The organism is Pontibacter aquaedesilientis (assembly GCF_014773225.1).
GTDB classification, from domain to species: domain Bacteria; phylum Bacteroidota; class Bacteroidia; order Cytophagales; family Hymenobacteraceae; genus Pontibacter; species Pontibacter aquaedesilientis.
In genome coordinates, this window is record NZ_JACXAJ010000002.1 from 576,715 (window position 1) to 692,057 (window position 115,343).

Sequence of the window (115,343 nt, forward strand, 5' to 3'; positions counted from 1 at the left end):
CCTTCTTGCAAGGTTCCATGGAGCGACGGATCAGGTCATCTGTCAACTGCTCGAACTTGGAGCGTGTCAGTTTGCGTACCAAGTGCTTCGGCACACCGTCAACCGGCATGATGTAGGGCAGGTTGATTTCAGTTTCGTTAGAAGAAGATAGCTCGATCTTCGCTTTTTCAGCTGCTTCTTTCAAACGCTGCAAAGCCATTGGGTCTTTGCGCAGGTCGAGGCCTTCATCGTTTTTAAACTCATCCGCCAACCAGTTAATGATTTTCGCATCAAAGTCGTCACCACCCAGGTGTGTATCACCATTGGTAGAAAGTACTTCAAACACGCCGTCGCCCAACTCCAGGATAGAGATATCGAAGGTACCGCCACCTAAGTCGAATACCGCGATCTTCTGATCTTTGTGTTTCTTGTCGAGACCGTAAGCCAGCGCTGCCGCTGTCGGCTCGTTGATAATACGCTTTACTTCAAGACCTGCAATCTGACCAGCCTCTTTGGTAGCCTGACGCTGCGCATCGTTGAAGTACGCTGGTACCGTAATAACGGCCTCCGTTACAGTTGTGCCCAGGTAATCTTCTGCAGTGGCCTTCATTTTCTGAAGTACCATGGCCGAGATCTCCTGCGGTGTGTACTGGCGGTCGCCAATCTCCACACGCACGGTGTTGTTACCACCCTGCACTACTTTGTAAGATACCTGCTTTGCTTCTTCGCTCACCTCATTGTAGCTGTGGCCCATGAAGCGCTTGATCGAAGCGATTGTGTTCTGCGGGTTTGTGATTGCCTGACGCTTGGCAGGGTCACCTACCTTGCGCTCGCCTTTGCCGCCGTCCAGGAAAGCGACAATAGACGGAGTAGTTCTGCGGCCTTCGCTGTTAGGAATAACCACTGGCTCGTTACCTTCCATTACGGCAACGCAGGAGTTGGTTGTACCTAAGTCAATACCAATTATCTTTCCCATTCTATAGTTTTATTATGATTCAATTACAATTTCTTTTCTACTGTTGGTAGCATCCTATCAAGGGATGTGCCAAGGCATCATAGGGGCGTTTTTTATGTCAATATGTCACATTGTTGATTCTGAGTTCAACTTTTGGCGTTTTCATTAATCATGGTAATTTCTAATTGCGACATAATTACCTATAAGTGTTCCGATTCCCAATTCTAGGTGTGTCCATCCGGATAATTAGATACCTGTTGGGAACGGTTACAACAGAACTCATTAGGTAGCCTATAATAAGTGAGCCCAAAAAAAGCGCCTCACCTGTAACAGGTGAGGCGCCCAGTTATAGCAGCCTTTAAGCAAGAGGCTTATTTATAAGCTTCATTCTGCACCAGGTTCGGATTGGCGTCTATATCAAAAGTCGGAATAGGGAATACCTGTCTGTTGCGGTCTTGTAGCGTTACAGGCGGGCCGTTTGTGCGCGACACAGCCACCAGGCTTTTTAATGCCTGCCCTGTTCTTACCAGATCAAAAAAGCTATGCCCTTCAAAGGCAAGTTCCAGGTTTCTTTCATTCCAAATGGCCTCTAACACGGCCTGTGACCCGCTCAGGTTCGTGATAGGCGTTGCGCCCGCACGACTTCTAACCATGTTGAGGTCACTGAGTGCACCAGGTATATCGCCAGTTTTCGCTCTGGCCTCTGCTCGGTTTAAGTAGACCTCTGCTATTCTGATAATGTGAATGTTGTCGATGTTGCCAGCCTTTTGGTATTTGGTAGGGTAATACACTTTTGGTCCCGGATTATAACCAAACATGGTGCCCCTGATGTCTTTAGGGTCGGCAGTTGCTTTCTCATAAAAACCTGTATGGGCGGCAATATCCCCGCGTCCGCCAAGTGTGGATGGGAAATACCATGTTCTGATCCCGCTCGGGTCCGCGTTGTTGAAATTAAGCTCAAACACAGATTCAGAGGTAAACTTACTGGCATAAATATTTGGGAAGTTGCTAACTAGCATATACCTCGGATTCGCAATAACCTGGTTTGCAAACTCAATTACACGTTCCGGCTTATTTACATACAGGTAAAACCTGGAAAGGAGTGCCCTTGAAGTGCTCTTAACTGCCTGCGATCGGGTGAGTACATCAGAGGCGTGTGCTTCCGGTAGAAGCTCCAGTGACTTTAGCAGGTCGCTTTCGACATGGTCATAAGAAGCCTGTAGAGTTGCCCGGGACGGAAAAATGGATGCATCTACTTTTCTGGATGGCGTGGTGACAATAGGAACGCCCAAGGTACCCACCACACCCGGCACTCCCCCATACATCCTGGTAAGGTCAAAGTAAGCAAGGGCCCGGACAAAGTAGGCCTGGCCTAGAATCGAGTTCTTCTGATCTTCCGTTACTTCGGTGAGCTTTGGCACCTGATCCAGAATGTTATTGGCGATGTTAACGGCACGGTAAGCTCTTGTCCATAGGTTACCGTTTTCGATATTGCCTTTGTCCAAAAGGTACGTATCCATCTCGCGATAGAAGTCCCAGGAGCCTATGCTTTGAGCCTGGTCTGACGACACATCGGACATGATCTGGAAGTTTCTGCCGTAATATTCGCCACTTTGTAGCTGGTCGTACATACCGGCAAGCGCTGCCTGTGCCCCTTTAAGGTTAGAGATAGCCATATCTTCGGAAACCTCTGCCTGCGGCTCGTGCTCCAGCACGTCACACGCGCTGCCTGAAATAAGCAGGCCCGCAAGACCAAGGTAAACCATGTATTTACTTAAGTGGTTAGTTCTGCTAGTGAAGGTGCGCTTTGAGCCGGACAACGATTTGCCAGCTAGGGCGCGGTTGATATATGTTTGCATGATCAAGTCTTGTTTAAATTAGAAACTGATGTTGAAACCGCCCATAAATACCTTAGGCTGCGGCAAACTGTAGAACTCTATACCTTGCGTTAGCCTGTTGGAAGCGGTGCCAGTCAACTCGGGGTCAGCCCCTGTGTAATTTGTGAAGGTCAGCACATTTTGGCCTGATACATAAATTCTGGCCGATGACAATCCTATTTTACTGATTGCCTCGGAGGGCAAGGTATAGCCTAACGAAATATTCTTCAGTCGGAGGTATGAGCCATCTTCAAGGAAACGGGATGGTCTCAGGTTACCGGCATAGTTGGCGGCCGTCATGCGGGGAACCATGGTGTCGTCGCCAGGATTCTGCCACCTGTCGAGCTGGCTGTTCATGAAGTTAAAGTCTCTTGTGCCACCGTGCTCACCGAAAAAGCGATTCCAGTTCAATTGATCATTTCCATAAGAATACTGGAAGAAGAACATCAGGTCGAATGCCTTGTACTTGGCCGTGTTGGTAAAGCCACCAAAGAAATCAGGGTTGGCGTCTCCCACAATTTTTCTGTCTACGTTGGGGTCGAATACGCCATCCCCGTTTACGTCGGCAAACATGATATTTCCTGTTTCTTTATTTACGCCAATCTGCTCATGGAAATAGAAAGAGTATAGTGGAAAACCTTCCTGATACCTGAATATATCGCGATTGTAGACGTTGAATGGTGCTGCCAGCTTTGTTATCTTGTTTACATTTCTGGCGATATTGAAGTTAGTGTTCCAGCTGAAGTCTCCCTTATTCAGCACCTGGGCATCAATGGCAAGCTCAAACCCTTTGTTCTCCAAAGCGCCGTAGTTTTGCACAATCGTATTGAAGCCCGTGGTGCGTGGCAAAGGCACTGCCAGTAGCAGGTCGCTTGTCTTCTTGATGTAATAATCCGCAGTAACATTCAGCTTGCCTTGCAGGAAGCCCATGTCAATCCCCAGGTTGGTTTGTGCAGTGGTTTCCCATTTCAAGTTAGGGTTAGCCAGCTGAACCGGGCTTATACCTGGTAGGTCAGCATAGGCAGCACCCTGCCATAAACCGAGCGACTGGAAGTTTGTAATGCCGCTTTGATTTCCTGTGATACCATAGCTACCTCTGATTTTGAAGTTGCTCACAAATGGGGCAGCATCTTTAAAGAACGCTTCTTCGGTTAGCACCCAGCCCAAGGCTACAGAAGGGAACGTGCCCCAGCGGTTGTCCCTGCCAAACCTGGAAGAGGCATCACGGCGAACGTTCACGGTAGCGATGTATTTGTTTTTGTAATCGTAATTGACACGAGAGAACAAGGAGGCTATTCCCCAACTGGTTGACTCGGAACTGGCTCTTTGCACCGCTGCCGAAATTATTTTTCTGAATTCATTGCTAGGAAACTGCTCACCAGTCGCGATGGTTCGGTCAAAAATCGACTCTTGCAGGGTTGTTCCGACGAGCACATTGAAAGCGTGGTCTTGCTGGCCAAACTGGTAGCTCAACACATTTTCCTGTATCCAGTTATCATCCTTCGTTACAACGGATTGTCCAAAGCCATTGCGACCGGCCCCGTTGTTCAGTAGGGTGTTGTCATACAAATCTTCCTGCACGCCACTGTAGTCCAGACTGAAGCTCGACCTGAGGCGTAAGCCTTGCAAGATTTCGTACTCGCCATAGATGCTGCCGAGAAAACGGCTGGTTTCCATGCTGATATCTGTTTCATTTACAGCTGCAAGCGGATTTTCGAAAATGCTGAATTTGGTGTAGCTGCCATCTGGCTGGTAGAAAGGGAGATTGGTCGGTATCGCAAAGGCGCCCGGAACCACACCTGAGATGTTGTCATCGTTGCGGAGGCGCTGGCGGGTATTGCGCGAAAATAAAACGCTGGTACCAACCTTTAGCTTATCTACCGGATAGAAATCGAGGTTAACGCGGCCGTTGTTTCTTAGAAAGTTCGAGGTCTTCAATATACCTTCCTGGTCAAAATGGTTGGCGGAAACCATATAATGCACCTTTTCATTGCCACCGCTCACAGAAAGATCATAATTCTGGACAATGCCGGTTCTAAAAATAGGGTCAGACCAATTTGTATTCAAGGCGCCATCAGGGTTGGCGAACTTCGGCTGCTGCCCGTTGTTGGCACGGGCTTCATTCATCAGCCTTTCATAGGTAGGGCCGTCCACCACAAGGTCGTTTGGTGTAATGGGAGCATTCTGTAAACCTACATAAGAACCGAAGCTGATCTTTGCCTTTCTGTTGCCACCACGTTTGGTTGTAATCAGCACCACCCCATTGGCAGCTCTGGCTCCATATATTGCTGTGGCAGAGGCATCTTTCAATATCTCCATGGACTCAATATCGGCAGGATTAATATCGGCAATCGGGCTTGTGGTGCCGCCGCCAACTCCTATACCTGAAATGTCATTGGATTGGATCGGGATGCCATCCACCACATAGAGAGGGTCGCTGGAACCGTTGATAGAAGACGTACCCCTAACGCGCACAAAGATGCCGCCCCCAGGTGTGCCCGAGTTGGCATTCACCTGCACACCGGCTGCCCTGCCCTGCAATAGCTGCTCACTGCTGGCCGTGGGTATATTCTCTATATCTTTTGAGCTGACAGAAGTTTGAGCACTGGTTAAGGTTTTGCGGTCCTGCTCCCCATAGCCGGTAATCACGATTTCCTTTAGTTGCTTTTGATCGGGGGCTAGGGTCGCCTCGATAACAGTTTTGTTTCCGATCTCGAGCTCCAATGTTTGAAATCCAATGTACCTAAACACCAAGGTGCCGCCTTGTGGAGGGGCATTCAATTGAAATGCGCCATTTGGCCCACTTGAAACGCCTGTGGTCGTTCCCTTGAGAATAACACTGACTCCAATAAGGCCTGATCCATCTTCCTGGGATATGACTTTGCCTGTTATGGTTCTGTTTTGCGCAGCAGCATGTAGTGCCAGCGCACAACAGAAAAGCATAGAAAGTAAAATGTGCTTCATTCCTTTTCTTGTTTAAATTGAGACTGATTTAGTTCGCTAATGGCTAGTTCTGGGCAAAACGCTTCCAGGCAGTGTTGTGTAACACTGCAAGCAAGGGGTAATCGATAACACTTAGTATACTATATTTTGTACTGTACTATGTAATATCTGCGGATACTGCGTGCTGTTGAGTTAAAGGGCCACTCAATAGCTAGGTAAATCTGTTCTCACAAAGAAAAAGTGCTTAAATCCAGTTCGCATATTCTGCGCTGAATGCGTTTAGGTTTAAGACTTGCTGCAGGGCGCCATCGTAATGTGTGATTTCACACCAAGTAGCACACCTTATTCATGATTGTATCTAACGAAGAAATAAGGGCTTGATATGTTATAGCCAAAGCATGAAACATTGATTTGGTAATTATACAGCTTAATCTATATACAATCAAGTTATTTTTGTTAAAATTACTTTCTGTATAGTCTTGATAATTATCATTTTGTAAAATGAGGGCAAGGTGGCTTTAAAAATTCAGATGTTAGGGGGAGTCTGCTGATCTGAATTGGTGAGGGTGTCGCTTTTTGAATTTTTTTGCTGTCTATTTCTTGTGATTAGGGCTGGGTAGTCTCCTAAAGGCAAATTATGGCATGCCAATTTTCATTTTACATCCTTACGGTTATACCATGATTGACTTCGCCTGAAGCTATGATTTTTTATATTTCATTGATTTCTATTGACATAGTTTGATAAAATATTTAAAAGCTATATATTGTTATGACATTGAAGGAGATAGCATTAACCTGATAGTAGAGAATGTTGGGGAAACGAGTTATGGGTTACCTATGCTGGCTTTTCAATCTTTAAAATCTTAGCGGATCAATTCATCGCCTAGCCTTCGGTGGAATGCAATCCACCCCTGTGATAGATTTCAGCCTTAAACGCAATAATATTCCAGTTTCATTCACCTAAACCCACATTGTATATGAAAAAAGCATTACGCACTGCTTTGCGCAAATCAGGTAGCGCGGGCTGCATGCTTTTGGTTTTGGCGCTTGCCTCGCCCGAGGGAGCTCTCGCCCAAAAGCAAAAAGCCAGCAGAACCCAAAAGAAGGAGGCAGTAGCCCAGTTTGACTCGAAATTATACAACGGCCTTACATGGCGCTCTATTGGCCCATTCAGGGGAGGGCGTTCGGCTACTGTAACTGGCGTGCCCGGCAAGCCAAACCTCTATTATATGGGGGCCGCCGGTGGGGGCATCTGGCGGACAACCGATGGAGGCTCTACCTGGGAGAATATCTCAGACGGATTCTTTGGCGGTTCTATCGGTGCTGTGGCCGTAAGTGAGGCAGATCCCAATGTAATCTATGTGGGGGAGGGTGAGAAGACCGTCCGCGGTAACGTTTCGTCTGGGCATGGTGTCTGGAAATCGGTAGATGCCGGTAAAACCTGGCAACACACGGGCTTGAAAAACTCCAAGCACATTGGCAGGATCCGGATCCACCCTGATAATCCGGATGTCGTGTATGTGGCTGCCATGGGTGACCTTTATAAGTCCAACGAAGAGCGCGGCGTGTACAAAAGCACAGATGGCGGCAAAACCTGGAAGCGGGTGCTGTTTGCTAATGCCGATGCGGGTGCCGTAGACCTGACCTTTGATCCGTCTAATCCGCGCAACCTCTACGCCACCACCTGGAATGTGCGTCGCACACCTTATAGTCTGTCCTCGGGAGGGCCGGGTTCCGGCATCTGGAAAAGTACCGATGGGGGAGACAACTGGAAAGAGATTTCCAGAAATGAAGGATTGCCCAAGGGTACGCTCGGTATCATCGGTGTAGCTGTGTCGCCTGTTAATTCAGAGCGTGTATACGCCATGGTAGAGGCCGAAGATGGGGGTTTGTTCCGATCTGACGACAGTGGCCTGACCTGGAAAAAGATGAACGATGACCGTAGCCTGCGCCAGCGGGCCTGGTACTATACCCGTGTATTTGCCGACCCGAAAGATGAGGATGTGGTGTATGTGCTCAATGTGTCTTATCACAGAAGCAAGGACGGCGGTAAGACATTCACCTCTGCCAATGCGCCACACGGAGACCACCACGACCTGTGGATCGCTCCTGAGAACCCGCAGCGTATGGCAATAGCTGATGACGGTGGGGCTCAGATAAGCGCTGACGGTGGCATGAACTGGAGCACGTACATGAACCAGCCAACAGCACAGTTCTACCGCGTGACAACAGACAACCACTTCCCTTACCGCATTTACGGGGCGCAGCAGGATAACTCCACGGTGCGTATCAGCCATCGATCATCGGGTTACAACATCACCGAAAAAGACTGGGAAGAGACAGCCGGATCGGAGAGTGCGCACCTGGCCGTTAACCCAAAAAACCCTGATGTGGTGTATGGCGGCAACTACGGTGGCTTCCTGTCAAGGGTAGACCACGACAACGGGCAGGAGCGTGTGATTAATGTATGGCCGGATAACCCGATGGGGCATGGCGCTGAAGGTATGAAGTACCGCTTTCAGTGGAACTTCCCGATCATGTTCTCGCCAAACGATCCGAACAAGCTGTATACCACCTCCAACCATGTGCATGTCACCTATAACGAAGGACAGTCATGGGAAACGATATCTCCGGACCTGACACGCAACGATCCTTCCAAGCTTGGCCCTTCTGGCGGACCTATCACAAAAGACAACACCAGTGTGGAGTATTACGGTACCATCTTCGCGATCAACGAGTCTCCGGTAGAGCCCGGCGTAATCTGGGTTGGTTCTGATGATGGTTTGCTGCACGTAACACGTGATGCTGGCAAGAACTGGACAAAGGTACAGCCAAAAGGAATGCCGGAGTGGATTATGATCAACAGCATAGAGGCGCACCCAACGCAGAAGGGCGCAGCTTATGTGGCTGCTACCATGTATAAGTCGGGTGACTTCAGTCCATACCTTTACAAAACCACTGATTATGGAAAAAGCTGGACTAAGATCACCTCTGGTATACCTGGTCACCATTTTACCCGTGTAGTCCGTGCCGATCCTAAAAGAGACGGCCTACTGTATGCCGGCACTGAGTATGGCATGTATGTGTCCTTTAACGATGGTGCCGACTGGCAGCCATTCCAGTTAAACCTGCCAATCGTGCCCATCACTGATCTTGCCGTTAAGAATGACAACCTGATTGCCGCCACACAGGGCAGAAGTTTCTGGGTTATCGACGACCTTACGCCACTGCACCAGTTAAATGCCAGCGTAGCAGGAAGCAAGTTTCACCTGTATAAGCCTATGGATACCTATAAAATGGACGGAGGCAACAGGGGACTTTCTAAAACGGCAGGAGAGAACCATCCGGGTGGGGTGATGGTGCATTACTTTATGCAGCAAAAGCCTGATACCACCACGACCGTGAAGCTGGATATTATGGACCGGAACGGGAAACTGATTCGTAGTTATGCCAGCAATGCAAAGGACAAGAAAGACAAGCTGGAAGTGAAGGAAGGCCTGAACCGCTTTGTCTGGGATATGAGTTACCCGGAATCCAGCCGTTTCGATGGCATGATTCTGTGGGGGGGAGGCACCCAGGGCCCTAAGGCAATAGCAGGTACTTATAAAGCGAAGCTGACCGTGAATGGAGAGAGCCAGGAAACCGACTTTGCGATTCTACAGGATCCTCGCACCAAGGCATCACCTGAAGACCTGCAGGCGCAGTTTGACTTCCTGCTGGAGGTGCGCGACAAGCTGACAGAAACGCATGACGCCATTAAAGACATCAGAACGATGCGCTCCCAGCTTAAGACCTTGACGAATAACCTGAAAGGACAGGAGAACTATAAGGGCATTATAGAATCTGCCAACGCAATAGACAAGAAAATCACGGCGATTGAGGAGGAACTCTATCAAACAAAGAACCGCAGTGGGCAGGACCCGCTAAACTTCCCAATCCGACTCAACAATAAGCTTGCAAACCTGGTACGTCAGGTCAGCACTGGTGATTTCCGTCCGACTGATCAGGCCTATGCCTATAAAAAAGAGATCACGTCGCAAATTGATGAGCAGCTAAATCTGTACAAACAGGTGCAGGCGCAGGATGTGCCGGCGCTCAACAGGCTGGTGAAAGAGAAAGGTGTTGACGCGATTGCTGTAAAGAAAACAGCGCCTCCTGTAACTGGCTCTATCAAGTAAAACACAATAACTGTATTATGAAAATATGCCCTTCCTAGCTTCTTAGCCGGGAAGGGCATATTTTTTATAGTCCCACAGTGAGCCAACTATTAAGCTCCCTAACAATATTGAATAAGAACAAAAAAGCAGCCCGTTACAGGCTGCCTTTTTTGTTTAGCGATCCGTTACTGCATGAATCCAATTAGTGTAACCTCCTGGCTTCTGAGCTTATCGTTATACCTTTTGACATCGTTTTTCATGAAGGTGTCAATGTCCTGCTTCAGTGCTTGCCACTGTTGCTGCAAGTCGTTATACCTTTGTCGCTGTCCGTTTGTGACTGGCGGGATGGCACTGTTGACAATCCCGCTCAGGTGAATGAAGTGGTTGTCCAGTTTGTTCTCAAAGTTGATGACATCCTGAAACGTTTTTTGCTGTGGCTGCACGAGCAGGTTCTCCAGCTCCTCCGATCGCTTCGAAATGAGGTCTGATTGCTTGCGTAAGTCTTCATGCTCCTGCGAGTCCTTAAGCATTTCTTTCATAAGGCTTATCTGACGTCTTACGAGCCTAAGCTTGTTTACCGATTGGTAAATCTCATCGAGACTCGCGTTTACACCCTCCTGGATTTTTCTCTGCTCCTCGAAAGCTGCCATGGGTACATTATACCTTGGGTCGCTCTTTACGGCAAAGGCTTCCTCGAGCACAGTGCCGCCATAGGTGAGCTTTACTTTGTAACTGCCCGGCACGGCGCGATAGGCACCTTCTCCAAAACCTGCCAATAAGCCATCCGGTCGCTTAGGTGCGTGATGGTTCAAATCCCAGTGTACCCGGTTCAGGCCCTTACTAACCGTAATTTTATCTGCTTCTTTTTCAGCTTTTGAGGAAAGCGTTCTGACCAGTTTATCAGCTTCATTATAAATTTCGATTTTCAGCTCAGTATCATCAAAGGCCTTGTTCATTGCAAAATGGATTAAAGCGCCATGCGGAGGGTTTTGCCCCATGAACTGCTTTGCTGCATTTTTGTTCTGAATGTAATCGGAGCTGATCGCATCTGCTGGCTTTAGAAGGGATATACCTGCAGAGCCAGGTTGACTCATTTGCTGATGCAGGGGCGACAAGTCGTCCAGTATCCAGAAAGCACGGCCTCCGGTAGCAGCAATCAGATCATTATGGTGTACTTTAAGATCCATGATCGGGGTGATGGGTAGGTTGGATTGGAATGACATCCACTGTTCGCCTCCATTAAACGATACATACAGGCCTGATTCTGTACCTAAGTATAGCAGGTCTTTTCGTTTCGGATCTTCTCTCACTACCCGGGTGAAATGCTCTTTCTGAATACCGTTTACCATTCTTTTCCAGCTCTTGCCCCCGTCGGTGGTTTTAAAGACATGTGGTGTAAAGTCGTTCACTTTATAATCGTTCACGGCCAGGTATACAGTGTTGGCATCGTGCGGAGAGACTTCTATGGCATTGATAAGGGTAGTGGAAGTAAGGCCTTTTGGAGTAACCTGCTGCCAGTTTTTACCGCCATCCCTGGTCACATGCACCAGTCCGTCATCGGAGCCTGCCCAGAGTACCTGCGGGTCGTGCGGGGACTCCACAAGGTAGAAGATGGTTTGGTACACCTCACCGCCTGCTCCTTCTTTTGTGATAGGACCGCCGCCATAATCCAGGAATTCAGGCTTGTTTCTGGTGAGGTCCGGGCTTACTTCTTCCCACGACAGGCCCCTGTCTTTTGAGCGGAGCACCACATTGCCTGCATGGTAAATGACCGAAGGGTCAAACTTGGACATCACAATCGGTGCGTTCCAGTTGAAGCGGTATTTTTGGTCAATTGGCTTGGAGCCCAAACCCAGGTATGGGTAGGCCATTACGTCCTGTGTGTTCTTGGTTGTGGCATTCCATTCGCTGATTATACCTTGGTAACAGCCAGCATATATGTAATCGGGTGCATCAGGGTTGAAGGCCACAAAAGCCGATTCGCAGCCCCCTACAGGGTAGAAAGCAGACCAGGGAATGCCCTGTCCCTGATGCGCGTTAGGTATAGCGATGGTAGAGTTGTCCTGCTGCCCTCCGTAGACTGTGTAAGGAAACATGTTGTCAGCGTTTACCCGGTAAATCTGGGCTGTTGGCTGATTCTCCTGTGTCGACCAGTTGGCTCCTTTGTTATGGGAAATATTGCCGCCGCCATCGTTTGCGTTCGCCCAAATGTGCGGTTGGAGTGGGTTTATCCAAAGGTCGTGGTTGTCGCCGTGCGGAGTTGGCAGTGGAGTGAAGCTTTTGCCACCGTCGATGGATTGCATAAACGGAGCGTTCAGTACGTATACCTTGTTCTCATCCACTGGGTCGGCGAAGATGTGCATGTAGTACCAGGCCCTGGCTCTCAGCACGCGTTCTTTGTTGATGTTAGTCCAGGTGCTGCCACCGTCTTCTGATCGGAACAGACCGCCGTCTTCTGCTTCTACAATGGCCCATACCCGTTCAGGGTTAACAGGAGATACGGCCACCCCGATTTTGCCCATCACCTTTGGCAGGCCTTTCTCCAATTTCTTCCAGGTGTCGCCACCGTCCGTGGATTTGTAGATGGCACTGCCTGCTCCGCCGCTCTCCACTTTCCAAGGGTATCTGCGGTGCTCCCAGAAAGCAGCATACAAAACGTTTGCATTTGTTGCATCCATGCTCAGGTCGCTGGCACCCGTGTTTTCGTTCACGTGCAATACCAGCTCCCAGTTTTTGCCTCCGTCTTTCGAACGGTAAATTCCGCGCTCTTTGTTCGCGCCATAGGGGCTGCCCTGTGCGGCCACATAGAGTATGTCCGGGTTTTTGGGATCGACCCGCACCCTGGATATTTGGCGTGTGTTTTCCAGGCCAAGGTGCTTCCAGGTTTTGCCTGCATCCGTCGATTTGTAAACCCCATCGCCATGTATCGTCATGACACCCCGCACAGCCGCCTCGCCGGTGCCTACATACACCACGTTAGGGTCGCTGTCTGACACGGCTATGGCGCCAATGGAGCTCGATTTGAAATAACCGTCCGATATGTTTTGGAAGGAGTTTCCGGAGTCGCTTGTTTTCCAAAGTCCGCCACCTGTATACCCCACGTAGAAAGTATTGGGCTTTGTTGGCACACCGGCAATGGCAACAGAACGGCCTCCTCTGTAGGGACCAATATTGCGCCACTCCAATGCCTTGTAAAAATCAGGGTCGGTATTACTTGCCTGTGGACTGGCTGTACCTTTTTTCTTTTTTTGTGCCTCTGCAGGCAGCGGTTGCCAAATCAGGCCAGCGAGAAAAATGAGCGTAATTATTCTTTTCATAAGCAACGGTCATTAAAATGGTTCTATATGGTAATTATGAGAATAATCTGGGCGATTGCTGCGCTAATATGTTGGCGTATAAATAATTGTGTATGTCAATATAGGAATTTTATAGTCAGAAAGCACCGATTGGGCGCATTATATTCAAAAGGTCTTTCCCATAGCATGCCTGGCAAGTATGGTTGCTTAGCAGCTTTGATTCGGATAGTTGAGGCGAGTCTTCCGCACAACTGGCAGAAGAACGAGGCACTGAACGCATGCTGGTGGCTGTTTTTTCCAGGCTTCTTAACAAGATAATCGTTAGCAAAGCAGGTGCACGCACCAGTATGACAGGTAGGCTATTTTCTTTGATGAAGTCTCTTGATTGACTCCGTGAAGGGCTATTTTTGTGTATGCAAACAGTAATAGAGAAAGCTGATCATAGTTTGAGCCAGATGAACTGCTTTGAGAGGGCTTGACCAGCAGTATAGCGTGCATCCTTCACTGAAATGAGCTACCGCCATTAATTCCGATGGTTGCACATTGTTTATCTGCGTCTTTTATAGGATATTGTGCTGCTATACCTATTTCTCCTTTACTTTGAGTTCCAGCACCTCCACCCGCACCAAACAAAAAGTACGAAGCTTAGCTGACCGGCTGCGAAATTTTAGGGTATACCATCGTTACCTTGGTTTGTCTTTAGGCGTTTTCATTCTGATAAGCAGCGTTACCGGCATTTTATTGGGTTGGAAAAAGGATGTGGATTTGCTGCAGCCCCCCACGCAGAAGGGGGCCAGTACCGACCTGCAGCAGTGGTTGCCGCTCTCAGAACTGGCTGCCCGCTCCCTGGCTGGCCTGGATTCTGCAGAGGCTATTTACGAGAACCCCATCGAGCGCATCGAGGCCCGCCCGGACAAAGGCATCGTTAAGACCATTTTCAGGGATGGGAGTTGGGAGGTGCAGCTCGATGCCAGCAACGGCAAGGTGCTCTCCGTTGCTCGTCGCCACTCCGACTGGATTGAAAAGGTACACGATGGCTCTATCATCAGTGATCTGTTCAAACTGGTCTCGATGAATGTGCTTGGCTTTGGACTGGTGTTTATTTCTTGTACAGGCTTCTTCTTATGGTTCTACCCAAAGAAGATCAGGAAGATCAAAAGCAGATAAAATTTATGCCGAAAATTTTGCAATTGCTATGCTTGCTGTGGATGCTGAGTACGGCATCGTTTGGACAGGTACTGACCGTGAGAGATCAGGTGACGCAGCGACCGTTGGAGATGGTGCAACTGTTCACGGCTGATCTGCCGCAGGCGCTTCTGACTGATGCCAAAGGGCAGATTGATATAGCTGGCCTGCAGGGTAAAGACAGTATATATGTGCGCCTGGTAGGATATCAGCCAGAAATGCTGAGTTATGAGCAGCTCCGCAAGGGGCAGTTTCGGCTATACCTGAAAGAGAGCACCGTCGCCCTGCAGGCTGTCGTGGTGTCGGCCACGCGCTGGCAGCAAGATGTCAAAGAGGTACCGCAAAAAGTAAGCACCATCCGCCCCAAAGATGTGCAGTTGCAAAACCCACAAACCGCCGCCGACATGCTGGGGCAGTCCGGGGAAGTGTTTATCCAGAAAAGTCAGGGCGGCGGCGGCAGCCCCATGATCCGAGGCTTTGCCACCAACCGGGTGCTGATCGCAGTGGATGGGGTGCGCATGAACACGGCCATCTTCCGGAGCGGTAACATTCAGAACGTGATTTCCCTTGATCCCTTCGCCACCGAGAAAACAGAAATACTGTTTGGCCCTGGCTCCGTGATGTATGGCAGCGATGCCATTGGCGGCGTGATGAGCTTGTACACCTCATCTCCAAAATTTGCTAGCGAGGATGGCCCGCACGTGAGCGGCAGTGCAACCGGACGCTGGTCTTCTGCCAACCAGGAGAAAACCGGGCATGTGGACGTAGGGATCGGCCTAAAAAAATGGGCGTTCCTGACCAGTGCCACCTTCAGCGACTACGACGATCTAAGGATGGGCTCGCGCGGACCAGACGACTACCTGCGGCGCGAGTATGTACAGACTATTGCAGGGCAGGATGAGGTCGTGTTGAATTCTAATCCGGAGCGGCAGGTATACACGGGCTACGATCAGCTTAACCTGATGCAAAAGGTTAGGTATAGACCCAGCGATAAATGGGAACTGCAGTATGGCTTTCACTATTCAACCACCTCCGACGTGCCCCGTTACGACCGCCTGATTAACTACCGCAACGGCAAGCTGCGTTCTGCAGAGTGGTATTATGGTCCGCAGGTATGGCTAATGAACAACCTGCAGCTATCCTACCAGGCTCAAAGCAAAGCCTTCGACCGATCGAACTTCAGCCTGGCACAGCAGCTCTTCGAAGAGAGCCGCCATAACCGGGACTTGGCTAAATCGATCAGGTATAACCGCTATGAGAAAGTGCATGCCTATTCCGCCAATCTCGACTTTGAGAAGGCACTGGATCAGCGGCATCACCTGTTTTATGGCCTGGAAGCAGTCTACAACAAAGTGCTCTCTTCTGGCATCGATGAAAACATCAGTGCCGGTACTGCTAAGGCTGGCCCATCGCGCTATCCGGACGGAGCGGATTGGAGTTCTTATGCCGCATTCCTGACTTACCGATTTAAAGCGAGTGAGAAATTCACCGTACTGACTGGGGCAAGGTATAACTATACCTTGCTGAACGCCAGTTTCGACAACAGCTTCTTCAATTTCCCTTTTCGTAAAGCTGAGCTTGATGCCGGTGCGTTGACCGGTAGTGCGGGCGTGGTGTACAGCCCACAAACCGACTGGCAGCTGAGTTCTAACTTGTCAACAGGTTTCCGATCACCGAATGTGGATGATATCGGGAAGATCTTCGATTCGGCGCCTGGTCTTGTGGTTGTGCCCAACCCTGACCTTAAGCCGGAGTATGCCTATAATGCAGACATAGGATTTGCCAAGACTTTTCGGGATGTGCTCAAGCTGGATGCAACCGCTTTCTATACCTATCTGCAAGACGCACTGGTACGCCGCGACTATACCCTGAACGGGCAAAGCAGTATTGAATATGAAGGAAAGATGAGCCAGGTACAGGCCTTACAGAATGCAGCCTACGCCACGGTATGGGGCGTGCAGGCAGGTATAGAAGTGAAGCTCCCGGCGGGGTTCGGACTCTCCTCCAGGTATAACCTGCAGCGAGGGCGGGAGGAACTGGAGGACGGCACGGAGGCGATGCTTCGCCATGCCGCCCCTTCCTTTGGCGTCACCCGGCTGACCTATACCCGGAACCGATTGAAAACTGAGTTGTACGCCATGTACAATGGGGAAATAACACATGCCAACCTCGCCCCGGAAGAACAGGCCAAAGCGTATTTATACGCCGCAGACAGCAACGGGAATCCGTACAGTCCGGCCTGGGCCACGCTCAATTTGAAAGTCCGCTACCAACTAAGCCAGCATGTAGCCGCAAGCGCCGGTATAGAGAACATCACCGACCAGCGTTACAGACCCTACTCCTCTGGTATAGCGGCGGCTGGCAGGAACTTCGTTTTAGCGTTGAAGGCTACTATTTAATAAAGCACTTTCGGAGCTGCCATTAGAGCAACTCCGAAAGCTGAAAAAATCATTTAAAAATTAAAGCGAAGACGGGCATAATAGAAGGCACCGCCGATTCCCATTTGCACTGGATCCCATAAGCCGCCTGACTCGGTTTCGGTGTCTTGCTTAGTAGGGTACACGTCGAAAAGATTGACAGCACCCAGCGTGATGCCAAAGTTCTCGGAGAGCTTTTTGGCGATGGCTAAATCGGTCGTCACTTTTGGCTTGTACACATCTTCTTCACCAAGCCAGTCAATCAGTACGATTTCGCCAAAGCGGTTGAACTTGAGGTTCAGGTTCCAGTCGCGCAGTCTGTAGTCGAAGATCAGGTTCATGCGGCTAGGCGGTGCGCTTGCCAACAGGAACCGCTGCTCTCTCAACCCGAAGTAAGTATCCTCTTTGCCGGCCAGCCTCGGAGTAGTGGCAATGTTTTGGATCTCCAAGTCATTGAAATTGCCGGCAAAGCTTACATTCAATATATTGTCAGCGCCAAAAGTAGTAGCATAGTTCAAAATCACATCCACACCAAGCGTGCGGGTATCTACGGCGTTAGTGAAAAACTGGCCTGCGCCAACGCCCAATGCCTGCAGGTCTTCCCCAATATCAGGGTCAGTGTCCTCAAAGGCGCCTGTCAGCACGATTCGGTCTCTGATCCGAACATAATAGCCATCGACAGTAGCCGTAAAGCTTCGGAAACTACCCGTAAAGCCCAAGCTGCCGTTTACTGATCTTTCATGCTTCAAGGCAGGTATACCGAGCCTGCGGGTAAGGGGGCTGTTGTTCCGGGAAATGACCTTATCTACCGGCTGGCCCGACACGAAGTCGGTGAAGGTGGTGTTGAAATAGATCTGGGCCAAAGAGGGAGCCCGGAAACCAGTGCTGACCGACCCCCGGATAGCGAAGTTATCTGTAAGCTCCAGTCTGGAGGCGAGTTTGCCGTTGAGCGTGCCGCCAAAGTCGCTGTAGTTCTCGAAACGGGCAGCGGCGGCGACCATAAATGCGCTGGTAATATCAAACTCTGCGTCTGCATAAGCACCGATGTTGGTTCTGTATTCCGATAGCTCATTCTCGGGCCTGAAACCAGGGAATCCCTGTGAACCGGCGGCTCTCCCCAATACGTCCACCTGCCGCACCCGGCCATTGATCACCGTGTCGATAATGCCATAATTGCGATAGGAGCCTTCTTCACCGGCGAATATCTCATAGTTTTCGATCCTGTACTCAGTACCGAAGGCAAAGTTCGAACCGGCCAGTATGTCCTTAAAGTACCTTGTGAGGTGCAAGCCGGTAGTATTCTGTATCAACTCGAATCCTCCTGCGTCAAAACGAGTGGGCGACTGCTCAAGGAGTGACGCATTCAGCGTGCCGTCCACGAAGTAGTGAAAGCGGTTAGCGCCGAATGTATTGTTCAGGTCCAGATCCCACTCCCGTAATTTGCTTTTGAAGCCAGTGGAGAAGGAACGGTCCAGAATGCGGGACTGTATGTGCGGATCGAAACCATTGGGGTAAATGGCAGGAATGTTCCGTTCAGAGTCGGCATCACGCGTCCAGGCAAAAGCGTCTGTGTCGCGGAAGTTGAAAGTGCCGAATGTATAGAAGCTAGCCTGTTCGTTTACGGGTATCTCCGCATTGTAAATACCTGTGAAGTTATCGGATGAAGCATCACCAAACTGTCGGCGGTAAATATCATAAACAGCCGGGTCGGCCGGTCGGTTTGTCTTCTCTCGTTTCAGATAGTCGAGTGTCAGGTTAGCAAAGCCTTTTTCGGCTATCCGGAAGCCATAGTTTCCATTGACCTGGTACTGTTCGCCATCGCCCTCTTTAGTGATACCCGTATTGACACTGCTCGTAAATTCTTCCACACTCGATTTGAGCACGATGTTGATAACACCCGCAATAGCATCTGAGCCGTACTGCGCAGCGGCACCGTCTCGTAATATTTCGATCCGTTCGATGGCAGCGGCAGGTATAGTGTTAAGGTCTGTCCCGGTGTTTCCACGACCGCGTGTACCAAAAATATTGATAAGAGCCGATTGGTGGCGTCTTTTGCCATTCACTAGCACCAGCGTCTGGTCTGGCCCCAGTCCTCTGATAGTGGCCGGATCTACGTGGTCGCTGCCGTCAGAGCCCGATTGCCTGTTGGCGTTGAATGAAGGGGCTACCAATTGCAGCAACTGGTTGACATCAAGCTGACCAGATGTGAGGGCTATTTCCCTGATGGGAATGATATCAATTGCCACCGGCGTTTCTGTTACAGAGCGGTTATGGCTTCTGGATCCTACCACTACAACATCCTGCAGGCTTCTGGCTGCCTCGCGCATGACTACATTCAGTTGGCTACGTCCATCCAGACGGATTTCCTGTGCAGAGTAGCCAATGTAACTGAACACGAGCACAGCGTCAGCAGGCAAATTCGACAACTGGTAATTGCCATTGCTGTCGGAGGTGGTACCTGTGGTAGTGCCTCTCACCGAAATGGATACTCCCGTTAGCGCCTCTCCCGCTTCGTTAGATACTCTGCCTCTGACGGAGCTAGTCTGAGCGAGACAGGTGATAGATAACAGTAAAAAGAAAAAGGGCAGCATTTGCTTGAGCCATCGTTCTGTCCGAGTAGAAATTTTCATAGGCTATGTTTTAATAAAGTGAGATACAAAGTATTCCTCAAACGATATATCACTAAAAAAAGATGTAATATAGACTATTCGGGGATGTTGATGGTCAGTAACTTATTACTTGATAGAAACTATACTGCTGTGTAGAAACAAAAAAGGCAGCCCCATTCGGGACTGCCTTCATATCAGGTATAGCAATGGCTGCTACTAGCTTCTTACTTTACGCTCCGGTGCTTTTAGCGTAAACTCCGAGGTGGCTTTGCCGCCATCGGCTGTCTCTACTTCCACGGTATACTTGCCTGGCTTCAGGTAGATCACCTTATTGTCGGCGGCTTCTACTTCCACTGCCTCCTCGGCGTCTTTCTTGCTGCTGTTCAGGGAAGTTTCGTACGCTTTTGCATTGGCTTCGTCTACCGAGAAGTTATAGCGCACATAGTTCAGGCCGCGCTCGTTCTCGTCCTTCAACTCTTTCAGCAACTGCCCTTTGTCGGTTTTGATGCGGATGGTGGTGGTGCCGGCTTGCGCGGTATAGAACGGGATCTCCAGTGAAGACTCCATTGGCTCGCCCCATGCTCCCCACGACTGCCCCCAACGCGGGTTGTAATTTACCGGCTTGAATGCGAACAAGTGCAATTTTTGATTCTGAATTTCGGGCGTAAGTTGTTGCAAATGCTCCACATTGGCAATATAGATGGAGCGGCCGTGCGTGCCGACGATCAAATCGTTGTCGCGCGGGTGCACCACCACATCATGCACCGACACAGCCGGCATGCCGTTGCGCATCTGCATAAAGGTCTTGCCCCTGTCAATTGAGGTGTAGAGGCCGTGGTCGGTTCCGACATACAAGAGATTCGCATTTTTAGGATCTTCTTTGATGACGTTGATGGCCTCGGCAGGCAGGTTAGCGCCCAGGCGTTCCCACTTCTTGCCATTGTCTTCCGACACGTACAGGTATGGCGTGAAGTCATCCCAACGGTAGCCGTTGAGCGAGGTATACACGCGGTTCTCGCTGTGGTTGGAAGCTACTACAGTAGATACCCACATGTTCTGCGGGAGCTTCTTTGAGATGTTTTCCCAGTTATACCCACCGTCTTTGGAGACATGGATGGCGCCATCGTCAGAGCCTGTGTAGAGCAGGCCAAACCTCAGCGGGGATTCATCAATCGAGGTCAAGGTGCCGTAGCCTACATCACCTTTCAGACCGCCGTTGGTCAGGTCGCCCGAGAGGGTTTGCATGTCCTCGCCCTGTTTCATGGAGCGGTGGAATTTGTTGGAGCCGAAGTATAGGATGTCTTGGTTGTGGCGGCTCAGGTGAATCGGGCTTTCCCAGTTGAAACGCAATGGTGTTTCACCCAGCTCATGCGTAGGCTTCACGGATACACGCTCACCAGTGCGTTTATTCACACGGGCATAGTTGCCGTATTGCGAACCAAGGTATACCGTGTTGTTGTCACGGAAATCAACCTGCACCATCATGCCGTCTCCTCCGCCTATACGCTGGTATGGGTAGCGGCCGCTTTGGGTCCAGGAGGTGCTGGCCTTGTAGTTGCTCGGTCCGTACCAGGTACCGTTGTCCTGCAAACCGCCATAAATGTTGTAAGGTTTTTCCATATCCACGGCCACGGCATAGAACTGGCCCACCGAAGGAGTATTGGCTATGGCCCACGTTTTCCCGTCATCCATCGTGATGTTCAGGCCACCGTCGTTGCCATTGATGAGATAGCCGGGTTTGTCAGGGCTCACCCACAGGGCCTGGTGGTCGGAGTGCACGTTGTCGCCCTCGATGTTACGGAAGGTCTTGCCGCCGTCATCCGACGTCAGGATAGGCACACCCAGCATGTAAATCTTATCCGGATTGTAAGGAGCCACACGCAGCACACCAAAGTAGTAGCCATAGCTCGAGTACATGTCGTCGATCGGCTTGTCGTGTGTTTTCTTCCAGGTCTTGCCCGCGTCGTCAGAGCGGTATACCTCTGCGCCTTTCACCGGTGCCTCAGTGGTCACGGCCAGCGGGTCTTCCAGGTATACAGCCAAAGCAGCCGGTTTTATCTTGCCGCTCTGCACATCCGCCTTCACCGACTTGGCGGTATACTTGGCCGGGAAGCGGTTGTTGTCCAGAAATTCATTCAGGCTCTTGTCATTCAGGGCCATGAAAGCCTCGGCGGTCATGCCTTTAAACTGGTCTTTCTGCAGCTCACCCGCCTTTGGTTCCTTCTGCTCTTTTTGGCGCAGCTCCTGGTTGTCCAGGAAAGCATAGAGGATGTTGGGGTTATCCGGGAAGATATCGAGACCGATGCGGCCTACGCCAGCAGAGGCCGGAAAGCCGCTTCCTTCTGTCGTTACGCGGGTCCAGGTGTTGCCGCCATCAGTAGATTTATGGATGCCGGATGTCTTGCCGCCTTCCACAAAGTCCCAGGCGCGGCGCTCGCGGTGCCACATGGCTGCATACACGTTGTTTGGGTTCTTGGGGTCGATCACCAGGTCGATGGCGCCTGTGTTTGCGTCCAGGTAGAGTGTCTGTTTCCAGGTCTTGCCGCCATCAGTTGTTTTGTAGATGCCACGGTCTTTGTTGGGCGAGTACAGGTGACCGACTGCTGCTACCCATACCGTATTCGGGTCGGTAGGGTGAAGCACGATGCGGCCGATGTGGTGCGTGTCATCCAGGCCCATGTGCTGCCAGGTTTTGCCACCGTCGGTGCTCTTGTATACCCCCACACCCGCGTAAGAGGAGCGGCTGGAGTTGCTCTCGCCAGTTCCGATCCAGATAGTTTCGTTGTTTTTCCAGTCCACGGCAATGTCGCCGATGGTCATCACGGCCTCGTTGTCGAAGATGGGCTCAAAGGAAATGCCGTTGTTGCGAGTCCTCCACAGGCCGCCCGAGGCATAGGCTGCGTAAAAGTTGCTCGGGTCTTTCGGGTTCACATCGAGGTCGGTAATGCGGCCGCTTTGTACAGTGGGGCCCACATTCCGCAGGGGTACATTGCCTACAAGGGAGTTCTGTTCCAGTTGCTGTCGTTTTTCGAAGCCCTGCAGCCTTTCTTTGGCCGGGGTGTTGGCGGGTTGTTTGGGTGCTTTCTTCTGGGCCTGCACAGTCGCCCCGCTCAGGGCTACCAGCAGCGCTGCCGAAAGTATATGTTTTTGCATGAGGTAGAATTTGGTAAGGGTGGTTTAGAATGCGTGTCTAAAGCTAAGGAATTGCACCGGAAATCGGAAATACTTCCAGCCAAGCGGCGATGGCGGCAATCTAAAGGGACATGACAAGAGTATATAGAGCAAAACAAACCATATGCTACGAAATACAATCATCTTTACACTCCTGTTTATGTTGCTGACCGGGGCTGCCTGCAAAAAAGAGGAGACTGCCAACCCAATGGATACCTCAAAAAACTACAAATATACCTATCTGGCGCTGGGCGACTCCTATACTATTGGACAGGGAGTGGCTGAGCAAGACCAGTGGGGCGTGCAACTGGCCGATCTGCTTCGCCAGAATGGCATCGCTGTAGCGCCACCCGTTACGATTGCCCTCACGGGCTGGACCACAAGCGATCTGATCAAGGCAGTGGCAGATGCCAAGCCGAAGCCTGAATTTGACCTGGTGTCGCTGCTGATTGGGGTGAATAACCAGTACCGGGGCCAAAGCATTCAGACCTACAGAACCGAGTTCAGGCAGTTGCTCCAAACTTCGGTTACCTTGGGCCGGAATAATCCGAAACACGTCATCGTCTTATCGATACCCGATTGGGGAGCCACGCCGGCGGCACAAGGGCAAGACCGCGAACAGATTGCACGGGACATAGACGCTTTTAATGCGGTGGCGAAAGAGGAGTCTGAAATGGCCGGTATTCAGTTTATCAACATTACCCCACTCACACGTACATTGGTTTCTGACCAGAGCTACCTGGCCTCCGATCGGCTCCATTACTCCGGCAAGATGCACCGTGAGTGGGCACTGCTTGCCCTGCCAGAGGTTCAGAAATTTCTGAAGTGATGGCTATTTAGGTTAATTTGCGCTAACGGATAAACAGGAGCCCCGGCGATGACTTAAACAGCGTGGTTTTGAAGAATTCTCCTGAATAACTGCAGACGAACAGAAGAGGCCGATCATTGTTGCACATTCAAAAAGCATAAATTGAAAGAGACCATTGATGTACTGGTAGTGGGCGGCGGCCCCATCGGGTTAGCCTGCGGACTGGAAGCCCAGAATGCTGGCCTAACTTACCTGATCGTGGAGAAAGGCACCATCACGAACTCGCTTTTCAATTACCCGCTTAACATGACGTTCTTCTCCACGGCCGACCGGCTGGAGATCGGAGGTTATCCCTTTCCGTCCATTCGTGCCAAACCCAATCGGAGTGAGGCCCTGGAATATTACCGCCGGGTAGCGGATGCCGGTGGATTGAACATCCGGCTTTTTGAGGAAGTGTCAGGTATAGAATCCGGAGAGGAAGGATACCTCGTTCAGACAAGCAAGGGAATGTATCGGGCAAAGCATGTTATCATTGCGACCGGTTTTTATGACATCCCGAACATGCTGAACATACCCGGTGAGGACCTGCCCAAGGTACGGCATTACTACTATGACCCACACTATTATTACAAGCAGAAAGTTTTGGTAGTCGGAGCCAACAACTCTTCAGCGGATGTAGCCCTCGAAACCTGGCGAAAAGGGGCGGACGTGACAATGGTGGTGCGGGAAGCCGAGTTGGGCCGTATCAAGTACTGGACCAAGCCGGATCTGGAGAACAGAATTGCCGAGGGCTGTATCAAAGCCTATTTCAACTCCCGCCTGATCGAGGTCCGGGAAAATGAAGTGGATATTCAAACGCCGCAAGGTATAGTCACCATCGCCAACGACTATGTGATGGCCATGACGGGTTACCAACCCAATTTTGCTTTCCTGGAAAGAATTGGCGTTAAGTTATCGGATGACTTGTACCGCCATCCGTTTCACAATCCGGAAACCATGGAGACCAATTTGCCCAGGCTATACCTAGCTGGCGTGGTGTGCGGAGGTATGGAGACGCATGTCTGGTTTATCGAAAACTCACGTGAACATGCCGTCAAGATTATCCGGCACATCAAGCAAACGCTGGCAAACTAAGGCTGTTTAGAATCGCTTCTTCCGACTGGAGTTGTTCCGACTGTCGTAGTGCCGTCCTCCGTTGGTTTTTGCAGTGCCGCCAGTCTTTTTCGGCCTGCTGGCAGTTCCAAAGCTGCTTCCGGCGGTCAGGCTCTTGAGTTTGGCGACTTCCTCGGTGGTCAGTTCGCGATACTCGCCTGGCTGCAGCTCACCTAAACTAAGCGGGCCGATGGCCGGACGTATCAGCCGGAGCGTTGGAAAACCGACAGCGGCTGTCATGCGGCGCACCTGCCGGTTCATGCCCTGCGATATTTTAATCTCTACCCACGAGGTCGGTATTTCTTTGCGAAAACGAACAGGCTTGGATCGTTCCCATACCTGCGGGGTTTCCTCCAACCGATTAGCTTTGGCAGGAGCCGTTTTCACATTCTTGATCATTACGCCGCGTTGCAGTTCTTCCAGTGCCTCTTCGGTGGGTATACCGTCTACCTGCACCCAGTAGGTTTTCTCGATTTTAAACTTGGGATCGGACAGGCGGTGCTGCAGTACCTTGTCATCTGTCAGTAGCACTAAGCCCTCGCTGTCGTAGTCCAGGCGACCGACAGGGTAGATGTCAGGTATAGGAACGAAATCTTTGAGCGTAGCACGGCCCGTTTCGTCGGTGAACTGCGTCAGGACTTCGTAAGGCTTGTTGAGGATAATGTATTTCAAGTTTGGAAGTTAGAAAGTTAAAAAGTTAGAAAGGTATGGCTATACCTTCGCTTCCTGGATGTTATACCTAAGGTTCCAGAAAGTTTTCAGGCGGTCGTAGTCGGGGCGAATGATGGAGTAGAGTACCGAGTCTTCGTTCACGCCATCCACCACATAGTGTTCCCGCACGACCCCCTCCATTTGAAGACCGAAACGCTGCAATAGTCTGATGGAAGTCGTGTTGTAGTCGGCGGCCAGCGCTTCGATGCGGCGTAGTCCCATCTCCTCGAAACCGTAGGCCAGAATGGGGCCGAGCGCCTCAGTCATGTAGCCTTTCTTCTTGTAGGAATCGTCAAGCAGGTGATAACCAATTTCGGCACGGCGGTGACTCACGATCCAGGTATGGAAACCGCAGCGACCTATCACCGTACCGGTGCCTTTTTCCAGTATCCGGAAGTTCTTGAACGAGTGAAAATAAGTAGTCAGGCCTTCGCTAAACTTGTCTTTTTCCTCAGTCAACTTCTCCGCCTGCTTCAGACCCAAGTATGCCATGATCTCCTCGTCGCTGCACGCGGTGAAAAGGTGGTCATAAATCGCAGGCGTCAGCTCGCTCAGGTATAGGCGCTCTGTTTCCAGGACGACAGGTAGGGGCGCTGTTGGCTTTTTCATGATCAATAACTCCCATTGTATTTGCGTACAAACCACTCCGCGCATACCAGGGCGAGGAGCACGAAAAACAGCCACTTCATATCAATCAGGTCGTTGAGCGACTCGGATGAGTAAATCAGGTCTCTGTTTTCTGCATTCAGGAGGTCTTTCTCTAACTGCTGCAACTGCGCAGGGTAGTACAGGCGGGAACCCGTGTTGCTGCCCAACTGGTAAAGCAGATTATGGTCGGCCACGGCATGCAGCGCTTCCAATTGGAGTTCTTCCACCACAAATTCGCCTTTGTCCTGTTGCAGCGAACCGTTGATGCGGGCCGAGGCAGTGTAGGTATAGCGGCCGCCCGGCAACGAGCCAATGTTAACGCCGGATTGGTTCTCGCCATTGGCAAAGTTAAAGGACTTGGATTCCCCTTTGTCACCCGTTATTTTGAGCGTGATGTTCTGGCCATAGATCTGTTCCAGGGCTTCGTTGTAGGCTTCGGCCTCAAACCGTATCTCATCGGAGTTGGCGTACTCATTCTGCACCGGGTATACGTTCAGCCGCTTCTTGTTGCGCGGCGCCGTGAGTAGTTGCACCAGGTTCGTAATCAGCTTATCGTACACGGCGGCATTTTCGTGGTTGGCTGTCTCGGTGAGGCGCCACTGCCAGGTGCCGGAAGCCAGCAGGGCGGCATTGCGTTTGTCGCCAACCGTCTGCACGGTGAGCAAAGGTTTGTTAGTCCGCACCCTGCCTACCTGTTGGTATAGCACGGTTTCGGTGTTTGGTGTAAGCTGGTAATCGCCATAAGGCACTGTGGCCGGAGGGTATTGCCGCAGGCGCTCAGTAGCTTCTTCGGCTACTTTGAACGTGCTGAAACCCGGGTTGATGACGCTGGTCACCTCATCAAGCTGTCCCGGTGTGTTGATGCGTATACCTACGTTGAGGCGATTGAAACCACTGATGTCGCTTTGCGGCCCAATGATGTATAGGGCCGGCAGGTTTTTCTGCCGCACCAGGTTCAGGGCAGCCTCGCCACCCGGCGTACGGCCCGGCAATTGGTGCAGCACGGCCACATCATAATCCTGTTGCCTGAGTGTGGTGAGGCCAGGTATAAACAGCTCGGTCTCGTAGTTTTCGTTCGACTCGATGGCGGCGCGCAAGGCTTTGATGTCGGGATGCGGGGCGGCGGCGGCCACGAGTATCTTTATCTTTCCCTTTACCACATCGATGTAAGCGTTTTTGGTGTTGTTGAGCGTGGTGAACTCGCCTTGCTCTGGCAAAACCTCAACCTGATAGTGGCGTTTGCCCAGTCCGCTGGCCAGCACCCGAAACGGCACCTGCTGCATGGTCTCGTTTGGTTTCAGGCTGACAGTTTTGCGATCGAGCACCTTGCCGTTTTCTTTCAGCTGTACCGTCACGGTGGTGCCCCCAAAGCCTTGGTGCAGCAATTCTGCCTCCAGCGGAAAACGGTTGCCACTGTAGTTTACCTTGTTGTAGCGCAACGACGAGAGAATAATGTCCTTCTTGGGAATCGTGTCGCCAACAGCTATCGGGTAGATGGTGTAGGGATAGTTGGCATAGGTAGGAGAGGTGCCCTGGTTCACGATGCCATCCGATAAAAGCACAACGCCCGTGAGGTTCTGCTGCTCGAAGTCGCTGTGGATATTTTGGAGCAATTGGCTCAGGTTGGTCGATTCGGTTTTGAATTGAAGTTGGGCCAGATCCTGCGAGGGCTTCAAGTTACCCAATGTCCTTACCTTGGTTTGGATTCTCTTGTCCTCTAACCGGTTTCGGAGCTCCTGCAAACCTTGCTGCGCCTGTTTTAACTGCACCGAGTCAGAGAACAGGGCCACCGATTGTGAGTTGTCCACGGCGAAAACGATGGTTGGCTTTTGCGTGCTGGTGCTGACATAGCGAACCAGCGGCCCGAGCAACAGGAAACAAAGAAAGCTCACCACCACAAACCGCACCGCCGCCAGGGCATAGTTTATACCTTTCGACCAGGGCGTGCGCTTGCTGTAGAGCAGCCAGGCATAGAGTGCACCGACAGCGAGGCAAGCCAGGATCAGCCAGGGAGAATAGGTTGTTATAAGGCGGAAGGAATCCAAGTTAGTTAGAAAGTTTGGAAGTTAGAAAGTTAAGAAGTTTACATAAAGATAAAAGAAAAAGACCAATGCCACTAACGTAAACGTTACGGCATTGGTCTAAAATATGTAGCAGTCTTGGAGTTTAAGACATTTTGACTTTCTAACTTCCAAACTTTCTAACTCCTAAACTTATGTCAGCATCCCGCCATCTACCTGCAGCACCTGGCCGGAGATGTACGAAGACTGGTCAGAGGCAAGGAAAGCCACACAGTTGGCCACGTCCTCCGGCGTACCACCGCGCTTCAACGGGATAGCCTTTCTCCACTCGTCCACTACCTTTTGGTCCAGTTCGCCGGTCATCTCTGTCTCGATGAAGCCTGGGGCCACCGCATTGCAACGGATATTGCGTGAGCCAAGCTCCAACGCCACTGACTTGGTGAAACCGATGATGCCTGCCTTGGAAGCAGAGTAGTTGGCCTGTCCGGCGTTGCCTTTTATACCTACCACCGACGTGATGTTAATGATAGAACCGCTCTTGGCGCGCATCATGTGCTTGGTGGCACCTTTGGTCAGGTTGAAAACAGATTTCAGGTTGGTGTTGATTACTGCGTCCCACTGGTCCTCGGTCATGCGCATCAGCAGGCCGTCGCGCGTAATGCCGGCGTTGTTCACCAGGATGTCGATCTTGCCGAATTCAGCCACCACATCCTCGATCAGTTTCTCTGCCTGGGCCGTGTCAGAGGCGTCGGAACGGAAACCTTTGGCTTTGCCGCCATTGGCAGTCAGTTCCTGCTCCAGCGCTTGTCCTTTTTCTACACTTGACAGGTAGGTGAATGCTACCTCAGCGCCCATTTCCACCAGCTTCTCGGCGATGGCGCGGCCTATACCTTTTGATGCACCTGTTACCAGGGCTACTTTTCCTTCTAATGCTTTCATAGGCGCCAAAGTTATAAAAGATTTTTTTATTCAGAATAGTAACAGCAGGCTACAGAATTAATTGTCGCCATTTTTCTGAAAATAAGCGGGTTATCCCTCTTTCAGCTAAAATATAGTGCAAATGTGATCAGGAGTTTTCAGGGGGCTTGTTGCTATATCATGTTTCAAAAATTGAATGGCAACATGTTTATAATCTGAATATTGTAATTGAGGTGATTTTTATTTCTATGGGATAAACCATATTTTTGTACCATTCTTCCAATCAAAAGTACCCTGTAATGTTCAAACGAAGTGTCGGACTAGCCATCCTGATCGCAGTTTCGCTTTTTGTGTTTCTTACCGCAGCGCAAACCATCAGCTTTAAAACTGAAAGCATCAACAACTTAGAAAAAGAGCCGGATTCAGCTCCTGAAGCAGTAAAAGAACAGCCAGCCCCTGTCATTTTCGGCATCCCGACCGACACGCTCGAAATAGTAGGAGGTACAGTAGAAAGGGGCGAGAACCTCTCGCAGATCTTAGCTGATTTCAACATCTCACCAACCACCATCGACTTACTGGCCCGCAAATCAAAAGACATCTACAATGTAAGGCGCATCAATGCCAAACGAAATTACTTTATTCTGCATGCCCGGGACTCTGCCCAAACTGCCCGTTATTTTATCTATGAACCCAACGAAGTGGAGTATGTGATCTATGACCTGAACGGAGAACTGGACGTGCGCCTGGAGAAGCGGGAAATAGAAGTAGTGGAGCGTGCCATTGCCGGTTTCATACAGAGTTCTTTATTTGAGTCGATTCTCGCGGCAGGGGGCTCCCCGCAATTGGTGAATCACTTCGCCGATATTTACGCCTGGCGCCTTAACCTGAGCCGCCTGCAGCCCGGCGACAGCTTTAAGCTGATCTATGACGAAAAGATGGTGAATGGCAATACCATTGGGTTCGGCAAGATAAAAGCTGCCTACTTTGAGCACGAGGGCAAGCCGCTTTATGCCATTGCTTTTGATCAGGGGGGTAAGAAAAATGCCTACTACGACCAGGACGGAAAAAGCCTGAAGAAAGCGTTCCTGCGTGAGCCGCTGGAGTACAGCCGCATCAGCTCACGTTTTACCATGAACCGTTTCCACCCGGTGCAAAAACGCTACAAGCCGCACCTGGGTACCGACTTTGCCGCACCGCGAGGGACTCCTATCCGGACAGTGGGCGAGGGCGTAGTGGTCGAAGCAGCCTACACCAGAGGCAACGGCTATTATGTAAAGATCAAGCATAATAAGACTTATACCACCCAGTACCTGCACATGTCCAAATTTGCCAAAGGCATTAGAAAGGGCCGGCATGTGGTGCAGGGCCAGACCATTGGCTATGTGGGCAGCACAGGCCTGGCAACAGGACCGCACCTATGCTACCGCTTCTGGAAGAACGGCAGGCAGGTAGATGCCCTCAAAGTAAAACTGCCATCTGCACATCCGATCGATAAAAAGCACATGGCTGCCTTTGAGCAACTGAAAGCCGAGATAGAAGGCAAGATGCTGGCCATTGAGCTAAAAAATATTCAGCCTAAAGAGCTACTGGCGGCAGACAAGCCTGGAAAAGCGTCAGGTGAAGAAGGGGCATAACATTTGTTTTTACTATAATGAAAAAAGGGCGCTGCAAAGCGCCCTTTTTTGTGAAAGCAAGGAAAATTATTTGCAGTAATTTTTCAGATACCTCTCTGCCTCCTTCACCCCAAGTTGGCTGGCTTTGGTCCAGTCGGCGCAGGCACCGGGTTTGTCTTCCAGAAAATACTTCGTGGCTCCTCTGTTATAGATGGCCTCGGCATAGTCGGGTTGGAGTGTGACTGCCCGGTTATAGTCGATGAGGGAGCTGCGGTAATCTTTGAGGGCATAGCGCACCATGCCGCGGCTGTGGTAGGTCTTGGCCTGCTTCTGGTCTAGCTTCACGGCATTGTTGTAGTCGATTAAGGCCCCTTGGAAATCCTGAAGGTTATACCTGGAAAGGCCGCGGCTTGTCCAGGCCTCCAGATGCGTCGGATCCAGCGCAAGGGCCGCCGTAAAGTCCTCAATGGCACCCCGGTAGTCGAGCAGGCGGTCTTTGGCAATGCCCCGGTTTGTGAGCGTAACCACATGGTCCGGGTCCAGTTTCAATACCTCGTTGTAATCTTTGATGGCATCGGCATACTTGCCTGCCTTAAACTTCTTGTTGCCTGACAGGAAAAGCTCCAGCGGAGACTTCTGCGCCAAAGCTGAAAATGAGAGCAGTACAGATATAAACAGCAGTAAAAATTTTTTCATGTGATAAGCCGAAACGAAGGTATAGGGCGTGCAAATTACAACAGTTGAGAGGAATAGAGTGCCCGGCAGGCCGATTGTGTGGCAATTTCTTTATATAATAAAGAGTATTTCTTTACAAAGTTATATTTGTTGTGAGGCAGGAATGCTTTAGAAGTGGTTTTGTGAAGTTGGGATTATCGTTTAATTTTGCTCATCATTTAAAAATAAGAAACTATGGCATCAAAATACGATTTGTTAGTGCTTGGTAGTGGACCGGGTGGTTATGTGGCGGCTATCCGCGCTTCACAGCTGGGTATGAAAGTAGGTGTGATTGAGCGTGAGTCGCTGGGCGGCATCTGTTTGAACTGGGGCTGTATCCCGACCAAAGCCTTGCTTAAAAGCGCAAACGTGTTCGAATACATCAACCATGCAGCTGACTACGGCATTACGATCGGAGAGGCCTCTGTAGACTTCAATGCGGTGATCAAGCGTAGCCGCGGCGTGGCCGATGGCATGAGCAAGGGCATTCAGTTCCTGTTCCGCAAAAACAAGATCGACGCGATTATGGGTACTGGTAAACTGGTAGCCAAAGGAAAGATCGAAGTAACGGACGCGGAAGGCAAAAAAGACACCGTAGAAGCAGATCACATTATCCTGGCGACGGGAGCACGCTCACGCGAGTTGCCTAACCTGCCGATCGACGGCAAAAAGATCATCGGTTACCGTCAGGCCATGGCCCTGGATAAAATGCCGGAGAGCATGGTCGTGGTAGGCTCTGGCGCTATCGGCGTAGAGTTCGCCTATTTCTACAATGCCATGGGCACAAAAGTGACGGTTGTGGAATACATGCCGAACATTGTGCCGGTAGAGGACGAGGAAGTTTCGCGTCAGTTGGCCAAGTCTTTCAAAAAGGCAGGCATCAACATCATGACTGAATCTTCGGTAGAGTCTGTCGATACTAGCGGTGATATCTGCAAAGTAAAAGTGAAGACTGCGAAAGGCGAAGAAACCCTGGAAGCAGAGGTGGTGCTTTCGGCGGTAGGTATACAGACCAACCTCGAGAACATTGGCCTTGAGGAGCTGGGCATTAACGTAGACCGCGGTCGTGTGGTGGTGGACGAGTACTACAAGACCAACGTGGACGGCATCTATGCCATCGGTGACATCGTGCCGGGCCCTGCGCTGGCACACGTAGCTTCAGCTGAGGGTATCATCTGCGTGGAGGCTATCACGGGTCACGATCCGGAGCCTTTGAACTATGGCAACATACCGGGCTGTACCTATTGCTCTCCTGAGATCGCTTCTGTTGGCCTGACCGAGAAAGCCGCACGTGAGCAAGGTCTTGAGATTAAAGTGGGTAAATTCCCATTCTCGGCTTCCGGCAAGGCCAGCGCCGCCGGAGCCAAAGACGGCTTCGTGAAAGTGATCTTCGACGCTAAGTATGGTGAGTTCCTGGGCGCGCACATGATCGGTGCGAACGTGACAGAGATGATTGCCGAGGTGGTGGTAGCCCGCAAACTGGAGACGACGGGCCACGAGATCATCAAGTCTGTGCACCCGCACCCAACCATGAGCGAAGCCATCATGGAAGCTGCCGCAGCCGCTTACGACGAAGTGATTCACTTGTAAGCCCTCATAAGGCAAAACGAAAAATGAGGCCTGACCGGATTTCCAGTCAGGCCTCTTTGTTTGAGCGGGTTTGAGGTTTTGATCTTCAAAAGCAAAGCAGTAGTCCTGTTTTAAATGTCACTACGATCTGACATATAGCAAAAATGCACTCATTGAGTCTAGTGGATGAGCACCAAGGGTGTAAACTTAAGTATTAAATGCTATCTTGCATACTTAGCTGATTTTGAATAGAACCTTTCTGCTATTTATTGATCAGATTTAAAGTATTGGTAGGTCAGTAGGTATAAATACGTATTTGCGTTGTGGCTATCTGAACTTATAGTTTGCCGATTACCTTTATTACAATAGCTGCAATTCACTCTTTGAGCCTTTCTGCCCCTACGTGTGAGTTATAATTCTATCACGTATCGCCCTTTATATGAAGCTCAAAAGCAAAGTAAAATTTGTTAATAAAGACAAAAACCTGTTTTTTCCGACACTTCGCAAACGAGTAGATCACTACTTCCAGGAGAATAACATATCCAGAACTGCTAACACGACGATGATCATCAAGAGTATCGTGCTGCTGCTTTGCTATATATTGCCCTTTGTGATGGTTTTGGCTTTTCAGCCTGCGTGGCCGCTTAGCCTGCTGCTTTGGTTTGTGATGGGACTGGGCGTGGCAGGTATAGGCATGAGTGTGATGCACGACGCCAACCACGGTGCCTTCTCCAAAAGCAAGCGAATCAACGACCTGATGGGGCATACCTTAAACCTGGTGGGCGGCTCGGCATTTAACTGGAAGCTGCAGCACAACATCCTGCACCATACCTATACCAATGTCGTGGAAATGGACGAGGATATACAGGACAGACTGGTGCTGCGTTTCAACCCCCATAGCAAGGTTAAGTTCTTCCACCAGCTGCAGTGGGTATACGCCTTCGTTTTTTACGGCCTCCTAACGCTCTATTGGGTGGTAGCCAAAGATTTCGTGCAATATGGCCTTTTCATCAAAAACGGTGTGAACACCAATACCGCCGCTGAGAACAGAAACTGGCTTCTGAAGCTGGTGGCGATGAAGGCGCTGTACTTTTTCATTGTGTTGGGCGTGCCTACCTTGTTTTTTGGAATTCCGTTTGTGCAGGTGCTGATTGGCTTTCTGCTGATGCATTTTGTGGCCGGTATTGTGCTCACGGTGGTGTTCCAGCTGGCGCATACGGTGGAGGGGACCAGTCACCCACGCCCCGATGAGCATGGCCGCATCGAAAACGACTGGGCCATACACCAAATGAACACAACTGTGAACTTTTCGCGCCACAGCAAGTTATTGTCGTGGTATGTGGGGGGACTTAATTTCCAGATCGAGCATCACCTGTTCCCGCGTGTTTGCCACGTGCACTATCCGGCCATCGCCGAAATAGTGAAAGAGACGGCAGCCGAATTCGACATCCCTTACCTCGAAAACGAGACGTTTGGGCAGGCCGTCCGGTCGCATATCGCCACGCTACACCGTTTCGGCAGGTTGCCGGACATGAATGAGGCTATTGGCTAAAAATCAAATATGACACCGGACGCTTATCAGATCGCATTTCCCTTTTATATTTGCGTCCGCTTTGCGCATCCATCCGCTTGTACTGGCATTCGAAGGAGTCTTTTTTCTCAGACTTTAAGGTGCCGACAGCAGGATTAACCAGAATTAGGTAAGGTATAAACGATTAACATACCGTTCGTCACCTTCGTAAAACCTAGTGCTGATTGTGCGGCCCGTATTACATACTATCAAGATTATTAAATGAAGCTTAAAGGCAAAGTAAAATTCGTAAACAAAGACAAAAGCCTCTTTTTTCCGACGCTCCGCAAACGTGTGGACGCCTACTTTACAGAAAATAACCTGCCTAAATCAGGCAATTCCCATATCCTCATCAAGAGCATCGTGCTGTTACTGCTCTATGTGGTGCCCTTCGTACTATTGCTTGCCCTTACACCGGGTCTGGTCTTTAGCCTGGTCCTATGGTTTGTGATGGGCATTGGTGTGGCCGGAGTGGCCATGAGCGTGATGCACGACGCCAACCACGGGGCTTTCTCTAAGAGCAAAACACTGAACTACCTGATGGCGCACTCTGTGAACCTGTTGGGTGCCTCCGCTTTTAACTGGAAGCTGCAGCACAACATCCTGCACCATACCTATACCAATGTAGTGGAGATGGACGAGGACATCGATGATATGGTTTTCATGCGCTTCTCGCCGCATACCAACGTGCGTTTTTTCCATAAGGTACAGTGGGTTTATGCCTTCTTCTTTTATGGTTTGCTGACGCTGTACTGGGTGATTCTGAAGGATTTTCTGCAGTTCTTCCGGTTTATCAGAAGCGGTGTAAACGCCAACTCCAAAGCGCAGAACACGAGTGCCTTCCTGAAAATCGTAGCATTTAAGGTGCTGTATTTCTTCTCGATCCTGGTGGCTCCAACGCTAATCTTCGGTATACCCTTCCTGGAAGTGCTGCTTGGCTTCGTGCTGATGCATTTTGTGGCCGGCATCATCCTTTCTACTGTGTTCCAGTTGGCGCATACAGTGGAGGGTACCAGCCATCCGCTACCATCAGAAACCGGCGTGATCGAGAACGATTGGGCCATTCACCAACTCAACACGACGGCAAATTTCTCGCGCAAGAGCAAGCTGCTTTCCTGGTATGTGGGCGGCCTGAACTTCCAGATCGAGCATCATTTGTTCCCGCGTATCAGCCATGTGCACTATCCGGCCATCGCCGAAATCGTGAAAGAGACGGCAGCCGAGTTTAACCTCACTTACCTGGAAAGCAAGACCTTTGTAGAGGCGGTGCGTTCGCACCTGAGCACCCTGCACCGTTTTGGAAGATTGCGCCTGCCCAACCTGAATGAGGTGATGGCCTAATCGCATAAGATTTGAACGAGAAACGGCGGGAAAAATATTCCCGCCGTTTTTTGTTGTGCCCAGGTATAGCGCCATGTGTCGCATCCCCATACCTTTGTAAACCAAATTGCCGGCCTGCTTGGCCTGCCTTTATACCGCACGCCCCCATGAATTTTAAAGCATTACACTTGATTTCCCCGATTCTACAGGCCCTGGAAGAAGAAGGCTATTCCCAGCCCACACCTATCCAGGTCCAGGCCATACCAGAGGTGCTGCAGGGGCGCGACCTGCTGGCTTCTGCCCAAACGGGCACGGGCAAGACAGCGGCCTTCGCGCTCCCAATTCTCCAGTTGCTGCATCAGCAAACCACGACTGCCCCGCCTACAATCCGGGCGCTGATTCTCACGCCGACCCGAGAGCTGGCGAGTCAGGTGGCGGAAAGTTTCGCGGCTTATGGCAGGTATACCGGGCTGAAGCATTTGGCGGTGTATGGTGGTGTGCCCTACAAAGTACAGACCGAGGCGCTGCAGGCAGGTATAGATATCCTGGTGGCCACCCCAGGCCGTCTGCTGGATTTACTGGATCAGGGCTTTGTGGACTTGAAGCAGGTGCAATTGCTGGTGCTCGATGAGGCGGATCGTATGCTGGACATGGGCTTTGTGCAGGACATACAACGGGTGCTGCAGGTTATACCTGAGAAGCGCCAGACCCTGTTCTTTACGGCGACCATGGCGCCTGAAGTCGCAAAGCTGGCAAAAAAGATACTCACAGCACCTGTAAACGTGGAAGTGAGTCCGGCGTCTTCACCGGCGGGCACTATCCGGCAGGAGCTGTATTATGTGAAGAAGGCCAACAAAACACCCTTGCTCCTGTATTTGTTGCAGCAGGCAAGTAGAGCGCGAACGCTGGTTTTTATGCGCACCAAAGAGGGAGCCGACAAACTGGCCAAAGAACTGAACGCGGCAGGTATAGCAGCCGAAGCCATACACGCCGACAGAGCGCAACGCGACCGGGAGCGGGTACTGGAGAGCTTCAAGCAGAACGAAACCCAGGTGCTGGTCGCGACCGACGTGGCAGCCAGAGGCATAGATGTAGAGGAGTTGCCCTATGTCATCAATTACGAACTGCCCTTTGAGCCCGAAACCTATGTGCACCGCATCGGCCGCACCGGCAGGGCAGGGGCTGCAGGTATAGCCATCTCATTTTGCGGGGCCAGCGAAACGCCGCTGCTCATCGCCATCCAAAACCTCACGGGCAAGGCTATACCTGTGGTCGATCAGCATCCATACCCACTCACAGCCCAGGACTTTATGGAAGCGGCTTCGTCTTCATCCGCTAAAAGCGAGAAGCGCAAGGGGGCAGGAAGAGGCGGAAAAGGGAAACGGGGGAGGAGATAAAACCCAAAAAGCTGCCTTGTCTTCTAGACCTTTGAGTGTCTTATTAGCTGCGAAGCAAATGTAATGAATCAAATAATCGGCAGTAAATTTGATTTACTGCCGATTATTTGATTCATTTGAGTACATAAAAATATGATTGATAATCGATAAAAAACTCCACATATCTGAACTTAAAAAGGAATTTAAAGAAGCAGAAGCCTTTTCTACTTCTGATATCTCCTCCTTTTATGAAAGCATTGGTGATAATGCACCAATGAGCACAATTTATTGGAGAGTACATCATTTAGTGGATAAAGGGGTAATTCAGCGCATTGGTCACGGTTTATATAAAATTGGCAAGGAAATAAGCTTTGAGCCTGAAATAGGTAGGCGAGAAGTTACTATTTATAATCATCTTAAAAGGGACTTACCTTTTCTCGATTGCTGCATTTGGAACTTGGATGCTATTAAAGAATTTGTGCAGCATATTCCTAATGTCAAGTTTACTATTGTAGAAGTAGAGCGGCACTCTGTAGAGTCTGTTTATTATCTGCTGGAAGAAAAGTATAAATATGTCTTCTATAAGTCTTCCAAGGACTTGCGAAATGCATATGTACATGGGGTGCAAAATGCCATACTTGTCCGGCCGTTGGTAACAGAAGCCCCTGTGCAGGAAACTGGCAAGGTAACAACAGTTACACTTGAGAAACTCCTGGTTGATGTAATGTTTGACGATGAATTCGAATTCCTGAGAGGTTTTGAGATGACGCACATCTTTAGGAATGCTTTTGAAAAGTACACCATTAACCAGAGTAAAATGCTGCGATACGCCGCTAGGAAGCAGAAAAAAGAAGAGTTGACCACTTTTTTAAAAAACTATAATTTGGCAGTAATTTAAGTTTACTGCCGAAAATTTGAAATATGATTTCTCAAAAGTCTTTAGATATAGACTGGCTTTCTGAAGTGTCTAAAAAGAACAGGAAAGCTGATAAAATTCTAGTTGAAAAGGTAATAAGGGCTTTGCTTTTGCTGGAAGGATTAGTGGAAGCAAAGCTGCCTTTTGTGTTTAAGGGCGGAACGGCTTTGATGCTGATGTTGGGGAGCACGAAAAGACTATCCATCGATATCGATGTCATTATGCCGGAGAAGACGGAAGAGATGGAGGCCGCATTTGAAGATATACTTTCAGCCAAGGGCTTTAACCGTTTCGAACTGCATGAGAGAAACCAGAACTCTGACATTGAAAAGGCACATTACAAATTCTACTATACACCTGCGCACAAAACCAACCAGGTAGAAGAGTATATATTATTGGATATACTTTTCGAGAAGCCGGCTTATCAGAATATTATTTCTATACCTGTGGACTCTGCTTTTGTGCAGCAGGAAGGCGAGCCGCTCATGGTACAGGTGCCTTCGTTTGAGGATATTCTAGGGGATAAGCTGACAGCCTTTGCCCCTAACACAACAGGTATACCTTACGAGAAGAATGGGCATAGTCGGGCCATGGAAATCATCAAGCAGATGTACGACATCGGCTGCATTTGTGCACACGCTGAAGATGGCGAAGTAGTATGTGCAACTTTCAATGCATTTGCAACAACTGAACTTGGTTACAGGAATCTAGAACTGCTGCCAGCCGATGTGCTGGATGATATCTATGATACAGCGCTCACAATTTGCACCAAAGGCCAAAGTGGTAAAGGTAATTATGCGGCACTAAGTAGAGGTATAACGCAGATAAAGAACTTTATATTTTCAGAGAACTACCACCCAGATAGAGCCATTGTGTGTGCCTCAAAGGCAGCTTATCTGGCAATTATTGTAAAAGCAGGCGGCAAGACAATAGAGAAGTACACAGACACTAAGCAGATGGCTGACTGGGTAATTGAGCAACCTTTCGACACCAAACTGAACAAGCTGAAGAAGTCGAATCCGGAGGCATTCTTTTACTGGTACAAAATTTACGAACTCCAAAAAGCATTGGCAGAGAAATAACTTGCCACAGCCATATACTAACCCCATGATAAACCGAGACACCGATATAAGCAAAGAAGTTGGCCTGATCTGGAACACCGCCAACGACGTGCTGCGCGATATTTTTAAGCGCAACGAATACCCCGATATTATTTACCCGATGGTGCTCATCCGTAGGATTGAGAACGTGTGGGAACAGAAAAAGCAGGAAATTATCGAAGAACTTAGGGACAGCCTGAAGGCGCTTCCGCAAGAGGTACAGCAAAAGATTGTAAGCGACAAACTGTTGCAGGAGCTCAAGTTCGATAATACCAGCGGTGAAACCCTGAAGAGCCTGGAAGGCAAGAGCGAGACCAGCCTGAAAAACGAATTTATTTCTTACCTGAACGGCTATACCGACAACATCCGAGAGATTATCGAAAAATCTGGGATAAAGGCGCACCTGACCAAGCTGCACTCCGAGAAGATACTTTACAGCCTGATCAAGAATTTTTCGGAGATAGACCTGAACCCAGCAGATGTATCCAACATAAAAATGGGGTACATTTTTGAGGAGCTGGTGCGCAAGTTCTCGGAGCAGAACAACGAGGAAGCCGGGGAGCACTATACACCACGCGAGGTGATTGACTTGATGATACAGCTGCTGGGTATGGACGAGGACGGTATAAAAGATGGCGAACTGAAGACCATCTACGACCCGGCCTGCGGTACAGGCGGTATGCTTACGGCAGCCAAAGAGTACATCGAAAAGCATATCAACCCGAAAGCCAACGTACGCATTTACGGACAGGAGGTAAACGACAAAACCTGGGCCATTGCCGAAGCCGACCTTATACTGAAAGGCGAGATAGCCGAAATAAAGAAAGGTGATACCCTAACCGACGACGGCTTTGTTGGCGAGCAGTTTGATTACATGCTCTCGAACCCGCCTTATGGCAAAAGCTGGAAAAACATCAAAAGCAAAGTGATAGCCAACAGCAATGGCCGCTTCCACGATACCATGCTGCCGCGCTCTTCGGACGGGCAGTTGCTGTTTACGCTGCACATGATCTCTAAAATGAAACCTGCCGAAATGGGTGGCTCCAAAATTGCCATCGTGCACAACGGCTCGCCACTTTTCTCGGGCGATGCAGGCTCTGGCGAGAGTGAGATACGCAAGTTCATCATCGAGAACGACTGGCTGGAGACCATTGTGGCGCTGCCAACCGACCTGTTTTACAATACCGGCATTGCCACCTACATTTGGATACTGCGAAACAACAAGCAGGGCACGGAGCGCGATGGCAAGTTTCAGCTGATAAACGGTACCAGCTTCTGGAAAAAACGCCAGCGCAGCCTGGGCAACAAACGCAAAGATATTACAGAGCGCCAGATAGAAGACATCGTGCAGCTGCACAAAGACTTTACCGAGGGCGAATTCTCCAAAATATACGACCAACACGATTTTGCTTACCGCAAAGTATACCTGGACCTGGAAGAGCTGGACGAAGACGGACTGCCTGCCTACGAAACTTTAGTGGCCAGTATACCGCAGGGCAAACTGAAACTATACTTCGAGGCCGATGCCAAAACCCTGAAGGAAATGCTGAGCAAAGAGCAGGAGGAAGAGGTGAAGAACTATACACTAAAGCTAAAGCCCGATACCGAATTTACCGACAAGTATAACACCCCAGACCGGCAGCTGACTATAAACAAGCGCGTAAACGGCAACCGCCTGAGTTTTATGGCAACGGTGCGCGTGCCTAAAATAGTGAAAGACACCGAGATTATACCCTGGAAAGAGGATGTGGAGGCATTTCTGAACCGCGAGGTAGAAAAGTGCTGGACAATAACCAAACAAGAGAAAGGCTACGAAGTACCGTTCAACAAAGAGTTTTACGTGTACCAGCCGCTGCGCGAGCTGCAGGAGGTACTGGGCGAGTTTGTGGCGCTGGAACAGGAGAACAAAGCATTGTTGAACGACTTAGGACTTACCCTGTAATGGAGGAATACGATTTCTATAAAGATAGCGGTGTTGAGTGGATCGGGGAAATTCCGGAACATTGGGAGGTCAGAAAATTGGGTAGCCAATTTTCTGACATTGGTAGTGGAACAACACCAGAAGCTGGCAGCCCGAGATACTACGAAAATGGCACAACTCCTTGGTTAAATACAGGAGACTTGAATGATGACATTTTAAACTCATGTCAGAAAAGCGTAACTGAACTTGCTATGCAAGATCATTCTGTGCTCAAGGTGTACCCAAAAGGAACTTTAGTGATGGCAATGTACGGAGCAACTATAGGTAAACTTTGTATACTTAACTTTTATGCCTGTACTAACCAAGCGTGTTGCGCTATCAACAACAGCCATACTTTAAGTATAAAGTACACTTTCTACTGGTTGCTTGGTTTTAGAGATGAAATTATTAGGAGAGCCTACGGTGGGGGCCAACCTAACATAAGTCAGGATGTAATACGGAGACTTAAAATTGCTATACCTAATCACTCCGAACAAAAAGCCATTGTTCTATACTTAGACGACCACACGCAGAAGCTCGACAAGCTGATTAAAAATAAGAAGAAGCAGATAGCGCGACTGAAAGAGCTGCGTCAGATCGAAATAAACAAAGCCGTTACCAAAGGCCTTAACCCCGATGTGCTCCTAAAAGATAGCGGCGTAGAATGGCTCGGCAAGATTCCGGAACATTGGGAGGTGAAGCGTGGTAAGAACATTCTTGGGCTCGTAAGCGAAAGAGCTACAGGTGACAGAAACAAAATCGCTTTAGAAAATATAATAAGTGGGTTAGGTAAACTTGTCGAATCTGATTCAGTATTTGAAGGCGAAGGTATAGCTTTTGAAAAAGACGATATACTTTACGGCAAATTAAGACCATACTTAGCAAAGGTACATAAAGCAGAAGAATCAGGGGCAGCTGTCGGAGACTTCTATGTCTTTAGGTGCAAGTACAAAATATACCCAGGCTATGCTTTCTATACTTTGCTGAATCAGGCTTTCACGGATATAGCTTCTAACTCAACGTATGGCGCAAAAATGCCAAGGGTAAGCTGGGATTTTATTGCTAACCTGTCATTTTCTGTACCAAACTCTGAAGAGCAAAAAGCCGTTGCTTTATACTTGGACAAGTATACTTCAGCTATTGACCAGACCATTACCAACCTAGAAGCCCAGATCAGCCAGCTACAGGAAGTGCGGAAGATAGAGATATTTAGTGCCGTAACGGGAAAGGTAAAAGTGCCGGCCCGTTATTTCGAGCAGCAGGAGGCAGGAGTAGTTGTCTGAATCATCGAGGGCCCCAACCCCCAGGATTTACAGGATTTTAGGATTGGCAGAATTCAGGGATTTAGAAGAATTGCTCTTTTGCGAAATCCTGTAAATCCCTGAATCCTGAAAATTCTGATTCTGATAATTTGCCAGTGCATAATTCGAACATGTCGCGACCTGTCCCTACAAAGGTTAATCGTTGCCATAAAACCTGTTTAATAGGAATTACACTATTTATTTCGATATTTATACTCTAAAAACAAGCCAACCATTTCACAGCGCATGCCAAAGCCAAATGAAACCGCCTTTGAGAACCATTTTTGCCATCAGCTGGAGGTAGCTGGTTTTGACAAGCGTCACCACAAAGATATCGCCCAAAACCTTTGCCTGCACACTGATGAACTGGTAGAGTTTCTGAAGGCAACGCAGCCGGAGAAATTACAGCAGCTTAAAACAGAATATGGCCAGACGTGGCGCAGCGAAATAGCCGACAAGCTAAACAAGGCGCTCCAAAGCAAGCGCCTGTTCCAGATCCTAAAAGACGGTCTTGAAATAAACTCTCAGATACACCTGAACCTGGTCTACTTTGCACCTGCAAAAGCTAGCGATACAAGGCAAAAGGCACTACACTTAAAAAACCGCTTCAGCTATATTAGGCAGTACCATTTCGAGAGCGGTAACCAGCACGGCACCACCGATCATAAAAAATCTGTAGACATTGTGTTGTTCCTGAATGGTTTCGCCATCGTGTCTATCGAGCTCAAAAACATTGGCACTAGCGGTAGCTATAGCGAGGCCATCAAGCAATACCTGCAACGCGACTTAAGCCTGCCTGTGTTCACGCTACCGTTTCTGCATATCGTCTGCGATAACGAAACAGCCATGATGGCAGCCTCTTTTGGCCGTCCGCCATCTGCCGAAGATTTCAGGCCGTTTAACAAAGTGATACTGCGCACCCCTGAAAATGCCTGGCAAGATAAAAAGGAGTATCCGGTGCATTACCTGTACCACGAAGTGCTGTTGCCGGAGTCGCTGCTTAACTACATCGAAACCTACCTTTACTCGGGCAAGCACAGCAACTGGATATTTCCGCGTTATCACCAACAGCGCAGCGTACGCCGCATCTGTTCCGATATTGCCGGGCAAGTAGAGCGTACCGGCACACTTAACTTACGCTACCTGGTGCAGCACTCTACTGGTTCTGGTAAGAGTAATACCATTGTGTGGCTCGTACAAAACCTGCGCAACCTGCATGTAAACAATACCCGCCTTTTTGATAGCGTGGTGGTACTAACCGACCGCGTAAACTTAGATGGCCAGATATCCGACAACTTTAAAGGCGCCATCGACAGCACCGGTGTTGTGGCTTACACCGATAAAACATCGGGAAGCAACATCACGCTAAAAGATGCCCTGCAGAAAAACTATAAAGTAGTAGTATCTACTATTCACAAGTTCTCGCACCTGAAGGATCTTGAAAACCAGACTGGCAAAAAGATATGCGTGATCATTGACGAAGGACACCGCAGTCAGGAAGGCAACCTGCACGAAAAAATGACCGATACCTTTGATGCAGGCACCGGAGACGAACTGGAAAAACTGGCTGGCGATATAACAAAAAAAGTATATCCCAACCTCTGCTTTATCGGCCTTACCGCCACCCCAAGCGATTTAACACTGGAGCGTTTTGGCCGCAAAAACGAAAAGGGGGAATGGGAGCCATTTGATGTTTACTCTATGGATGAAGCCATAGCAGAAGGCTACATTCTAGATGTGGTAAAGAATGTAATTGCATACGAAACGCTCTACGAACTCAACTACAAATACGATAGCGAAAAGGAATACCCGCCCCTGCAGATCTACAGCGCTTTAAAGAAAAAGGCTTTTGAAGATGACGAGGTGATCAAAGAGAAGTGCGGTATAATTGCCACCACATTTAAGAAGCAGACGGCGAATAAAATTAATGGCCTTGCCAAAGCCATGGTAGTCACCAGCAGCCGATTGGCTGCCGTAAAGTATAAACTTTTTATGGATGAGGTGCTGCAGAAGAGAGGGCTGAAGTATAAAACGCTGGTTGCCTTTAGCGGTACTATACATCACAACGGGCAAAACTTCACCGAAGCTGGCATGAACGCAGCCGTGCTGCAGGAGCGTAAGCTGGAAGAAGCCTTTGAGAAAGATGGTACCATCCGTTTCCTAATAGTTGCCAATAAATATCAGACAGGCTTTGATGAACCGCTGCTGCACACCATGTTCCTGGATAAATCTATGTCGGACCCGAAAAACATTGTGCAGACCCTAAGCCGCCTGAACCGCACCGCACCAGGCAAAGATGACACACTCACGGTAGATTTTACCAACTCTTACGACAACATTATTGCCGCTTTCAAAAAATACCAGAAGCAGGTAACCAGCCATAAAGATGCCAGACCAGAAGACCTGTACGAACTGAAGAACGAGCTGTTAAAGAAAGGTGTGTTTACGGCTGTAGATGTGGAAGAGTGCTTGGCTTTGTACCATAGCGAAAAGGGCGAAGATGCGGCAGCACTTTACGCATACTTAGTCTTCATCAAAAAAGCTGTAGAAGCTAAACTTGATGTTGAAGAGAGAAGAGTATTTCGCACTCTGTTGAGCCGGTATGTGAACTTTTTCAGTTACATCCGCACTTTGTTCCATATTCCGCAAGGCGAACTGCACGAGTTGTACCTGTTCTCCAGCCTGCTTTATAAGTACCTGGATACGACCATGACAGCTGCTGAACTAGAGGCAGAAATGCGCCATGTGAAGTTAAAAAACTATGACATTTCCAAAGTTGATGTTACCACAGCGGAGGAAGATGAAGACGATGGTGAAGGAGGAGAAGGAAGTGGTAATAATGGCGGTAATGTAACGTCGGTTTCTAAAATGGCTACTGTAGCGGAAGTGGTAGAGATCATCAATCTGCGCTTTCAGGAGAAGGTTTCACCGGAAGGTGCAGAGGTTATAGAAGGTTATGCCAATAGTATGGCCTTGAACGAAGAACTGGCCGCTGACATCCGCAACAACGCCGATAAGAACCCGGAAGAGCTTTACCAGAAAATTATTAAAGACAAGCTGGTGAAATATTACACAGATTATATAATAAAGAACAACCCGCTAAAGTATAGCGAGCTGACCGATGAACGTGTGCTGAGCCTTGTGAGTAAGGCTACTTACCAGATGCTGCGCGGCAGGCTGGGTGTGTAAAAACAAAAAAAGCTGCCAGAATCCCGGGCAGCTTTTTTTAGTTTATGTTGACAGGTATAGCCTATAGTTCATTTTGGTTTTCGCGGTTTTCCCGTTCGCGTTGACGTTCCTTTTTCTTCTTGTCCTTTTTGCGGCCTATGGCACCGCCACCAACCGCACCGGCTGTGCCTCCAATTACGGCACCTTTCGTGCCCCCCACGGCAGCGCCCGTTGCGGCACCTGCTGCACCTCCTATTACGGCGCCCTTCTTCTTACTGCTCCATCCGTCTGTGCCAGCGCAACTACCTAGTAGAAACACCGACAAAATTGTAAAACATACTATCCTTAAGTTTTTCATATTTTGTTGATTTTCTGTGAGTTAAATACGATTTTAAGCAGTCGTGAGTTGTGTTGTAAACGTATTGGCAGATAGGGTTCTGCGCTGTATGGTTCCAGAATATCAGAATGAGGGATACCCCAAGTCACCGGTTTTTTCTATTATTTGGATAAGAAGTGGCGACTGGGCGTCACAAAATAGTAAGCTTCGCAGTATAAAGGCTGTTTTCGGTATAAACCAACCCGGATTGACCTACCCCTTATGACAGATATTGCCATACTGCCCTGCAGCACAAATGACCTGGCCTTGCTCCAGCGAATTGCCCTTGCCGCCTACGACGATCACTACACCTATCTGTGGCAGGATGGTGGAGCGTGGTACAAAGCACATTATTTTACAGAAGAAGCCTTAAGCGCTGAGTTGACCGACCCCAATACAGCCTTTTTCCTGATCTATCAGCAGGATGAGCCGGTCGGTTTCCTGAAGCTAAACAAGGACAAGGCGCTGGAGGGCTACACCGACGCGGAGTGCCTGGAGTTGGAGCGGCTATACCTGCTGGAGCGTGCTTCAGGTATAGGTATAGGCAAGTGGGCCATTGATTTTACCATGCAATATGCCCTCGAGCAAGGCAAAAGCATCGTGTGGCTCAAGGCGATGGACAGCAGCCGGTCAGTAGAGTTTTACGAACACAACGGCTTTACGAAATGCGGTACCCACGAACTCGACTTTGAGCAAATGAAGGAGATGTACCGGGGTATGATCGTCATGAAAAGGGAAGTCTGATGATGCACCGAAGCGTTTCTATGTATACCTTTGGAAGGAAGCAAAACCTCCTTTTATGAAATACGCTTTTCCGCTGCTGACACTCTGTGCCCTCATATTTGGCTGCAACAGGAGCGAGCCCGAGCACACTTCCAGCAGACTTGAACAGCCCGCCTATGACATGAGCACCTGGGTAAAAGCCGACCTGGAGTGTGAGGAACTGCGCAACGCCGACGAGGACGACCCACAGGCAGTGGTGTACCTCAACCAGCTGGAAACAAGCTACCTGATCGACACAGTCTATACCTGCTCCGTCATTGCTCCGGAGATGTACCGCACCTACGACATTCCGCGGAATGCCCTTTCGGCTTGTGGGGGCTGGTGGGCCGGCAGCGGTCATTTTTACTATACCCTGCAGGAGGGCGACAGCATTGCGGTTATGCATGCTTACCGCATACAGCACGACAGCCTTGGCTTTGAGTATAAACTGAAGCAGCGCTTGCCGGCCATGTATTCCGCCGAATAAAATCCTGTTAGCAGCTCAAACCCTACTATGTTGCCTGCCCTAGGCTGTTTTCTGGAGCACATTCTGTTTGGAGTGGCTCACCATGTATACTCCTGCGAAGATCAGCAACGCATACAGGGCTTTCTGCAGTGTAAACACATCTTTACCCAATGCAATGGCGATGATAATGGCCAGCACCGGCTGCAAATAAATGTAGGCGCCCACCAGCGAGGGATTGGCATAGCGTAGCGACCAGGTGTTCAGCAGATAGGTCAGGATAGTCACCGCCACCACCATGAACACGAGGGCCAGCCAGATAGAAGTCGGCAGCGCACTGTAGTCCGGTTCCAGCACCTGCTGAAAGCCAAACGGGATCACGATAACGGCACCCACCGTAAACACACGGGCCACCACCGTAATCGCTTTATACTTCTGCATAAGCGGTTTTACCAGCACCAGGTACATGCCAAATGAGACGGCGTTGAGTATAATGAGCAGGTCACCGTACATGTTGCCGGTCGTGCCCTCGCCGCGTGAGTGACTGATGAGCAGCAAGGCACCAAAGCAGGCCGCCACTATACCTGTCACTTTGCGCCAGCCCACACGCTCCTTCAGCAGCAGCGCCGAAAACAGCAACACTACCACCGGGATGATCACCATGAGCAGCGCCGCGTTGATGGGGGCCGTCAGGTTGAGGCCCGCAAAAAAGCAGAGTTGGTTCACGGCTATACCTGTCACGCCGCAGGCAATGGCCCGCAGGTTATCGGCGCGCCCCACGATCTTCTCCTTCACCAACAGCCGCGACAGTATGCCGAAAAAGATCGCTGCCGAAACCACCCGAATCAGAATCAGGCCAAAAGGACCGACATACTCAGGCATCACCTCCTTGGCAATGCTGTAATTGCTCCCGTAGATAAGCGCCACCAGAAAAAGCGCCACATGCACCTGCACCTGTTTACTCATGCCACAAAGGTACGTTGTTATTTGGTCAGTACCGTATAAGGAAAACCGATAGAAATTTTACGCTAAAATCAACTGCTACATGAAGGAAATGCCCATTACCGTTAGAAGGGCCATCGAAATTACAGGACTGTTTTTTCTGGGTTGGATTATCGTGCTAGGTAGGGGACTGCTGGCCCCCCTGCTGATGGCCTTTTTTATCAGTATCATGCTGCTGCCCGTTTACCGGTTTTTCAGGAACCGGAAGTTTCCGGAGGCCGTCGCCATCGGCGTCAGCCTGCTGGCTCTGATCGTGGCGCTGGGCCTGATCATCTGGTTTTTCTCGTCCCAGATCAGCATCCTGATCCGGGATTTCCCGGCGATCCAGAAGAACGTGATGCAGCACCTGAACTCCCTGAGCAGCTGGATCGGCAGCCATACCCCTTTTTCGTCGCAGGAGCAGATTAACTTTATAAGCGAGCAGAGCAACAACATGCTCACCTATGCCGGGGGGCTGCTGGGCGGTGTGGCGGGCGGCGTAACGGGTACGGTCATCTTCATTGGTCTCCTGCCGATTTACATATTTCTGCTGCTCTTCTACAAGAACCTGCTGCTGCGCTTTGTCTTCCTATGGTTCCCCCGCGAGAGCCACGAGAAGGTAGAAGAGACATTGGGTGAAATGCAGGTCATCATCAAAAGCTATTTGTTCGGCTTGCTCATCCAGATCACTTACATGACCATTTTGCTGGGTGGTATCCTGATGCTCATTGGCATTAAGCATGCCCTGCTCATCGGGATCATTTTCGCCTTCCTCAACCTGATTCCGTATGTGGGGGCCTTGCTTGGCAATATCATCGGGGTGCTGCTTACACTGGCTTCGTCATCGGAGCTTTGGCCGATCGTTGCGGTGCTGGGAACCATTGCGGCAGTGCAGTTTGTGGACAATAACATCCTGATGCCCCGTATCGTGGGTTCCAAAGTCAAGATCAATGCCCTGGCTACCATCGTGGGTGTGATCGTGGGGGGCGAGATAGCAGGTATAGCCGGCATGTTCCTTTCCCTGCCTGTTATTGCCATGCTCAAAGTGGTGTTCGACAGGAGTGAGCAGTTCAAGCAGTGGGGCGTGCTGTTCGGCGATGAGCGCCCTACCCTCAGTCCTATGGGAGTCCCGGTGCTCCGCTGGGACACCAAGGCTGTCCGGCAAAAGTTGGAGCAGGAAAATGAAATAGAGCCGCCCTTCGAAGGGAAGAAAGGCGACAGACCTGAGAAGGAGCAAGGTTAAAATGGTTTACCCGTCTGGCAAGTGCCTTTTCAGGTATAGCTTATCAAGCTAATGAAACAATAAGATGGGTTTGACTTATGACCCGCTGGTTTCTTCGACCAATGGGTAGAAGATTCAATCCTTGTCCGTAACAATTAGTTCGTAGCAAGGCTGGCGGGACGGTAGTTGGCGCAAGCGTTCATTCCCTGCCGCTTTGCCCTCAAATTCGTAACTTTGTTTTTGATCGATTCCGGAGAAAAAAAGAGCAGATGATTCACCCGAACATACCGCTTGCCGAGCGCATGCGACCCCATAACCTGGACCAGTATTATGGCCAGAAACACCTGGTAGGCCCTACCGGCATACTCCGCCGTTACATCGAGGGCGGCGTGATTCCCAGCATGATCCTGTGGGGGCCTCCCGGGGTAGGCAAAACCACACTGGCCAACATCATCGCCAATCAGATGAAAGTGCCCTTCGTGGCTCTGAGTGCCATTAACTCCGGCGTAAAGGACATCCGGGAAGTAATTGAGCAGGCCAAGAAGCGACAAGGCACTGTGCTGTTCATCGACGAGATTCACCGCTTCAACAAGTCGCAGCAGGATGCGCTTTTGGGTGCGGTGGAAAAAGGCACGGTAACGCTGGTGGGCGCTACTACCGAAAATCCCTCTTTTGAGGTGATATCGGCTTTGTTGTCGCGTTGCCAGGTATACATCCTCCAGCATCTCACCAAAGACGAACTGATCGAACTGGTGGACAAAGCACTGGCACACGACGAATGGATGCGCCACCGCAAGGTGCGGGTAGAGGAGTACGAGGCGCTGCTGACCATCTCGGGAGGGGATGCCCGCAAGCTGCTCAACCTGCTCGAGATCGTGGCCGAAGGCGTGAAAGCAGACGAGGTGGTGGTGACCAACGAACTGGTGAAGCAGGTAGCGCAGCAGAACATCGTGATGTATGACAAATCCGGCGAGATGCACTACGACCTGGTATCGGCTTTCATCAAATCCATCCGCGGCTCCGACCCTAATGCGGCCGTATATTGGCTGGCGCGCATGATCGAGGGGGGCGAGGACCCGAAGTTCATTGCCCGCCGTCTGCTCATCGCTTCTTCTGAAGACATTGGCTTGGCTAATGCGAACGCCTTGCTTATGGCCACCAACTGTTTTCAGGCGGTGCAGATGATCGGCTACCCGGAGGCGGAAATCATTCTCTCGCAATGCACCGTATACCTGGCCACCTCGCCTAAAAGCAATGCCTCCTACAAGGCCATTAAGCAGGCACGACAGTTGGTGCAGCAGACCGGCAACCTGCCCGTGCCGCTGCACATCCGCAACGCCCCCACCAAACTGATGAAGGAGATCGGCTATGGCAACAACTACAAATACGCCCACGACTACGACGGCAATTTTGTGGAGCAGGAGTTTATGCCGCAGGAACTCAGCAATACCGCCCTGTACCAACCCGGCAACAACGGCCGCGAAGTCGAAATGCGCAAACAGCTACAAGCGCAATGGGGAAAAAAGTACAGATATTAGGAGTTGGGGAGTTTGAGAGTTGGGAAGTTAGAAAGTTTGGAAGTTAAAAAGGTGCAGTTTTCTTCATTCGGAAAGGGCACGGTTTTTCCGAATCGTGCGCAGGCATCATTTAACCTTGCAGCCCCATTCCCAAACTCCTCAACTCCTAAACTTTCTAACTTCCAAACTTTCTAACTTCTAAACTTCCAATTTCCTTCGTCTATGAAATAGTCTGATTGGTCGAGATTGCTGTTCATAGGGCCAATGGATTGAACTTTAAGACCTATTTTTGTTTATTGTATGCAGGGACCTATAATCCTGATCAATTTAAAAAGAACCTTTAACCCTAAATAGAACCTATGTTGAATTTCCTGAGATATGTGCTGGCTACCATTGTGGGCCTGTTCGTATTTTTCTTCCTGGGCCTGCTGATCATGGTTGGCATTGTTGCCGCCACCGCTTCTAAAGGCGATATCACCGTAGCCGAAAACTCCGTGTTGGAGCTCAAGCTTGACAAATCAATCTCAGAGCGTGAAAAGGAGAGTCCCTTCGGCGACTTGTCTTTCGGTTTCTACTCCTTCGACAGCGGCGACGGACTAGATAAGATCAAGGCATCCATCCGCAGAGCTAAAACCGACGACAATGTAAAAGGTATTTTCCTGAACATGCGTTTTGTGGACGCTGGAATGGGCAAACTCGAAGAGATACGTAACGAGCTGATCGACTTCAAAAAGTCTGGCAAGTTCATCGTTTCTTATGGCGATATGACCAACGAGAAGGCCTATTACCTGTCTTCTGTGGCGGACAAGATCTATCTGAACCCGATGGGTGCGCTGGAGTTCAACGGCATCAGTTCAGAAATTCTTTTCTTTAAAGGTACCCTTGAAAAACTGGACATCGAGCCAGCCATCTTCAAAGTAGGTGAATTCAAGAGTGCAGTGGAACCTTTCTTCCTGGATAAAATGAGCGAGGCCAACCGCGAGCAGATGAACTCTTTCCTGAACTCGATGAACGATTACCAGCTGCGTAAAATAGCGGAAGCCCGTGGCAAGACTTACGACGAGCTGAAAAATGTGTCGGACGAATTGCTGGTGCGGGATGCCGAAGACGCAAAGAAATATGGTCTGGTGACGGACGTGGGTTACTACGACGAGGCCATCGACTACATGAAAAAGAAGGTGGGTGTAGAAAAAGACAAAAAACTGCAGCTAGTGTCGCTGGGCAAGTACAAAAAGGCAAAGGACAACGATCAGGAAGGTTCTTCTAAAAACCGAATTGCCGTGATTTACGCTGAAGGAGATATAGTGGATGGCGAAGGCGACGACGACGAGATCGGCAGCATGCGCTACGCCGAGGCGATCCGCAATGCCCGTCAGGACAAGAACGTGAAGGCCGTGGTGTTGCGCATCAACTCACCGGGTGGCAGTGCGCTGGCATCGGACGTGATGTGGCGCGAGATCCAGGAAACCCGCAAGGTGAAGCCAGTTATAGCCTCTATGTCTGATGTGGCGGCGTCCGGTGGCTACTACATGGCCATGGGCTGCGATACCATCGTGGCGCACCCAAATACCATCACCGGTAGCATTGGCGTGTTCGGCATTGTTCCGAATTTCGAAGGCTTCATGAAAAACAAGCTGGGCATCACCGTGGACCGTGTAGGTACAGGAAAGCACTCCGATATGCCTACCGTTACCCGGGCCATGACGCCGTTTGAAAAAGAGATCGTACAGCGCGAGATCAACAAGATTTATGAAGTATTTACCCAAAAAGCAGCCGATGGCAGAGGCATGACGCAGGATGAGCTCAAGAAGCACGCTTCGGGCCGTGTGTGGTCAGGTATAGAGGCCAAAGAACGCAACCTGGTAGATGTGCACGGTGGTCTTGAGAAAGCCATTGAAATTGCCGCTGCCCGCGTAGGTATAACCGGTGATTACCGCCTGAAAGAACTGCCACGCCGCAAGACCTTCTTCGAGGAGATGTTCGGTGAAGCCGGTTCGCAGGTGAAGGAAAGTGCCGTAAAAGCCGAGCTGGGTCAATTGTATCCGTTCTACCAGATGTACAAAAAGGTAGAGAACATGCAAGGTATACAGGCCCGCCTGCCATACGAACTCACGATTCAGTAAACAAAGTGGCAGGTATAGCCACCCGTCTAAGAGCATAACATTTGAAAGCCCGCTGGTATAACACCGGCGGGCTTTTTGTTTCAGGTCCGCTCCATTTTTTGCAAATTGCGTCCGTTTCAAGGTATAGGTAGTCATGCGCGGGCTCGAACAGTGTTCCTGTGCCAAGGTATAGGGTAAGTCTGCAACCCGGCAGGCAGTCATTTGTCTGATAAAAAAAGCTATACCTAAATTATTGCTCTGTCGAAAGAAGCATGCTATTTCGCGAGCCTGAAACAATACATGAAAGACTCAAAACTAAATTACAGTGTAACGATATGATGCAGCAACTACGAGAATCCGCTTCGTACATACAGGCCCAGACGGGCAACTTCGAGCCCGAGTTCGGGATCATTTTGGGCACGGGCCTGGGCGCCTTGGTCAAAGAGATCGAGATAGAGCACAGCCTTAACTACGCCGATATCCCTCATTTTCCGGTATCCACGGTGGAGAGCCACTCCGGGCGCCTGATCCTGGGGCAATTGTCCGGCAGACGAGTGGTTGTGATGCAGGGGCGTTTCCACTTCTACGAGGGCTATGACATGAACCAGGTGGTGCACCCGGTGCGCGTCATGAAGCTGCTGGGCGTGCCTAAACTCTTTATCTCCAACGCCTGCGGCGGTCTTAACCCAGCCTTCAACACCTCTGACCTGATGGTGATCACCGACCACATCAACCTGCAGCCGTCCAACCCGCTCATCGGTCCGAACCTGGATGAGTTAGGGCCGCGCTTCCCGGACATGAGCGACGTGTACGATGAGAAAATGGTGCGCCAGGCAATGGTGATTGCCGAGGATGCCGGGTTCGATTTGCGGGAAGGCGTGTATGCCAGCGTGCCTGGCCCTATGCTGGAAACCAAAGCCGAGTACAACTACCTTGCCCGCATTGGTGCTGATGCCGTGGGCATGTCCACCGTGCCGGAAGCCATCGCCGCGCGCCATATGGGGATGAAGGTATTCGGCATCTCCGTGATCACCGACATGTGCACGCCGGACCGCATCAAGAAGGTCATCCTATCGGATATATTGGAGGCAGCCGCCGTCGCAGAGCCACGTATGACCATGCTCATCCGTGAGTTGATCCGGCAGCAGTAGCACTTGGGAACAACGAAAAAGGGCAGCTCTACAGCTGCCCTTTTTCGTTTACTGAATAATGACTGTCTTTCGCTCGTAGGCCAGGTTGGTGAAGATGCCGATCCCTCCCTGCACAGACGAAACAATGCGCGATGGCTGTGCAAAGGGATTTCCGTTGGCATTTTTGGCGTCGGAAATCGAGTTGAGGAAGTTGTAGTAGTCTTTTTCAATATGATAGAGTGACACAATCAGTGTGTCGCCTTTCTCGAAATCGTATGCGGAGCCATAGGAAATGCGCTTCCCGTTGGTAAGCTGGTCACTGGAAACGAAGTCGCGGGACGTGCCACGGCTCAGGCTATCGCGGTGTGTCATGTAGCGGTAGTAGTTTTCCGCGTCGGGGTCATCCTGGAACGAGGTCAGCAGGTAAGCTTTTCCCTTCTCATTGAATTTCCACTCCACAGCCTCTATCGGTACACGTTTCAGGATGGTGGTGGAGCCCGTGACGCGGCGGTCTTTTTTGTCTTTCACCTCGATGGTAACGACATCCCCTGCTTTCAGATCAAGCGGTTTGTTGTTGCGGTGCGTAAAGTACTTGCCGCTCACCCTGTCCTGAAAGGGGCTGAAAGCCAGCTTGACAGTGCGGCCCTTGTGCGTGAGAAATACCTCGGCGTCGGGCACGATCGGAAGCTGCGGGTTGGAGAAATAACTCACGCTTTCCAGCACGACGGCCCGAAGCGGCTTGCCAGGCTCCAGGTAGCACTCCACCACCAGTTGCGATTGGTGCGGTGGCAGGTTTATTTCTACTTCCTGCTCCATGTCGCACGCTAGCAACAGCAGTAACAGGGGGATTAAGGTATAGAGCGTATGCTTGATCTTCATCAGAATTTGAAATTATAGGTCACAGAAGGTATAACCGGGAAAAGCGATACCTGCTTGGCCCGGAAACCCAGCGTTTCGTCACTTTCCTTGTCCTTCACCTGCTCAAAGTACACAAAGTAAGGGTTGCGGCGGTTATAGGTGTTGTAGGCATTAAACATCAGGTCAGACTCGCCAAATTTGGAGTTTAGCTTGAGCACCAGACCCAGGTCAAGGCGGTGAAAAGCGTCCAGCCGAAAGCTGTTGCGGTCGTTGTAGACAGGCACCACAGTCGCGTTTTTCCCCTCCACATCCTGAAAGGCAAACCGAGCGACCGGTAGCGAATAGGCATTGCCGCTGCTGTATACAAAGGCACCTGTCAGGTGGATGCGCTTGCTCAGTTTGTGCAGCAGCACCACGCTCAGATCATGGCGGCGGTCATAGCGGGTCGGGAAGCGGCGGCCTTCGTTTATGCCGTCAAACTGGCGGTAGGTCCACGACAAGGTATAGCCGATCCAGCCGGTGGTGCGCCCTTTAATTTTCTCCAGGTATACCTCATTGCCATAGCTCTCGCCTTTGCCGAACAAAAACTCCTCCTCCAGCTTGTCGTTCACGAACAGGTTGGCCCCGTCCCGGAAATCGATCTGGCGGTGCATCCACTTGTAGTACAATTCGTTGGTGACCATGTAGCGGCCATCGGCGAACAAATGGCTGATACCTGCCGCCACCTGCTGCGAGCGTTGCGGCTTCACGTAGTCGTTGGACGGATACCAGATGTCGGTTGGCAGGGATGCGCCGGAGTTAGCTACCAGGTGAATGTACTGCATCATGCTGGCGTAGCTGCCCTTAAGGGCGGTATTTACCGTGAGGTTATACTTGCCGGAGGCACGCGGCTCCAAAGCGGTATAGGTTTTGCCACCGCTGCCGAAGGCCGACAGGCGCAAGCCGTAGTTGAGCGAAAACCGGCTATTTATCTGGAAGTCGTCGGATACGTAAACGGCAGCCTCGGTGGCATCGTAGTCGCTACCAGCCTTGAAAGCAAGGCGATTGTCGTCAGAATCGAAGTTGAGGCGGCCAATGGTGAAAGCATGCCGGGTAGCCATGGCGCCAAAAGCCAGGGTATGGCCCTTATCCAGCACCAGGTTGAAATCGGTTTTCAGTCCCAAGTCGCGTATGTCGGAGCTGAGGTTGAAGCTGAAAACATCGATCTTGTTGTTAATGTTATACTGGTAACTGCTACCCGTGAAGGTCGTGTTAACCTGAAAACGGGGATTGAAGCGGTGCTGCCAGCGCAGAGCCCCCACCTTGTTGCCCCAGTCGAACCTGAATTGAAAATCTTCGTCGTTGAAACCGAAGAAATCCCGCCCAAAATAACCGCTCAGGAACAACTCATCCTTTTCGCCCAGCTTATAATTCACCTTCCCATTCAAGTCATAGAAGTAATAGTCAGGTATAGGACTGAAATCCTCTTTGCCCTCCTGTATCCGGTTGATCTGGCGCGTGAAAATATCGAAATAGGTACGTCGGCCGGAAACGATGAAGGAAGCTTTGTCTTTGATGAGAGGGCCATCCACGGTCAGGCGGGAGGCGATCAGGCCCAGGCCACCTGAGGCCCGGATGCGCTCGTTGTTGCCGTTGTTCAGCTTGACATCTACCACAGACGAGAGCCTGCCGCCGAACTGCGCCGGAAAGCCTCCTTTGTAAAGCTCCACGCTTTCCACGGCATCCGGGTTGAACACCGAGAAGAAGCCGAAAAGGTGCGAAGCGTTGTATACCACCGCATCGTCGAGCAGCACCAGGTTTTGGTCCGGTCCGCCGCCACGCACATACAGGCCCGAAGAGCCCTCACCGCCGGACTGCACACCAGGCTTGAGTTGCAGGGTTTTGATCAGGTCCACTTCTCCGAATATCGCCGGGAGCAGCTTGGCTTCCTGTGTGGTCAGGGTTTCCACGCTCATCAGGTTATTATTGAGCTTCTGGCGCAGCGAATTTGCCTCCACTATCACTTCACGCAGCTTGCTGCTGGCTGGTGCCACGAGCAGATTTACGGTGTGGTTTTGGCCATCCACCAGAATCGGTCGGGTGGTGGGTTCGTAACCGATATAGGTCACCTGCAGGGTGTGGCTGCCATCAGGCAGTTGCAAGGTATAAAAGCCACGTTCGTCGGAAGTAGCCCCTATACGCAACTCTGGAACCGACACAGTTGCCCCGATCAGTGCCTCGTTGCTCCCGCTGACCCGCACATACCCACTGACCGTAAAGCTGCCCTGCGCCCTTGCATCCGGGGATAAAAGAAACAGCAGCAGGAAGAGGCACACGGGGAGAAAAGGTAATCGCATGGGGCAAAAGATAGTACTAACAAGGTGCAAATCAGGTGAATAATCGCAAAGGTAGCAAATCCTGCCAACCTGCTTATTAACACAAGAGGGTATAATAAGTTCTCGGGGCAAATAAAAAAACCAGGGTAGCCTGGTTTTAGGAGTTTCATTTCCGGTAGGGCAAGCAGTCAATGCGCTACGGCATGCTCTCGTTCAGCCAGGCAGCCCTGAGTTTTAGCTGCTGTTCGGAGGGCTGCTCCATGGGCTCCAGCATGTGCAGCACTTCCCGCTTCAGTTGCGTCACCTTGCCCGTCAGTTTTTTGGGTTTCACCACGCCTTTGCTGTCTTTTCGGCCCACCGTGATCTCGATTTTGCTGCCGGGCCGGGCCTGCTGCAGCTCCTCCCCAATAATCTCCCGGATGTTGAGCGGCGTGATTTCCTTGCCATTGAAAGCCAGCAGCTGGTCGCCTTCCCGGAAGCCCATCTGCTTGCCAAAATCATCCATTTCATCTGCCTCCGCCACAGTTATCTTATCGGCTTCACGGTCGTAGCCGGGCACGAAACCGCCATAGGAATTCACCAGCTGCACCGATACGGGCTCATACCTTATACCTACTTTCGAAAACAGTTCTTTTAAAGGGAGTGGCTGGCTGCCCTCCACGTGCCGTGCGAAGAATGTGCGGATCTCGGGGTAAGTCAGCTCGGTGATCTTGTCAAACAGTTCATCATCCTTAAAGGGACGGCCTTTGCCATAGGTTTTGGCCAGGTCCTGCATGAGGTCGCGTAGGCCAGACTGGCCGCCCGAAAGGTCGCGCAGCTGTATGTCAAGCGCCATCCCGATCAGGGCACCCTTTTGGTACACATTGCCATACTCCTTCTCATGCTCCTCCAGCACCTTCGCGCTCATCTCGGTAAAGGCCAGTGTGTCGTTGTAGTAGTCGCGGGAGGTGTAAATGTACTCACGCAGCTTGGTCATGAACTCTTCGATGGGTATCAGGCCCTCGTATACCTGCACATGCGATGCAAAGTACTCCGTTACGCCCTCATAGAGCCACAGGTGTTTCGACATGCGGGGATTGATGAAGTCGAAGTCGTGGATCTCCTCTGACTGGATGGAAAGCGGCGTGACGATGTGGAAGAACTCATGGGCCGCCACGTCGCGCATGGTGCTGTTAAAGCGTTCCTCCGGCATTTCGGGCAGATAGTATACCGAGGAGTTGGCATGCTCCAGCGCACCGTAAGAGCCGGATTTACCAGGCCGCTGCGGCACGTAGATCAAGAAGGCGTATTTGTCAACAGGCAGATTGCCCCCGAGGTAGCTGCGCTGAGCTTCCAGAATGTCTTTGATGTTATCGGCAATAGGCTTGGAAGTGACCCTGCCGGTAGGAGAGTAAACTGAAACGAGAACTTTTGTATCGCCGAGGTGCAGTACCGTGGTGTCGGGCTGGTTATACATCAGCGGTGAGTCGGCCAGTTCTACGTAGCTTGGCACCAGGTAGGTGTCAGCAGTGGCGGTAGTCGAGACGGCCTGCAGCGGGGTAGAACCGTAGAAGCCGTTGGGTTTGGTGATGGTCAGTTCGTAAGGCACCTGCTTCAGACCGTCGAAGTAGCCCACGAAGCCGAACGTGTTGATCAGGAAATTCTTGCCTTCCTCGATGTTGGTGCCACCCGGCTCGAAGAGAACGTCTTCCCGCTTGGCTGCGTCAAACGTGTCGTCTACCCAATAGGTAATCCTGTCCAGGTTCTGGGATTGTGATATACGCCAGCGGTTGGTGTCGAGGCGGGCGACGGGCAGCGGGTTGCCCTGCTTGTCGAGTGCTTGGAAATCGGAGACGTATTTGCCAAAGTCGGAAACGGAATAAGTGCCGGGCACGATCTTGGGCATGTTGTAGATGATCTCGCCCTGTTTGATGGCTGGTGCCTGCAGCGTTACGGGTATCTTGTCGTCCTTTACCTGCGTCAGGTCGATGTGGACGGCATATCGCGGTTCCACAGGCGATTGGGTAGCAACGGAAGTGCAGCTTAGGTGCAGGCCCATAGCCAGCAAAAGGAGTGTCTTTACAATTTTCATGCAACAGGAGTGGGTTAACAAATAGTTAACGGCGGAGGCATGATTTTAGATTTGTGGCGGCTTCAGCCACGGCGAAAGCGGTTCGGGTTGGCCTGTGGCAGCCCGCAGGTTCCGCTCGCCTGACTATAGAGGGCGGTGCGGCAGTTCTCTCGGGCGTGCTGTGAGGCAGGCACCTTGTATACCTGCTGCTCTTGGTCCTTGCCCTTTTCTTCCTGTGGTTCCAATTCCACGCCAGTCAGGATTTGCACGACATCAGAAAATGTGGGGCGAAGCTCGGTCAGACTCATGACGCCTGAAACCAGGGAAGCGAAGAAAATGGCAATGGCACTGTTCATAGTTTTAGCTTTTCAGGGGTGTCTTTTGTAAAGATGCTTCCCATAGCCAAAAGGTTGCTTCCCCCTTGATATTTTTTATTTTCCTGAGGCTCCAGCATGGCAAAGGCTTTCTGAGGTCTTCAGAAAGCCTTTGCTGATTTGTGTGATGTTAAGAGCCAGCCGATTTGGTAAGGTATAGCCTGCCCACTGCCGTCTGCGCCTGCGTAGGTAGGCGAACTGTTCGGCCTTAGGTGATGTGCTGCTGTATGATCTGCGTCAGCTGATGCCCCGGCACGGCACCGGCCTGCTTCCAGACCACCTGTCCGTTTCGGAAAAGCATGAAGGTAGGAACGCCCTGCACCCGGTACTGCTGCGCTGCCGCCTGGTTCTTGTCCACATTTATTTTGATGACCTTGAGTTTGCCCGAAAAGTCCTGAGCCAGTTTCTCCACCACGGGGTTCATGGTTTTGCACGGGCCGCACCAGTCGGCATAAAAGTCCACGAGCACCGGCATGCCCGGGCTTTTGATGAGTTCTGCGAATGATTTCTTTGCCATCGTTTTGTTTTGATCTGTTGGGGAGCCTAACTGGTTGAAATTGCGTCAGTCGGTGCTCCATCGTCTTTTGTCCTGTTTTTACGGTGTGTAAAACGAAAGGATTAGCCTTCGCTATTTGTATTGGAGCCCGTATCCGGGTAAAGTTTCTGCACCAGACGGAAGGCTAAGTTACAAAGATGTGGAACTATAGGCGCTGCAGAAATATTGATGGGTACACAGCCATAGCAAAATATGAAGAAGAAAAGAAATAGCCTGCGGCAATGGGCCCAGGCCGTGCTGGTGACGGCCATGCTGCTGCCCACAGGTATAGCGTTTACGGCCTGTAGCAAGAGTGATGCGGCAGCACCCGTAGAGGAGCGGGAACTGTTGGTATCGGCCGAGAAAGTAACCACCCTGCCGGCTTCCTCGCTGCGACAGCTGGCTGGCGCCTATGCAGGCAGCTTCAAAGACCAGATAAAATATGACGTGGCTATTTACAGGATGCGCTACCGCACCACTTACCAGAACCGGGAAACAGAAGCCTCCGGCCTGGTGGCATTGCCCGTCAACAGAAAATCTGCGGCTCCGGTGCTGAGCGTGCAGCACGGCACCATCTTTCAGCACGACGAGGCTCCCTCAGCCATGGTAGGCGGACCAACGGGGTTTGAAGTGTTTGCAGCCGGCGGCTACGTCACGCTTATACCTGACTACCTGGGTTTCGGGGCCTCCCGCCATTTGTTGCATCCTTATTATCACCAGCAGTATTCGGGCCTGGCCGTGGTCGACATGATCAAAGCGGCCAAGGCGCTCTATGCGCGGGAAGGTATAGCGGTGAGCGAACAGCTTTTTCTGGCGGGCTACTCTGAAGGCGGCTTCGTAACATTGGCTGCACAAAAGGAGATTGAGTCAAATCCGGCCCATGGACTGCGTGTAACTGCCTCGGGAGCGGGAGCCGGCGGCTACGACCTGACCGAGATGCTGGCCGGTGTGACAGCCGGAAAACCCTACAGCTATCCGGCTTACCTGGCTTATGTGCTGATGAGCTACAACAAAACCTATGGCTGGAACAGGCCGCTCACTGACTTTTACAAAGAGCCATATGCTACCCGACTGGCTGGTCTTTTTAATGGGCAGCACAGCGGCGGCGCCATTAACCGGGAGCTCAGCACTATGCCGCACGAACTTCTCTCGGAACAGTTTCTGGCTGGTTTGCGGGGAGAGGGCGAGCAGGTGCTCAAGCAGGCCTTGCAGGCAAACAGCTTCAACAACTGGGTGCCGCAGAGCCCGACCCGGCTATACCACGGCACAGCCGACGTGATCGTGCCTTACGCCAACTCCGAGCATACCTACAACCGCATGCAGGCAGGCGGAGCCCCGGACCTTGCCTTGGTGCCCATCCAGGGGGGAACACACAGCAGTAGCCTCATCCCGATGCTCACAGACCTGATTCCGTGGATGCAATCCTTTGAAAAAAACTAAACGGCCTCAGGTATAGACAGCTGTCCGGTTCAGGTATACCTGAGGCCGTTTGCCTATACCTTGGTGCATTTGAGGGTATACAGCATTGGGATCAGGTTCTGCAGGTGTTCGATGCGCCAGTAACCGTCCGGGCCCTGCACCGTGTGGTCGAAGCAGTTATAAGGGGAGTAGGGAAACTCATGCAGATGCTCCAGCTTCAATCCTTGGTCGAGCAGTGCAGTTATGACTTCGCTCAGACCATGGTTCCAGGAATACTCCCTATACCTGATCGGGGCGTTGCGGTCGGTATAGGTGCCGGTGCTTTCGTCTACGATCGGTTTGTGGGTGTTGTGGTAAGCATATTTCACCTCCCGGAAATCGTTGTCGAACATCCAGACCACCGGGTGAAACTCGGCCAGGTAGAAAGTGCCACCCGGCTTCAGGAAATGAGCGATCACCTCGGCCCAGCGGTTCAGGTCGGGGAGCCAGCCAATCACGCCGTAGGAGGTAAACACGATATCAAACTTCCCCTGCAGGTTTTCTTTCAGATCGTACACGTTGGAGCGTACAAAGCGGGCATTCAGGCCAAGCTCCTCGTTCAGCGCCTGTGCCTCCTTGATGGCCTCATCCGAAAGGTCTATCCCTGTGGCATCAGCCCCCAGCCGTGCCCAGGAGAGCGTGTCCAGTCCGAAATGGCATTGCAGGTGCAGCAGGCTTTTGCCGGCCACTGCTCCCAGTTCTTCCAGCTCTATTTGGTTCAGGGATGATTTTCCTGCCTTAAAGCCTTTCACGTCATAAAATTCTGAGTCTTTGTGCACCGTGGTGCGCAGGTTCCAGGCATGTCGGTTCTCTTCGAAATAATGCTGTTCCATCGAGGTATGTAGTTGCGTGATATCACTGATTTACAATTATCAAAAGTTAAATTTAATGTTAAAAATTAGATATTATATTTACTATATTTAAATTCGAAATGTATTCGAACACCTAAACACAACATACACACATGAGTATCACAGGAAAGGAAGGCGGGCCAATAGACCTGGCAACCGCTAAACAGTGGACTGCGAACTACAGAAGTTCCGGTAAAGGCAGCGTCAATTGCCATATTTTTGGAAAAGAAACCATCGAGCTACTGCTGCAGCAGGAAGGCTGCGTGGGCATCAGCATCTACTATGCGCACGACGATCAGGGGCAACAGCAACTGCTTTTAGTGGGTGTAGATGCCGAAGGCAATACTCAAACAGGAGGTTCAATACTAGACCATTCAAAGGTATGCCCTCCGGACTGTGGCAGTGCAGGTGAGTTGGACGGTTAATGGAATTTTTTTTAAAACAGGTTTATCCTTGGTTGAGTGAAGTCTCTCTATATAGTGTACTGGTGCCATTTGTTACAGGGTTAATCTTCTTTAAGAAGCTGAAAAGCCCCCAGTTCCGGTATTTGTTTCTTTTTGTATCTATTTGGCTGGTAAGTGAAGCAACCGGAGAAATCACCGTTCTTCTTGGAACGAATAACAATCTATGGTCGATTCATGTGTTTAACCCGCTTCAGTTTTCGGCGATTGCACTCGTGTTCTATTATACGTTTGAAAGCCGTTTGTCGAAAAGGTTGATTGTGCTAGCAATAGCTTTTGTAGTTATCGTCACACTAAACGAGGCTTTTATGCTGGATGGTATTGAGCAAATGAACTCAGTATCTAAAATTTTCTCCAATACCCTACTGATTGCCATGACACTAGCTTACTTTTATAAAGTAGCCAATAAGCCTAAAACCTTATACCTGGATCAGGATCCTATATTTCTACTGAGTGCCAGCTTGCTTATCTATATTGCTGGCACCAGCATGTCCTGGGCACTGTTTAACGATGCGCTGGAAGTTTCCTATGATGCGGCTCGTATTTGCCTGTCCATCGTTTTTGTGCTTAATGTTTTGTTCAATTCCTGGCAGGCATTTATATTAAGGAAGATGGCAGCATGAGGGAAACTTTAGAGCCTTTGTTTATTATTACGCCCGTGCTGCTGGTATTGGCCATGGGCATCATCCTGTTTGTGTTTGCCTACCAGCGGCGCATGTTGCAGCACCAGGAGCACCTGCGGCAGTTGCAGGAAGCACGCCAGCGGCAGCTATTGGATGCTGCCCTCGAAGCCCAGGAAGCGGAGCGTCGCCGCGTGGCCCGCGACCTGCACGACGAGGTGGGCGGCATGCTGGCCCTGGTGCGCCTCAACATCGGGCAGGTGGCGCTCAAAGCAAATGGCAACAATGCGGCTATCGAAACAGCCAACCGATCCAAACAGTTGCTCGACGAGGCCATCCACAGCGTGCGCCGCATCTCGCATGACCTGCTGCCCGTTGTGCTCGACAAGATGGGGCTGGTGCAGGCCATCAATAGCCTGGCACATTCTGTTCCGCCGGAAAGCGGCCTGGAAGTGCGGTTTGCCCATAACCTCGATAAGGACCGGTTGGATGTCAGGCGGGAGTTGCTGCTGTTCCGTATTTTGCAGGAGTTGCTAAGCAACTCGCTCAAGTATGCCGAGGCTTCGCTTATCACAGTTGACCTGCACAGGGCAGATGGCCAGCTTAAACTCAGCTATACCGACAATGGCAAAGGCTTCGATTACGATGCCTCACACCAAGCCAGCTCGGCAGGCGGACTGGGGTTAAAGAACCTGCAAAGCCGGGTTGACCTGCTGGACGGATCACTTTACCTTTTCTCTAAGGTCGGTGCCGGAATAAAAGCGGATATTATTATCCCTACTCATTAAATTGTCGTAATTTTCCTTAAATTTGGACTGATATATTCGAAGAATTGTTCTATGGAACTGCAGCCGCTCACACTCGCTATTGCTGATGATCATACCCTTTTCCGTAAAGGGGTTATCGAGATTCTCAAGAATTTCGAGGAAATCACGGTCCTTTGCGATGCAGGAAACGGTGCTGAGCTGCTGGAAAAAATAGAAAACAACCTGCCCGAAATCATTATGCTTGACCTGGAGATGCCCGATATGGACGGCATCGCAGTGGCCCGTTATGTGCTCAGTAAGTACCCGTATGTGAAGATACTGGTCGTGTCGATGTACGGAGAAGAGGAGCTCGTAAAGAAGTTGCTGGACGAAGGGGTGCACGGCTATCTGCTCAAGAGCGCCGAACCCGATGAATTGCGCGAAGTGCTGCAGTTACTCAAAAGCGGGAAAACACACTACCCGGTCATCAGCAACCATTTCTTCTCCTAACGAGATAAAAAGAGCCGCACACGTTGCGGCTTTTCTGTTTCCGGGTTACCCTACTGTCTTGATGTGGCGCACCACCCACACGGCGACCAGCGTGACGATGCAGGCCATGATGCCCACCCAGTTATAATGCGTAAGGGTGCCATTCGCCGTTTCCTGCACAATCAGTCCGCTCACGAATGCCGCTATACCTGCCCCCAACTGCTGCATCGACGAGTTGATGCTCATAAAGCTGCCCCGCAGTTCCGGCTCCACACTCGAGGTCATCAGCGACATGGCGGGCACAAACCGCGCCCCGAAAAAGATAAAGAACATCGTCGTGATCGAAAGCGCGACCACATGACTGACAGGCGGCAGGTTGGTAATGAGCAGAATAGGTATAAGCGACAGCACCGCCGCAATAGTGAACACCCGGTGCTTGCCATGTTTGTCGGCCAGCCTTCCGGCCCACTGGGAGGTGAACACCGTGGCCAGTCCGCCGAACAGGTAGATGTAGCTCAGGTCGCGCTCTGAGAACCCAACGTTGGCCACCATATAGGGGCTGACAAAAGGCACCACAAGAAATCCCGCCATCGTGAGCGTTACCATCAGGGCCATGGACCACTGTAGGTTAGGTTTCACCAGAATGGCTCTGAGCACCTGGAAGGGTTTGCCAGGCACCACATTGGTGAGGTGCCCGCGCATAGGCGGCAGGAAGCGCATGGCCACCAACAGAATAACCAGGCTCAATCCTACTAACAGGTAAAAAGGAGCATGCCAGCTCATTTCGCTCGCCAGGTATAGTCCGATGGGTATACCCGCAATAGAGGCCACCGAAAAAGCCGCCATCACACGTCCGGTTGCCGTGCCCCGACGCTGCTCCGGTATAGCATCGCCGATAATGGCCAGCACCAACGCGCCCAGCACACCGCCAAAGCCACCGGCCACCACACGGGCGGTCAGCAGCAGGGTATAGGTTGGGGCAAGGGCGCATCCCAATGTGCCGATGGTAAAACCCAGGTATAGCGCCAGCAAGGCATGCTTGCGGTCGAAGCGGTCGATGAAAAGGGCACTGACAAAACCGGCAACGGCCGCACTGAAGGTATAGGCCGACACCAGCAGCCCAAACTCCCGCGGCGAAATGCTGAACACCCGCATCAGCTGCGGACCCAGCGGCATCATGATCACAAAGTCCATCATGTGCGTGAACTGGATGGCTGCTAGCAGAAAGATCAACAGTCCTTCCCGGATCACCGTTTTGGGCACCAGGGCCGCTTGCTCCGTAGAGGCTGCTGTTACTATATGATTGTCTCGAAATCGATTCATGGTTTAAACAACGAAGCGGGGCGCAAGCTGGCAATTTACAAATAATAACCTTGCTATAATGCGGCCTGTCGGGTGATTATGGTTTTGTCAGACGAAGTATTTAAACCGAAGCTATACCTGAATTGTTTGGATGAAACCAGCACTGCAAACACCAAGTAAAAGAGCTATGGCCAAAAAGGGGCAAGAACTGATTTGTGAGCTATGCGGGCGCGAGGTGCTCTACCTGACGCGCCATCACCTGGTACCCCGCGAGGAGGGAGGCCGCTACGGTGCCACCGCCGAGCTCTGCCAGCCCTGCCACAGCACCCTGCATCTCACCTTCGACAACCGCGAACTGGCCACCCGCTACAACTCCATACCTGCCCTGCAAGAAGCCGAAGCCCTGCAAAAGTATCTGAAATGGGTCCGCAACAAGCGCATCGAGCGGATCTCGAACCGCCGTGGAAGACGCAGGTAGAAGCACATTGGCGCGGGGATTTTTTCCGTGTTCAGTTATAGAGTCGGGTCTCCGTGAAAGCTTTCGGCTAAACTCAATATCATATGCAGTCACATGCTTGGAAATTTGCGCCAGTAGCTTTTTTGTCAGGTATAGCCGTGAAGTATACCTGATCTACCTGCCCTGCACAGCGGCTTCGCCCTTCTCCCTGATTTCCAGCACCAGATTTGTCTTAAGTTGGTGGAAACTTGCCTCGAGCCCGGCCGGGTAGCGGTGCGGGTTGAGCAGTCGCCGGATGCTCTCGTGCAGCTTGCTGAGTTCTGTCGTGCGATGTTTTCGGATGGCTTGCAGGTCTGGCAGCTCGTAAACCAAGGCTCCTTTTCGCAGTACCGGCACCAGCAGGTCGGTATAAGCAGTGCCGGCAGGTATAGCTTTGCGGTGCGTGCTGTCGAGCGGGTGCATGACCAGGGTCTGTTCCGGCAGTGGCTCCAACTCATTAAAGATCATATCGGCGATATAACCCTGCGCATCATAAAAGCGGCGCACCTGCTGTATACCTGGGTTGGAGGTTTTCTCGAGTTGTTCGGATAGCTTGATGTTGTAGCGCCAATGCCCGTCTGTGTGTTGCAGGGCGGCCAGTTTGTACACGCCTCCCAAAGCCGGTTGGTCGTAAGCAGTGACCAGTTGCGTGCCGATGCCCCACACATTGATCCGGGCACCTTCCTGTTTCAGGCTGCTGATGATGTGCTCGTTCAGGTCGTTGCTGGCTACAATGTTGGTCTCCATTAAGCCAGCCTCGTCCAGCAGTTTCCGGGCCTCTATGCTCAGGTAGGTCAGGTCACCGGAGTCGAGGCGTATACCATTCAGTTTGAACCCGGAAGGCTGTAGTGAACGGGCAACTTCTATGGCATGGCGCACGCCGTCCAGCGTGTTGTAAGTATCCACCAGAAAAACAGAGTCGTGGGGAAAAGCGTCGCCGTAGGCCTGGAAGGCGGCTTTCTCGCTTTCAAAAGCCTGTACCCAGCTGTGCGCGTGCGTGCCGCGCACAGGTATATCGAATAACTGGCCAGCCAACACATTGGAGGTGGCATCTACCCCGCCCACATACGCCGCCCGCGTGGCTGCCAGGGCACCGTCTATCCCCTGCGCCCGCCGCATGCCAAACTCGATCACCTGGTCACCTTTCGCCGACTCTGCAATCCGGGACGCTTTGGTGGCGATAAGGGTCTGAAAATTGACAATGGTGAGCAGGGGCGTTTCCACAAGCTGCGCCTGCAGCAAGGGCCCCCGTACCCGAATCAGTGGTTCGTTCGGGAAAACGACCGTGCCTTCGGGTATGGCATCCACGTCGCAGGTAAAGCGGAGCTCGCGCAGGTAATCCAGGAAGCCTTGTTCAAACAAGGGCGCGTTACGGCCGTCTTTTAACCCAGCCAGGTAGGCCAGGTCTTCTTCCGTAAACTGCAGCTGCTGCAGGTAGTCCACGGCATACTCCAGCCCGGCTGCTACGGTGTAGCCACCCTGAAACGGGTTTTTGCGAAAATAAAGGTGGAAAACGGCCTCCTGCTCAGCCATGCCTTGTTTCCAGTAGCCGTAGGCCATCGTGATCTGGTAGAGGTCGGTGAGCAGGGAGAGGGAGGTGCTGTATATTTTTTTGAGGTTCATGGTCTGCGTGATTTGCTGATAAAACGTTTGTCTGCATTTTTGGATGTGATGCGCCAGTCCACATCAAGCCAGTGGCCCGAAGGTAAGGTATGAAGGCAGATTTCCCTATCTTTAAGGCATGATAAAGCGACAGTTTATACCTTTTTCTGAAGTTAGGCAGCATAAGGCCATCATCGTGGACAGCATGCATCCGAATGGCCTCGTGCTCTCGCACTGGCGGGGAGCGCCAAGCCCGGCTGAGGTGCGCGACGACACCAGCGCAGCCATTGTGCTCAACGCCTTGCGCCTCCACCTTCCCGGCCTGGACCTGCCCTATGTCACCGCCAACCACTTCGATATCGACGGTTTTGTGGGGGTCTGGGCACTGTTGAACCCGGAGAAAGCACTTGAGAACGAGGAGCTGTTGCGCCAGATGGCCCTCATCGGCGACTTCCGTGAGCTGGACCTGAACCATCCGCTGGCAGGCGAGGCCCTGAAGCTGGTTTGCTGGATCAATGCACGGGAGCGAGACATGTTCTATGCCCCCTTCGCAGCCGATGATATGGAAGAAAAGGAGGCCAAACAGTGCGTGAGCAAATTCAACTACTTTCTGCGAGAGTTCGGGCGCGTGCTGCAAGATCCTGACTGGGAGAAAGGGGTATGGGAAGAAGAAGTGGCGGACGTGCTGCTGGGCTACCGCGATATGTACAAACCCGACACCAGGCTGGAGCGTCACCCCGACATTGGTCTGGTCATCATCCAGACACATCGGCCCATGCATTACTATGCGCTGTTCAGCCGCACCAAAGGCTTCGATATCGTGCTGAGCTGCTACGACGATAACCGGTATGAGCTGGAGTATAAGTATACCACCTGGGTCGACATTGACTCCCGATCTACCTTGCCCCGCATCACCCTGCAACCACTCGCCGCGCAACTCAACGAGTTAGAGCAGTCAGGCTATACCTGGACCTGGGACGGCATCACCGAAACCGGGCCGCTGCTGCGCCTGGATGGTGGTCAGCTGTCTCGCATGGAGACCTATGACAACCCAACGGCTCGCGAGATTTTGTCGTCTTCCATACCTGTCGAGGACCTCAAGCAGATTGTAGTGAATTACTTTAAGGTAGCTTACGAAGGTATAGCACCTAAACGCTACTGGAGCTGGGAGGAAGTAAAAGAGCTGAATCGGAGGTCCAAGTAGAGGGTAGGGCGTACTCACGTGTGAAAGGAGGAAGGCAGACCCTGTAAACAGGATTAAAATCATTTTTGATGCGATTCTAGTCCATATGCCTGCTTTATCCCGTATACATAGTAAATCTATGATATAGAACGCCCTGAGCGCAACCCCAACCCAATCGACAACATGAAAAAAATCCTTTGCCCAACAGATTTTTCCAAAACGGCCGAGAAGGCCTTGGAGTATGCGGCCCTGATTGCCAGACAGGCTGGTGGCCAGCTGACGCTGCTGCACGTGGTACATCTGCCGATCGTAGATACATCCGAAACGGCACTTGTGGCCAGCGAACTGCTCGGGGAGCAGATGAAGGATGCTGACATCCGGCTGAAGGAGCTTTGCCAGCGGATGGAGCAACTGCATGGAGCGAACAGGGAGGGCGGTTTTGCTTGCGATTACATCTTAAAGGAGGCATTGCTGACCGATATTACCGAGCACCTGACCAAAACCAGCGGCTACGACCTGATTGTGATGGGCACAACCGGCGGCGGCAATGCGCTGGAAGAACTGCTGATCGGAAGCAACGCCGAGGCGGTGATGGAGCAGGTGAAGTGCCCGGTGCTTTCCGTGCCCTCCACAGCCGACCATCCCCGCATCAACAAAATCATCTACGCCTCAGATTATGCCCAGGAAGACATTGTGACCTTGCGCGACGTGCTGGACTTTGCCAGTATGTTTGGTGCCAGTGTGGAGGTGGTGCACGTTTCCAAAGAGGGGAGCAGCGTGGACAGAACGAAAGCTGATCACTTTCTGCAGGAAATAAAGGCAACATTCCCTGGAGCTCCTTTGCATTTCCAGGAGGTGGTGAGCAAGCACCGTTCCGAGGGACTGAAACAATACTATGAGGAATCAGGAGCCGATATGGTCGCGATTCTGCGGCGTGAAAAGGGCTTCTTGCGGGAACTGTTCTCTCAAAGCCTGGCCGAGAAAATGACCTACCAGGCCGAAGTGCCCCTGCTGGTGCTGAAAGGCAAAAAATAAGGTATAGCTAACAAAACAAAAGCGGCGGTCCTAACAAGGGCCGCCGCTTTTGTTTTATCGCTTTTCGCCAAAGCCCGTCTCCATCCGGACGGCATTCTCATCGAAAATATAAGCCAGGTCAGCACTGCAGGTTTCGCAGTTGTAGCGGTCGAATCCTTCAATGGCTCTTGGCAATGTCAGGTTTCGGAAAGTGCCTTTGCAAGCTACCAGTACGGGGCAGTCATGCTGCTGGTGAAAGGTGTCGTCTGAGTCGTCGATACAGATATAGACGCGTTTTTTTTCAAGGTCCGGAGGAATAAAGAAGAACTCTGGCTTGGGTCTTGTCGGTCGGGCTTCAGCGGTGGTTTCGCTTGCAATGGTTTGTTCGGTCGCGGTGGTATCTTGGTCAGGTGTCTGGCAGCCTGCCAAAGACAGCAACAGGACAAACAGTCCGGCATAAAGGTGTTTTACCATGGGGTGGAGGTTTTAAGTAGCAGCCAAAAATAATGGCTTTTAGTTGGGACTGCAAGTTTTGTCGGCCCGGCGGTTGTGCTTTCGTATAGCTTCGGCCTCTGTCACGGTGAGCACCTGCGCTTTGCAGCGCTTTAGCACCGAGCAGGTTTGCGTGAAATGGTATACGGCAGAGCCTGAACTGTCGCAGAGGTATACCCGGCGGGTGGTGGCTCCGGTAGGTATAGCGGCCTTGCTGTTATCCACAGGCTTCGGTTTTTGCTTCCGGAAATCCCAGGGGGCAACCGGATTGGGATCTTGCCAGAGACCGCGTTTGAAACGGCGGGCGTCGGCTTCGAGGTTCTCCAGCTTTTTGTCTTTGGAGTAGGCTTTGTAGTGCCAGGCATAGCCTTCGCGCACCAGTTCCTCGTTCAGGCTGCGCCCGTCCGGTAAAATGATGGTGCCTACCGTGCGCCCATAGCGGTCTTTGTTGTGCTCAATCAGGCGAACCTGTTTGCCGAAAGCCAGGTCAGAGGCGAATTGCTTGGCACGCTGGCCGTATGCCTGTTTTTTCTCGGGTGTGTCTATCCCCAAAAGTCGTACGGTGATGGTCTGCCCGTTGCGCAACACCTCAAAGGTATCGCCGTCTTTCACGCCTACTACCTTGTCGCCAGGTATAGCGGGAGCGTCAGCTGCTTCAGGAGTCGTGCGGGTATTGTCGGGAGGCGCTTCGGGCAGGGTGGCTGTTTCGGTTGGTGCTGGCTGCTCCGGCTGCTGTTGCAGCACGCCTTGGCGCTGGCGAAACTCTTCGCGTGCCTGCTTATTGTCCTGCTTGCAGGCAGGCACCGTGAGTGTCAGGAAGGAAAGCAGGTATAAGAGAAGGGTTCTGTTCATGGCGCAAAGGTGCTGCTATTCTCCTTTTACCCCTAATACTGTGAATTGTTTTGACCGGATAGTTTCCAAAAGAAAAACCACCTGTGCTGGCTCGTGGGTATGAGCGCAGCAGAGGTGGTTTAGTCTACAGTAACAGCAGGCACTAGCGCTGAACCTGGGCGTCAGGGCCTGTTTTCAGGTATAGCGGGTTATAGCTGCTGTTGGGTACGGCAACCAAGCCATAAACCGTTTCGCCCGGGCGCACCTGCTTGTTCGAAATATGGTACTGCTGCATCTCGGCCAGGAACTGTTTGTTGGCATTACCCGCCTTGAGCATGTTGTATAGCGTTAGGCCCGGACCTACAATCAGGCCGATCGGGAAAGACTTTTCTCCGGTTTTCATGCCGTTCACATACGTTTCTTCCGTTATCAGTTTGCCGTTGCTGAAGAGCAGGTATAGCAGGTATATCGGAACACCTTGTTTTAGTTGGCTATGCGATACGGTTGGGTCAAGTGGTGTAAAGCTGTTGTTGCCAGCCAGGAATTTAGAGTCCTCGCCCAATGTAATGGTCTCGTAGGAGTTGTTCGTGATCTTCACTGCTGCTACCTGTACAAACTTCTTTTTCTCCCGCTTGGCGTACTTCTTATTGCCACGCTCCAGCAGCACGTCGTACTTATACTCAAGTAGGACGTCGTTGCTCTCTGTCTTGGCGGTGTAGTTGATGTTTTGAGGAACAATCGGTTTGTAGCTGGAAGCACAGCCGCTCATCAGGCCTGCCAAACCTAGCAGGCAAACAGTCTTGGTAAAGCTTGTTTTCATTAAAAAGGTTTTAAGTTAAATGATCAGCCTAATTTATAGGATATCTATAAGTATGCACCCCTTGTTATGAAAATTATTTTGCTTTTAATTATGCCTAACCTTGTATCCCGTACCTGATGAACCACGTCCAGTTGCCGTGCTATACCTTTGGTAACGCGCTCTCGGCCCAAAAACAACAAGGCCCTTGCCGGGAGGAAGGGCCTTGCTGCAATCAAATAAGCTATACCTTACGGATAGCCAACAAATCGTCAAAAGCTGAAAATACCGTTGTGCCGTGATTGTTTGCAGCGCACCTGAAACAAAGCGTTGCTAGACCAGTTGCAGCGAAGTGTCCTGCGGTTGTTCGACGGGTTCCTGGTTTGCTGTCCTTTCCTCTTCGTCTGGCTCCTCTGGAACGCAGGGTAGCGTGAACATAAAATTGCTGCCCTTGCCGGGAGTGCTTTCCACCCAGATAGTACCATGGTTCTGCTCCACGAAATCCTTACACAGAGACAGGCCCAAGCCGCTGCCTTTCTCATTGGCCGTACCGCGGCTGGAGTAGCTGCCGCGCCCAAACAGTTTTTGCTGTATTTCCGGTGTCATGCCAACCCCGGTGTCCTTTACAGAGACAACCAGCATGTTTTGGCAGAAATAGGCCGATAGGGTTACCTCGTCGCCTTCTCTGCAGAACTTGATGCCATTCGATATCAGGTTGCGCAACACCAGGCGAACCATCTCCTTGTCGGCAAAACCGGATATGTCAGAGGTGATCTTATTTTCCAGTATAATGCCTTTGCTGCTGGCTAAAGGCATCAGGAGGCGCAGGTTCTCGTCGACAAGCTCCCGCATACGCAGTGGTTTCGGGTCCGCTTCAAACCCTTCCATTTGTGCCTTGGCCCAGTCAAACAGGTTGTCGAGCATCCAAAGCACGTTTTGCTGGCCTTTTACCAGGCTGTTGAACAGGCTCTCTTGTTTGTCGGCGGGCACTTTGCCCATGGCCATCACGTGCAGCAAGCCTTTGAGTGCCACCAGTGGTCCCCGGAGGTCGTGTGCGATGACGGAGAAAAGCTTGTCTTTGATGGTATTCAGCTGCGACAGTTTTTCTTTCTGGATATTGAGCTGCTCGGCCTGCTCGGTCAACACTTTCTGGTGCTGGTTTAGGGCTTCATTTTTGTGGGTGATCAATTCGTTTTTCTGCGTCAGGATGCTGTTGATGCGGCTTTGGTGCTGACGGCCCCTGAAGAACACATAGGCGACCACGCAAACCAGCACCAGCAGGGCGATGGTGAAATACTGGGTAATGCTTCTTTGCTCGAGCTTCTCCAGGTTAAGCTCCTGCTCGGCCCGGAGCAAGAGGTTTTCCTGGTCTTTCTGGGCTGTTTCGTACTTAACGCGCTCCTGCGCCAGCGTGTTGGCAGACCGCTCGTTATGGAGGCTGTCACTGTATTTTTTGCTTAGGTTCAGGTAAAAGTGGGCCATTTCATAGTTGCCCATGGCTTCGTATATCTGGTCCAGTATGGCGGCATCTTCCTTTATTTCATACTTGCCCTCATATATCTTCGACAACTCCATGCTTGAGAGCGCATTGTCGAGCGCCTTCTCGTACTGCTTGGCTAGCAGGTAGGACGCGGCCTTGTATCTCAGCACATAAACCATGTCGTGCGGGGCGCCCAACTCTTCTGCCAGCACCTGCGCCCTGTCCAGGTAGGAGAGAGCAGTCCGGTAATCGTTTTTACTATTGTAGGCACTGCCGATATTGGTCAGTGAGATCAGTATACCTTGTCTGTCCTTGAGCTTTTCCTTAATTGGAAGTGCCTCCCGGTAATATATCAGGGCCAGGTCGTGTTTGCCTTGCTGTTGGTAAACATTGCCGATGTTGATCAGGGTCCCACTCATCCTGGCGGTGTCTTGTGCAGAGGTGGCCAGCGAAAGGGCTTTCTTGTAAATAGGCAGCGCTTCTTTGGGGTTGCCCTGGTCCAGGTATACGTTGGCGATGTTGTTGTAACTGGTGCTCAGGTCAGAAAGGTCGCCGAGTTTTTCACGTATCCGGAGGGCCCGGTAATAAAAGTCCACCGCCTTTTCTATATCGCCAAGCAAGTAGTGGCCCGATCCGGTAACGTTGTAGGCATGGGCCAGTAACGTGTCGTTTTTGGCCTTAAGGGCTAGTGCAATGGCTTTGTTGCCATAAGAAATAGTGATCCTGGGGTTGACGCTTTTGTGGGCATGGCTGAGCTCACAGTAAAGTTCGATCTGGCGTGAAATCTCCTTGGTCTGCCCGAGTTCAGCCCGAAGGTCCTTGATCACGATTTCGTGCTGGGGTTTTAGTACAGCAAGCAATAGAAAGCACCTGATCAAAAGAATTAAAGACATAGAGACCGCTGAATGTTAGTGGAAACCTGCAAGTAATTGAGTATGAAAGAGCAATATAATGTTTTTATGTTGAAAAATACTAATCTGCACGCTCATATTCAGACGAATGTAGATAAAACACAATTGTATAAGAACCATGCCATTCTACCTATTTGGTCTTAAATTCCAAAAACAACCTGCCAGGTCAAGCCAATCGGCTGCGTTAAGCCGTTACCTTGACCGTGCTTACTCCTCCGGCCTGCTTCGTGATCACAATCTGGGTGCTGATGCGCTCTTTGAGTGCCTCCACATGGGAAATGATGCCGATCATCTTGCCGGCGGCATGCAGGTTTTCGAGCGTAGATACGGCGGCGTCGAGTGTGTCGGCGTCGAGGGTACCGAAGCCCTCGTCGATGAACAGCGAGTTGATCTGGGTACGGCGACCCGCCAGGTCAGACAAGCCCAATGCCAGGGCCAGGCTCACCAGGAAGCTCTCACCACCGGATAATGTGTTCATCGGTCGAATGGTTTCGGCCTGGTAAGTATCCACGATGAGCAGCTCCAGGTCTTCCTCTGTTGACTTAAGGATGCGGTAACGGTCGTTGAGTTTGAGCAGGTGACGGTTGGCCAGTTCCACCAGTCGGGCCAGGGTAAGCCCCTGGGCAAAGCGGCTGAACTTGTTGCCATCGGCAGATCCGATCAGGGTAGCCAGTTGGTCCCAGCGGTTGCACTCCTGCTGCTGTACACGCAGTTTTTCAGCCAATGCCAGGTTCTTGTCCCGTTGCTGTCGGTCCTGCTCCAGCAGCTGTTCCATCCTGGCGCGCGAGGAGATCAGTCCGCGCATGGCTTCGGTTTTGGCTGTGAGCTGCTGCTGCAAGGCCTCCATGCTTTCGGAAGTCAGTTGGCGGGCCTCGGCCTGAGCCAGGTCCTGCAGCACGTCGCTCAGCGATTTGCGGAGTTCGGTAAGCTGTTTCTCGGTATGGGCTTTTTGGTTGGCCAGCCGATCGGCTTCGTCGCGGTGCAGCAACATCTGGCTGAGGGCCTCTATGGTTTCTATACCTTGCTGGCGGAGCACACGCAGCAATCCGTCTCGCAAATTATCCAATTCTGATTTTTTGTGGGTATGGCTGGCGTTGCACTCTTGCTGGCGCTGGCGCTGTTCCTGTAGTTCCTGCTGTTTTTTCTGCAGTGTAGCCCGTGCCGCCTCTGCCTGCTGCGCCTGCCTGCGCAAATTGTGTTGGGCAGCCTGGCGCTCCTGCTGCGGGTCTTTATCGCCGAACAGCTGGGTGCGTTTCTCTTTGAGGGCGGTGAGTTGCAGGTGTAGCTGAGCCAGGGCTTCTTTCCTGTCTTTGAGGTGCTGCTCTCGCTCTGCCAGTTTCTCCTTCAGGTTCTTTACCTGTTCCTGCAATTGCAGGAATGGGTCGCGCAAGGCTTCGTAGGCTTCGTGCTGCTGTTGGTAAGCATTGGCTTGCCCCTCTAATTGCTGCAACAGTTCCTGACGTTTTTCCGGGACAAAGTTTAGGGTATAGCTGGCCGCAAAAGACTGGGCCGTTTCCAGGAAAGCCTGCTGCTGCTCCTGCAGGTCCTGCAGCTGCAAAGTATAGCGCTGCAGCTGCTGTTGCAGCATCTCGTCGGATTGTTGCAGCTTGCTCAGCTGTGCCTGCGCCTGCAACTGGGCTTCACGCAGTTTCTGTAACTCCTGGGTTATAAGTTCTGCTTGGCGGCTGGTTTTGCGGGCCGTTTCCAGTTTTTGATCAAGGCTGTTTTGCGTTTCGCGCTGGGCCTGCAGCAGCTGGGTTAATTTGTCAGTTTCGGTAATAGCGATGGCAATTTCTTGTGCCAGTAAGGTATAGCTTTGGTACAGCCGCGCCAGTTCCGAGTCGGATTCTACTTTGGCACTGAGGGTGTTTTCCTGCTGGGTCTGAAAGGTGTTTAACTGCAATTGCAGGGAGTTTATACCTGTTTCCAACTCCTTCACCAGAGCCAACTGGGCATCACGGCGCTGCTCCTCCTCCGACAGCGTGCTGGTATAATGGCCTGCTGCATAGGGGTGATGCTCCGAACCACATAACGGACAAGGCTGCTCCGGCTGCAGCGTGGTACGGTAGTGCTCCAACTCCTGAATGCGCTGCTGCAGTGTCACCAGCCGCTGAAGATCAGTGAGGCGTTCATGGGCCAAAGCATGTTGCTCCTGGGAGCTGCCGATTTTGGTGCTAAGCAATGTGATTTGCTGCTTCAGTTGCTCAGACTGCCCGTTTAGTTGCGCTGCTTTCTGCTGTTGCAAGGTATAGGCTTTTGAGAATTCAAGCAGGCGCTCATAGCGGCTCTGCAACACAGGTTGCTCCCGGTTTAGTTTCTCCAGGTCCTCCAGGCTTTTGTCGGCAAGTACGGACTGAAGCTGGCTTAGTTTTTCCTGTTTCTGACCCTCAAGTGCGGTTTGTTGTGCTTGCTGCTCTTGTTGGGCCGCCACGATGGCAGACAATTGCCGGGCCTCTGCTTGCAGTTGCCTGTTGATGGCTTCTTGCTCACGCTGCAAACTGCTGATATTCCGCTCTGTGTCACCGAGATCTTTCACGGCCTGCCGGAAAACATGCAAGTGCTCCCGTAGGTCTTTTAACCGTGCATGCTCCTGCAGCCACTTTTTGTGTGCCGAAGCCTTTTGAGTGAGTGTATTTAGCTCAACTTCTTTTTGGTTGAGGATGGACTGCTCATTTTTTGCAGCCATATCCAGTTGGGTATACTCGTCCTTGGCGGTCCTGAAAAGCTCACGCACAGTTTGCAGCTGATGATCGAGTTGCTGTACCTGCGTTAGCAGGGGCTCCAGTTGTTGCAGTGCCTCTTCCTGCTGCTGCTGCGATTTGGTGGTTTCTTGGGCTATTTGGCCAGCCTGCTCCAGTTCCGCCTCCAGCACGGGCAATTGTTTTTCGAGGGTAGCCAGTTGTTGTTGCACCTCGGTCAGGTGGCCGCTCGCAACCCTGATCTGGGTGAGTTCGCCCACAAAATGGTTAGCCTGCTCATGTTGCTCCAGTCGCATGAACTGCGGCTTCATGGCCGTCAGTTTTTCCTCCTGTGCCTGCAGGTTTTCTTTATACAGAGCGGCCCGCTGCTGCAGTTGCTGGATTTGCTGCAGCCACTGTCGCTTTTCCTGAACTTGGTTTACCTCCTCTGTGAGCGTTTTTTCCTGCGCTGTGAACTCGGCTATACCTTGCTCATAGCCCTGGCGCTGCTCCTCAGGCAGAAGTTTGCTGTCCTGCAGGGAGCGCTCCAGTTCCTCTCTTTTCTGACGCTCCGTGCGGGCTTTCTCATAGGCGAAGCGGGAGATGTCGGAGTAAATCCCCGTATCAGTTATTTTCTCCAGCAGGCTGCTGCGCTCGTTGGGGTTTGCCTTCAGGAAGCGTGCAAAATCGCCCTGCGAGAGCATGACCGAGCGCAAAAACTGGCTGTAGTCCAATCCGCAGATTTCGGCCACCTTGTCTGGCACCTGGCTTGGCTTGAGGTCAAAGAGTTCGTCTTTGTCGAAGTCGTACAGCTCCATGTGCACTGCCTGGATCTTGCCCTCCACTTTGCCCCGGCTGCGGCGCAGGTGCCACTTGGATCGGTATACCTTGCCATTGGCCTCAAACTCCACTTCCGAATAGCACTCGGCGGTATGACGGGTCATCAGTTCCAAAGGCTTGTCGTTGCTGTGTCGGTGCGCCAGTCCGTAAAGGCCTACCGTGATCGCATCCAGAACGGTGGTCTTGCCCGCCCCGGTCGGACCGGTGATGGCAAACAGCCCCGCATCGGCCAACGGGCTCTGGTCAAAACGGATCTCATGCTCACCCTTCAGCGAGTTTAGGTTCAGGAAGCGGACGGCGAGGATTTTCATGGGTAACTGTAGTGTTTTTGGCTAGCTCAAGTGATAATACTTCTTAATTGGATTGACCTTATGGTGCCATCAAGCCTGTGATCGTATGGGAAATGTAGAGCAGGTATAGTAGCTGCCGTTTTAGACGCTCGCGGTACCTATTGTTATGCGTAAACTCAGGACTCCACTTCCTGCCGCATCAACTCCAGTAGTTCCGAAAAAGTAGCTACTAACTCAGTGTGGTCGCTCTCCGGGAAGGCGCTGTCGCAACGCTTCAGGAATACGTCTTTCTCGCTCAGGGTATGCAAGTCCACTTCTTCGCGCACCTGCTGCTCTAAAGATTGACGGGCGGTTCGTATAATCGGCGGACGATGAATGAGCAACTGCAACTCGTCTTTTTTGAGGTGAAGGATTTCGTCTACTTGTTGATTGAGGTCAGGTATAGGCGTCTCCAAATCTAGTTGTAGTTCAGCCCAGGCCGGCAAGGTATAGCTGCTGTTATCGTAGGCCGCCATTTTCAGTTTAACCTCCTCCAGTTCGCCTTTGAAACGCACCAGCTTGCGGCAGACAGGTATAGCAATCTCTTTCAGGTCAGTGAGTTTGCCGCCATCAAAGTCTAATACATACACCACCTTCTTGTCGGTCACTTCGCTGAAACTGAGTGGGATAGGGGAGCCGGAGTAGCGGATGTGGTGCGCCTTGTTAACCTGTTGCGGACGGTGCAGGTGGCCGAGCGCCACATAGTCAAACTCCTTCGGGAACTGATCCGCCCCAATCTGGCCGAGGTTGCCCACATGGATTTCCTTTTCGCTCTCGGAGGCGGAGCCACCAGCGGCAAACAAATGGCCCATCGCAACGACAGGTATAGCCTGTGTTTTGTAGGGTTGCACATGCGGCACAAAGGCGGCGTAATGGGCCGCTATACCTTGCTTGATGCGCTGTTCACGTTCCTCATAGCTTTCGCCGGCAACAGAAAGGCGCACATCGCGGTCACGCAGGAAAGGCACGGCGCAAACAACTAACTCCAGCTTACCATCTTGATCCCGCAATTCGATCAGCTCGTCAAGCGGATCGGCACTGGCGCCGCCTATCACTTTTATGTTAAAGCAATCGAGGAGTTCTTTCGGCGCGTTGAGTGTGGACACCGAGTCATGGTTGCCGCCCGTGATGATAATGTGCCGGCAGCAAGTGGCGCATACCTTGGTCAGAAAGGTATAGTACTGCTTGAGTGCTGTGTTGGAAGGGGAGCCCGTATCGAACACATCGCCTGCCATCAGGAGCACATCAATTTCTTCTTGTTCAATGGTTTGCAGGAGCCAGTCCAGGAAATGCTGGTGTTCTTCTGTCCGTTCGAGGTTGACAAGCCGCTGGCCGAGGTGCCAGTCTGAAGTGTGTAGTACGCGCATATCCCTTTTCCTTTCTCCTTTGCACCACAAGTTACAGGAAGGTACCCCTATACTGCAAATTTGTTATATAATTTTTTCCGGATAAGGTATAGCAACTTTACTATATTAAGCAGGTCTTGACAATTTGTGCTGAAGTTCGTCAGTTGGGGAAAAGAATATGTCTGGCGTAGTGATTCTGAGCCGGTAATCAATCTGAAAACGCTAAGAATGACAGGTGAAAAACACGTAAGGGCACAACGGGACTGGCTTATTCCTGAACCCAAAGCAAAGCCTCTCGCTGACTCGAGAAGTTCTTGAACTGAAATTTATTGATGCTCTGCGCCTCCGCCCGGGTGGCGACCGCCTCCAGAGCCAGTTTGGCAAAAAGGCTGCTTGGCAGAACCCGGGCGAGTTTTTGGAGGGAGGTTTGCGAAAGCAGCTCGTAAAAAGTGGTGGACAGCCATTCCTTCGCAGATGCGTCGAGAATGGACATGCGTTCGGCATTGGCCACCACGCGCGTGATGCCCGTCTCACGAAGAGCCTCGTAGAGATTAGTGCCACCCGCGATAAGCTCCTCTTTGTTGACGGGCCGCTGCCACTCCGTGAGTAGCAGGCCTGTCGCCGGATCAATTTCTATTTTATAGAAATCCGTGGAATAGTTTGTTTGGGGGAAAAGTGGTTTTGGCAGCATAACAAAAGACAGATCACGTAAAGATACGCATAAAAGCTGTCTAATGATTATGCTGCTTCGCCATTTACAGACGGTTACTCCTCTATCGGAAGCCCGGCTGACTTCAGGTCCGAGTAGCCGCCGATGTTATACACATGCTTAAAGCCAGCTTCCTCCATCAGTTTGGCGGCCTTGCCGCTGCGGTTGCCGCTGGCGCAGTACAGGTAATAGGTTTTATCCTTGTCCCAGGTCTGCATCTCCTTTTCGAACTGGCCGCTCAGGAAGTCGGCGTGCTGGGTTTTTTGGAGGTGTCCTGCTTCAAACTCAGCAGAAGTGCGCACATCAACCAGCATAACTTTTTGGTTGTCGATTTTTTCATGGTGCTCTTTGTATTCGGTGGCAGAAATTGTTTTGAGCTTACCGTCGCCCTGCTGCGGGGTGGTGCAGTTCATCAGGCCGGCTGCCAATAGGGTCATCAGGAAGAGTTTCATAAAGTTATAGTTTGTCTGGTCTTGATTTAAACGATATTCACCTGGCTTTGGTGCTTTGGCCTAAGCCCGAAATTGAATGTAAGTATAAGAAAAGAATTTGATTGTATCAGGTATTACTGCCGCACAGGCTTGCAGCCTTTGATGCACGCGATGATATCGGAAATGGTAGTGTCCGTCAGAAAATAAAATACGTTCTTGCCCTGTCGCCGGGTCTCTACAATCCCTTTGTCCCGCATGTTGGTGAGGTGGTGGGAGAGCAGGGACTGTTCAATCTGCAGCACCTCCTGCAACTGGCTCACCGTAAGTTGGGCCTCCTGCTCGAGCAGGTCGATGATGCTGATGCGCACCGGGTGTGCCACGCATTTCAATACATAGGCCGTCCGCTCCAGCTTTTTCTTGTCTACCCGTACTTTCAGGTCCGTCATGCAGTTGTAAATAATAGGTATTCCTAATACATGAACATGTATTCATGTGTTTGATTTTAATACAATCCTAAGCGGGTTAAGGTTCCGGTTATAAAACAGAAAAAGCCGGCGCAAGGCCGGCTTTTCAGAAATAATGTAGCGTATGTGCTAGTTGGCGTGCAGGGTACCGCCCGCAAAGGAACTTACATCCACACGCAAACCCTGTGCTATACCTAGCCCCAGACCGATGTCGGCCCGGAAGAAGTGGCATAACTGACGGTTTATGATCTCTGCCCGCTTCGGTCCGTCTATACCTTGCATGGCACCCACGATGTTGCTGATGGTGTTTTTCTTTCCCTCTGGCGTCATCAATCTAAAGAGATCGCCCGGCTGGGTATAGTGATCGTTCTCGCCCTCGGCATTGCGGTCGAACCAGTCAGCCATCACATTGCTACCCAGGTTCTGGGCTGGCTCCTTATAGCTGGCATCTGCCTTAATGTTGTCAAAGCTATTTGGGAAGTAATTCGGGGCGCTGCCTCCGTTGGCATCCACACGCATGGCGCCATCCCGCTGGTAATTGTTCACGGTAAACGGACAGCGGTTCACAGGAATTTGTTCGTAGTTAGCGCCAATGCGGTAGCGGTGCGCATCCGGGTAGGACAGGATACGGCCTTGCAACATACGGTCCGGCGAAAAGCCGATGCCGTTCACGAGGTGAGCCGGTGCGAAAGCGGCCTGCTCTACATGCGCAAAGTAATTGTCCGGTATCTCATTCAGTTCGAGCACACCCACATCGATCAAAGGGTAATCTTTCTGCGACCATACCTTGGTAAGGTCAAACGGATTCCATTTGTAAGTAGCGGCTTCAGCCTCCGGCATAATCTGCACTTTTAGGGCCCAACGCGGAAAATCACCCCGTTCGATGGCCGCTATGAGGTCACGCTGCGCCTGGTCCGGGTCCATGCCTCTCATCACGGTGGCTTCGGAGTCAGTAAAATTCTGGATGCCCTGCAGCGTCTTAAAGTGGAATTTCACAAAGAAGCGCTCGTTGTCCTGGTTGATGAAAGAGAAGGTATGGCTGCCAAAACCGTGCATGTGACGGTAAGAGGCTGGCGTGCCGCGATCGCTCATCAGTATCACCACCTGGTGCAGACTTTCAGGGTTAAGCGACCAGAAATCCCACATCATGGTAGCACTCTTGGTATTGGTGCGCGGATCACGCTTCTGAGTATGGATGAAATCCGGAAATTTTTTGGGGTCTTTGATAAAGAACACCGGCGTGTTGTTGCCCACGAGGTCCCAGTTGCCGTCTTCGGTATAGAACTTTACGGCGAAGCCTCGCGGATCGCGCTCGGAGTCAGCACTGCCTTTTTCGCCACCTACCGTGGAGAAGCGCAGGAACACGCGGGTCTCTTTGCCAATCTCGTTGAACAGCCTAGCCTTGGTGTATTTGGTAATATCGTGGGTAACAGTAAAAGTGCCGTAGGCCCCTGACCCTTTGGCGTGCACCACACGCTCCGGGGTACGCTCGCGGTTGAAATGCGCCAGTTTCTCATGCAAAATGAAGTCTTCCAGCAGCACCGGGCCACGTGGACCGGCTGTCAGGCTGTTTTCGTGCTCATAATAAGGTTTACCTGAGGCAGTGGTCAGCTTGGCAGGTTGATTCTCGCTGTTCATATCTAAAGGTCTTAAAGTTACTTTGATTAGGTGCCTCAAAAGTATTGCCTCTAGTTATATAGTTCAAATCAATTAAATTTATGGAATTATAGTTTTTGTTTATAAGATACTTCGTTTAACCTAATCCGTAGATGACCGCCAGCGAGGCTACCGATATAAAGAGCCAAAGAATAACCCCTTGCCAAAATGGTTTCGGACTAATGGCTTTCAAAGCCTGTAAGCTGATGTTGGCACCGATCAGAAAGAGGCTGAGCAGCAAGCCCTTTTTGGCCAGCATCACAATGGTAGGAGAGACGGTTGCTACGGCAGGTATAAACGTACTGAGCACCGAGGCCAGCACAAAGAGGAGAATAAAAGTCGGAATGCTGAGTTTCTTGTTTCCGTCTTTAAACATTAGGCTGGAGACCAACACCAAGGGTACGATCCAAAGCGCCCGTGTGAGTTTAAGGGTCGTGGCGATTCGCAGGGCTTCGTCGCCGTAGCGGGTGGCGGCGCCTACCACCGAACTGGTGTCGTGTATGGCAATGGCTGCCCAAATGCCGAACTGCTCCTGCGACAAGCCAAGTAGGTTACCAATCGGCGGGAAAACAAAAAGGGCCACTGCATTCAGCACAAAGACAATGCCCAGTGCCACGGAAATTTCCTGGTCGTTGGCTTTGATGGCCGGTGCAACCGCCGCAATGGCGCTGCCTCCGCAAATGGCCGTGCCCGACGAAACGAGGTGTGTGAGACGGGGCGGGGTATAGAAAAGTCTGCCAAGCAGTAGACCAAGCAGCATGGTCGCGGCCAGCGACACCAGGGTATAGGCTATCCCCATCAGGCCAGTTTCGGCCACTTGGTATAGATCGATGCCAAAGCCCAGGCCTACCACGGCCACCTGTAACAGGTATTTTGAGATTTTGCCGGTATGCGCCTTAAATGGATTGCCCAGCAACAACCCCACCACCAGGCCAGCCCCCAAGGCCAAAGCCGAATTGAGCAAAGGGGTGAATAAAATCAGGGCAACAAAGGCAATGAAAATCGTTTTCTGAAGCAGGGGAGAAGGGAGCGGAAACAGTTGGCGCATGCTTTGGGGCGAATTAGCTTATGGCAGACAAATCTACGCTTCTTTCAGCATTCCTTGTGTGACTTTTGTCGCATACAGGTAAATAATGAACAGGTATAGGCTTGCAGTAGGTATAGCCAGCTTAAAACGCCTCCCCTATCATCACATAAAAGTTCGCCCCTTCACGCCCGTACCCGATGTCTACCCTTATGTTGAGTTTTTGCTCCGGATTCAAGGCATATCGCAAACCCGAACCGATGGAGTATTTCAGGGTAGAGAAACGCACGTCATTCGGTTTGTCGAACACATCGCCTATACCTGCAAATGCCGCCATGCCAAAGCGCCAGAACAGCGGAAAGCGATATTCCATTTGCGTACCGGCAAAGTTGTCTTCCAGAAATCGGTTTTTGGCATAACCTCTCAGAATCCGGTCGCCTCCGGCCATAGCCATGCGCATAACAGGTATAGCGCCGTTGTTGAGGTTGAAACTGGTGTTGTGCGCCAGCACATGGTTGGGTTTCAGCTGGAAATACTTTCGGAAGTCGAGATTAAAGTTGTTATAGCCGAAGTCACCGCCAAAGGTGCTGCCAAAACGGTAACCGGACATCTCGAGGTAAGTACCGCTGCTGGCAAAGGCCACGTTGTCGCGGCTGTCAAGGAGAAACACCAGTCCCAAACCGCTGTTGACTCCCCCCTGATAGCCCGGAATCTGTTGGGTAAGGAGTTGACTTTCCCTGTCTGCATTGATGGGGTTGAGCTTCGTGTTATAATAGTTGGCAATCTGGAAATCGGGACCGAAGAAAGTTTTGGCGCCTACTTTTTTCAAGGCGGCCAATCTGGCGCTCACATAATCATACTCGTAGATTTCCTCATCCGACTCGGGGGTGTCGTTGCCAATGCCATAAAAGCGGTCGATGTACACTCGGTGGCGCAACTCGCCGCGCAGCAGAAACTTCTCGTCGCGGGTGAAAACGGCCCAGTCAAGGAGTTGGTCCGTTTGCTTCCGCAAGGTATAGTCGGCGATGAGGCGCACTTGCGAAAGGCGGGTATATCCCTCGTCCTCGCTGTTCTTCAGTTTGAAGAAGCCGAGTAGTGCCGCACCGAAGCCAAGCTTTGTGTCGGGGGTATAGTAAAGCACGGGAATCGGGATGACTCCCCTGGTTTTCTCAACTTTCGTGGCTGTTGTGTCGGCTGGTTGGTTCTGCGCCAATACATGGCTGGTGGTGCCTAACGCGAGACAAAGTACCAATACACAAATGGTGAGTAGATTTCGATTCATATAGCCAATCTGGAATAAGGTATAGCGGTAAATCTGTGTTGTAACAGGTATAAAGCGGGATTTTGCCTGTAGAAAATTAGGGAAAAGAAGGGTTAGTTGGTGCTTACCAGGAGATGTTTTTTCGCAAATGTATTCACGGGCGGTCCGATGGAGCGGCATCGGTTATGATGGGCATAGAAACTTTTTAAATAAGTTGGTTTGGCCGGTGTTCAGTTAATGTGCCGAAAATACAGAGTTTATACCTGTATGTCAGTCAGGTCGAGAATCCGCCAGCATGGTCTAAAATATCTGGTTGATTCGGAGGGGTTCGCCGTTCTTGCAGGGAACTCCTGATCCTAAAACGCTTCGCCAATCATCAAATACACGTTAAAGCCTTCGCGGCCATAACCTACATCCAATCTTGAGTTTAGTTTTTGTTCCGGTCTGATGGCGTACCGCAGGCCAGTGCCCACAGAGTATTTGACCGTGGAGAGACTAATGTCAGAGGGCTTGCCGAACACATCGCCTATACCTGCAAAAGTGGCCATGCCGAGTCGCCAGAAAAGCGGAAAACGGTACTCGACCTGTGAGCCCACAAAGTTGTCGTCCTGAAAGCGGTTGCGGGCGTAGCCACGCAGAATCTTGTCGCCGCCGGCAGTGGCCAGGCGCTGCACCGGCACATCCCCATCATTTAGCTTGAGCATGGTATTGGTGGCCAGCACGCGGTTATTGCCCAGCCCAAAGTAGCGGTTGAATTCAAAGTTGAAGTTGTTATACCTGAAATCGCTGCCGAAAGCCTTGCCAAAGTGGTAGCCAGATAGTTCCAGGTAAAAGCCTTTGCTGGGGTAGGCTGTGTTGTCCCGGTGGTCAATCAGGAAGATGGCTCCCAGGCCCATGTTGCGACCGGTCTTGTAGCCGGGTATCTGTTTCGAAAGCAGCTGGCTTCCTTCCTCCAGCTCCACGTCGTAGTACTCGGTTAGCTGCAGGTCCGGGCCAAGAAAGCTGCGGAAGCCCACATTCTTGAGCACGGCTATTTTGGCGCTCACCATATCATAGTCGTATAGTTCGCGGTCTCCCTTGGGGGTGTTGTTGCCAATGCCGTAAAACCGGTCGGTGTAGATGCGGTGGCGCAACTCGCCACGCAGCAAAAGGCGCTCCTCCCTGGTGAAAATGTTCCAGTAGAGCCATTGGTCCGTCTGCTTGTTCAGGGTATAGTCCACCACCAAACGGGCGAGCGAGAGGCGGGTATAGGTGGTGTCGGTATAACTGCGGAGGCGAAAATAGCCGAGCAGTGATGCGCCAAATCCAAGCCGGGTGTCGGGGGTGTAATAAATTACGGGTGCAGGTATAAGGCCTTTCACGCTTCGCATCTCCGCTTGGGGTGGGTTGCTTGTTTCCTCTTCGGTGGTCTGTTCTTGCGCCAGTAGGGGCGTGGCATTCAGAACCATGACGGAAAGCAGCAGGAAAGTGATGTAAAGGTATAAGCGCATGCGAGCAGGTGTTTCTTGAGTAGTCAAATTGATCAGGAGTACATACGTAAAGTACCCTTTCGGGTCTAAACTGGTTGGCGCTTCACTTGTTTTATCGGTGTTTATACATTCAAAAATACCTATTTACAATGAAACCTAATATTTTAAGCACTTTGCGCTTAGATTTTTAGCAGGAAGATGGCTATCTTGTGTGTTTAAACCTTAACTCAAACCAGTCTATCACCTTAATCTGACACATGAGAAAAATCTTAACCATTGCAGCCTGTCTCGCTTTGGGAGCAGCAGGCAGTGCGATGGCGCAGGAGACCTTTCCGCGCAATGGCGTGTATGACGAGCGCACCGGACTGGTGGCCCTCACCAACGCCACCATCCACACCGATTACAAAACCAAGATCGAAAACGCCACCCTCCTGATCCGAAACGGAAAAGTGGAGGCCGTGGGCACCAAGGTGCAGGTCCCTGCCGGGGCCGTGGTGGTCGATGCCAAGGGCAAGCACATCTATCCGGGGCTGGTGGACATGTTTACGAGTTATGGTTTGCCGGAAGTGAAGGCAGATCGTCGCAACTGGATGTCGCCACCGCAGGAGGAGTCCACCAAGCAGGGCGCCTATAACTGGAACCAGGCGATTCGTCCGGAAACAAACGCTGTGGAACTGTTTAAGGTAGACAAGAAACAGGCCGAGGAAATGCGCAAGCTGGGCTTCGGCACGGTGCTGGCCGTTCATCGCGACGGGATTGCCCGCGGCACGGCCACGCTGGTAACACTGGCTGACAAGCGTGAAAACGAAGTGATTCTGCTCGATAAGGCCGCTAGTGCGCTTTCGTTTGAGAAAGGCTCCTCGCCACAGGATTATCCGAACTCCCTAATGGGTTCTGTTGCCCTATTGCGCCAAACCTATTTCGACGCCCAATGGAACAACATGAACCCGGGTCGTGAGCAGAACATCTCACTGGCCGCTTTTAACAGTGCCAACAGCTATCCGCAGATATTCGAAGCCAACAGCAAACTCAACGTGCTGCGCGCCGATAAGGTGGGCGATGAGTTCAAGAAGCAGTACATCATCAAAGGCGGTGGCGACGAGTACCAGATGATCAAGGAGATCAAGGCGACCAATGCCCCGATCATCGTGCCGTTGAACTTCCCGGAGGCCTATAATGTGGAGGACACCTACGATGCCCGCCGCGTGCCACTCGACGCCATGAAGCATTGGGAAATGGCCCCGGCCAACCCGGCCATGCTGCAGAAAGCAGGTATACCGTTCGCCTTCACCACAGCCGACCTCAAAGACAAAAAAGACTTCCTGCCAAACCTGCGCAAAGCCATTGAGTACGGCCTGTCAGAGGAGGAAGCCCTGAAAGCCCTGACGGCGACCCCGGCCCAGCTGTTGAAAGCCGACAAGCAAATAGGTAGCCTCGACAAAGGCAAGCTGGCCAACTTCATCATCACGAGCGGCAACCTGTTTGCCGAAGACAATGTGATCCTGGAGAACTGGGTGCAGGGCAACCAATACAAGGTGACCGAAGTGCCAGCCGATTACAGAGGCGTCTATACCTTGAAGATCGGACAGCAGCCGGAGCGCAGACTGCAGATCGCTGGAATGCCTGAGAAGCCGGAGCTGAAAGTGATCGGACAGGACACCGTGACGGGTAAGATTACCTTCAACGGCAACCTGGTAACGCTCTCATTCAACAAAGATAAGAAAAGCAAAGAAGCCATTCGGTTGAGCGGCTGGTATGCTGATAAAAACCTGCAGGGCGAAGGACAGTTGCCGGACGCTACGCCGGTGAAGTGGAACGCAAAGTTCTCCGAAGCCATGACCGAAAAGGCGAAGAAGGACGCGGCTAAAGAGAAGCAGGCAATAGAAATGGGCAACATGATCTATCCTTTCCAGGCGTTTGGTCAGGCAGAGTTGCCAAAGCAGGAAACGGTACTGATCAAGAACGCCACTGTGTGGACCAACGAGAAGGAAGGTATATTGCAGAACGCTGATGTGTTGATGAAAAACGGCAAGATCGCGAAAGTCGGTAAGAACCTGAACGAGTCGGGCGCCCGCGTGATCGACGGCACGGGCAAGCACGTAACGGCCGGTATCATTGACGAGCACTCGCACATTGCCCTGCAGGGGGTGAACGAAGGGACGCAGGCCGTAACCGCCGAAGTGCGTATGATGGACGTAGTGAACCACGAAGACCCGAACATTTACCGCCAGCTGGCTGGTGGCGTTACCACTTCGCAGTTATTGCACGGCTCTGCCAACCCGATCGGTGGTCAGTCTGCCCTTATCAAGCTGCGTTGGGGCAAGAGCCCGGATGAACTGTTCGTGGAGAATGCCGATGGCTTTATCAAGTTTGCTTTGGGTGAGAACGTGAAGCACTCCAACCGTCCGCCAGCTCACAGTGTGCGCTTTCCGCAGACCCGAATGGGGGTAGAGCAGGTATACGTAGACGCTTTTCAGCGTGCCAAAGAATATGAGCAGACCTGGAAGAGCTACAACAAGCTATCGAAGAAGCAGCAGGCCGCCGCTGGCGCACCGCGCCGCGACATCGAACTGGATGCTTTAGTGGAAATATTAAACGGCAAGCGCCATATCACCTGCCACTCTTACGTGCAGTCCGAGATCAACATGATGATTAAGGTAGCCGATCAGATGGGTTTCAAAGTGAACACGTTCACGCACATTCTGGAGGGCTATAAAGTAGCCGACAAAATGCGTGACCATGGGGCCGGTGGCTCTACTTTCGCCGACTGGTGGGCTTACAAAATGGAGGTAAAAGACGCTATCCCACAGAACGCCGGTATTATGAATAAGCTGGGCGTCACAACAGCCATCAACTCGGATGATGCCGAAATGGCCCGCCGTCTGAACCAGGAGGCTGCCAAAAGCGTGAAGTACGCAGGTGTGAGCGAAGAGGAAGCCCTGAAAATGGTGACACTGAACCCAGCCAAGCTTTTGCACCTGGACAACCGACTGGGTAGCATTAAAGTGGGTAAAGACGCCGATGTAGTGCTTTGGAACAACCATCCGCTTTCCATCTACGCCCGTGCCGAGAAGACTTACGTGGACGGTATCGCTTACTACGACCTGGAGCGCGACACCCAGCTGCGTGCTGACCTGGAGAAAGAGCGCATGCGCCTGATCCAGAAAATGCTGCAGGCCAAAACTTCCGGTGCCAGAACACAGGCTCCTCCAAGAGGCCGCGCTGCAGTGGTGCATTGCGAAGACGTGGCGCATCACGAGGAAGAGGATTACCTGGCGTATTAAATTGTTAAATTGTTATATGACTAAATTGCTGTTTTGGGATTGTGAAAATCGCGTTGCGAACCAACAATTCAACAATGCAGCAATGCAACAATTAAATAGATGAAAATTCACAAAAGATATATTTCGGCTTTCGTGGCGCTTATGCTCAGTGTACCTGCTTTTGCGCAGGTGCCGGTGCCGGCTGCAAAGCAGAGCAAGCCCATATTGCTGACAGGCGCAACCCTGCACGTGGGCAACGGCAAAGTAGTGGAAAATGCCGCTGTTGGATTCGACAAGGGCAAGATCACCTATGCCGGTCCGTTGAGCGGCGCAAACCGTAACGGACATGAAGTGATCGACGTGGCCGGGCAGCACATTTATCCGGGCCTGATACAGCCTAACTCACAGTTGGGTCTAAACGAGATTGAGAGTGTGCGGGCTACCCTGGACATGCGTGAAGTAGGGCAATTCAACCCGAACGTGCGCGCCGTCGTGGCCTATAACACCGACTCTGACATTGTGCCAACCATCCGGGCCAACGGCGTTTTGATGACGCAGGTAACGCCCGTAGGCGGTACTATTTCTGGTTCTTCGTCGGTGGTACAGCTGGATGCCTGGAACTGGGAAGACGCCATTGTGAAAGCTGACGGAGGGATACACCTGAACTGGCCAAACATGCTCATCAATACAGGTGGCGAGGCAAACCCACGCATGGCCAGCATGGGCCAGCAGCGCGAGCAGGCCATTGCCGACCTGGGCCAGCTGCTGCGCGACGCCGCGGTTTACAAGCAAGCTAAAAATGAGAAAGAAAACCTGAGGCTGTCTTCGCTGACTGGTCTGTTCGATGGCTCACGCAAACTCTTTATCCATGCCAATTACGGTAAGGAGATCATCGAGAGTGTGAACTTCGTGAAGCAGCACGGTGTGAAAGATATCGTGATTGTAGGTGCCGGTGACGCGGTTGCTGTGGCTGATTTCCTGAAAGCGAACAACCTGGCTGTGATCTATTCGGGCGTACATGCGTTGCCTTCCCGCTCGGATGAAGACGTGGATATGCCTTACAAGACGCCATACCTGTTGCAGCAGGCCGGTATCCCTTTCGCACTGGACTACGACCTGAGCACGCACGGTATCCGTAACCTGCCGTTTATAGCGGGCACGGCTGTTGCGCACGGTCTGGACAAAGAGCAGGCACTGGCTGCGATCACGTTGAACACGGCGAAGATCCTAGGTATAGACCAGCAGGTTGGTTCTGTTGAGGTGGGCAAAGACGCGACCATCGTGGTGTCTGCCGGCGACTTGCTGGACATGCGCACTAATAATGTGACGCACGCCTTTATTGCTGGCCGCAAGATCGACCTGAACGATAAGCAGAAGTACCTGTACGAGAAGTTCAACGGAAAATACGAGGCAGAAAAGCCGAAACAAGCAGAGGGCCCGAAAGCCCAGAACTAAGATTTTTTACTTACTCACCTTAAACGAAAGAGCGCTGCCCGTCTGAGGCGGCGCTCTTTGTTTTACAGCTCCACCACAAGCGCCCCTTTTTCCGTTACATCATAATACGCTATACCTGCCTCTGTCAATTGTGGCCTTAGCCGCTGCAGGTACCACGGGGCGTTGGAAGCGTCCAGGATCAGCTTTTTAAACCGGAAAGGCTTTAGTTCCTCCGTTTTCACCCGCACGTTCTGCGTGAGCAGGACATAATCCACTTCAAAGTTTGGTAATGGCTGTACCTTGAGTGGTTTCGAAACTACCAAGACTCGCTTGCCCTGCCATACCAGCACACTGTTGCTGTCGGGCAGTATTGCATGGCTTATACCTGAATGCGGGGCACCGTTCAAGGTGAGTTGCGCGGCTTGCTGTACGCCTTTATGCCACAGGTAGGGCTGGATGTTGAAGGTATAGTTCTCTGGTGTCAGCGCCGTGTTGCTCACGACTGTAGCCTGCTGGCCCTGCAGGAAGCTGAGAGCCGTGGCGTTGCGTAGGCTGTAGACCACCAGGCTCCGCTGGTTTTGCTGAACCGAAATCTCCGCCATTTCCTGCACCATCAAAAGAGCGACTACTCCGGTTGCCAGCGCAAAATAACGAAGCTGTTTGAAGGCGAAGAATAAGATAAATAAGAGCAGCAAAGTATAGAGCAGCCAGGCCTGGGACACGCTGATGTCGATGCCGTTGATCACGGCCTGTGGCAGTTGGTTGATGAAGAGGTTAAACTCGTTCATGGCCCAGGTTAGTCCGAAATGTACCTTGAAAAGCAGGGAACCCAAAAGCGGCACCCACGAAAAAAACAGGGCGATGCCCCCAGAACCCAAAACAAATGTAGCAGCGGGCACCACCACTAAATTGGCAAGCCAGAAGTAAACCGGGAACTGGTGAAAATAGTAAAGCCCCAACGGGAAAGTAGCTAACTGTGCCGCCAGCGAAGCCGTGAACAGCGCCCAGCCTTTGTCGAGTAACCAATTATCAAATACAAGCAGGTTATAAAAACGAGGTTGCAGGTATACAATACCCAGCAAGGCCAGAAAGGAGAGCTGAAAACCGACTTCCAGCAGATAATAAGGGTTGTAGAGCAGCAGTGTAAAGGCCGCCGCTGCCAACGTGTTGTAAATATTGTATTGCCGCCTCGAGGCCATGGCCATCGTCATGAGGCTGAACATAAAAGCTGCCCGTAAAATAGATGGCGATAGACCCGTGACAAAAGCATAGAGCCAGAGTATACTCAAGATGATAACGGTGTAAACAACACGCTGCCGGGCAGTTCGCTTGAGACCTGCCAATATAAACGCAAAGAAGCCATAGATCAAGCCCACATGCAGACCCGAGACGGCCAGCACGTGCATGGTGCCGGTTTGGGCATAAGCGTCCCGTATGGAGTTGTCGAGCTCATCTTTCACACCCAGAATCAGGGCAGAAGAAATACCGTATTCCCGACGCTCGTTGATGGATTCTTTCAGCAGGGCGTCGAGCTGGCGGCGCAGGTAGATACTGAAGTAAAGTACCGGGTTTGCCGGATCGGAGCCGAGTTTTTGGAACTGGTGCGCTTGCAGGAAGTTCCGGTGATGGACCTGCTTGTTGGCTAGAAATGCACGGTAGTCAAACTGATTGGGATTGGCGGGTGGAGCAACAGGTATAGGAGCCCCTTTGACCAGTAATCTGTCTCCGTAGCTCAGTTCGTATTCCCGCTCCGAGTCGTGTGGCACCGATAGCTGCACCTTGCCTTCGGCAGCCTGCCACTGGCCGTTTATCTGCACCTGCGCCACTTGCAACACGGTACTCTGGTAGCCGGGCTTTTGCACTACATAGTCGTTTACCACACCCACATAATAGGCTGGCACACCTGACAAGTTGCCCAAATGCAAAGGCTGGTGGGCAGCCGTACGCATATCGGTAGCCCACATGCCGCCGGCCATAAAGCACAGCAACCCGGCTATACCTGTCAGGGTGTTGGCCCCCACGGTCTTGGCCCTGCGGGAAAACAGGTATAGCACCAGGTAGAGGGCAATAAAAAAGGCAAGGAGTTCGAGGCTATACCCGAACTCCCTGCCTGTGTACAGGTACACAAGTATACCTGCAATAAAGCTAAGGGAAATGCGGACGAAAGGGTAGGGAGCCCACCGTTTCATCAGCCCTTATACACCATCTTATAGTGCTGTATGTCGCACTCCGTAAACATATCGCCTTCAGTTACGAAGCCATGGCGCTTGTAAAAATTGACGGCCGGTAGCTGTGCGTTCAGGTATACCTTGCTGTCTGCATGGTCGGCCTGCACGTCTTCCAAAACGGCCTGCAGCAGAGCAGCGCCAACCTGTCGGTTGCGGTAGTTCTGCAGCACAGCGAAGCGCTCCAGTTTTATACCCTGGTCCGTCACACGCCAGCGGGCAGCACCGCAGGGCACCCCCTCGCAGGTTGCCACATAATGGCTCGCCGTTTGCTCGAAGGCGTCGTTTTCAGCGTCTCGGGGAACCTGCTGCTCCAGCACAAACACCTGCACACGTATGCCAAAGGCTGTGTTGACATCCTGCTCACTTTCAGCACGAAAAACCTGTATCATCCTGTGTTATGCAATCAGCTATTCAACCTTCTTTTTGCGTCCGTTTACCTTGACCGGGGTGCCTGACTCAGCGGCTTCGGCTTCCAGTTTGGCAGTCTGTCGGGCTTCGTCGGCCTGCGTATAGGCATCCACGATATCGCGTACCAAACGGTGTCGCATTACGTCTTCCGGCTGCATCTCGATAAAGCCAATGCCTTTCACGTTGCGCAAGGTATGCAGCGCGTCTATCAGGCCGGACTTCTGTCTGTGCGGCAAATCAATCTGTGAGCGGTCACCGTTGATCATCACCTTCGAGGTCGGGCCCATGCGGGTCAGGAACATCTTGATCTGGGCTGGCGTCGTGTTCTGTGCCTCATCGAGCAGCACAAAGGCATTGCTCAGGGTACGGCCACGCATGTAAGCCAGTGGCGCGATCTCAATGATCTTGCTTTCCTGATAATATTTGAGCTTCTCCATCGGGATCATGTCCTCCAGGGCGTCATAGATCGGGCGCAGGTAAGGATCTACCTTCTCCTTCATGTCACCCGGCAGGAAACCCAGATTTTCGCCGGCCTCCACCACAGGGCGGGAGATGATGATCTTCTTTACCTCCTTGTTCTTGAGGGCGCGCACGGCCATGGCCACCGAGATGTAGGTCTTACCCGTACCGGCAGGCCCCAGCGCAAACACCAGGTCATTGTTCTCCACCAACTCCACCAGTTTCTTTTGGTTAGGCGTCTTGGCTTTGATAATGCCTCCCTTGCTGCCATACACGATCACATCCGGCGAAGTGATGATCACCTCCTCATCCGTAAAAGAATCGGCTGAAAGGTATCTATTTACGCTGTTATGCGTAATCTTCCCGAACTTATGATAGTGATCGATCAGCGAAGAAAGGATCTCATGAATTTTAGTGATCTCAGGCGTTTGTCCCTGAATCTTTATCTCGTTACCCCTGGAAATGATCTTGCTGCTTGGAAAAGCGGCAGCCAGTTGCTTTATATTCTGATTCTCTGTCCCCAGAAAATCTATAAGAGAGATATTCTCTAATGTTATTACTTTCTCTACCAAATGTTTATGTTTATATATAGTACGTTGGTAATATATTCTGTAAATTAGCTAAAATTGTTACACAATGATGACAAATCTACTTAAATTATAGTTCGCTCTATGGCTGTAATTACGTTTACCTCAGACTTCGGATACACCGATCATTATGTGGCCGCCGTGAAGGCCGCCATGCTGTCCCTGAACCCCCAGGCTAACATTGTAGACATTTCCCATGGCATCGAACCCTTTAATATTCCGCAGGCGGAGTACGTGATCGGGGCTGTGTTCCAGGAATTTCCGGAAGGCACGGTGCACCTGATCGCCGTGGACACCCACGGTTGCAAACAGGGCAAATATCATGCTGCAAAATACAAAGGGCACTATTTCCTGATGGCCGACAATGGCCTGCTCTCCCTCCTGACAAACGGCGAGCCCGAAGTCGTGGTGGAAATACAGACCGACGATAGCCTGTTGCCCTTCCCGGCCAAGGACCTGCTGGCACCTGCTGCGCTGTTCCTGGCAAAGGGCGGTGACATTGATATTTTAGGCGAGCGCACCACCAGCTATAAGCAACTGATGAACCGCCAGTTGCGACTTAACGACCACTCCATAACAGGGCATGTTATCCATGTGGACCGATACGGCAACCTCATCACCAACATTACGCAAGACAGCGTCGACACCATTGCCCACGGGCGTACCTATACCGTGCACTTTGGCCGCGAAACGGTGGGCCGCATCCACCAGAACTATACCCAGGTAGAAGACGGGGACTGCTGCTGCCTCTACAACCACCTTGGCCAGCTCTGCATCGGCATCAACAAAGGCAATGCCGCCGAACTGTTGGGGCTTGGTTTCGATTCGCAGGTAGACGTGCGCTTTTATCCAGGAAGTTAATAGATGTGTAGATTTGAAAATTTGAAGATTTGGAAATGAGAGGTGTGAATAGCTTCATGTGTTTTTAGCATGAAGTAGTTGCTGTTCTAAATTGTATTTATAATTTCGACTTTCAGAACATTTTACATTTTCAAATCTACACATCTTCAAATCAAAAAACTATGCTCATCCGCATTGTCCGCATGACCTTTCAGCCAGAGAAGACGGAGGATTTTCTAGAGATATTCCGCAACTCAAAGGATAAGATTCGTGCTTTTGAGGGCTGCAACCATGTAGAGCTTTTGCAGGACCTGAACCACCCCAATATCTACAGCACTTACAGCCTCTGGGACTCTGAAGAGCACCTCAACAACTACCGCGACTCCGAACTGTTCGGGCAGGTATGGAAAGCCACCAAAGCGCTCTTTGCCGAGAAGCCCCAGGCCTGGTCCAATAAATCAGTAAACATTTAACAGTTATCATTTAACAGTTAACAATCCGCAGGTATGGACAGGATGTTTATAAGAGTTTAAACAATCCCATTGCTTTTCCTGTACTTTTGCAACGTATACCTGATGGTGTTTACTGTTTACTGCTAACTGATCCCTGTAAAAAATGAATTACTTCGAGTTTTACCATATACCTGAGAGTTTTCTGCCGGACGAGAAGGCGATCAAACGACGCTACTACGAACTGAGCCGCGAGTACCACCCGGACTTTTATGCTAACGAAGACCTGAGCACGCAAAACAAAATACTGGAGCTCTCCACGCTCAACACCAATGCCTACCGCACCCTAAGCGATGCCGACCTGCGCATGCAGTACATTTTGAAGGAGCACGGTTTGCTGGAAGAAGGCAAAAACGAACTGCCGGGTAACTTCCTGATGGAGATGATGGAGCTGAACGAGGAGCTGATGGAGCTGGAGTTTGACTTTGACCCCGCCAAGCTGCACGAAATAGGGGAGAAGAGCACCGGTATCATGGCTACCTTAGAAAATGATGTGCTACCAGTTTTGCAGCGATACCCTGAGCTTCACGGTGTTACCAAAGAAGAGGCCCTGCAGGAGGTAAAAACTTACTATCTGAAGAAAAAATATCTTTTGCGTATTCAAGAAACATTATCTAAGTTTGCATCACGTTCCTGATAGTCGATTAGGAATTTAGTAATGCCTTGGTGGCGGAATTGGTAGACGCGCTGGTCTCAAACACCTGTGAGGTTACACTCGTGCCGGTTCGACTCCGGCCCAAGGTACAAGTACAAATGAAAAGCCCTGTAAGTAAATTGCTTACAGGGCTTTTTTATTAATCAGATAATAAAATCTAAATTTTAAACGGTGCGGTTAAATCTTTCATCTTTTGGGAAAAGACGCTGAAAAATAACATGCACTTGACATCTAGGATGATGAGCACTTACATCGCTTTGATTTTTCTCTAATCTTACTGAATTAGGTATAGCCTCTGTAGGAAGTTTGTCCTTCAATAGCTTATAAATATTTTTTGACTTTAAATACTTAATTTCCTTGGTATAAGAAGCCATGTGTTTATGCAACTCTTTTTCTAATTCTGAATAACTACGAAATAATTTAGTTGTAGGAATATGGTGTAATAAAAACCATATTTCGAAGCAAGGGTTACATAGTAAAACTTTACATGCACCACTTCTTTCTAGTTTTTTGGTTTCAGTTTCTAACCATTTAAGTTTACCATCACTGATCACTTTATCTAAATCTATTAAGCAAAAGACAAAATCGTAACCAGATTCAACCAAAAATTTTGCTTTTTCTATAGCTGATAAATATCCACCATACTTATCCGGAATATCAGGCTTTATATCAATATCAGGAATTGACTCCTCTTCTTTAAGCTGTTCAAAATAAATTTTCTCTGTCTGTCCATCACCGACTATTGCAATTTTAACTCTTGGTTTTCTTTTATTCTTTTCTCGTGCCATTAGGTGCTAAACACTAATTTTCAAAATTTAAAAAGATGTTCCCTATTTTAGGTTTAGCACCTAATTTTCCAACATTATAAGCATTGAAAACTGAGTTATATTTCCTCCTAAATGTTTTAGAATCAAAATCATTTAAAGAGTATAAATCTGTAGCTCCATTTTCTTGTTTTTCAGTAAACCAAACAACATCATTTCTCAGAATATCATTATTAGAAAGAAATAGCACGTTATGAGTTGTAAAAAGTAACTGAGAATCAGTTGTAGTAGCTAGAAAAGTTAAAATAAACTGCTTCATCAAATCAGGATGTAATGAAGTTTCTATTTCGTCTATACTCACAAATGTGGGTTTGATAATTGCAGATGCAAGAACACCACTCAATCCATAATATCTAAGTGTGCCTCTAGACTCATGACTTGATTTCAGTTTATATGAAGTATAATCATTATGTTCATCTTTAACTTTGTGATGAAAAATAATATCCTTCATCAGCATTCTCTTTTCTTTCAACACCTTAACCAAATCTTCAGGAGGCAAAGCTTGGTATAGATCACTAATCATATGCAAGCCAACTTCCTCCTCACTCTCTTGAACTTCAAAATCAGTAATGTGAAAATCAGCGTTCTGTATGAGCTTGATTAAAATATTTTTGATTTCTATAGATTCTTCAGCCAATTCACTTGTAGAGGCAAATAGGTCATGATGAGGAGAAATAAAACTTTGTAAATACGTGCTAAACCAATTATATACAATTTCAAGTTCGGGAAATTGGGCATTAGATTTTGATACAGCTCCTAAAACTGTATTATTGGATAATGTATTTCCTTCTAATATTATTTTGTCTTTATAACCTGTTCCAATTTTACTCCCGAAATCAATAAATGAATGATAGCTTTTTTTAATAATTTCTGTAAACCTTACATATAATTTTGCTCTTTTACCATTCGGGTAGTAGAATAATGATTCATTAATTATTTTATGTTTATCAAACTCTATTTCATAATCATATTTAACTTTATCAATGAAGAACTTTATACCAAGTATACTCGATGATTTGCTAGATACATTATCAAAAAGAAATGGCTCAAAACCGAGAGTATCATCTTTTTGATCTAAAGGGAACAAAACTAATTGACGTAAGAGCTCAATTCCTTCTAATATAGTTGTTTTCCCTGAAGCATTAGGGCCATAAATTACACCCATCTTTAAAATCTTCAGTCCAGGTTTTACTTCTATACAATAGAAATCATCTAATTCAGTATCCTTTGAGGCCTCAAAACTAAGCAATTGCTCATCTTTTACAGGCCCAATGTTTTTCATGTTAAACTCTAAAATCATTAGATCGGCTTTTTAAGGATCAATTATGCAATCCATATGCTAATTTATGCCTTAAAAACGATTTTCAAATAGTTTAGATGTGTTTAATTTTAATAATTGAGTTAACTACTGGAGCGATAGCAAACCCTGATCTTTCGGATTTGCAATCCGAAAGATCAGGGTCGCGGATTTGAAATCCGCCTTCTCATAGGCAGTTGCTAATGAAATTAAAGCAGATTGTAAATACGGAACAGCGACGTCATCCGGAAGTACCTTAAATGAAAATTCATTTATTAATTCACATTTTTTACAATCATCCAATTCAAAAAGCTGAACTAACATTCTATTATTTATAGTTCTAAAGATCAAGTGTGTCGTACTTAGTCAGCACTTCCCAAATCTCATCTTTATCCACCCTTCACATTCCTTCCCAAAAAATCGAACGGTCAAACATCGATTCATTTCCCCAACCTGATAAACCGCATAACCTCTCTTAGAAAATCATCCCACTAAAAATTGGTTACAGAGTAGATACTATATATATTGGTTTCTTATTTCTGTACCATGACGAGTTTTGAAGAGACCAAACAGCTGCTGGAGAACTCCACCTTCTACTATATCATCACCACCAACATGGAGGGACGGTATACCTATGTAAACAACTGCTATAACGAAGCCTTCCGGGACATTCATGGGTGTATAGTGGGGCAGCCCTATGAAGTGACTATGCACTCAGACGACTGTAAGGTGTGCGAAGAGGTGGCCCTGCAGTGCTTCACCAATCCAGCCTGTACTTTCCCGGCTACTATCCGCAAACACGACGGCAAAGGCGGATATTTGATCACGCAATGGGAATACAAGGCTATACTGGACGAAGACGGAAACCCTGCCGGCATGTTCTGTCTGGGCTACGACATCACAGATTATACGGCTTACCACGAACAACTCCAGGATGCAAAATCCCTTTTGCAGGAGATTTCCTTTTACCAGTCGCATGTGGTGAGGAGGCCGCTGGCCAATATCATGGGTTTGGCCAAGGTATTGGAAAACATGCCTTTGGATCAGAATGTAAGAAATATCTGTAAGATGCTCATTGAGAATAGCCTGCAACTAGACGCGGTTATCAAAGAAGCCGCCGCCAGGCAACTTGTAGACTAATGCTAACGCAGGCTTAAGTTTGAAGCCGAGCAATCGCCCTATCAGCAAGGCATAAGGCTCGATTAAATTAGAAGATTAAAAAAGACTGCTTGCCAGGTTAATCCGTACAGAGTAGGCAGCACAAAAAAATTATACCTTAAACTAAAGAATACAACATGGCGACAGGATTACTTGCGCTTTTAGATGATGTGGCGGCACTGGTGAAAGTCAGCGCGGCCAGCCTGGATGACGTACCGACACAGGTGGCGAAAACAACGGGCAAAGTTTCCGGCATCGTGATCGACGATACGGCTGTAACGCCTAAATATGTGGTGGGCCTCGACCCGAAGCGCGAGCTCTCCATCATCTGGCAGATCGCCAAAAAGTCAGTCATCAACAAAGCGATCTTTCTGGGGCCGGCGGCGCTGGTGCTGGGCTACTTTGCGCCAGCGGTTATACCTTACATCCTCATGCTGGGCGGTGCCTACCTGTGCTTCGAGGGCTATGAGAAAGTCCACTCCATGTTCAGCAAAACACACGAGCCCACAGATGAGCCAACAGAGGAGATGGAGGTGATCACACCGGAAGAGTTGGAGAAACAACGGGTAAATGGTGCTGTGCGCACTGACTTTATACTATCCGCAGAGATCATGGCCATTGCCTATTCCACGGTGGCCGACAGCCCCCTGATGAACCAGATCGTGGTGCTGTTGGCGGTGGCTATTTTCATTACCGTTGCGGTGTACGGCTTTGTGGGGCTCATCGTGAAAGCCGACGACATTGGGGTGCACATGGCGCAGGGCAAATTTCACCCGACCACCCAGAAGATCGGGCGCGGCATCGTGAAAGCCATGCCATCTTTCCTGGTGATTCTCGGGTATGTGGGTACGGCGGCCATGCTGTGGGTAGGGGCCGAAATTATTGCGCATGGTCTGCCATTCATGCATCACCCCATGGAGGTGTTGGGCAATCTCTTTCCGGATGTGCCTTTTCTTGGCTGGCTGGTGAAGGTCGTGGTGCTGGCTTTGGGCGGCATACTCTTAGGGGCTGTTATTGCCCAGGTGGTCTCGATGGGCAGCAGGTTGTTCAAAGGTTCTGCACAGAAGGTGGCGAATTGATTAGTACTTCCCTCAACCCTGCAAGCAGAAGGCCTGTCGGTATCGGCAGGCCTTCTGCTTCAGGTAGTTATACTTGCCAGTTCAGGAACACCCCTGCGGTCTCCCCAGGGTATGGCTTTGCACAGATACTGGTCCGGTTAAAAGAGGGGGACAGATGCTCAGCTCCATTTCCCCCGCTCGATTAACCGGAGAAAGTTTCCCTTGCAAGCAATTCAACGATGCTGTGCCTCGCAGCAATAAATTTATCGCTCCACAATACAGGCTCCGATCCTGTCCAGCTAATTGCACTATTTTACCTGCTTAGTTAAGCAGCGGTATCCCGCTTGCCGCCAAATATTTAATGGATAATTCTGATCGGGTTGTGATTGAGATAAGCTTTAGAATCATTATATTTGTATAGGTATATGTTTATATTAAGCTCTTTTCCAATATGAATACTTCTATTTCTTCTGCTACCTCCCGGTTTAAAATGGTGCCATATGAGGAGGCAACACCTGAGGTAAAAGCCATTTACGACGAAACCATGCAAGCCCTGCAGCTTCCATTTGTATTGAACTGGTTTAAGTGCCAGGGCAACAACGCTACTTTGCTGCGCGGCAATTGGGAAAAACTCAGATCTACTTTGCTCGAAGGGCAGGTGCCTAACATCCTGAAGCAGCTTATCATCTACAACGTTTCTAAGGAAAGGAAATGTGATTACTGCGCGCAGGCACACGGTATTTTTGCCGACAGCATGGGCAAAATGATCACAGACGATGAAAACTTTAAACCCACTGCTGATCTGGAGTCCCCGGTTCTGCCGAAGAGCTACAGAACGGCTGTGCGCATTGCCACCAAAGCCGCGCTTCACACAGCTTCCGTAGCGCAAGCAGACTTCGAAGAGCTGGCGCAGGAGGGCTTTTCTGATGAAGAAGTTCAGGAGTTGATGGCACAGGCTGATCTGGTGAACATGCTTAACACCATAGCGACCATCTCGGGCATCAAGCTGGACAACGAGCTGCTGGAGCCAGAGTTTTAAGCTGCTGCGTCTTAGCGCCAAAGGTTGTTTTTGTGGAAGAGAATCAGATATACCGGGTAACTTACGAAGCTTTTTCAAAGTTTTCGAACAGCCTGAGCCGTTGCCGCTCGTTTGAGGAGGTAGCCAACGTGCTGCGTGTAAACCTCAAATTTCTCTTCAATTACCACTGCGTTCGCATCAGTTTTCAGTGGGAGGAGCATTTCGCCCATTTCACCATCAGCATGCAGGATGCGCAGGTAGAGGTGCTTGGCGAGGGCAATTACATGCCGCACGAGAAGCAATTGCTATCCCAGAAGAGGCCCCTCTGCTGGAACAACCAGCAGGTAGCGATGCTGCCACTGGCTTATCAGGTGCCAACAGAAGAGCAGACAGAGCTTTGGGGTTGGGTGTTTGAGAACCAGGAGCGCTGCTTGCTCGTGTCGCTGTTGGCCGGGCAGAGCAAACCTTTTACAAAGCGCGATGTTACCTTTGTCAGGCTGATGGCCGAAAGCCTGGAGTCAAAACTGTTGGAGCTGTTCCTTTTTCAGGAGCTGGACAAGCGAAACGAGGAGATCTCCTATATAAACGCCCAACAGCAGGAGGTAATTAAACAGCGGACATCCGAAATCACGAAAAAGAACGAACGCCTGCTGGAGATTTCCATCGCCAGCGCACACCAGATGCGCGAGCCCCTTAGCCGGGTGCTGGGCCTGGTGCAAATTATGGGGCAAGCGCAATCAATGGAAACCATACAGGAGCAGGTGCTGCCGCGACTTAGCAAATCAGCGACTGACCTGGACACTGTTTTGCGTGAGGTAATAGACAATGCTACTGGCGAACTGATCGAGCTAGGGGCAGATTAACTTTTATTTTATGAAGAAAATACTTTTGGTCGACGACATGGAGATCACCAATTTCATCACTGAATCTTTTATCCGGAACATCAATCCGGCTCATAATGTCTATAATTTCACGGACCCTGTAAAAGCATTCGGCGAAGTGACCACCATCGACCCCGATGTCATCCTGCTCGATCTGAATATGCCGGAACTGGACGGTTGGGGTTTTCTGGATAGAATGCAGGAAAGCCAGATGGCCTACAACGTATACATCCTTAGCTCATCCACGAGTGAGTTGGATAAAAAACGGTCTTCGACTTATGGCAATGTAGTTGGTTTTCTGGTAAAGCCGCTGGAGGAAGATGTGCTGTCGAATATTTTGGAAACGAACGCGAGGTAAGCCAACCCACCCGGCAGAAATAAAACAAAACACGGCGAGCTGCTCTTTCCAGGGTAACTCGCCGTGTTTTGTTTGGCAAAAGCTGTTCCTCTACAATTTTGCAAGGCCCTGCTCCCGGCGATACCACTTTCGCTTCATCCAGAATGCCACGTTCACGAGCAGGATCAGCGCCGGCACCTCTACCAGCGGACCGATTACTCCGGCAAATGCCTGCCCACTGTTGATGCCGTAAATACCGATGGCCACCGCAATGGCCAGTTCGAAGTTGTTGCCAGTGGCCGTAAAAGAGATAGCGGCATTTTGCGCGTAGTCGGCACCCAGCAACTTTCCCAGTAAAAAACTGATCACAAACATCAGGGCGAAGTAAAGCACCAGTGGCACGGCCAGTTGCAGCACGTCAAACGGAATCTCGACCATCAGCTCCCCCTTCAAACTGAACATGAGCACGATGGTGAACAGCAGCGCGATGAGCGTGATAGGGGAGATGAACGGGATGTATTTGCTGTTGAACCAGTCCAGTCCTTTCAGGTGAATTAAGGTATAGCGGCTGATGATGCCGGCAAAGAAAGGGATGCCAAGGTAGATGAGCACACTCTCCGCTATCTGCCCGATGGTGATGTTGATCTCGGCACTTTTGATGCCGAACATGGGAGGCAGCACTGATATGAACAGGTAGGCATACAGGCTGTAAAAGAAAATCTGGAAAATGCTGTTGAGCGCCACCAGTCCGGCTGCATACTCCCGGTTTCCTTCGGCCAGCTCGTTCCATACCATTACCATCGCAATGCAACGGGCTATACCTATCAGGATCAGACCGATCATGTACTCGGGCTGGTCATGGAAAAAGAGGATGGCCAGAAAGAACATTAGGAAAGGCCCGATCACCCAGTTCAGCAACAGCGACATGCTCAGGATCTTCACGTTTCTGAACACTTCGCCCATCTGCTCATACCTGACCTTGGCCAGGGGCGGGTACATCATCAGAATCAGGCCGATGGCCAGCGGGATGTTGGTCGTGCCGCTCGACAGGGAGTTGATATACCCGGAGGATTCAGGTATAAAGTAGCCGATGCCCACACCCAGAAACATGGCCAAAAAGATCCACAGCGTGAGGTAGCGGTCGAAGAAGCGGAGTTTTTTCCGTTGGTAAGTGGGGGTACAGTTGTTAGCAGACATACACGTTAATTAACAGCCTTTGCGCAGGTTGTCGGCGTAGGCGTTTGGCAAAATGGACTCCTCCACGGCACGGGCGGCTTTCTCAAAATCGTAGGCAAAGCGGATAAACTCCACCTCCACACTGTTCCTGTCCAGCACCGAGCTGTTCTCGTCGATGGACAGCATCACATAGCCACCCCGGTTGTCGCCGTCCTTGGGTTTGCCTACCGACCCGATGTTGATGGCATGGCGGAAATGCGCCTGGCCCGCTTCGCCTGAGTCCAGTATGCGGTGATAAGGTTTGTGGGTATGGCCAAAGCACATAATGTCGGCATCGGCATCTTTCATGATACGCAGCAGGCTTTTCTCGTCGCGGTCCTCAAACAGGTACTCGTTTATCTTGCGCGGGCTGCCGTGCACGAGCAGCAGATTGAGTTTGTCGTTATTGAGCTGAAACTCTACTTTGATATGTGCCGGCAACGAGCGCAAATAGCTGCGCTGCGCCGGCTTGATGATGTCGTTTGTGAACGAGATGGACACCGCGCCATTGGCCTTTTCCTCCTCCGTTTTGTAAGCGCAGCCACAGTCGTCCGTGGCGCGGCCGATGCCAAAATCGTAGTTACCGGCAATGGTCGGGATATGGCGTTTCCGGATCTCGTCGATCACCTCGTTTGGCCAGATATTATACCCGACCAGGTCGCCGAGGCAGTAGATGAAATCGGGTTTGCGGGCGTCCACATCTGCAAAAAAGGCCTCCAGGGCAGGCAGGTTGGCATGGATGTCGCTGAAGAGCGCTATCTTACTCATCGTGTCGTTTTAGGTTGGTTCTGAATATGGTTTTAGCAACAGCCACCACCCGGCGTGCAGGCATTTCCGCCAACAATCAGGTTGTTCAGGTTGATTTTAGGCTTTTGAGTTTGCTCGGCAGGTATACCGCATTTATCGGTGGCCAGGCAGTTGGTCGTTTTGCGCAGGAGCACGAAGTTTTGGCCGTTAAAGCCCAGGTCATACTTGCCGATCGTATCACTCTGGTACTCCACTTCCACTTCCAGGTCTTCCATGCCCAGGGTTTTTTCGGACAGGGCGATAATGTTGAGCAGTTTCTGGGGTTTCAGGCGGTGATCGAAGTCGTTGGCGTCCCACAGTTGGAAGTTGGCCACTTTCTCGTGGCGCACCGTACCGCCGCAGTCAATAAAGTGCTTCGTGATCACGCCCACCTCCGTCACATGGAAGTGCTCGGGTACCAGTGCACCGTTCTCCAGTTCGAAATTAACCGCCTCGGCAGTCTGCAGGATATTTTTGATCTCTGAAAGTTTCATAATAGTATAAGTTAAGGTGTTAACAACAGGTTGAATTCTTATTTTGAAGATCGGTCAGCGCATGGGAGAAATAAGCGCTCAGGCTTTCAAAGGCCTTTTCGTCGAGGCAGTAGCAAACCGACGTGCCCTCCACGCTGCCTTTGATGATGCCTGCGCTTTTGAGCTCTTTGAGGTGCTGCGAAACGGTGGGCTGGGCCAGTGGCAGTTCGCTCACAATATCGCCGCAGACACAGCTCTTCACTTTGAGCAGGTGCTCGATAATGGCCACCCGCGCCGGATGGCCCAAGGCTTTGAGCAGCATGGCCGTCTTGTTCTGCCTCTCAGTAAAAAACTCGGTTTTGGTCAGTCCCATCTTTCTAATCGTTTGATTGCAATATTACGATTAACGATCGAAAAGAGCAAATGGTTTATTGAAATCTTACCCTCTTTCCACCACAATATACCTGGCCGAGAACCCATTGCTTTTGTAGAGAACCTGCAGCGCTGTGATAAGGGATGCTTTACCGGAGGTTTTGGTTTGCTGGCCACCGAGTGGTTGCAGGTAGTTCTGAAAGCCTTTTCCGTCCACACGCCCCACATAGCGCCGTGCTTCCGGTTCTTCCACCTCTTGCAGGTTTTTAGCCAATGTGACTTGCCGCATATAAGGCAGCGCGGATTTCATGCTCCGGTAATCGGAGAAGGCGTAGAGGCGGTACCGGTGATTGAGCCTGACAAAGTTCACGGCTTAAAAATAAGGGATTGTTATTTAATGTAAGCGTAAAATGGGGCAGGCAGCTACCAGCACATCATATCGAGCAGGTTAATATTGTGGGCATAGGGCTCAAGGGCACGTTTGCTGGCCAGACCCCTGATCAGGCCGATGAAATTGGTTTCAGGGTTAGTCCATACCTCAGCAAAGAAATCGCCCATGTCATAAAGCTCAATGTGGTAGCCCCGTCGGCCGCGTTCGGCCAGATAGGTGCCTTTCGCCAGTATAATCTCGAGCCTTCCGGCCAGTGTGTGGGTATTGAAAAAGGTGAGATTCATGGCATGCTAGGCGTAAGCGGGTGAAAAGGAAGCAATGGTGTAGGGATATACCTGTCTTAGCTGTCAGGGTCGTCCGGGTTGTCGTAGTCCCAGTATACCTCGAGTGTCGTGGGCTGGTTCAGGTAGGCAGGTATAGGCGTGTACACGATCAGTTCCCAGCCGGGTTTGCTCATATCTTCTTTGTGCAGCCGCCTGGCCTGGCACATCAGCCGTTCATAAATCTCCTGACCAACGGGACGACGGCTGTTGACATAGGGACTGCCCGCTTCGAATTTGAAAGTGGTTGTATGCATAAATTACAACTTTTACAGGTATACCTTCTACTACGTAAGTTGTTACGGATGGGTATAGTACCTTCCTGAAAATCTGCCGTCCTATACCTCGGAGCTCATTTCTTTTCGAACAGCAGGAAATGCTGGATCGGCAGGAAGTCCTCCCGGCGCTGTAGCTGAAAGCCATTCGCCTCCAACTCCTTTTGGACCTGGGCCGCGCTCATTTTATGCAGTGCTCTGATCCGCACATCCGGGTCTTCGGCCCGGTACTCAAGCAGCAGCAGCTTGCCGTCCGGTTTCAGGGCTTTTCGGATTGCCTGCAGCATTTCGCGGGGGTGCTCCAACTCATGGTACACATCCACCATCAGGGCGATGTCCACGGAGTTGTCCGGCAAGTTGATGGACTGGCTGCCGCCTTTCACTACTTCCACATTGGCAGCACCTAGTTTTTTTTGCCTTTCTTTCAGGGAGGAGATAAACCGATCCTGTACCTCCACGGCGTATACCTTGCCCTCGGGCACCTTTGGCGCGATCTGAAAGGTATAGAAGCCAGTGCCAGCCCCGATGTCGGCGACCACGCTATTGGGTTGCAGGCCCATGTTTTTAATTGTCAAAGCTGAATTTTCTTCTTCCTGCCGTGTGTCCCGGTCCAGCCAGCTGCCGCCGGTCGTGGTCATGATGGCGGCAATCTCGCGCCCCATGTATACCTTGCCGGTGCCACCGGGGGCGGCCGATTTGGTGCTATACCCGCTGGCGGTGGATTGGGTATTGGTTTCCTGTGCCTGGCAGGCGCCCAGTGGCAAGGCAAGGAAGAGGGCAAACAGCCAGGTGGCCGAAAGGCAGGCAGGAATTCTTTTCATATCAAGTGGCCAGGTTTTCCAGTTTCTGTGTCAGGTCATCGATGAGTTGCTCCACCCATTTTTCAGCCACCATCTCGTATGCGGCATTGTCCCAGTGTTGCAGGTAATCCATTTCAAGCCAATTGTTTTCCTTGTCCGGTCCTACGGTATAGAAATTTCGCTCCAGCTTGAAGAGCAGGTCCTTGGTCAGGTCAAAGTTATCGGCACCCACCCGCTCAAAGCCTTCCAGCCGCAGCCGAAGCCCCATTTGCTGTATATTGCCTTGCTCTATGCTGATCTCCGCTTTTGCGTCAGTGCCCGGTTCGCGGGTCCAGGTATCGAGGAGCCGCTCCAGCCTGAAATCATGAAATAGGGCGATGACATCCGCCAGGTGCTGGTGGATATGCTTGGCCAGTTCTGGCAATACTGTGTTGTAAAGCTGCTGTAAGGCTTTTTTGTCTCGTAAAGGGCGGTCTTGCATGTGTGCTGTATTCTTATTGGTTTCTTATACGTGCATTCTGTTTTGAGGAAGCGGCCAAGCACCTATCTATTTTAGCGTCGTGCCGGGTAAGTGGCGTATAACGGAGTCTGCCCGTTTTTTTGTATCTTGGGCTGAAATTTTCTCATTCACCACTAAAATTCTATGAAAGACCAATTCATACTAACCGGAAAAAAGTCAGGTATACTGGTTTTGCTGGCGCTGGCGAGCTGTACCTCGGTGCAGACCCCGCAGACACAGGACACCCAGGCTGCCACAGAGCAAAAGCAGGTAGAAACCAACCCGCTGCTGAAAGAATGGACAGGCCCCTACGGTGGCGTGCCGGCATTTGACCAAATGAACCTGGCTGACCTGAAGCCTGCCATGGAGAAAGCCATGGCGCTGAACCTGGCCGAAATAGAGGGCATCGCCAACAATCCGCAGCCCGCCACTTTCGAGAACACCATCGAAGAGATGGAAAGGGCCGGCAATGAGCTGAACAGGGTGTTTACGTATTACGGTATTTGGAGCAGCAATTTGTCTACGCCTGAGTTCCGTACCCTACAGCAGGAGATGGCTCCAAAGATCTCTGAATTCAATTCGAAGATCTCACAGAACGAGAAGCTCTTCCAGCGTATCAAAACTGTGTATGACAATGCCCAGAAAAACCCACTTTCCGCCGATCAGCAGCGTGTGGTGGAACTGGTATACAAAGGCTTCGAGATGGAGGGTGCCAACCTGAGCCCTGAGAAGAAGAAGCGTTACGCTGATATCAACAAGGACCTCTCTACCCTTTACACGAAGTTCTCTAACAACATTCTGGCTGACGAGGAAAAGTATGTGGTGTACTTCACCAAAGCCCAGCTTAGCGGGTTGCCGGAGTCTTTTGTGAAGGCTGCTGCCAAAGCTGCCGCTGACCGTGGCAAGGAAGGCCAGTACGCGGTGACCAACACGCGCTCTTCCATGGATCAGTTCCTGACCTATTCGGATGAGCGTGCGCTACGTGAGAAGGTATGGAAGAACTATTACTCGCGTGCCGACAACAACGACGAGAACGACAACAAGCAAAACATCGTCGACATCCTGAAACTGCGCCGTGAGCGCGTGCAGCTCATGGGCTACGATAATTATGCCCAGTGGAGACTGCAGGACCGTATGGCTAAGACGCCGGAAGCGGCAATGGATCTGATGATGGCGGTATGGCCATCGGCTATTGCGCGTGCTAAAGAAGAGGTGGCCGATATGCAGCAGCTGGCGAACAAAACCAGCAAGACGAAGATTAAGATCGAGCCTTGGGACTACCGCTATTACGCCGAGAAAGTGCGTCAGCAGAAGTACGACCTGAACTCCGACGAGGTGAAGCAGTACCTGGAACTGGGCAACCTGACACAAGCCATCTTCTTCACGGCTGGTGAGCTGTTTAATTTTAATTTCACGCCGGTGGCCGAAGGCTCCGTACCAGTATTTCATGAAGACGTGAAGGTATGGGAAGTGACCGACAAGACGACAGGCGAGCACATTGGCCTGTGGTACCTCGACCCGTTCGCTCGTCAGGGCAAGCGCTCCGGTGCCTGGGCTACGACTTACCGCGCCCACACGACTTTTGACGGCAAGAAGACTGTGCTTTCTTCCAACAACTCCAACTTCGTGAAGCCTGCTCCCGGTGAGCCGGTACTGGTGTCCTGGGACGATGCCGAGACCTTTTTCCATGAGTTCGGCCATGCGTTGCACTTCCTGGCTTCTAACGTGAAGTACCCGACGCTCAACAGTGGCGTGCGTGACTACACTGAGTTCCAGTCGCAGTTGCTGGAGCGCTGGCTGTCTACCGACAAGGTGATCAACCAGTTCCTGAAGCATTACAAAACGGGAGAGCCGATGCCGAAGGAGCTGATCGCCAAAATAGAGAAGGCATCTACTTTCAACCAGGGCTTCGCCACAACTGAATTCCTGGCTTCTGCCCTGATGGACATGCACTTCCACCTGGCTGACCCGAACAACCTGGATCCGGATAAGTTTGAGAAGGAAACACTCAACAAACTGGGTATGCCGAAGGAGATTGTGATGCGTCACCGTTCACCGCACTTCGGTCACGTGTTCTCGGGTGAGGGCTATGCTACAGGCTACTATGGCTACCTGTGGGCCGACGTGCTGACCTCTGACGCTGCTGAGGCCTTTGCAGAGGCGCCAGGCGGGTTCTACGACGCCGAAGTGGCAGCTAAACTAGTAAAATACCTGTTTGCGCCACGCAACTCCATGGACCCGGCAGACGCCTACCGTCAGTTCCGTGGCCGGGATGCCAAGATCGATGCGCTGATGCGTGACCGTGGGTTCCCGGTGCCAGGCAAGCAGTCTAAGAAATAAATTAAAATCTGCGTTACGACGCTTCTATAAAAATCCCTGCAGACGATGGTTTGCAGGGATTTTTTGTTTGTGGTATCCTGGGGTTCAAACTGTGCCTTTCCGTATTGATCTTTGCGGCTTACCCTTTTAGCGGTAGCTCCGTTGTCATGCGGTGGTCTTGTGTTATCCGAAAAAATACGCGACTGTTTACAACTTTTTAAAACAGGCTGCCGTATAGCTTGAGTTAATGACAAAAGGGGAGCTAAAGACCAGCGTTCTGTGTTAGCGCCCTTCTACAAATAAATTGCCTTATATTGATTGCCCTTATGGACGAATACTCACTTTTTTCAAGTAAGCTCCAGACTTGCGACTTAATTGTATTGACCGAAGCAGACGAGAGCCGGACTTATTGCCGTTTCTATGCCAATGGTCTTTATCAGGACAGAATGTTTATTTCTGAAAATTCCGTTAAAGAAAGCCTTAGTTCACTTTGCAGCGAAGAGGATGTGATCGACTGGAATGGCATCCAAAACCTTCGGAAAAAATATTGTGATGCACTGGAGGGGAATGACAGTTTTGGAACTGTTGAGCCAAGTCTCGTGTAACTGTACCGGGTAGCGCTAAAAAAGCAAAGGCCCCCGTAAGGGAGCCTCGCCTCAGAAAAGTTGCACAAGGCAACCTTCAACTTTTAGCCGCTGCAAATATATGAAAACTTAAAAGTCTTTTTACTAACTTTTATATTAAAAAAGTAAAATTTCTGAAGTTTAAGAAATAAGTAATACTTATTCTTGTTTTAGGCTTGTGTTTTGCCGTTGGCTGAGGCGATTTTTGATCAAAAAAACAATTTCTCTAACCGATATAAATAAAAAGAGGGAGCCTGTGCTCCCTCTTTTTATTTATATCGGTTAGGAACCGCGCATTAGTCGTGTCCTAATTGCTTCACCAGTTTGTTGTAAACGCCCAGCAACAGGAAAGAGGGCGCCCACTGGCCTACAAACAAAGCCTCCTCGTCCTTTTTCATGATTTTCAGGGTGGCCGATACAGCCATTGAGCCTAATGCAGCCCAAAGGAACGTGTCAGAGGGTAATTTTGCGGTATATTCCTCGATAGCAGTTGCCACTGGTCCCTCTTTGTGCTGCGGGTTGAAACGGTCTGCTTTGTTTTTGAGGTCTTGTGCTTCTTTTTTCAAATCTTGTGTGTCCATAGTTTTTTTATTTGTTTGATGGTACAATACCATACAAAACGAATCAGGCCCCTGATTGTTTACAAAAATTGAAATTTATTGATACGGGTCCATCGCATAGAAGCGGAGGCGGTAAACGGTTGTGGGCAGTGGGCGCTGGTGCAAATTGGTATAAACCCTGCAGGTATACCGTATATTATTAGCACAATATATGTAAATTGCCGGCTTGAATGAGGTTTGCCAAAACTGGCGTGCCCACGCTTTTACTGTTACACCCAAACATAGCCTACACCTTGGAGCTTTCGGCACTTCTGAAACCATTGGCCGGTACGACACAAACCACCCTTGCACTGGTGGTGCTATTGTTGCCCCTGCTGGCTTTCGCTTTGCTTTACGGCTGGGGCAAGCACCTGGCGCGCAAAGGCGATTGGCTAGGTATAGGAAGCACAGGGGTGATTTTTGCGCTCTCCCTATACCTGTTTTCCCAGACCTGGGACACAGCGACTTTCCATAGCCGGATCATCTGGTTCAGCTTTCCGTCGAACTACGTGGCTGATTTTACGGCCGGCGTCCGGCTCGATAACCTGACGGTGCTGATGCTGCTCATCGTGACCTTTGTCTCGCTGCTTGTCCAGGTTTTCTCGGTGGGTTACATGAAAGGCGACGCAGGGTATAGCCGCTACTTCGCATACCTGAGTCTTTTCACCTTCAGCATGCTTGGCATTGTACTCGTCGATAACCTGCTGCTGCTGTTTATGTTCTGGGAACTGGTGGGCCTGTCATCCTACCTGCTGATAGGCTTCTGGTACCAACGACCGGCAGCCGTGGCCGCCAGCAAGAAGGCTTTTCTGGTGAACAGGGTAGGAGATATCGGACTGTTGCTTGGCTTATTCGCTTTCTATACCTATTTCCGGACCTTCGATTTGGAAGCCCTGCGCACCCTGGTTGGGGCGGGGGAATGGTCTAATGGGATTTTTTCGCTCAGCTATACCTTGAACGGGCAACCTTGGTTGGTGGAGCTGAGTCCGGTGTTTCTGACCCTGGCGGGGCTTGGGTTGTTTATGGGCTGTGTGGGCAAGTCGGCGCAATTTCCGCTGCAAGTTTGGTTGCCGGACGCCATGCAGGGGCCAACGCCTGTTTCCTCGCTTATACACGCCGCGACGATGGTGGCGGCCGGTGTTTACCTACTGGCCCGTTGTTACCCATTCTTCACGGTGGATGCCCTCACGGTTATCGCAGTCATCGGGGCCATCACAGCCCTGTTGGGTGCCATTGCTGCACTCACACAATACGACATCAAGGCGGTGCTGGCCTTCTCCACGATCTCCCAACTGGGGTACATGGTGATGGGGATGGGCACGGGAGCGCATGATGCCTCGCTTTTCCACCTGACGACGCACGCTTTTTTCAAGGCGGCCCTTTTCCTCAACGCTGGTATTATCATACACGCCATGCACCGCGGCCTGCACCACGCACACCTTCCGGGTGATGCCGACCCGCAGGATATTCGCAACATGGGCGGACTGCGCAGGGCCATGCCGCTTACTTTCTATACCTACCTGCTGGCCGCCGCCGCCCTTGTCGGGTTGCCGCTATTTTCCGGTTTCCTGTCAAAAGACGCCATCCTTTCCGGGAGCTGGGCCTGGGCGCAGACGATGAGCGCTGCTAACGGAAATAGTCTGTATTACATTGTGCCGGTCATCGGGTTTGTCGTAGTGCTGCTCACAGCCTATTACATGGGCAGGCATCTGTGGTTTATATTCTTTGGGAGTTTCAGGTTGCCGTTTGACGTGCAGTCGCTCCGGTTTTCGGTTCGGCAGGAGGTGGAGCGGGTGATGCTGTTGCCGGTTGTGCTGCTGGCGATACTTTCGTTAGGCATATTTTTCTCACTGAATCCGCTGGCCTTTTCCGGTAGCTGGGTGATGCGGGGTATAGGGATAGAGGTACTCACCCCAAAAAGTACTTTGCTGGCCGACCGTCTGGTACAGGCCGTGGCAGCACAGGATGCCGCCAATGATACAGCTCACCTGGTCATCGGAATTTTGTCCGCCTTGTTGGGCGTGGCAGGTATAGCCCTGGCCGTTGGCAGGTACAGAAACCGGGGTGGCGCATTGTTGTTGCAGGAAATGCCGCAGGGAGCCTTGGCCCGTCTTTCCTATCATCACTTTTACCTGGACGCCGTGTATAACCGGACGCTGGTGCAGCCGACAATCTGGCTGGCCCGCATGCTTTACCGCCTGGACAAGCGCGTGATCGACTATACCCTGGAGTATGCGAGCAAGTGGCTGGTGGTGTTTGCCAAGATCGTGAAGTGGTTCGACCATTGGGTGGTGGATGGTAGCGTGTGGCTGATCGGGGCACTTTCGAAAGTGCTGGGAAGCATTGGGCGCAACCTGCAAAATGGAAAGGTGCAGTCCTACTATGCTTACTCCCTTTTCGGATTTATTCTGATAATACTATACATCATGCTGAATTGATGTTAATTTCGCGAGCAGGTTTAAAATTTGGGAATTTGCAGATTTGAAGATTTGAAAATGGGAGAGGTGTGCAAGCTTCTCCAATGTAGAGTGTCGGATCGGGATTTTTTGATTGATACAGCAGTTCCAGGTCCGCAACATGCAGGTATAAAAACCTGAAATATGTGAGATAGAACAGCAACTAGCCCAAAAGGCAAAA

The 115,343-nt window shown here is 50.9% G+C and carries 91 protein-coding genes and 1 tRNA gene (1 of these 92 running past the window's edge); 43 read left to right on the forward strand and 49 right to left on the reverse strand.

The window, feature by feature from the left end:
* The 3 genes from dnaK to H9Q13_RS07545 form a co-directional block, all read right to left on the reverse strand.
* A protein-coding gene (gene dnaK, locus H9Q13_RS07535; RefSeq protein WP_191183147.1) for a molecular chaperone DnaK crosses the window boundary here: on the reverse strand, positions 1 to 955 show its beginning. The gene continues 974 nt to the left of window position 1, outside the view; 955 of the gene's 1,929 nt are visible here — the first part of the coding sequence; it begins with the start codon at positions 953 to 955; its stop codon lies off the left edge, out of view.
* Between the two features lie 350 nt (positions 956 to 1,305).
* A complete protein-coding gene (locus tag H9Q13_RS07540; RefSeq protein WP_224744136.1) occupies positions 1,306 to 2,793 on the reverse strand; it encodes a RagB/SusD family nutrient uptake outer membrane protein in 1,488 nt (495 codons plus the stop codon).
* 18 nt (positions 2,794 to 2,811) lie between these two features.
* The gene (locus H9Q13_RS07545; RefSeq protein ID WP_191183148.1) at positions 2,812 to 5,775 is read right to left on the reverse strand and encodes a SusC/RagA family TonB-linked outer membrane protein; all 2,964 of its coding nucleotides are present in this window, start codon (positions 5,773 to 5,775) and stop codon (positions 2,812 to 2,814) included.
* A gap of 956 nt (positions 5,776 to 6,731) precedes the next feature.
* Between H9Q13_RS07545 and H9Q13_RS07550 the strand changes: the two genes are divergently transcribed.
* On the forward strand, positions 6,732 to 9,932 hold the full coding sequence (locus tag H9Q13_RS07550; RefSeq protein ID WP_224744137.1) for a WD40/YVTN/BNR-like repeat-containing protein: 3,201 nt from the start codon (positions 6,732 to 6,734) through the stop codon (positions 9,930 to 9,932).
* A 164-nt stretch (positions 9,933 to 10,096) separates the two neighbouring features.
* On the opposite strand, the gene H9Q13_RS07555 is transcribed toward H9Q13_RS07550, so the two are convergent.
* Positions 10,097 to 13,228, reverse strand: coding sequence for a VPS10 domain-containing protein (locus tag H9Q13_RS07555; RefSeq protein WP_191183149.1), 3,132 nt, complete (start codon positions 13,226 to 13,228; stop codon positions 10,097 to 10,099).
* A gap of 579 nt (positions 13,229 to 13,807) precedes the next feature.
* Between H9Q13_RS07555 and H9Q13_RS07560 the strand changes: the two genes are divergently transcribed.
* On the forward strand, positions 13,808 to 14,374 hold the full coding sequence (locus H9Q13_RS07560) for a PepSY-associated TM helix domain-containing protein (RefSeq protein WP_191183150.1): 567 nt from the start codon (positions 13,808 to 13,810) through the stop codon (positions 14,372 to 14,374).
* 5 nt (positions 14,375 to 14,379) lie between these two features.
* On the forward strand, positions 14,380 to 16,791 hold the full coding sequence (locus H9Q13_RS07565) for a TonB-dependent receptor (protein ID WP_191183151.1): 2,412 nt from the start codon (positions 14,380 to 14,382) through the stop codon (positions 16,789 to 16,791).
* Between the two features lie 53 nt (positions 16,792 to 16,844).
* Here H9Q13_RS07565 and H9Q13_RS07570 read toward each other — a convergent pair whose 3' ends face one another.
* Positions 16,845 to 19,439: a TonB-dependent receptor gene (locus tag H9Q13_RS07570; protein WP_224744138.1), complete on the reverse strand. Its 2,595-nt coding sequence runs from the start codon at positions 19,437 to 19,439 to the stop codon at positions 16,845 to 16,847.
* A gap of 195 nt (positions 19,440 to 19,634) precedes the next feature.
* On the reverse strand, positions 19,635 to 22,571 hold the full coding sequence (locus tag H9Q13_RS07575) for a VPS10 domain-containing protein (RefSeq protein WP_191183152.1): 2,937 nt from the start codon (positions 22,569 to 22,571) through the stop codon (positions 19,635 to 19,637).
* A 142-nt stretch (positions 22,572 to 22,713) separates the two neighbouring features.
* Here H9Q13_RS07575 and H9Q13_RS07580 point away from each other — a divergent pair, with 142 nt between their 5' ends.
* Together H9Q13_RS07580 and H9Q13_RS07585 are read left to right on the forward strand one after the other, a co-directional pair.
* On the forward strand, positions 22,714 to 23,418 hold the full coding sequence (locus H9Q13_RS07580; RefSeq protein ID WP_224744139.1) for an SGNH/GDSL hydrolase family protein: 705 nt from the start codon (positions 22,714 to 22,716) through the stop codon (positions 23,416 to 23,418).
* A 141-nt stretch (positions 23,419 to 23,559) separates the two neighbouring features.
* On the forward strand, positions 23,560 to 24,531 hold the full coding sequence (locus H9Q13_RS07585) for a YpdA family putative bacillithiol disulfide reductase (protein WP_191183153.1): 972 nt from the start codon (positions 23,560 to 23,562) through the stop codon (positions 24,529 to 24,531).
* A gap of 6 nt (positions 24,532 to 24,537) precedes the next feature.
* Here the strand turns inward: H9Q13_RS07585 and H9Q13_RS07590 are convergent, their stop codons facing one another.
* From H9Q13_RS07590 to fabG, 4 genes are all read right to left on the reverse strand, one after another.
* Positions 24,538 to 25,221 carry a pseudouridine synthase gene (locus H9Q13_RS07590; protein WP_191183154.1) on the reverse strand — a complete coding sequence of 228 codons (684 nt, stop codon included), beginning with the start codon at positions 25,219 to 25,221 and terminating at the stop codon, positions 24,538 to 24,540.
* A gap of 39 nt (positions 25,222 to 25,260) precedes the next feature.
* Positions 25,261 to 25,869, reverse strand: a complete 609-nt coding sequence (locus H9Q13_RS07595; RefSeq protein WP_191183155.1) for a GNAT family N-acetyltransferase — start codon at positions 25,867 to 25,869, stop codon at positions 25,261 to 25,263.
* A gap of 2 nt (positions 25,870 to 25,871) precedes the next feature.
* Positions 25,872 to 27,953: a VWA domain-containing protein gene (locus H9Q13_RS07600; protein WP_191183156.1), complete on the reverse strand. Its 2,082-nt coding sequence runs from the start codon at positions 27,951 to 27,953 to the stop codon at positions 25,872 to 25,874.
* A gap of 168 nt (positions 27,954 to 28,121) precedes the next feature.
* Entirely contained in the window at positions 28,122 to 28,868 is a 747-nt protein-coding gene (fabG, locus tag H9Q13_RS07605) for a 3-oxoacyl-[acyl-carrier-protein] reductase (RefSeq protein ID WP_191183157.1), read from the reverse strand.
* Positions 28,869 to 29,146: 278 nt separating this feature from the next.
* On the opposite strand from fabG, the gene H9Q13_RS07610 reads away from it, so the two are divergent.
* Entirely contained in the window at positions 29,147 to 30,481 is a 1,335-nt protein-coding gene (locus H9Q13_RS07610) for a peptidoglycan DD-metalloendopeptidase family protein (protein WP_191183158.1), read from the forward strand.
* A gap of 66 nt (positions 30,482 to 30,547) precedes the next feature.
* Here H9Q13_RS07610 and H9Q13_RS07615 read toward each other — a convergent pair whose 3' ends face one another.
* On the reverse strand, positions 30,548 to 31,156 hold the full coding sequence (locus tag H9Q13_RS07615; protein WP_191183159.1) for a tetratricopeptide repeat protein: 609 nt from the start codon (positions 31,154 to 31,156) through the stop codon (positions 30,548 to 30,550).
* Between the two features lie 213 nt (positions 31,157 to 31,369).
* Here H9Q13_RS07615 and lpdA point away from each other — a divergent pair, with 213 nt between their 5' ends.
* The 9 genes from lpdA to H9Q13_RS07660 all read left to right on the forward strand — a co-directional run bounded on the left by lpdA (position 31,370) and on the right by H9Q13_RS07660 (position 45,475).
* A complete protein-coding gene (gene lpdA, locus H9Q13_RS07620) occupies positions 31,370 to 32,764 on the forward strand; it encodes a dihydrolipoyl dehydrogenase (protein WP_191183160.1) in 1,395 nt (464 codons plus the stop codon).
* Between the two features lie 418 nt (positions 32,765 to 33,182).
* Positions 33,183 to 34,295, forward strand: coding sequence for a fatty acid desaturase family protein (locus H9Q13_RS07625; protein WP_191183161.1), 1,113 nt, complete (start codon positions 33,183 to 33,185; stop codon positions 34,293 to 34,295).
* Positions 34,296 to 34,535: 240 nt separating this feature from the next.
* Entirely contained in the window at positions 34,536 to 35,654 is a 1,119-nt protein-coding gene (locus tag H9Q13_RS07630; protein WP_191183162.1) for a fatty acid desaturase family protein, read from the forward strand.
* A 146-nt stretch (positions 35,655 to 35,800) separates the two neighbouring features.
* Positions 35,801 to 37,030 (forward strand): DEAD/DEAH box helicase, encoded by a 1,230-nt coding sequence (locus tag H9Q13_RS07635; RefSeq protein WP_191183163.1) that lies wholly within the window; start codon positions 35,801 to 35,803, stop codon positions 37,028 to 37,030.
* A gap of 136 nt (positions 37,031 to 37,166) precedes the next feature.
* Positions 37,167 to 37,907, forward strand: coding sequence for a DUF6577 family protein (locus H9Q13_RS07640; protein ID WP_191183164.1), 741 nt, complete (start codon positions 37,167 to 37,169; stop codon positions 37,905 to 37,907).
* A gap of 128 nt (positions 37,908 to 38,035) precedes the next feature.
* Positions 38,036 to 39,007 carry a nucleotidyl transferase AbiEii/AbiGii toxin family protein gene (locus H9Q13_RS07645; RefSeq protein WP_224744140.1) on the forward strand — a complete coding sequence of 324 codons (972 nt, stop codon included), beginning with the start codon at positions 38,036 to 38,038 and terminating at the stop codon, positions 39,005 to 39,007.
* A gap of 25 nt (positions 39,008 to 39,032) precedes the next feature.
* On the forward strand, positions 39,033 to 40,967 hold the full coding sequence (locus H9Q13_RS07650; protein WP_191183166.1) for a class I SAM-dependent DNA methyltransferase: 1,935 nt from the start codon (positions 39,033 to 39,035) through the stop codon (positions 40,965 to 40,967).
* Positions 40,967 to 42,268, forward strand: a complete 1,302-nt coding sequence (locus tag H9Q13_RS07655; RefSeq protein ID WP_191183167.1) for a restriction endonuclease subunit S — start codon at positions 40,967 to 40,969, stop codon at positions 42,266 to 42,268. The genes H9Q13_RS07650 and H9Q13_RS07655 overlap by 1 nt, the downstream gene beginning before the upstream one ends.
* Before the next feature lie 264 nt (positions 42,269 to 42,532).
* Positions 42,533 to 45,475 carry a type I restriction endonuclease subunit R gene (locus H9Q13_RS07660; protein ID WP_191183168.1) on the forward strand — a complete coding sequence of 981 codons (2,943 nt, stop codon included), beginning with the start codon at positions 42,533 to 42,535 and terminating at the stop codon, positions 45,473 to 45,475.
* Between the two features lie 61 nt (positions 45,476 to 45,536).
* Here the strand turns inward: H9Q13_RS07660 and H9Q13_RS07665 are convergent, their stop codons facing one another.
* A complete protein-coding gene (locus H9Q13_RS07665) occupies positions 45,537 to 45,773 on the reverse strand; it encodes a glycine zipper domain-containing protein (protein ID WP_317173882.1) in 237 nt (78 codons plus the stop codon).
* Positions 45,774 to 46,052: 279 nt separating this feature from the next.
* Here H9Q13_RS07665 and H9Q13_RS07670 point away from each other — a divergent pair, with 279 nt between their 5' ends.
* On the forward strand, positions 46,053 to 46,574 hold the full coding sequence (locus tag H9Q13_RS07670; protein WP_191183170.1) for a GNAT family N-acetyltransferase: 522 nt from the start codon (positions 46,053 to 46,055) through the stop codon (positions 46,572 to 46,574).
* Between the two features lie 55 nt (positions 46,575 to 46,629).
* Positions 46,630 to 47,079 carry a hypothetical protein gene (locus tag H9Q13_RS07675; protein WP_191183171.1) on the forward strand — a complete coding sequence of 150 codons (450 nt, stop codon included), beginning with the start codon at positions 46,630 to 46,632 and terminating at the stop codon, positions 47,077 to 47,079.
* A 39-nt stretch (positions 47,080 to 47,118) separates the two neighbouring features.
* On the opposite strand, the gene H9Q13_RS07680 is transcribed toward H9Q13_RS07675, so the two are convergent.
* Entirely contained in the window at positions 47,119 to 48,021 is a 903-nt protein-coding gene (locus H9Q13_RS07680; protein WP_191183172.1) for a DMT family transporter, read from the reverse strand.
* Between the two features lie 79 nt (positions 48,022 to 48,100).
* Between H9Q13_RS07680 and H9Q13_RS07685 the strand changes: the two genes are divergently transcribed.
* The 4 genes from H9Q13_RS07685 to H9Q13_RS07700 all read left to right on the forward strand — a co-directional run bounded on the left by H9Q13_RS07685 (position 48,101) and on the right by H9Q13_RS07700 (position 54,028).
* On the forward strand, positions 48,101 to 49,279 hold the full coding sequence (locus H9Q13_RS07685; RefSeq protein ID WP_191183173.1) for an AI-2E family transporter: 1,179 nt from the start codon (positions 48,101 to 48,103) through the stop codon (positions 49,277 to 49,279).
* Positions 49,280 to 49,527: 248 nt separating this feature from the next.
* A complete protein-coding gene (locus H9Q13_RS07690) occupies positions 49,528 to 50,796 on the forward strand; it encodes a replication-associated recombination protein A (protein WP_191183174.1) in 1,269 nt (422 codons plus the stop codon).
* A gap of 338 nt (positions 50,797 to 51,134) precedes the next feature.
* Entirely contained in the window at positions 51,135 to 52,898 is a 1,764-nt protein-coding gene (gene sppA / locus H9Q13_RS07695; protein ID WP_191183175.1) for a signal peptide peptidase SppA, read from the forward strand.
* Between the two features lie 314 nt (positions 52,899 to 53,212).
* The gene (locus tag H9Q13_RS07700) at positions 53,213 to 54,028 is read left to right on the forward strand and encodes a purine-nucleoside phosphorylase (protein ID WP_191183176.1); all 816 of its coding nucleotides are present in this window, start codon (positions 53,213 to 53,215) and stop codon (positions 54,026 to 54,028) included.
* 48 nt (positions 54,029 to 54,076) lie between these two features.
* Here H9Q13_RS07700 and H9Q13_RS07705 read toward each other — a convergent pair whose 3' ends face one another.
* The 5 genes from H9Q13_RS07705 to trxA all read right to left on the reverse strand — a co-directional run bounded on the left by H9Q13_RS07705 (position 54,077) and on the right by trxA (position 60,121).
* Positions 54,077 to 54,886, reverse strand: a complete 810-nt coding sequence (locus H9Q13_RS07705) for a DUF4249 domain-containing protein (protein WP_191183177.1) — start codon at positions 54,884 to 54,886, stop codon at positions 54,077 to 54,079.
* Positions 54,886 to 57,201: a TonB-dependent receptor gene (locus H9Q13_RS07710; RefSeq protein ID WP_191183178.1), complete on the reverse strand. Its 2,316-nt coding sequence runs from the start codon at positions 57,199 to 57,201 to the stop codon at positions 54,886 to 54,888. Before H9Q13_RS07710 ends, H9Q13_RS07705 begins: the two co-directional genes overlap by 1 nt.
* Before the next feature lie 175 nt (positions 57,202 to 57,376).
* Complete coding sequence (locus H9Q13_RS07715) at positions 57,377 to 59,251, reverse strand: M61 family metallopeptidase (RefSeq protein WP_191183179.1); 1,875 nt, start codon at positions 59,249 to 59,251, stop codon at positions 57,377 to 57,379.
* Positions 59,252 to 59,313: 62 nt separating this feature from the next.
* Complete coding sequence (locus H9Q13_RS07720; RefSeq protein ID WP_191183180.1) at positions 59,314 to 59,586, reverse strand: hypothetical protein; 273 nt, start codon at positions 59,584 to 59,586, stop codon at positions 59,314 to 59,316.
* Positions 59,587 to 59,812: 226 nt separating this feature from the next.
* Positions 59,813 to 60,121, reverse strand: a complete 309-nt coding sequence (gene trxA / locus H9Q13_RS07725; protein WP_191183181.1) for a thioredoxin — start codon at positions 60,119 to 60,121, stop codon at positions 59,813 to 59,815.
* A gap of 231 nt (positions 60,122 to 60,352) precedes the next feature.
* Here trxA and H9Q13_RS07730 point away from each other — a divergent pair, with 231 nt between their 5' ends.
* A complete protein-coding gene (locus H9Q13_RS07730; protein ID WP_191183182.1) occupies positions 60,353 to 61,579 on the forward strand; it encodes an alpha/beta fold hydrolase in 1,227 nt (408 codons plus the stop codon).
* A gap of 53 nt (positions 61,580 to 61,632) precedes the next feature.
* On the opposite strand, the gene H9Q13_RS07735 is transcribed toward H9Q13_RS07730, so the two are convergent.
* A complete protein-coding gene (locus H9Q13_RS07735) occupies positions 61,633 to 62,430 on the reverse strand; it encodes a class I SAM-dependent methyltransferase (protein WP_191183183.1) in 798 nt (265 codons plus the stop codon).
* 131 nt (positions 62,431 to 62,561) lie between these two features.
* On the opposite strand from H9Q13_RS07735, the gene H9Q13_RS07740 reads away from it, so the two are divergent.
* Genes H9Q13_RS07740 through H9Q13_RS07755 form a run of 4 tightly spaced genes read left to right on the forward strand, consistent with a single transcriptional unit; the run spans position 62,562 to position 64,785 of the window.
* Entirely contained in the window at positions 62,562 to 62,873 is a 312-nt protein-coding gene (locus H9Q13_RS07740; RefSeq protein ID WP_191183184.1) for a hypothetical protein, read from the forward strand.
* On the forward strand, positions 62,873 to 63,532 hold the full coding sequence (locus tag H9Q13_RS07745) for a hypothetical protein (RefSeq protein ID WP_191183185.1): 660 nt from the start codon (positions 62,873 to 62,875) through the stop codon (positions 63,530 to 63,532). Before H9Q13_RS07740 ends, H9Q13_RS07745 begins: the two co-directional genes overlap by 1 nt.
* Positions 63,529 to 64,317: a sensor histidine kinase gene (locus H9Q13_RS07750; RefSeq protein ID WP_191183186.1), complete on the forward strand. Its 789-nt coding sequence runs from the start codon at positions 63,529 to 63,531 to the stop codon at positions 64,315 to 64,317. Before H9Q13_RS07745 ends, H9Q13_RS07750 begins: the two co-directional genes overlap by 4 nt.
* 51 nt (positions 64,318 to 64,368) lie before the next feature.
* Entirely contained in the window at positions 64,369 to 64,785 is a 417-nt protein-coding gene (locus H9Q13_RS07755; RefSeq protein ID WP_191183187.1) for a response regulator, read from the forward strand.
* A 45-nt stretch (positions 64,786 to 64,830) separates the two neighbouring features.
* Here the strand turns inward: H9Q13_RS07755 and H9Q13_RS07760 are convergent, their stop codons facing one another.
* Positions 64,831 to 66,087: an MFS transporter gene (locus H9Q13_RS07760; RefSeq protein ID WP_191183188.1), complete on the reverse strand. Its 1,257-nt coding sequence runs from the start codon at positions 66,085 to 66,087 to the stop codon at positions 64,831 to 64,833.
* A gap of 130 nt (positions 66,088 to 66,217) precedes the next feature.
* On the opposite strand from H9Q13_RS07760, the gene H9Q13_RS07765 reads away from it, so the two are divergent.
* Positions 66,218 to 66,544 carry an HNH endonuclease gene (locus tag H9Q13_RS07765; protein WP_224744141.1) on the forward strand — a complete coding sequence of 109 codons (327 nt, stop codon included), beginning with the start codon at positions 66,218 to 66,220 and terminating at the stop codon, positions 66,542 to 66,544.
* 153 nt (positions 66,545 to 66,697) lie between these two features.
* Here the strand turns inward: H9Q13_RS07765 and H9Q13_RS07770 are convergent, their stop codons facing one another.
* Entirely contained in the window at positions 66,698 to 68,185 is a 1,488-nt protein-coding gene (locus tag H9Q13_RS07770; RefSeq protein WP_191183189.1) for a nicotinate phosphoribosyltransferase, read from the reverse strand.
* Positions 68,186 to 68,303: 118 nt separating this feature from the next.
* Between H9Q13_RS07770 and H9Q13_RS07775 the strand changes: the two genes are divergently transcribed.
* Both H9Q13_RS07775 and H9Q13_RS07780 read left to right on the forward strand, forming a co-directional pair.
* On the forward strand, positions 68,304 to 69,368 hold the full coding sequence (locus tag H9Q13_RS07775) for a DUF6687 family protein (protein WP_191183190.1): 1,065 nt from the start codon (positions 68,304 to 68,306) through the stop codon (positions 69,366 to 69,368).
* Between the two features lie 162 nt (positions 69,369 to 69,530).
* On the forward strand, positions 69,531 to 70,382 hold the full coding sequence (locus H9Q13_RS07780; protein ID WP_191183191.1) for a universal stress protein: 852 nt from the start codon (positions 69,531 to 69,533) through the stop codon (positions 70,380 to 70,382).
* Positions 70,383 to 70,436: 54 nt separating this feature from the next.
* Here H9Q13_RS07780 and H9Q13_RS07785 read toward each other — a convergent pair whose 3' ends face one another.
* The 13 genes from H9Q13_RS07785 to H9Q13_RS07845 form a co-directional block, all read right to left on the reverse strand.
* Positions 70,437 to 70,835, reverse strand: a complete 399-nt coding sequence (locus H9Q13_RS07785; RefSeq protein ID WP_191183192.1) for a hypothetical protein — start codon at positions 70,833 to 70,835, stop codon at positions 70,437 to 70,439.
* A gap of 39 nt (positions 70,836 to 70,874) precedes the next feature.
* Positions 70,875 to 71,705, reverse strand: a complete 831-nt coding sequence (locus H9Q13_RS07790; RefSeq protein WP_191183193.1) for a thermonuclease family protein — start codon at positions 71,703 to 71,705, stop codon at positions 70,875 to 70,877.
* 142 nt (positions 71,706 to 71,847) lie between these two features.
* Entirely contained in the window at positions 71,848 to 72,504 is a 657-nt protein-coding gene (locus tag H9Q13_RS07795) for a hypothetical protein (protein ID WP_191183194.1), read from the reverse strand.
* Between the two features lie 309 nt (positions 72,505 to 72,813).
* Positions 72,814 to 74,787 (reverse strand): tetratricopeptide repeat-containing sensor histidine kinase, encoded by a 1,974-nt coding sequence (locus H9Q13_RS07800; protein ID WP_191183195.1) that lies wholly within the window; start codon positions 74,785 to 74,787, stop codon positions 72,814 to 72,816.
* A gap of 268 nt (positions 74,788 to 75,055) precedes the next feature.
* On the reverse strand, positions 75,056 to 78,700 hold the full coding sequence (locus tag H9Q13_RS07805; protein ID WP_191183196.1) for an AAA family ATPase: 3,645 nt from the start codon (positions 78,698 to 78,700) through the stop codon (positions 75,056 to 75,058).
* Between the two features lie 155 nt (positions 78,701 to 78,855).
* Positions 78,856 to 80,085 (reverse strand): exonuclease SbcCD subunit D C-terminal domain-containing protein, encoded by a 1,230-nt coding sequence (locus H9Q13_RS07810; RefSeq protein ID WP_191183197.1) that lies wholly within the window; start codon positions 80,083 to 80,085, stop codon positions 78,856 to 78,858.
* A gap of 247 nt (positions 80,086 to 80,332) precedes the next feature.
* Entirely contained in the window at positions 80,333 to 80,755 is a 423-nt protein-coding gene (locus H9Q13_RS07815; RefSeq protein WP_191183198.1) for a hypothetical protein, read from the reverse strand.
* Between the two features lie 74 nt (positions 80,756 to 80,829).
* Positions 80,830 to 81,225 (reverse strand): rhodanese-like domain-containing protein, encoded by a 396-nt coding sequence (locus H9Q13_RS07820; protein WP_224744143.1) that lies wholly within the window; start codon positions 81,223 to 81,225, stop codon positions 80,830 to 80,832.
* A gap of 113 nt (positions 81,226 to 81,338) precedes the next feature.
* Positions 81,339 to 81,650 carry an ArsR/SmtB family transcription factor gene (locus H9Q13_RS07825; RefSeq protein WP_191183199.1) on the reverse strand — a complete coding sequence of 104 codons (312 nt, stop codon included), beginning with the start codon at positions 81,648 to 81,650 and terminating at the stop codon, positions 81,339 to 81,341.
* A gap of 147 nt (positions 81,651 to 81,797) precedes the next feature.
* On the reverse strand, positions 81,798 to 83,306 hold the full coding sequence (locus H9Q13_RS07830; protein WP_191183200.1) for a catalase: 1,509 nt from the start codon (positions 83,304 to 83,306) through the stop codon (positions 81,798 to 81,800).
* 115 nt (positions 83,307 to 83,421) lie between these two features.
* Entirely contained in the window at positions 83,422 to 84,372 is a 951-nt protein-coding gene (locus H9Q13_RS07835; protein ID WP_191183201.1) for a YeiH family protein, read from the reverse strand.
* A gap of 121 nt (positions 84,373 to 84,493) precedes the next feature.
* Entirely contained in the window at positions 84,494 to 85,789 is a 1,296-nt protein-coding gene (locus H9Q13_RS07840) for a BamA/TamA family outer membrane protein (RefSeq protein ID WP_224744144.1), read from the reverse strand.
* A gap of 176 nt (positions 85,790 to 85,965) precedes the next feature.
* A complete protein-coding gene (locus tag H9Q13_RS07845) occupies positions 85,966 to 87,099 on the reverse strand; it encodes a BamA/TamA family outer membrane protein (RefSeq protein WP_191183202.1) in 1,134 nt (377 codons plus the stop codon).
* A gap of 236 nt (positions 87,100 to 87,335) precedes the next feature.
* Here H9Q13_RS07845 and H9Q13_RS07850 point away from each other — a divergent pair, with 236 nt between their 5' ends.
* Positions 87,336 to 90,362, forward strand: coding sequence for an amidohydrolase family protein (locus H9Q13_RS07850; protein ID WP_191183203.1), 3,027 nt, complete (start codon positions 87,336 to 87,338; stop codon positions 90,360 to 90,362).
* 99 nt (positions 90,363 to 90,461) lie between these two features.
* Complete coding sequence (locus tag H9Q13_RS07855; protein WP_191183204.1) at positions 90,462 to 91,796, forward strand: amidohydrolase family protein; 1,335 nt, start codon at positions 90,462 to 90,464, stop codon at positions 91,794 to 91,796.
* Between the two features lie 62 nt (positions 91,797 to 91,858).
* On the opposite strand, the gene H9Q13_RS07860 is transcribed toward H9Q13_RS07855, so the two are convergent.
* The 3 genes from H9Q13_RS07860 to H9Q13_RS07870 are packed head-to-tail and all read right to left on the reverse strand — an operon-like array spanning position 91,859 to position 95,442.
* Positions 91,859 to 93,964 carry a ComEC/Rec2 family competence protein gene (locus H9Q13_RS07860; RefSeq protein ID WP_191183205.1) on the reverse strand — a complete coding sequence of 702 codons (2,106 nt, stop codon included), beginning with the start codon at positions 93,962 to 93,964 and terminating at the stop codon, positions 91,859 to 91,861.
* The gene (locus H9Q13_RS07865; protein ID WP_191183206.1) at positions 93,964 to 94,392 is read right to left on the reverse strand and encodes a GNAT family N-acetyltransferase; all 429 of its coding nucleotides are present in this window, start codon (positions 94,390 to 94,392) and stop codon (positions 93,964 to 93,966) included. The genes H9Q13_RS07860 and H9Q13_RS07865 overlap by 1 nt, the downstream gene beginning before the upstream one ends.
* An 18-nt stretch (positions 94,393 to 94,410) precedes the next feature.
* Positions 94,411 to 95,442, reverse strand: a complete 1,032-nt coding sequence (locus H9Q13_RS07870) for a PhoH family protein (protein ID WP_191183207.1) — start codon at positions 95,440 to 95,442, stop codon at positions 94,411 to 94,413.
* 99 nt (positions 95,443 to 95,541) lie between these two features.
* On the opposite strand from H9Q13_RS07870, the gene H9Q13_RS07875 reads away from it, so the two are divergent.
* From H9Q13_RS07875 to H9Q13_RS07890, 4 genes are all read left to right on the forward strand, one after another.
* Positions 95,542 to 96,318: an SAM hydrolase/SAM-dependent halogenase family protein gene (locus H9Q13_RS07875; protein WP_191183208.1), complete on the forward strand. Its 777-nt coding sequence runs from the start codon at positions 95,542 to 95,544 to the stop codon at positions 96,316 to 96,318.
* 161 nt (positions 96,319 to 96,479) lie between these two features.
* Entirely contained in the window at positions 96,480 to 96,770 is a 291-nt protein-coding gene (locus H9Q13_RS07880; protein ID WP_191183209.1) for a putative quinol monooxygenase, read from the forward strand.
* Positions 96,771 to 96,912: 142 nt separating this feature from the next.
* A complete protein-coding gene (gene hscB / locus H9Q13_RS07885; protein ID WP_191183210.1) occupies positions 96,913 to 97,443 on the forward strand; it encodes a Fe-S protein assembly co-chaperone HscB in 531 nt (176 codons plus the stop codon).
* 23 nt (positions 97,444 to 97,466) lie between these two features.
* Positions 97,467 to 97,550, forward strand: a tRNA-Leu gene (locus tag H9Q13_RS07890).
* 75 nt (positions 97,551 to 97,625) lie between these two features.
* On the opposite strand, the gene H9Q13_RS07895 is transcribed toward H9Q13_RS07890, so the two are convergent.
* A complete protein-coding gene (locus H9Q13_RS07895; RefSeq protein ID WP_191183211.1) occupies positions 97,626 to 98,249 on the reverse strand; it encodes an RloB family protein in 624 nt (207 codons plus the stop codon).
* A gap of 13 nt (positions 98,250 to 98,262) precedes the next feature.
* Positions 98,263 to 99,567, reverse strand: coding sequence for an AAA family ATPase (locus H9Q13_RS07900; protein WP_191183212.1), 1,305 nt, complete (start codon positions 99,565 to 99,567; stop codon positions 98,263 to 98,265).
* 561 nt (positions 99,568 to 100,128) lie between these two features.
* Here H9Q13_RS07900 and H9Q13_RS07905 point away from each other — a divergent pair.
* The 5 genes from H9Q13_RS07905 to H9Q13_RS07925 all read left to right on the forward strand — a co-directional run bounded on the left by H9Q13_RS07905 (position 100,129) and on the right by H9Q13_RS07925 (position 104,055).
* Positions 100,129 to 100,722 (forward strand): PAS domain-containing protein, encoded by a 594-nt coding sequence (locus tag H9Q13_RS07905; RefSeq protein ID WP_191183213.1) that lies wholly within the window; start codon positions 100,129 to 100,131, stop codon positions 100,720 to 100,722.
* 155 nt (positions 100,723 to 100,877) lie between these two features.
* Positions 100,878 to 101,819 (forward strand): DUF808 domain-containing protein, encoded by a 942-nt coding sequence (locus tag H9Q13_RS07910; protein ID WP_191183214.1) that lies wholly within the window; start codon positions 100,878 to 100,880, stop codon positions 101,817 to 101,819.
* 430 nt (positions 101,820 to 102,249) lie between these two features.
* Complete coding sequence (locus tag H9Q13_RS07915; protein WP_191183215.1) at positions 102,250 to 102,837, forward strand: carboxymuconolactone decarboxylase family protein; 588 nt, start codon at positions 102,250 to 102,252, stop codon at positions 102,835 to 102,837.
* Positions 102,838 to 102,869: 32 nt separating this feature from the next.
* Positions 102,870 to 103,679, forward strand: coding sequence for a hypothetical protein (locus tag H9Q13_RS07920; protein ID WP_191183216.1), 810 nt, complete (start codon positions 102,870 to 102,872; stop codon positions 103,677 to 103,679).
* Positions 103,680 to 103,689: 10 nt separating this feature from the next.
* Positions 103,690 to 104,055, forward strand: a complete 366-nt coding sequence (locus H9Q13_RS07925; RefSeq protein WP_191183217.1) for a response regulator — start codon at positions 103,690 to 103,692, stop codon at positions 104,053 to 104,055.
* 90 nt (positions 104,056 to 104,145) lie between these two features.
* Here H9Q13_RS07925 and arsB read toward each other — a convergent pair whose 3' ends face one another.
* The 9 genes from arsB to H9Q13_RS07970 all read right to left on the reverse strand — a co-directional run bounded on the left by arsB (position 104,146) and on the right by H9Q13_RS07970 (position 109,147).
* Positions 104,146 to 105,231 (reverse strand): ACR3 family arsenite efflux transporter, encoded by a 1,086-nt coding sequence (arsB, locus tag H9Q13_RS07930; protein WP_191183218.1) that lies wholly within the window; start codon positions 105,229 to 105,231, stop codon positions 104,146 to 104,148.
* Positions 105,232 to 105,240: 9 nt separating this feature from the next.
* A complete protein-coding gene (locus tag H9Q13_RS07935) occupies positions 105,241 to 106,017 on the reverse strand; it encodes a metallophosphoesterase family protein (RefSeq protein ID WP_191183219.1) in 777 nt (258 codons plus the stop codon).
* A 32-nt stretch (positions 106,018 to 106,049) separates the two neighbouring features.
* Complete coding sequence (locus H9Q13_RS07940) at positions 106,050 to 106,529, reverse strand: DUF6428 family protein (RefSeq protein WP_191183220.1); 480 nt, start codon at positions 106,527 to 106,529, stop codon at positions 106,050 to 106,052.
* 19 nt (positions 106,530 to 106,548) lie between these two features.
* A complete protein-coding gene (locus H9Q13_RS07945) occupies positions 106,549 to 106,881 on the reverse strand; it encodes an ArsR/SmtB family transcription factor (protein ID WP_191183221.1) in 333 nt (110 codons plus the stop codon).
* Between the two features lie 66 nt (positions 106,882 to 106,947).
* Positions 106,948 to 107,250, reverse strand: a complete 303-nt coding sequence (locus H9Q13_RS07950; protein WP_191183222.1) for a hypothetical protein — start codon at positions 107,248 to 107,250, stop codon at positions 106,948 to 106,950.
* Between the two features lie 53 nt (positions 107,251 to 107,303).
* Positions 107,304 to 107,555 carry a hypothetical protein gene (locus H9Q13_RS07955; protein WP_191183223.1) on the reverse strand — a complete coding sequence of 84 codons (252 nt, stop codon included), beginning with the start codon at positions 107,553 to 107,555 and terminating at the stop codon, positions 107,304 to 107,306.
* Positions 107,556 to 107,611: 56 nt separating this feature from the next.
* On the reverse strand, positions 107,612 to 107,848 hold the full coding sequence (locus H9Q13_RS07960; protein ID WP_191183224.1) for a hypothetical protein: 237 nt from the start codon (positions 107,846 to 107,848) through the stop codon (positions 107,612 to 107,614).
* Positions 107,849 to 107,943: 95 nt separating this feature from the next.
* Positions 107,944 to 108,687, reverse strand: a complete 744-nt coding sequence (locus tag H9Q13_RS07965) for a class I SAM-dependent methyltransferase (RefSeq protein ID WP_191183225.1) — start codon at positions 108,685 to 108,687, stop codon at positions 107,944 to 107,946.
* A 1-nt stretch (position 108,688) separates the two neighbouring features.
* Positions 108,689 to 109,147 (reverse strand): hypothetical protein, encoded by a 459-nt coding sequence (locus H9Q13_RS07970; protein ID WP_191183226.1) that lies wholly within the window; start codon positions 109,145 to 109,147, stop codon positions 108,689 to 108,691.
* 162 nt (positions 109,148 to 109,309) lie between these two features.
* Between H9Q13_RS07970 and H9Q13_RS07975 the strand changes: the two genes are divergently transcribed.
* The gene (locus H9Q13_RS07975) at positions 109,310 to 111,505 is read left to right on the forward strand and encodes a M3 family metallopeptidase (RefSeq protein WP_191183227.1); all 2,196 of its coding nucleotides are present in this window, start codon (positions 109,310 to 109,312) and stop codon (positions 111,503 to 111,505) included.
* Positions 111,506 to 111,810: 305 nt separating this feature from the next.
* Positions 111,811 to 112,089 carry a hypothetical protein gene (locus H9Q13_RS07980; protein WP_191183228.1) on the forward strand — a complete coding sequence of 93 codons (279 nt, stop codon included), beginning with the start codon at positions 111,811 to 111,813 and terminating at the stop codon, positions 112,087 to 112,089.
* A gap of 314 nt (positions 112,090 to 112,403) precedes the next feature.
* Here the strand turns inward: H9Q13_RS07980 and H9Q13_RS07985 are convergent, their stop codons facing one another.
* Positions 112,404 to 112,688 (reverse strand): hypothetical protein, encoded by a 285-nt coding sequence (locus H9Q13_RS07985; RefSeq protein ID WP_191183229.1) that lies wholly within the window; start codon positions 112,686 to 112,688, stop codon positions 112,404 to 112,406.
* Positions 112,689 to 112,897: 209 nt separating this feature from the next.
* On the opposite strand from H9Q13_RS07985, the gene nuoL reads away from it, so the two are divergent.
* Positions 112,898 to 115,144 (forward strand): NADH-quinone oxidoreductase subunit L, encoded by a 2,247-nt coding sequence (gene nuoL / locus H9Q13_RS07990; protein ID WP_224744145.1) that lies wholly within the window; start codon positions 112,898 to 112,900, stop codon positions 115,142 to 115,144.
* Positions 115,145 to 115,343 lie beyond the last annotated feature (199 nt).

Coding starts and splice junctions, on each gene's coding strand:
- H9Q13_RS07540 (WP_224744136.1), bottom strand. CDS start 2,793: ATGCAAACATATATCAACCGCGCCCTAGCTGGCAAATCGTTGTCCGGC.
- H9Q13_RS07545 (WP_191183148.1), bottom strand. CDS start 5,775: ATGAAGCACATTTTACTTTCTATGCTTTTCTGTTGTGCGCTGGCACTA.
- H9Q13_RS07550 (WP_224744137.1), top strand. CDS start 6,732: ATGAAAAAAGCATTACGCACTGCTTTGCGCAAATCAGGTAGCGCGGGC.
- H9Q13_RS07555 (WP_191183149.1), bottom strand. CDS start 13,228: ATGAAAAGAATAATTACGCTCATTTTTCTCGCTGGCCTGATTTGGCAA.
- H9Q13_RS07565 (WP_191183151.1), top strand. CDS start 14,380: ATGCCGAAAATTTTGCAATTGCTATGCTTGCTGTGGATGCTGAGTACG.
- H9Q13_RS07570 (WP_224744138.1), bottom strand. CDS start 19,439: ATGAAAATTTCTACTCGGACAGAACGATGGCTCAAGCAAATGCTGCCC.
- H9Q13_RS07575 (WP_191183152.1), bottom strand. CDS start 22,571: ATGCAAAAACATATACTTTCGGCAGCGCTGCTGGTAGCCCTGAGCGGG.
- H9Q13_RS07580 (WP_224744139.1), top strand. CDS start 22,714: ATGCTACGAAATACAATCATCTTTACACTCCTGTTTATGTTGCTGACC.
- H9Q13_RS07595 (WP_191183155.1), bottom strand. CDS start 25,869: ATGAAAAAGCCAACAGCGCCCCTACCTGTCGTCCTGGAAACAGAGCGC.
- fabG (WP_191183157.1), bottom strand. CDS start 28,868: ATGAAAGCATTAGAAGGAAAAGTAGCCCTGGTAACAGGTGCATCAAAA.
- H9Q13_RS07610 (WP_191183158.1), top strand. CDS start 29,147: ATGTTCAAACGAAGTGTCGGACTAGCCATCCTGATCGCAGTTTCGCTT.
- H9Q13_RS07615 (WP_191183159.1), bottom strand. CDS start 31,156: ATGAAAAAATTTTTACTGCTGTTTATATCTGTACTGCTCTCATTTTCA.
- lpdA (WP_191183160.1), top strand. CDS start 31,370: ATGGCATCAAAATACGATTTGTTAGTGCTTGGTAGTGGACCGGGTGGT.
- H9Q13_RS07625 (WP_191183161.1), top strand. CDS start 33,183: ATGAAGCTCAAAAGCAAAGTAAAATTTGTTAATAAAGACAAAAACCTG.
- H9Q13_RS07630 (WP_191183162.1), top strand. CDS start 34,536: ATGAAGCTTAAAGGCAAAGTAAAATTCGTAAACAAAGACAAAAGCCTC.
- H9Q13_RS07635 (WP_191183163.1), top strand. CDS start 35,801: ATGAATTTTAAAGCATTACACTTGATTTCCCCGATTCTACAGGCCCTG.
- H9Q13_RS07650 (WP_191183166.1), top strand. CDS start 39,033: ATGATAAACCGAGACACCGATATAAGCAAAGAAGTTGGCCTGATCTGG.
- H9Q13_RS07655 (WP_191183167.1), top strand. CDS start 40,967: ATGGAGGAATACGATTTCTATAAAGATAGCGGTGTTGAGTGGATCGGG.
- H9Q13_RS07660 (WP_191183168.1), top strand. CDS start 42,533: ATGCCAAAGCCAAATGAAACCGCCTTTGAGAACCATTTTTGCCATCAG.
- H9Q13_RS07670 (WP_191183170.1), top strand. CDS start 46,053: ATGACAGATATTGCCATACTGCCCTGCAGCACAAATGACCTGGCCTTG.
- H9Q13_RS07675 (WP_191183171.1), top strand. CDS start 46,630: ATGAAATACGCTTTTCCGCTGCTGACACTCTGTGCCCTCATATTTGGC.
- H9Q13_RS07680 (WP_191183172.1), bottom strand. CDS start 48,021: ATGAGTAAACAGGTGCAGGTGCATGTGGCGCTTTTTCTGGTGGCGCTT.
- H9Q13_RS07685 (WP_191183173.1), top strand. CDS start 48,101: ATGAAGGAAATGCCCATTACCGTTAGAAGGGCCATCGAAATTACAGGA.
- H9Q13_RS07690 (WP_191183174.1), top strand. CDS start 49,528: ATGATTCACCCGAACATACCGCTTGCCGAGCGCATGCGACCCCATAAC.
- sppA (WP_191183175.1), top strand. CDS start 51,135: ATGTTGAATTTCCTGAGATATGTGCTGGCTACCATTGTGGGCCTGTTC.
- H9Q13_RS07700 (WP_191183176.1), top strand. CDS start 53,213: ATGATGCAGCAACTACGAGAATCCGCTTCGTACATACAGGCCCAGACG.
- H9Q13_RS07705 (WP_191183177.1), bottom strand. CDS start 54,886: ATGAAGATCAAGCATACGCTCTATACCTTAATCCCCCTGTTACTGCTG.
- H9Q13_RS07710 (WP_191183178.1), bottom strand. CDS start 57,201: ATGCGATTACCTTTTCTCCCCGTGTGCCTCTTCCTGCTGCTGTTTCTT.
- H9Q13_RS07715 (WP_191183179.1), bottom strand. CDS start 59,251: ATGAAAATTGTAAAGACACTCCTTTTGCTGGCTATGGGCCTGCACCTA.
- H9Q13_RS07720 (WP_191183180.1), bottom strand. CDS start 59,586: ATGAACAGTGCCATTGCCATTTTCTTCGCTTCCCTGGTTTCAGGCGTC.
- trxA (WP_191183181.1), bottom strand. CDS start 60,121: ATGGCAAAGAAATCATTCGCAGAACTCATCAAAAGCCCGGGCATGCCG.
- H9Q13_RS07730 (WP_191183182.1), top strand. CDS start 60,353: ATGAAGAAGAAAAGAAATAGCCTGCGGCAATGGGCCCAGGCCGTGCTG.
- H9Q13_RS07735 (WP_191183183.1), bottom strand. CDS start 62,430: ATGGAACAGCATTATTTCGAAGAGAACCGACATGCCTGGAACCTGCGC.
- H9Q13_RS07740 (WP_191183184.1), top strand. CDS start 62,562: ATGAGTATCACAGGAAAGGAAGGCGGGCCAATAGACCTGGCAACCGCT.
- H9Q13_RS07745 (WP_191183185.1), top strand. CDS start 62,873: ATGGAATTTTTTTTAAAACAGGTTTATCCTTGGTTGAGTGAAGTCTCT.
- H9Q13_RS07750 (WP_191183186.1), top strand. CDS start 63,529: ATGAGGGAAACTTTAGAGCCTTTGTTTATTATTACGCCCGTGCTGCTG.
- H9Q13_RS07755 (WP_191183187.1), top strand. CDS start 64,369: ATGGAACTGCAGCCGCTCACACTCGCTATTGCTGATGATCATACCCTT.
- H9Q13_RS07760 (WP_191183188.1), bottom strand. CDS start 66,087: ATGAATCGATTTCGAGACAATCATATAGTAACAGCAGCCTCTACGGAG.
- H9Q13_RS07765 (WP_224744141.1), top strand. CDS start 66,218: ATGAAACCAGCACTGCAAACACCAAGTAAAAGAGCTATGGCCAAAAAG.
- H9Q13_RS07770 (WP_191183189.1), bottom strand. CDS start 68,185: ATGAACCTCAAAAAAATATACAGCACCTCCCTCTCCCTGCTCACCGAC.
- H9Q13_RS07775 (WP_191183190.1), top strand. CDS start 68,304: ATGATAAAGCGACAGTTTATACCTTTTTCTGAAGTTAGGCAGCATAAG.
- H9Q13_RS07780 (WP_191183191.1), top strand. CDS start 69,531: ATGAAAAAAATCCTTTGCCCAACAGATTTTTCCAAAACGGCCGAGAAG.
- H9Q13_RS07785 (WP_191183192.1), bottom strand. CDS start 70,835: ATGGTAAAACACCTTTATGCCGGACTGTTTGTCCTGTTGCTGTCTTTG.
- H9Q13_RS07790 (WP_191183193.1), bottom strand. CDS start 71,705: ATGAACAGAACCCTTCTCTTATACCTGCTTTCCTTCCTGACACTCACG.
- H9Q13_RS07795 (WP_191183194.1), bottom strand. CDS start 72,504: ATGAAAACAAGCTTTACCAAGACTGTTTGCCTGCTAGGTTTGGCAGGC.
- H9Q13_RS07805 (WP_191183196.1), bottom strand. CDS start 78,700: ATGAAAATCCTCGCCGTCCGCTTCCTGAACCTAAACTCGCTGAAGGGT.
- H9Q13_RS07810 (WP_191183197.1), bottom strand. CDS start 80,085: ATGCGCGTACTACACACTTCAGACTGGCACCTCGGCCAGCGGCTTGTC.
- H9Q13_RS07815 (WP_191183198.1), bottom strand. CDS start 80,755: ATGCTGCCAAAACCACTTTTCCCCCAAACAAACTATTCCACGGATTTC.
- H9Q13_RS07820 (WP_224744143.1), bottom strand. CDS start 81,225: ATGAAACTCTTCCTGATGACCCTATTGGCAGCCGGCCTGATGAACTGC.
- H9Q13_RS07825 (WP_191183199.1), bottom strand. CDS start 81,650: ATGACGGACCTGAAAGTACGGGTAGACAAGAAAAAGCTGGAGCGGACG.
- H9Q13_RS07830 (WP_191183200.1), bottom strand. CDS start 83,306: ATGAACAGCGAGAATCAACCTGCCAAGCTGACCACTGCCTCAGGTAAA.
- H9Q13_RS07835 (WP_191183201.1), bottom strand. CDS start 84,372: ATGCGCCAACTGTTTCCGCTCCCTTCTCCCCTGCTTCAGAAAACGATT.
- H9Q13_RS07840 (WP_224744144.1), bottom strand. CDS start 85,789: ATGCCGCTCCATCGGACCGCCCGTGAATACATTTGCGAAAAAACATCT.
- H9Q13_RS07845 (WP_191183202.1), bottom strand. CDS start 87,099: ATGCGCTTATACCTTTACATCACTTTCCTGCTGCTTTCCGTCATGGTT.
- H9Q13_RS07850 (WP_191183203.1), top strand. CDS start 87,336: ATGAGAAAAATCTTAACCATTGCAGCCTGTCTCGCTTTGGGAGCAGCA.
- H9Q13_RS07855 (WP_191183204.1), top strand. CDS start 90,462: ATGAAAATTCACAAAAGATATATTTCGGCTTTCGTGGCGCTTATGCTC.
- H9Q13_RS07860 (WP_191183205.1), bottom strand. CDS start 93,964: ATGAAACGGTGGGCTCCCTACCCTTTCGTCCGCATTTCCCTTAGCTTT.
- H9Q13_RS07865 (WP_191183206.1), bottom strand. CDS start 94,392: ATGATACAGGTTTTTCGTGCTGAAAGTGAGCAGGATGTCAACACAGCC.
- H9Q13_RS07875 (WP_191183208.1), top strand. CDS start 95,542: ATGGCTGTAATTACGTTTACCTCAGACTTCGGATACACCGATCATTAT.
- H9Q13_RS07880 (WP_191183209.1), top strand. CDS start 96,480: ATGCTCATCCGCATTGTCCGCATGACCTTTCAGCCAGAGAAGACGGAG.
- hscB (WP_191183210.1), top strand. CDS start 96,913: ATGAATTACTTCGAGTTTTACCATATACCTGAGAGTTTTCTGCCGGAC.
- H9Q13_RS07895 (WP_191183211.1), bottom strand. CDS start 98,249: ATGGCACGAGAAAAGAATAAAAGAAAACCAAGAGTTAAAATTGCAATA.
- H9Q13_RS07900 (WP_191183212.1), bottom strand. CDS start 99,567: ATGAAAAACATTGGGCCTGTAAAAGATGAGCAATTGCTTAGTTTTGAG.
- H9Q13_RS07905 (WP_191183213.1), top strand. CDS start 100,129: ATGACGAGTTTTGAAGAGACCAAACAGCTGCTGGAGAACTCCACCTTC.
- H9Q13_RS07910 (WP_191183214.1), top strand. CDS start 100,878: ATGGCGACAGGATTACTTGCGCTTTTAGATGATGTGGCGGCACTGGTG.
- H9Q13_RS07915 (WP_191183215.1), top strand. CDS start 102,250: ATGAATACTTCTATTTCTTCTGCTACCTCCCGGTTTAAAATGGTGCCA.
- H9Q13_RS07925 (WP_191183217.1), top strand. CDS start 103,690: ATGAAGAAAATACTTTTGGTCGACGACATGGAGATCACCAATTTCATC.
- arsB (WP_191183218.1), bottom strand. CDS start 105,231: ATGTCTGCTAACAACTGTACCCCCACTTACCAACGGAAAAAACTCCGC.
- H9Q13_RS07935 (WP_191183219.1), bottom strand. CDS start 106,017: ATGAGTAAGATAGCGCTCTTCAGCGACATCCATGCCAACCTGCCTGCC.
- H9Q13_RS07940 (WP_191183220.1), bottom strand. CDS start 106,529: ATGAAACTTTCAGAGATCAAAAATATCCTGCAGACTGCCGAGGCGGTT.
- H9Q13_RS07945 (WP_191183221.1), bottom strand. CDS start 106,881: ATGGGACTGACCAAAACCGAGTTTTTTACTGAGAGGCAGAACAAGACG.
- H9Q13_RS07955 (WP_191183223.1), bottom strand. CDS start 107,555: ATGAATCTCACCTTTTTCAATACCCACACACTGGCCGGAAGGCTCGAG.
- H9Q13_RS07960 (WP_191183224.1), bottom strand. CDS start 107,848: ATGCATACAACCACTTTCAAATTCGAAGCGGGCAGTCCCTATGTCAAC.
- H9Q13_RS07965 (WP_191183225.1), bottom strand. CDS start 108,687: ATGAAAAGAATTCCTGCCTGCCTTTCGGCCACCTGGCTGTTTGCCCTC.
- H9Q13_RS07970 (WP_191183226.1), bottom strand. CDS start 109,147: ATGCAAGACCGCCCTTTACGAGACAAAAAAGCCTTACAGCAGCTTTAC.
- H9Q13_RS07975 (WP_191183227.1), top strand. CDS start 109,310: ATGAAAGACCAATTCATACTAACCGGAAAAAAGTCAGGTATACTGGTT.
- H9Q13_RS07980 (WP_191183228.1), top strand. CDS start 111,811: ATGGACGAATACTCACTTTTTTCAAGTAAGCTCCAGACTTGCGACTTA.
- H9Q13_RS07985 (WP_191183229.1), bottom strand. CDS start 112,688: ATGGACACACAAGATTTGAAAAAAGAAGCACAAGACCTCAAAAACAAA.
- nuoL (WP_224744145.1), top strand. CDS start 112,898: ATGAGGTTTGCCAAAACTGGCGTGCCCACGCTTTTACTGTTACACCCA.